The sequence below is a fragment of the Bradyrhizobium japonicum USDA 6 genome (assembly GCF_000284375.1).
In the GTDB taxonomy this organism is placed as follows: Bacteria; Pseudomonadota; Alphaproteobacteria; order Rhizobiales; family Xanthobacteraceae; genus Bradyrhizobium; species Bradyrhizobium japonicum.
In genome coordinates, this window is the sequence record NC_017249.1 from 6,370,344 (window position 1) to 6,485,686 (window position 115,343).

Genomic DNA, 115,343 nt, shown 5'->3' on the forward strand with positions numbered 1-115,343 from the left:
ACGCATTACGGCGAAGTCAGGCCGCCTATCTCGCCGAGGCCCAGAAGCTCAGCCACACAGGCAGCTTCGGCTGGAATGTCGCGAGCGGGGAGCTGTTCTGGTCGGACGAGACGTTCAGGATCTTCGACGTCGATCCGGCGTCGCCTCCATCGCTCGGCCTTGTCCTGAAGCGCACGCATCCCGATGATCTCAATGCCGTTCGCGAAGCGATCGATCACGCCGTGAAGGACAGGAACGACTTTTCCCAGGAATACCGACTAGTCCTGAGCGATGGCTCGATCAGGCACATTCGCGTGGTCGCCCGCGGAATGACAGACGGCCAGGGGCAATTTGAGTACGTCGGCGCGGTCATGGACATTACCGCCCAGAAAAAGGCCAACACCGAGCTGGAGCGGAGCGAGCTGCGCTACCGCCACCTGTTCGGCCGCATGCCGATCGCCCTCCGTCAGCTCGACGCCAGCAGACTGGTGGTGCTGTTCCGAAAGCTGCGAGCCGAGGGCATCAAGGACCTCGGCAGCTATTTCGACAACCATCCCGACTTTCTCCGGACCTGCATGGACGCGCTCTCATTTCAGGAAGCCAACGAACGGGCCATCCAGATGTTCGGAGGAGGCGTCGACGGCTATGTCGGGCGTTCCATGTCCGACACCTGGAAGGCACGCCCGGATACGTTTCGGCGGGCCATGGAGTCCCGCTTTCGCGGTGAAACGAATTTCGAGGAAGAGACCAAGATGGTGACGTGGGACGGCCGCGTCGTCGACGTTCTCTTCACCACGGCCCGCGTCGGTCCAATCAATGATCTCGAAATAAGCCTGGTCGCCACGATCGACATCTCGCAACGCGTCCGCGCCCAGGAGAGGCTTCGGCAGGTGCAGGCGGAGTTCGCGCATGCGGCGCGCGTCTCGATGCTCGGCGAGCTCACCGCCTCCATCGCGCACGAGGTCAACCAGCCTTTGGCCGCCATCGCGACCAACGCCGCTGCCGGTCTGCGCTGGCTGAACAGGCCGATCCCCGACATGACCGAGGTCCGCAGTACAATCGAAAATATGGCCACGGATACGAGGCGGGCCGCGGACATCGTGGCACGTGTTCACGGGATGGCTTCGCGCAAAGCGCCGGAGCGCGCTGTTCTGTCGCTTGACGATGTCATTCGCGAGGCGCTTCTGTTCCTGCGCCACGAGATGGAATCCCGCGGCGTAACGATCCTGCACCGTCCCGATACGGAAGCAGCACTCGTGCTCGGCGACCGCACCCAGCTCCAGCAGGTGATCGTCAATCTGGCCATCAACGCCGTGCAGGCGATGATGCAGGCGGGACGCGACCATGGCAGGATCGTCATCACCACCGCCGTGCAGGACGCGACGACGCTGTGCTGCTCCGTGGAGGACAACGGTCCCGGCATCTCCGCCGAACATGCCGGCCGGCTGTTCGAAAGCTTTTTCACGACCAAGGAGTCCGGCATGGGTATGGGGCTGCCGATCTGCAGGTCCATCGTTGAAGCGCATGGCGGCCGCATCGACGCCGAAGGACTTAGCGCTGAAGGACTTGGCGCTGAAGGTCTTGGCGCCGGCGCCCGGTTCTGGTTTACGCTGCCAATCGCGACGCCGGCGTCATCGCCGCCATCCGGTCGGGACGCCGACGCCTGACACCGCCGGCTCTATTGCGCCGGGGCAGTCGAGCGCACCAGGCGGATCGGGATGCCCTTGAATGACGGCGTGAAGCTGAGGGGATCGCGGGCATAGAGCGGCACCAGCGGATTTGTCTCCGGATAGTACGCGGCACAGCAGCCGGTCGGAAACGAATACGCCACCACGCGGAAGTCGCGCACGATCCGCTCGGCGCCATCGGTCGACTCCGTGATCAGGTCGACGCGATCGCCGTCCGCGAGCCCGCGCTTCTTCAGTTCATATTCGTTGAGGAAGACCACGTCGCGCTGGCCGAAGACGCCGCGATAGCGGTCCGACAGCGAGTAGAGCGTCGTGTTGTACTGGTCGTGGCTGCGTATCGTGCTGAGCCACAGGAAATCCGGATCGGCCTGTGGCGGGTCCTCGCCACATCCCTCAAACACCAGGAAATTGGCCTTGCCGGACGGCGTTGCCCAGATCCGCTCCCGCGCGGTCGAGGTCAGATGGAAGCCGCCGGGAATGCGGATACGGGCATTGTAGCCCTCGAAGATAGGGAAGACGGCCTCGATCGCATCCCGGATGCGATCGTAGTCGCCCACAAAGCCATCCCAATCGACCACCGTGCGCTCGCCAAGCGTCGCCTTGGCGAGGCCTGCGATGATCGCGACCTCGCTGAGAAGATGCTCGGATGCCGGCTTGTTGCGACCGCCGGAGGCGTGGACCATCGACATCGAATCCTCGACCGTGATCGACTGCGGCCCCGTTTCCTGAATGTCGATCTCGGTGCGCCCGAGGCACGGCAGGATCAGGGCGGCGCGGCCATGGATCAGATGGCTGCGGTTGAGCTTCGTGGAGACGTGGACGGTCAGATCGAGCTTGCGCAGCGCGGCCTGCGTCGCCTGCCAGTCGGGTATGGCCGCGGCAAAGTTGCCGCCCATCGCGAAAAAGACCTTCACTTCGCCGCGGATCATTGCCTCCAATGCCGTCACGACGTTGTGTCCCGGCGCGCTCGGCGGCTTGAAGCCGAAGCGGTGCTCGAGGCGCTCGAGGAAATCCGCCTTTGGGATCTCCGTGATCCCCACGGTTCGGTCGCCCTGCACGTTGGAATGACCGCGAACCGGACAAACGCCGGCGCCGTCGCGTCCCACGTTGCCGCGCAAGAGCGCAAGATTGGCGATCTGCTGCACGTTGTGCGCGCCACGCTGGTGCTGGGTAATGCCCATGCCGTAGACAAGGATGGCGCGCTCCGCCTTCATATAGGCGCCGGCGGCATATTCCAGGTCCTCGCGGGTCAGGCCGGACTGGCGTTCGATATCGGGCCATTGCGTTCGCTTGAGATCGTCGATCAGCGCTTCGATGCCGGCGGTGTGCCCGCGAATGAAATCCCAATCCAGGATCTCCGGCTGCTTGGTCGCACGGGCGGCCTCGTCCGTGTCGACGAGGATCTTCATGATCCCCTTGAGGACGGCGACGTCGCCACCGACACGCACCTGGAAAAGCTTCGAGCTGATCGTCGTCGACGACAGCGTGATCATCTCAACCGGGCTCTGCGGCGCCTGGAAGCGCTCCAGCGCCCGCTCGCGGAACGGATTGAACGAGATGATCGAGGCCCCCCGGCGGGCCGCGTTGCGCAGGCTGGTCATCATCCGCGGGCTGTTGGTGCCCGGATTCTGGCCGAAGATGAAGATGCAATCGGCCTTGTCGAAATCCTCCAGCAGCACGGTGCCCTTGCCGACGCCGAGCGATTCCGGCAGGCCGACGCTGGTCGCCTCGTGGCACATGTTCGAGCAGTCGGGAAAGTTGTTGGTGCCGTACTCGCGCACAAACAGCTGATAGAGGAAGGCGGCTTCGTTCGAGGTTCGCCCGGACGTATAGAACTCCGCCATGTTCGGATCCGGCAGCGCATTCAGCTCGCGGCCGATCATGGCGAACGCATCGCCCCACTGCACCGGGAGGTAGCGGTCGGATGCGGCATCATAGGCCATCGGATGGGCGAGCCGACCGACCATTTCGAGATCGTAATCGTTCCAGCTTGCGAGCTCCGTGACGGTGTGCTCGGCAAAGAATTCGGGCGTGCAGCGCTTCGATGTCGTCTCCCAGGCGATCGCCTTGCCGCCGTTCTCGCAGAATTCGAATGACGAGGTGTGCTTCGGATCGGGCCAGGCGCAGCCGGGGCAATCAAAGCCCTCCGGCTGATTCATCCTGCTGAGCGTCGCTGCGCCCTTCAGCGGCGCCTGCTGCACCAGAAGCGCCTCGCTGAGCGCCTTGAGCGCGCCCCAGCCACCGGCGGGTTCACGGTAGGGACGAACCGATTTCGTGGTCATCTCGATATCTCGCGATATGGCAATTCTCCGGGCCAGTTAAGGATCGTGCGGGCAGAGCCGTCTTTTCAAAACGAAGCCGAATTTCGCAATTGCACATGTTCGGAGCCGGCCGCAGCAGCCAGTGCATTCCGGCAAAAACAGCGCGTTCACGGAAGCTGAAATGGCGACCGGAAACTAGGTTTGCCAGTTGGAGCCCCGTCGCCACGGAGGGCTTTCGACATTTTCAGGAGCGACCCAAAATGTTCTCAAGACGTGATTTGCTGGCCATGTCCGCGGCAGGCGCCGCCATTGTCGGCTCCAGCGCGCAAGCCGCAACTTTCGGCAATCCGGACGAGCCGCCGCAAGGCGCCGTGAACGCCAAGAGCCCCGGAAGCCTGTCCGATCCCGGTCCTCAAGATCCGGACCTTGCCAAGCACTTCCCCTCAGCCCAAAGCCCGCCCCCGACGGACGTCGGCGGCCTGCCGACGGATTGGGCCTCGTTCAACAATGCGCCGAGGCGCATCCAGAATGGCGGCTGGGCCCGTCAGGTCACGGTCAAGGATTTCGCCATCTCGGAGGAGATCTCCGGCGTCAATATGCGGCTGGCCGCCGGCGGCATCCGCGAGCTGCATTGGCACCAGGCGGCCGAATGGGCGATCGTGACCTACGGCTCCTGCCGCGTCACCGTGCTCGACACGCAGGGGCGCCCCTATGTCGGCGACCTCAAAGCCGGCGACCTCTGGTATTTTCCGTCGGGCGCGCCGCATTCGCTGCAGGGCCTGGGCCCCGATGGTTGCGAGTTCGTGATCTGTTTCGACGACGGCCATGCCGATGAATTCAACACGCTCCTGGTGACCGACTGGTTCGCCCACACGCCGCCCGAGGTGCTGGCGAAGAACTTCGGCGTTCCGGCCGACGCGTTCGCCAAGATCCCGCTGCATAACCGCTGGATCTTCCAGGGGAAGGTGCCCGGCGATCTCGCCGCCGATCGCGCAGCCGTCGCAAAGCACGCCGAAGCGCCGCCCTACCCCTTCGTCCACTCGCTCGGCGGCTCGGCCCCGGTGAAGGAGAGCTCCGCCGGCAGCATCCGCGTCGCCGACAGCACCACCTTCAAGGTTGCCACCACCGTCGCTGCGGCGCTGGTGTCGATGCCGCCGGGGGCTGTCAGGGAGATGCACTGGCATCCGAATGCCGACGAGTGGCAGTACTATATCAAGGGCAAGGCGCGGATGACGGTGTTCGACACCGGCCCCAATGCGCTGACGACGGACTTCGCGGCAGGCGACATCGGCTATGTCCGGCGCAATCTCGGCCACTATGTCGAGAACGTCGGCGACACCGAATTGCAGTTCGTCGGCGTGTTTCGCGCGCCCCGCTACGAGGAGGTGTCGCTCTCCTACTGGCTAACGCACACGCCACCCGAGCTGGTCGCCCAGCATTTCAACATCGACGAGAAGTTGATCGCGCAATGGCCGGACAACGCCCCCGGCGTCATGCCTAAATCCTGAACCAGGCCCGCAGGAATTCTGAACGAGAAAGGCGCCGAAATCGGCGCCTTTCTTTTTATCCGTGACAGCTCACGGCAACTTCGAGCGCGCGGCCGTCAGTAGTGATCGGCAGCAGGGGCCGCCTTGCCGCGGAACACGCGATAGCCGATCGCCACATAGAGCAGCATCAGCGGGAATACGAACAGGCCGGCCCCCCAGAACATGAATGCGAGACTTGCATGAGGCGCCGCGGCCTCGTCGATCGTGACGACGAACGGAATCATGTAGGGCCAGAACGACAAGGCCAGCGTGGCGAAAGCCGCGACGAAGATCAGGGCGACCATATGGAACGGCCAATAGTCGTCATGGCGCAGGATGCTCTTGGCCAGCATCGCGGCCGCACCGGCACCGATCACGGGAAACACGAAAAGGTAGGGCCGGTCGGTCCAGCGCTGCAGAATCGGAAGATGTTCGACAAGCGCATACGCAAAGACGATGACCAGGAAGACCAGGACGCCGATCGCCAACGGCGGGATCTGGCGCCGTGCGGCATCCCGAACGGGACCGTCGCACTTCCTCACCAGCCAGCAGGCGCCAAGCAGCGAATAACCGAAGCAGAGCCCGATCCCGCACAGGGCGGAAAAGGCGGTCAGCCAGCCGAGCGTTCCGCCGGTATAATCGCCGTTGGAGAACTGGAGTCCTTCGACCAGAGCGCCGACCATCGCGCCCTGCATGAAGCTGGCGGCAAACGAGCCCGCGACGAAGCTGACGTCCCAGACCCAGCGCGAACTGAGCGCCTTGCCGCGAAACTCGAACGCCACGCCGCGCAGGATCAATCCGAGCAGCATCACGACAACAGGGATATAGAACGCCGACATCACCATGGCGTAGACCACGGGAAACGAGCCCCACATGATCACGCCCGTGACGATCAGCCAGGTTTCATTGCCGTCCCAGACCGGAGCGACCGTGCTCAGCATGGCATCCCGTTGCGACTCGCCGCTGGCCGCGCCGAACAGCATACCGATGCCAAGATCGAACCCGTCGAGGAGGAGATAGATCAGGATGCTGATGGCAAGAAGGGCAACCCAGTACATCACCATGGCTATTCTCCCGCCCCGAGATAGCTGCGTGCGGCCGGGGCCTGATCGGCGAGCGACATCGGCCGATTGGGCACGGGAACGTGGAGCGGCTTGCCACCGAGTCCCGGCGGGCCGGCACGCAGCAGCCGATAGATGTAGTACGTCCCGAACGAGAAGATGAAGGCGTAGACCGCGACGAACAGGATCAAGGAAGTCATCGCAGCCGACGCAGTCAGGAACGGCGTCACGGCGTCCGCAGTCCGCAACACGCCATAGACCGTCCATGGCTGGCGCCCCACTTCCGCGGTGTACCAGCCGGTGAGGATCGCGACCCACGGCAGCGGGAAGCTGAGGAAGATGCCCCACAGCAGCAGGCGGTTCCGATCGAGCCGATGCTTGAAGCCGAGCCAGGTCCCGAGCCAGGCCAGCCCCAGCATCACCAAGCCGCAGCCGACCATGATGCGGAAGGCAAAGAACGGGATCAGCACCGGCGGCCGGTCCTGCGGCGCGAAACTGGTGAGGCCGACCTCCTTCGACGTCAGGCTCAAACTGCCGATGATGCTCCCGAGCACAGGAATCGATATCGCGTATTTGTTCGATTCGGTGCTCGAATCCGGGATCGCGATCAGCACCTCGGAGGCCGGTTGCTCGTCATGCCAGCGCGCCTCGATCGCGGCGAACTTGGCTGGCTGGTAGTCGTGGACATAGTCGCCGACGAGATGCCCGATGAAGAGCTGGACCGGCAGCAGCACCGCTGCAAGCGCAAGGCCCATCCGCAGCATGACATGGGCTTCGGGACGATAGGTCCGCCGCAGCAGATACCACGCGCCGGTTGCCGCCACGCAGAACGCGCCGGTCAGGTAGGACGCGAGCAGCATATGTGGAAACCGGACCCAGACCACGCGATTGAAGATGATCTGCGTCCAGTCATCAGGCACGAACTGGTCGTTCTGCAGGACGTAGCCGGTCGGCACCTGCATCCAGCTGTTGTTGACCATGATCCAGAACGCCGAAAGCGTCGTCCCGAGCGCGACCATCGCCGTCGAGAACAGGTAGAACCACGGCGGCACCCGGGGCCGGCCGAAGATGAGGATGCCGAAAAAGCCCGCCTCCAGCATGAAGGCGGTGAACGTCTCGTAGGAGAGCAGCGGGCCCTGGATCGGACCCGACATCTTCGAGAGCACGCTCCAGTTCGTTCCGAACTGAAACGCCATCACCACGCCCGACACGACACCCATGCCGAACGCCACGCCGAAGATCTTCAGCCAGAACTCGAATAAGGTCCGGTAGACGGGCTTGCCACTGTACTGGTGCATCGCTTCGAGCACGGTGAGCCAGGCGGCAAGCCCGATCGTGAACGCCGGGAAGATGATGTGGAACGAGATGGTGAAAGCGAATTGCAGCCGCGACAGAAGGAGCGCCATCGGGTCCATGGACATTCTCCCGTTGGTTCACGCCCGCTTCGCGGCGGCCTGAGCGCGTGCGGCCGGCGGCGGAATGTTGTCGACCTTGAGGACAGCAGCGGTCGCTGCACGAATCTGGCGACAGAAATCCGCATCGTCGATCAGCGACACGCCATAGGACGGGATGATCTGCTTCAGCTTGAGCAGCCAGGCGCTTGCCGTCAGCTCGCCGGCGAAGCACTTCTCCAGCACGCTGATGGCGATGAACGCCGCCGTAGAGGCGCCCGGCGAGGCGCCGAGCAGGGCCACCAGCGAATGGTCGTCCGCGCCGACGAGCTCGGTCCCGAACTCGAGCAACCCGCCACGCGTGACATCGGGCTTGATGATCTGGACGCGTTGGCCCGCGACCTGCAGCCTCCAGTCCTTCGGGTCGGCCTTCGGGAAATATTCGTCGAGCGCGGCCAGCCGGTGTCCCTCGGATTGCAGCACCTGCCCGACCAGGTATTCGGTGAGGTCGAAATTGTCGCGCGCCACCGAAAGCAGCGGCTCGACGTTGGCGGGACGAATCGATTCGAAGAGATCCAGCAGCGAGCCGTGCTTGAGGAATTTGCTCGAGAAGCCGGCATAGGGACCGAACAACAACGAGTGCTGGCCGCCGATCACCCGCGTATCGAGATGCGGCACCGACATCGGCGGCGAGCCGACCGCGGCCTTGCCGTAGACCTTGGCATGGTGACGCTTGTTGATCTCGGGATCATCGCAGCGCAGCCAGATCCCGCTGACCGGGAAGCCGCCATAGCCGCGCCCCTCCGGGATGCCGGATTTCTCCAGCAGCGGCAGCGCACCGCCGCCGGCACCGATGAAGACGAATTTTGCGCGGACCGACCGCGTTTCGCCGCTCGCGGTGTCCCGCACTTCGACGCGCCACCGGCCGCCCTGCTCCCGGTCAAGACCGGTGACGCAGCTGTTGTAGTGGACCGCGCAGCCCGGCTGGCTGACCAGATGCTTGACCAGCAGATGCGTCAACGAGCCGTAGTCGACGTCGGTGCCGGTGACGATCCGCGTTGCGGCAACCGGCTCGTCGCCTCCTCGTCCGTCCATCACCAGCGGCGCCCATTCGGCAATCTTGCTGGGATCCTCGGTATGCTCCATGCCCTCATAGCAATGATGGGCCGACATCGCCTTGAACCGCTTCCGGAGAAATTCGACGTTCTCCGCGCCGTGCACGAAGCTCATGTGCGGCACCGGATGGATGAACGCTCGCGGATCCGCGATCGCTCCGCGCCCGATCAGGTAGGACCAGAACTGCCGGGACAGATCGAACTCCACGTTGACCTGGAGCGCCTTGGAGATGTCGATGCTGCCGTCGGGCCGCTGCGGCGTGTAGTTCATCTCGCAGTTCGCCGCGTGGCCGGTGCCGGCATTGTTCCAGGAGTCGGAGCTTTCCTGCGCGCAATCCCCGAGAATCTCATGCATCTGGATCGACAGAGAGGGCTCGAGCTCCTTGAGAAAGACGCCGAGGGTCGCGCTCATGATGCCGGCGCCAATGAGGACGACATCGGTTTCGCGGTCGGAAGCTGCTGACATGGCTTTTTCCTTGGTCGGGTGTTGCTGCTTTGGATGGTTCGATCAGGCCCGGGCCGATTGCCGCGTCTTGGCGCGGAACGGTACGTCCGCTCCCGGCCGCAGGATCACGTAGGCACGGCGCCAGGACGAATCGTCGGTCAATTTCCAGCTATGCCCCGAACCGGCGGTGTCTTCGGCCAGCAGGACGTTGCCGGGGTGGAGCAGGAAGTGGTGGCCGTCACGCGTCTGGAAATCGAGCGTTCCGCTCAGCGTGATCACCAGCTGCCGGATCGGCGCGGTGTGCCAAGCGAACGCACCGCCCGATTCCGTTTCCTGAAAGGAGACGCTGACGGCATCGATCTTTCCGGTCAGGAAGTCGCCGCGCTGCCCCGGCTCCAGCTCGAGGACGCCTTCCTCGAAATGCGAGTTGTTGTCCTCTCCGGTCCATAGACGCACACAGCGGATCATCGGATCTCTCCTTGCATAGTGGATGCGTCGCCTGTCTGACGCACCGGATCATTGTCGACGCCCCTCTTCAGCCGGCGCTCGCGCCGATCGAGAGCGGCACCTTGATCTCGGCCACATAGGGCTTGACCATCTTGGCGGGATCCACGATGCGGTCGAACTCCGGCTCGGTCACGAAACCGAGCTTGAGCGCCGCCGACTTCAGCGTGAGATCGTTGTCCATCGCATAGTGCGCGATCCGCGACGCCCTGTCGTAGCCGATCACGGGCGCCAGCGCCGTCACGAGCATCAGCGATCTCTCGACATACTCCTTGATCTTCTTGTGGTTCGGCTCGGTGCCCTCGACGAGGAAGGTGCGGAAGTTGGTGCAACCATCGGTCAGGATGGTGATGGACTGCGCGAGGTTGTGGATGATCAGCGGCTTGTAGACGTTCATTTCCAGATAGCCGCCAGCTCCGCCGAACCCGACGGCGACGTCGTTCGCCATCACCTGCACGGCGATCATCGTCAGCGCTTCGGCCTGCGTCGGGTTGACCTTGCCCGGCATGATCGACGAACCCGGCTCGTTCTCGGGAATCAGCAATTCGGCGAAGCCCGCGCGCGGGCCGCAGGACATCAGACGGATGTCGTTCGCGATCTTGTAGAGCGACCCCGCGAGCGTGCGGAGCGTGCCGGATAGCTGCACCAGCGCATCATGCGCACCCTGGACGGCAAACTTGTTCGGTGCGCTGACGAAGGGCAGCCCAGTCAGCCGCGCGATTTCCGCGGCGACGGCCTCGGCGAAGCCCGGCGCGGCATTGATGCCGGTGCCGACGGCCGTGCCGCCCAGGGCGAGCCGGACGACGCCCTTGAGCGCGTCGTCGATGCGCGCCAGATCGTCGGCGAGCATTCCGGCGTAGCCTGACCATTCCTGCCCGAGCGTCAGGGGCGTCGCGTCCTGCATGTGGGTTCGGCCGATCTTGACGACGTCGTCCCACTGGCTCGATTTTGCCGCGATTGCGTCGTGCAACGCCTCGACCGCGGGAACGAGCCGCTGGGTTACGTTCATCGCGGCTGCGATGTACATGGCCGAGGGAAAGCTGTCGTTTGACGATTGCGACATATTGACGTGATCGTTCGGGTGAACCGGGTGCTTGCTCCCGAGCGGCGTGCCCGCGAGCTGGCAGCATCGGTTCGAAATCACCTCGTTCACGTTCATGTTGAACTGCGTTCCACTGCCGGTCATCCAGACGTGAAGCGGAAACATCTCCTGATGCTGGCCGGAGAGGATCTCGTCGCAGACATGCGCAATCAGCTTGTGGAGCTTGCCGTCGAGACGGCCTCCGGCGCAATTGGCGTTCGCGGCTGCTTTTTTCAGGATCGCGTAGGACTGGATCATTTCGCGCGGCATCAGGTCCTTGCCGATGCTGAAATGCTCGAGCGAACGTTGCGTCTGCGCCCCCCAGAGCTTGTCCGCGGCAACGTCCACTTCACCCAGGCTGTCCGTCTCTTTGCGAAGGTGGCTCATCCGTGCCTCTTGGCAGTTGACGTCGAAACGCCATCTTGGCGCTGTGGGAAAGTGTAGGCACCGCATGACGGGCACGCTTCCTTGAATGAACGTCCTTTTGCCGAATGGCATGGTGCGCGCTCCGCACCGTCAACGAGCGAAATCACGGGACCTGGATCGACGGTTCAGTTTCGCAGCTGTGGCCGGCAGAGCCAAAGAACGCACACCGACGATGCGATCGGCAAGACAAGGCTCCAGGCGTTCAGCCATTTCGTCACGCAGGCCCCGATGGCGGCCCCCGACAGGAACATCAGGCAGACCAGAAGCATGATCACGGTGCCGCGCGCCGCATCGCGATCGGACGCAACTGATTGATCGAGGGCACGGAGCATGTTGCCGGTGACGGTGACGGTGAGATATGTCCAGCGCTCGACCTGCCTGAAGCTGGCCGATTGCAGCGCTGCGCCGAAGGAGATTCCGAGGATCGTGATCATGTCCGGAATCCGATGAAACAACAGCAACACTGCGACCAGGCAGACGATCTCTCCGGCGAGGCAGAGCAGCGGCGACTTGAGGCGGATTGCCAGCGATGCGCCGAGCAGAAAGGCGGCAAGCGGAAGAAGATGATGGGTTGCCTGCCGCCATTGCCCGGACATGGCGTCGATGCCGAGGAAAATGACATTGCCGGTTTGCGAGCTTGCGAACACGCCGCCGAGCGAGAGCCATGTAAAGGCGTCGAGAAAGCCGCCCGTCATGCTCAGAAGAGACGCCACGAGAACCGATCGCTCCGGAGCATGGACGACGCGCGCCGCCTCGGCGACCGGTTCCGGAGATACGGCTTGCATCGCCATGTGCGCCCGCCCGCGAGATCAGCCGCCGGCGTGCGTTGCGGCCTCGTCCGGCAGCAGAACGCGACGCGGGTGCGTGAATACGCCGTATCCGTCATCGCGCGCGATCGCCAGCAGCGTGATCCCCGCTTCATCCGCGGCCTTGATCGCGAGTGCGGTGGGTGCGGATACGGCCACGATGACCGGTGCGCCGAGCATCGCCGCTTTCTGCACCATCTCGACCGAAACGCGGCTCGTCAGCAGCACGGCGCCATCGCACGCCGATCTCCCCTCGCGTACGATCGCGCCGGCGAGCTTGTCGAGCGCATTGTGCCGGCCGACGTCCTCTCTGACCAGGCCGATGCCGGCCCGCGGATGCCAGAAGGCCGCCGCGTGGACGGCCCGCGTTTGCTGATTCAGAATTTGGCGCGGAGAAAGGGCCTGCATGGCGCCCAGCAGGTCGCGCGCGTGAAAAACGATGCCCCGGCCCTTCACCCGCGCCGGCGCACGGCGAGCCTGTTCGAGGCTCTCGATGCCGCATAGCCCGCAGCCAACGGGGCCGCTGATGGTTCGGCGCCGTGCGGCCAAGGATGCCGCGCGGTCGCCATCGAGCCACATCCGAACCTCGACGCCGAGATCGTTGGGGATCAGCTCGATGCTGCTGATCTCGCTCACGCGTTCGACGATGGCCTCGGTGAGGCTGAAGCCGATGCCGAAATCCTCCAGATCTCCCGGCGTGCCCATCATCACCGCCTGGGTCGAGCCGTTATAGGTGAGCGCGATCGCGGTCTCCTCGGCAACCAGCCGCGAGGTCGACTTGGTCTGACCGCCGCGCCAGGCAATCTCCCAATGCCGGGTGAATGTCGAGCCTTTCGCCATGACTCATACCGTCGCCGGCTGGGACGAATGGCGCGACGCGCGGGTCTTGAGCGCGATCCCGAATGCGATGAATCCCCAACCCTGGAAGATTAGGTCGACGACCAGCATCACACCAAGCAGCCACAAACCGATGGCGGGCCAAGCCGCAACCAGCATGACACCGACGCAGAAGGTCAGGACGCCCGCAGCCACGATCCAACGCCAGCCCGCGGCCGGCCGGATATGGAACCCGGCCCAGATCCTTATCACCCCGGCTACGACCAGGAAGGCGCACACTGCGAGAGACAGCGTGAACGAAGCCAGGATCGGATCGTAGAGTATGATGGCCCCGGCGGCCGCATAGACGATCCCGGCCAGCAGCCAAAGCAGGAACCCCCGCAAGCCGCGCACTGAAAACGCGTGCACGATCTGGAAAATGCCGGCGACCGCCATGGTGGCGCCGATCACCAGTACGGACGCGAGGGTCGCCGCCATCAGATTGGCAGATGCAACACCGCCGAGGATCAGTTCGCCGACACCCAGCGCAACGAACCAGCCCCATTTTCCGGTGATGGCGTGAATGGCCCATCCGAGCGAGGCCTTCGAGTTCGACATGTCCGTCATGGCTTGACCCTTGTTCGCACAACCGATCCGCAGATCATGAATAGGGCAAGCGTATCGAGATCTGTCCCAAGTCATCTTTCGAGGACGCAGCGATATTATTTGATCCGCACGATACGGATCGTTGCGCGAGATTCGCGACTAGCGCGGGATGGTCACGACGGTTCTGAACCCGTCGGGGCCGCCGCGGACGTCGACGGTCCCGTGCAGACGCGCCGCAAGCGTCTCGACGATGGAGCGGTTCTCTTCCCGGTACCGACTTTCGTCAGACGAGCCGTTGTCCGTGATGCTGCACGCAACCGACGTCGCCGTGAGCCACACTTCGAGACGAACGGCGCCTGCTCCGCAGTGGGACACGTGGCGCACCGCACCGGTGATCAGTTCGAAGACGATTATCCCCAGCAGCCAGCAGCGCTCAGAGCTCATCTGCAGCGGATGCAGCAGCAGCGAGAGCGCAATACCCTTGTCTTCGAGGCTCGAGCGGCTGATCGAGCGGCACAATTGCTTAAGATAGGCCGCCAGATCGACGGTGGTGGTGAACTGCGGCATTTGCAGCGCATGGTGAAGTTGCGCGTGACCTTCCAGCCGATCCTGCACGGAAGCGAGGGTCGCCCTCGCTTCGATGCCGTCGCAACGATCAGCCGCCTGCGCCACCAGATCAATGGCCGAGGCGAGCTCGTCGTCGATCCGATGCGCGAGCTCACGCAGCAGCAGGCGCTCCGCCTTGACGCCGCCATCCGGCAGGAGTTCCGAGAGGCTGCTCATCCTTCACCCGCCTCCCGGCCCAATGGCGTGCTTTGCACTTACGAGTTCTGGCCGCTTCGGCCGGTCTCGTAGAGGAACCAGATGCGGCGTTCCGTTTCGTCGATCCAGTTTTCCAGGACGCTCGCGGTGGCGACATCGCCGTATTCGTCGCAGAGCTCGTGGACCCGGCGCATTTCCCGCGTCAGCTGCTGGTTGTCGCTGCGCAGCTCGGCGAGCATATCCTGCGGGTCGACATAGTCGGCATCATTGTCGAGAATGCGCTGCTCGCGCGAGATATGGCCGATCGAGCGTAGCGTCGTGCCGCCGATCTTGCGTGCGCGTTCGGCGATGTCGTCAGTCATGGCGAAGATCTGGTCGGCCTGCTCGTCAAGCATAAGGTGGTAGTCGCGAAAGTGGCTGCCCGACACGTGCCAGTGGAAGTTCTTGGTCTTCAGGTAGAGCGCAAAGACGTCGGCAAGCAGCGCTCTCAGCGCGGCTGGAACGTCCCGGTTCGCATTCGCTCCGAGATCCGTCGGGCTTTGGAGGTCTGCTTTGGTCATGGTCGGCATCCTTGTTGGAGGTTGGAAACATCTACTGCTCGGTGCGCGAGGAATCTTTCCAGCGCGAAAGGTCCTTTTTGGATCGCACGCCTGCGAGGGGCGCCCGCCGGCGCGCAGCAGGTTCATTTCGTTTGGGTCACCCTGTCCCGCAGCGATAGAAGCGACATTGATGCGAATACGCCATCGCGACGGATCAATGCGTGGAACAGCCCCGCCGCCAGATGCAGCAGCACGAGGGCAAAGAACGCGAAACCCAGATAGACGTGGGCATTCCAGAGCAGCGTGTGCATCAGGTCGCTCTGCGGCAGCAGCGCGGGAATTCGGATCCCGCCATACAGGACGACCGGATAGGCCGCAGCCCAGAGCATGCCGAGACCGAGCAACGGCATGACGATCATGAGGCCATACAGGAGCTGATGCGACAATCTTGCTCCAAACTTCATGGGTCTCGAAAGATCGGCCGGCAATGGCGGCGCACCGTAATGCAGTCGGAACGCCAGCCTGATCAGAACGAGGACCAGCAGAATGACGCCGATCGTCTTGTGGACCAGGATGAGCGGCAGATATTTCGGCGCTACGGTGGAGACCATGCCGACGCCAATGAACAGCATGGCGAGGATGCAGACCGCCATCAGCCAGTGCAGAACGCGCTGGATCAGGGCAAAACGATGAGGAGCGCTGGTCATGGCTTGGCGGCCTCGGTTCGCGGGTAGTCCCTGGCTTCGGCCGCGCGCAGATCGTAGGATTTGCGGTAGACCGATGAGCGTGCCGCCGGGAACGGATCGTCCGACACCCGGATTCCCTGCGGCAGGACGGTCGGATCGAAATTGATGTCGCGGCATGGTCCATCGCGCTCCGGCTCGATCCGCTGCACGATCAGCGTTCCGACCTCCACCTTGCGACGGTTCTCCGGCCAGGCCTTGCTCGGGTCCGCGGTCGGATCACCGGGATCGGCGACGGTCGTGACCATGGTCCAGCGTTGCGGGCCGGCCGTGCGGACCCGCTCCACGATCTCCTGCTCGAGAAAATCCGGGCCGCGTTTTTCAAGATCGGCTTGCGAGACCGGCACGCCCTTCGCCATCGGCACCAGCGACCATCGCACCGCCCGCTCGCCGCCCTTCGCGTCCGTGAAGATGAAGCTGTTGAGGCCGTTGTAGAAATCCTCGGCATAGCTCGTGGTCCAGGGCGCCGTCTTGGCCCAAGCCGCGAAGGGGCCGAATTCCGGGTTGGCCTGAATGAACGCCTTCATCGCCTCCGGATCCTTCTTGCCGGATGCGATCAGCAGATCGTGAAATGCTTGCGGCGTGGAAACCGCAAAGAACGGCGGGTTGATCATCGCCATGCGCCACTCTTCGCCGTCTGCCGTCGTGATCTGCAATCCGAGGCCGCGGACGCGCACGGTCGCATCGACCGCGTTCGGATCGGCCGTGCCGAGATTGAAACGGCCCAAGGCCGGATAGTGCCCCTGCGCGAAGACCTTTGCCTTCGAGAGCTCCGCACCGTTTCCATTCGCCTCAAACGTCCCGGTGAAGCAGATTCCCTTGGCATGATTTCGCCGATGCCCGAGCGGCGGGCCGCTCGGAGGCGTCAGCGCAGCGATCATCCGTTCCGGCGTCAGACGCCCCGACGAGAGCCATCCCGCAGTGTATGCGAAGGCAACCGCGCCGCCGCCCACCACGGCCGCAATCAGGACGAGGGACCCAAGCCCCGAACGTGGTAGCTTGCCTTGATTCATCCGGTCTCCTTTGCGATGCGCAGACCGCCGGCGATCGGGTGCGCGCGACGCTCTTTCGACCGACGCAGCTTCCTTGTAGCCGGCGGCCAGGGCCCGATCTTTTCGAACCCACCGCCAATTTCGCGAAGGCACGCCGGAGCTGTCTTCCGCGTTCGCCGGACCCGGATCCGGCTTCGGGCATTCTCGAAATTTTTCGTGCTATTTGACAATCGATCGTGATGCCCGAAAAGACCCACCCTGCGCCCCGCCCTATTCCAGATGCGCTTCGCACGATGGCCGCGGTCGACTCCCGAACGATGGACCGTGTCGCGACGGGGCCGCCAGCGCCGCAAAGGCTGGAATGCGATTGGGAATCGAATGAGCAAAGTGATCATCGTCACGGGTGCGGCAAACAGCATCGGACGAACCACCTGCCGGCAACTGATGCAGGCAGGCCACACGGTCTACGTTTCAAGCCGGGAAATGAGTGGCCCTATTGCGCAAGGGATCGAGGAGGCTGGATCAAATCCCGGCCAGCCCGGCCCCGATCTCCGCACGATCGAGTTCGACGTCTCTTCGGAATCCTCAGTGACCTCGGCCGTTGAGACCATCATCGCCGAAAACAGCCGCCTCGACGTGGTCGTGCACAATGCCCGGCAAGTCGTTTACGGACCCGCAGAAGCCTTCACGCCGGAACAGCTTGCCGAGCTCTACGATACCAACGTCCTGATCGCACAGCGTCTCAATCGCGCGGCATTGCCACAATTGCGCAAGCAGGGTCAGGGCTTGCTGATATGGATCACGTCAAGCAGCGCGCGGGGCAGCTCGGTTCCGTTCCTCGGCGCCTGTGCGTCAACGGAAGCCGCCCTTGATTCATTGGCGCTCAGTTACGCCGGCGAACTCGCACGTTGGGGCGTCGAGACGACCATCATCGTCCCCAGCGCTCTCGGACCCGGCCACTATGTCCGCTCCGGTCGGCCGCAGGATACTGTTCGGGCGGAAGAATACGCGGATGGTCCGACCGCCGACGTGAGTGAAATCGCGCTTGCAGGACTCGCACAGCTTTCGCCGAAGGACACGTGCCCGCAAGATGTCGCAAGCACAGTTGCGAATGTCGTGAATATGCCGTTCGGACAACGTCCGCTGAAAGTTCATTTCAGCCCGGATGACGATGGGGCGGCAGCCGTCGACGCCGTTGCCGACCGCGCTCGCACGGAACTGTTCCGCCGGATCGGCCTGGAGGATCTTCTCAAGCCGGTGCTGATCCGATGAGATCATCAATCGGCGGAGATTTCCCCAATCGACGGTCGTTTCCTGAAAGATCAGGGCTCTCCCCGGAGCCCCCTGCCCCCCGACGAAAGTGATCGGCGACATCCATCGGTGATCCTTTACCGCGATACTGCCGGATGTTACGTTTTAAGTTGCCACCGCGGTCACACGTTTCGGCCCGAGTTCAAGTCATAGAGTACGACGCGTCGGTCGTCGGATTTGATATTTCCAAATGGTCCACCGCTGGCAGAGCAACGCCACAACAGCCACGACCGGACCCTCTCTCCAGGAGAGCTCCGCTCAAGAGATTTTCGTCTTTGGGCCGTTTCGTCTGGACGCCTCGCAGAGACGGATCGAGAAAGATGGCAATCCGGTCCAACTGTCGGCTCGCGCATTTGACCTTCTGCTGACACTGATCCGGCATGCGGGCGAAGTCGTCAGCAAGGGCGATCTGATAGCCAGGACATGGCCAGGCTCCAGCGTCGATGACAACAGCCTGCGCGTCCATATCGCAGCACTCCGCAAGGCGCTCGGGGACGGCAATGCCGGCGCCAAATATCAGAGCACGGTCTCGGGACAGGGTTATTGTTTCGTCGGTTCGGCCGCGATCCCGCCGCAGAATCAACCTGCACCGACCAAGCCTGTTCGCGCGCACAACCTGCCGGCACATCCCTGGCAGATGGTGGGCCGCGAGCAAACCATCCAGGATATATCGGAAAGGCTCAAAGCCCAGCGTTTCATCACGGTCGTCGGCCCGGGCGGCATCGGCAAGACGACGGTCGCTATTTCCGCGGGCCACGCCCTTCTCGCCGAATTCGCCGGCCAGGTTCACTTCGTCAGTCTCGGCGAGACCCGCGATGCCGCTCTGGTACCGGCCATTGCAGCATCTTCGCTCGGACTGCGGGCGCGGTCGGACGATCCCTCAAACAACCTTGTGGCATTCCTGCGCGACCGACGGATGCTGCTCATTCTGGATTGCTGCGAGCATGTCGTCGACGCCGCGGCGGCGCTGGCCGAGCGGCTCTACCAGGAGGCACCGCAGCTGCACATCATGGCCACGAGCCGGGAGCTGCTGCGGGTCGAAGGCGAGCACACATACCGCCTCTCGCCTCTGACAAGCCCGCCGGAAAATGCCGTTCTGACGGCCGAGAGCGCGATTGCCTACCCCTCCATAAAGCTCTTTGTGGAGCGCGCGGCCGCAGCTGGGGGTGGGTTCGGATTGACGGATGCGAACGCGTCGGACGTCGGCAACCTCTGCTGTCGGCTCAATGGCATCCCGCTCGCGATCGAGCTCACCGCCGGCCATGTGACCGCCTACGGCGTCAAGGCCATGGTCCAACTCCTCGACAAGCACTTCAATCTGCTGTGGGAAGGACGACGCACGGCACTGCCCCGGCACCGGACGCTTCGCGCAACAATCGAGTGGAGCTACGATCTTCTGTCCGGGCCCGAACGGGTGGTTCTCAACCAGCTATCCGTGTTCGTGGGCAGCTTCACCGCCGATGCCGCCCGAGCGATCGCCGGCAGCGATGCGACCAGCGACGACACGACCATGGCTGCGCTCGACAACCTCGTGGCCAAGTCGATGCTTGCCTTGAACCAGGGCTCGCAATCGATCCGCTACAGGCTCGCGGACGCGACGCGGGCCTACGCGCAGGAGAAGCTCGCCGCCAGCACCGACGCCGAAATCGTGCCGCTACGCCACGCGTCCTATTTTCGGGATTTGCTTGAAAAGACGGCCGACGAGCCGAATGACGGCCTGTCGTCGATGGCCGATCAATTCGGCGACATACGCGGCGCGCTGGCGTGGTGCTTCTCGGATCGAGGCGACCGCAGAACCGGCGTCGGCCTCGCTGCCGCAGCGATCCCCCTGTTCTTCAAGCTGTCGCTCTTCACCGAATGCCAGCTCTGGGTCACGCGCGCAATCGAAGCGCTTCATGAGACGGGCGGAAGTATCAGGCACGACCTCGCACTTCACGCCGCGCTGGCGTCGGCGCGGATGCTGACGGGACAAATCGACGAATTGGGCATCGGCTATCTCGACAGAGCCGTCCGGCTGGCGGAGACAATTGGCGATGTCGCCGGCCAAATCCGTCTGATTGGCCGACTGCATCTGCTCCAATTGCTGGTCGGCAATTTTGACGATGCGCTGGCCACCGCAAGGCGCGGCGAAGCGATTGCCCTCGCCAGCAGCGATTCCGTCGGGGTGGCGCGCATGCGCATGTTGCTCGGCACGTCGTGCCACTATCTGGGCGAGGTTGCCGCGTCTCGCTCGTACGTCGAAGCGGCGCTGTCCCATCCGGGACTGGAAGGCGACTCCCGTGGCGGCCTGACATCCGATTACCCGAGGCGTCCTCAAATCACCCTCGCCCGCATCTTGTGGCTCGAGGGACATCCGGATCAGGCCACGGCAACGGCGCGCCAAGCCATCTCCGATGTGATCGCCATCAACCATCCGACCATATTGTGCATAGCGCTGCCCTGGGCATTCGGCGTTTTCCTTTGGAACGGGGATGTAGGGGTGTGCGAGGAGCACATTGACAGGCTCCTCGTGGAGACCCGCAAGCACAATCTCGCCACCCTCCAGACGGTCGGCGACGCCATGAAGGGCATTGCGCTGTTGGGCCGCGGCGAGAGTGATACCGGGCTGGCCATGCTGAACGGCTCCGTCAAGAAGCTGCAGAGCCAGCGCTACGGCGCGGCGGCCGGACTTTGCGTGCCGCTCGCGGAAGCTCTCGCGGCGACAGGTCGTGGAGATGAAGCACTCGACATCCTCGATCAGGCGATTGCCCGGGGCCGGCGTCGCAACTTCATGGTGGAGATGCCGGACATGTTGCGGGCAAGGGCAGAAGTGCTGATCCGCAAGGACAATCCCGACTACCTGGAGGCGGAGCGGAGCCTGGCGCAGTCACTTGACCTGGCCCGACATCAGGGGGCGCTCGGTTTTGAGTTGCGCACGGCAATCGGTCTTGCAGGGCTATTGCAGCGGCGGGGCCGACGCAGTGAAGCGCGAGACGTGCTCGCGCCCGTCTATGGACGATTCACCGAGGGGTTCAATACGCCCGTCCTGAAAGCGGCCAGCGAATTGCTGGCCGAATTGGCGTCTCCGTCTTCGGGCTCGCTCGCCGCCAGTTGATGGCTCCGCAACGGGCGCGCCGAACCCGCAGCGACATGCGGTGTGATCGCAACTTCTGTGGGCCGGGTCGTGCGGCCGGCCGCGATGCCGTGCAATCCGGATAGAAGCGCGCGGCGTGGAAAGACCGCGTCGACGGGCCGGCGCATTCTTGGTCCGGCAATAGGACTTCGAAGCCAATGTTCTGGAGCACGGGGGATGCGGCGCTCGCCGAGGCTGCACCAGCGTCCGACGACATGTATCGGACGCCGCCCCCGGGGCATCCTGTAGCACCGTCCGTCAGTCCTATGAGGTCGAAAACTCCGTCATCATCGCTCTCGCGAGCCTGAGATCCGTGGTCTCGAAACCCTCGGTGAATTGGCCGTACACAAGAGCCAGGATTTGGTGCGCATCGACGGGACGGCTCTGACTCATCCTTAACCGCGCCAGGCTGATCGCGGCCCTCAGCTCCCAGAACAACGCACCTTGGCCACGCGCCACTTCGAACGCCTTGTCGAAGCACTGCTCGGCGGCGATAGCCGAGCGACGCTCGCCGGGATGCCGGAGCAACTCGCCCTTGATGCGCCAGAGCTCGGCCGCGTACCACCGCTCATCCCTCGCCTCACAGCGCGCGAGCGCCTCATCCGCGGTCGCGAGCCCCAACGATACTTCGCCGACCTCTCCGAGACATGCCGCCAGTTCGCCGAGTGGAAGCAGGAAGCGCGGCAGGAAGCGCGCCTCGCCCGCCAGCTCGAGCGCCTTGCGCAGCAACGTCAGTCCGGCGGCGACATCGCCGCGTCGCGCCATCACCATGCCCCTGAAGGCGCGCGCCCACACGTTCCACAGACGGATCGGATGACGTTCGGTATGCTCAAGCAACATGGTGCAATAGCCTTCCGCCGCATCGAGATCGCCGGCCAGGAAAGCAATCGGACAGGCCCCCTGGCCAAGCACGCTGCAGAAGGTCAGGGCATGACCACTCGCACGGCCCTCCTCGACATTGCGCTCGACGACGTTCAGTGCCTGATCCGCCAACCCGAGAAGCCACAGGATGCGCGCCTGGAAATAGCGCGCCGAGGCTCGCAGGTCGAACCTGAAACGGATCACCTGCGGCTTCGCCGCCAGATCGGAAAGGCGAGACAAGGTCCGCCCAATGTGATGATGCGCCAACCGCTGGTCACCGAGGTAGTGCAGCGTGGTGGCGAGCAGCCGATCGCCCATCATCCGGTCGACCGAATTTTGGGAATCGGCCACGATATCCGCGAAGCGGTGCGCGAATTCCAACGCCTTGCGGAACTCGCCGTTGTTGAATTGATCGATGCACAGCCCCCACAGCGCGCGCAGGAGATAGTCGCTGTCGCCGAGCTGCTCGGCCAGCTGCAGGGTCGCAGCCCAGGCTGGACCGGCCTCCCGAGCCCTGCCGACGCCGTACATCAGTGACCAGCCAAGCGCGGCCGACAACTGCATGCGGAGCCGCAATGCGCCCGCGGCGCTGTCGTCGAGGCTGGCCAACGCCTGTTCGGTCCGCTCGCGGCACTCGGCGAGGAGCGACAATTGTACCCATAACGGAACGGCCCCTGCGGTCAGCGCCACTCCGATCTGTGCATCTCCGCCGGGCGAGAAAGCCCAATCGAGGCTGGATCGTACGTTGTCGATGTGCTGGCCATAGAAGCCGAGCCACTCCGCCTGCGGCGTCACTTCGCTGTCAGCTTCCGCATTCGCAAAGAACCCGCAATAGTATCCGGCCTGGCGGCGCGCTACGCCCGGAAATTCGCCGCTGGCGTGAAGCTTTTCCATCGCATAGGCGCGCGTGGTGTCCAGCAGGCGATAGTACGGGCGCTCGCCGCGAATATCCGCAAGGACGAGCGACTTTGCCACCAGATTGGCAAGCTCCGCGGTGACATCGCCCATCCCTTCGCTCGCGACCGCGATCACGGCATCGAGCAGAAACTCTCCGGCAAACACCCCGAGCCGCCGCAGGACTCGCGCCTCGGCGTCCGGCAATAGATCATAGCTCCAGTCGAGCGTCGCACGAAGCGTTTGCTGCCTTGGTAACGCAGTACGGCGGCCGGTCGTCAGAAATTTGAACCTGTCGTCGAGAAGTGCCGCGATCTTCGGCGGACTGAGCATCACGGCGCGTGCCGCCGCGAACTCGATCGCGAGCGGGATGCCATCCAGCCGGCGGCAGATGGCTGCGACGGCATCGAGATTCTCTTCGTCGAGCGCGAAGCTGGAGCCCAGCGCCTTCGCTCTCGTCGTGAACAATTCCACCGCTGTGTAGGCCGATGCGGCCTCAGACCCGAGCCGGACTTCGGGCGGCACACCCAGGGGCGGAACGCGATAGACCTGTTCGCCGTCAATGCGCAGCGCTTCGCGACTTGTCGCCAGGATGGTCGTTCCAGGACAGTGGCTGACGATCGTCTCGGCCAGTTGGGCCACGGTATCAACCACGTGCTCGCAATTGTCGAGAATGAGCAACAACTGCCTGGCGCCAATCGCGCGCGCTATGGAATCCGGGGTGATCTCCTCTCCTTCGAGCTTGATGCCGAGCATGCTGGCGACGGCCGAGCACACGAGCTTGGGATCGGGCAGCGAGGCCAATTCGACTAGCAATCGGTCGGCCGCAAAACCGGCTGGCAGCGTTCTGGCGGCTTGTAGTGCAAGTGCCGTCTTGCCAATCCCGCCAGGCCCGATGAGGCTCACGACGCGATAAGCCGACAGAAGCTCCCACAAACGCGCGAGCGCGGTGGTGCGGCCGATGAGAACGAATGATGCATTGGGAATGTTGGTCGACGGCGGAGGCTGGGGTGCGGCAGATTGTAGCGGGGCATCCATCTGGCGGGTCCGCCATGAACCCAGCAGGCGATAGCCCCGGCCGACTGTTGTCGCCAGCATGTCACGATCCGAACCAAAGGCCTTCCGGATCGCCGCGATATGAACCCGGAGTGCACTCTCCTCGACGAAGACGCCGCGCCAGACACGCTCCGTCAGGTCATTCTTGGTGACCAGCCCGCCTTCGGCCTGAGCCAATTCCGCAAGAATCTCAAAGGCACGACCGCCCAGAGGAACGGACTCTCCCATCGAGCGCAGTTCGCGTCTGGCAAGATCGATCTCCCATTCAGCGCAGGCGTAGACGGGGCGCTGGTTTGGCTCGGCCATCATCGGCATAGCCCCAGGCGGTTGCTTGATCTTACGCCCAGCGTATCACCAACGCTTTCAAAATACACAATGTGTCGGGCGACCAAGGCCGCCAGACACTCGCCGCAAATATCGCAATGCTCGCGCGTCAGCAGCCGCGACAGATGGATCCTTCCAGCATCTTCTCGACCCGTGCGTCCTCCTTGTCGATGGCCGCATCCGAGCCGAGCAGCGGTCCCTTCGTCGGATGACCAACTCCCTCCGATGACGGGAGCGCGGTGCCAAGCGAGTTCGTTCCCGGTGCAGCAGCGCTCGTACCGAGCGCGCCACCGCTCTCCATCGACATGTGGGATCCCATGCCGCCGCGGGCAGATGCAACGCCCGAGAGCGCAAGGCTGGCGACGACGCAGAGAAACCAGAGCAGTCTCATGGCTCACACTCCTCATGTTGTATGACCTGCACCTAGAACTGGACGTCGCACACGATTCGACCACGCACGATCGCGCGAGCAACTCTGACAACCGTGACAGATTCGGCTTCGAGGACGCATCAGACCTTGGTAACCGCGCGCCCAGCCTGATATTCCCGTCATCTTTCTCCTCGGCGGCCTGGTCCTATGCCGATCAAGAGCCCGCCGCATTTGCATCAATGTATCCTGATCGCCACGTGCTGAATGGCGGCGCATTGACGCCGGCAGGACGAATGGGTCTCGAGCGGCCCGGTGGCGCGGCTCGGGTGTTCGGAGCTGGCCACATCTACAACCGCCACGGGTATCGATAAGCGGCGGCAACACGCAAAAGTAAATTGCCGCGTAACCATGTCCGTCTGTGACCCGGCTCGGAGTGCGACCGCGCCATGCGGCGCCCCCCGCGGGTCCGGAGCCTCAATCGATATCATCGGTTCCGAACGTTTGTTCGCGACAACGGCGGGACGGCGTCAAAGGCACCGCAGATCGGGCGCCGATGACGGGCCAATTCTACGCACACCATTGTAAAACTTCACAGTTCTTCAGCTTCTGTAATCCGGCTCGATGCGGGTCCCGCGCTACACTCCAGCCATCGACTGTTGGACGAGCAGGCTCTCCCTTGGCGCCATACCGCCGCTCGGCAGGCACGATGACCAGCAGCGCTATGGAGGCATCGCTTGATCACCGGTGGAAGTGGCCATTTGAGTCCGGACATTGCGAGGCGCCTGCGAAATCTAGCGATCGGCGCCGTCATATCTGCGGCCGGCGCAGCCAGCGCCTCTGCGCAACAGCGATATGATCCCGGTGCGAGCGACACCGAGATCAGGATCGGCAACATCATGCCCTATAGCGGCCCGGCATCGGCTTACGGCATCATCGGCAGGACGATGAGTGCGTATTTTCGCATGGTCAACGACAATGGCGGCATCAACGGCCGGACAGTCGAGTTCATCTCCTACGACGATGGCTACAATCCGTCCCGAGCGGTCGAGCAGGCACGGCGGCTCGTCGAGGACGACGAAGTGCTCGCGATCTTCGCCCCCTTCGGTACCGCGAGCAACGCCGCCATTCAAAGGTACATGAACAATCGCCACGTGCCGCAATTGTTCGCCATATCGGGAGCATCTCGCTGGGCTGATCCCGTCCATTTTCCGTGGACGATCGGCTGGCTACCGAGCTACCGAACCGAGGCACGCATCTACGCGGACTATATCCTGACGCATCACCCTGGCGCCAGGATCGGCGTCCTCTACCAGAACGACGACTTCGGACGTGATTATCTGGCTGGCCTGAAGGACGTGCTGCAAGACAGGTACCCGCAAATGGTGGTTGCGAGCCTGCCATATGAAATCAGCGAACCGACAATCGACTCGCAGATCGTGGCGATCAAGGCGGCCGCCCCCGACATTTTCATCAATGTCGCCACGCCAAAATTCGCGGCTCAGGCGATCAGGAAGCTCGCGGAGCTGGACTGGCATCCCGTCCACATCATGACGAACGTCTCGGTTTCGGTCGGCTCTGTGTTGAAGCTCGCAGGACTGCACAACGCGAAGGGAGTCTTGAGTGCCGGGTACCAGATGGACGTGACCGACCCGCAGTGGGACTCATACCCGGCCATGCAGCACTTTCGCACGTTCATGGCGAAATACTATCCGGACGCAGATCGATCCGAAAGCGGCCCGCTGGTGGCATTCAATATGTCGAGCGCGCTCGTTGAGGTGCTGAGGCGCTGTGGCGACGATCTCACGCGCGAGAGGATCATGCAGGTGGCGACGGACCTCGATATCGAGGGTGCAGCCTATATTCCCGGCGTCCGGGTCAAGACATCGCCGACGGACTTTCGCCCGATCGAGCAATTCCAAATGATGCGCTTCACCGGCGAGACGTGGGAATGGTTCGGTCCGCTCATGAATGGCCATGCGGACCAGATAACGCTTTCGCCCGACTAGCGGGCAATCGCTTTCGAGATGAAGCGCGGGCGACGACTTCGTGCAAAGGCGAAAGTGATCGTTCAATTGACACTGCTCATCCGACACATGCGTACACATGTCTGGCAGGCGAGCCGAGGCGTTCCCGGCGTCGCTTTGTCAAGGAGACGTGCAATGACTACACTGAAGCTCTTGTCGGCCGGACTGATGGTTTCGGCCATGATCGCCTCCCCCGCGATGGCTCGCGAAGGCAACAACCAAGCGCGCCGGACCAATGCCGACGCCTATGCGTCGGTTCAGCCCGTTCCGGTGACCTCCAAGCGCAACTGTGTCCGCGCTCCCGACGTCGGTGCGTATGCGAGCGACCCCTGGCGTCGGCCTCCGTGCGAGCCCAAGTGGGGCTATTGAGCACGCCAACCGGAGCGAGCTCCCTTGCCGCAAGGCAATCGTCAGCGCTGACTTGAAGAGGTTCATCTCGGCGCTTCGGGAGCTTCCGTCTCACGGACGTGACTGGAGGAAGAATGGCGGCCCTATGAAGCCCCGTTCTTCCGACCAGCCATGTCCGAGGCGCATTGATCCGTCCCAATAGCGTAGCCCCGGCATCTGCCGCGTACAATGATGGATGGCGAAGCCGGCTCCATCGCGGACTCCACCAACCTCGCCATTGCCGTCTCAGGCCCCACGAGGGTAGGCCTACTCGCTCGAGGCAAGGGCTTCAAAGATCGAATCCAGCCGCAGCGGCATCTCGCCATCGACTCGGCGTGTCACCCGCGAAGCGCCTGAACGTCGTCGTGAAGTGGGCCTGGCTTTGAAAACCCACTGTGAGCGCGACCTCAACAATCGGCATCTCGCAGCCCCGCAGCAGATCCTTGGAACGCTGTATCCGGTGCCGCAAGATATATTCGTGCGGCCTGCAACCCGTCGCGGCGCGGAACTGGGCGGCGAAATGCATCCGGCTCAGGCCCGCAGCCGCGGCAAGATCCGCCAGCACGATTTTCTTGCGGAAGTGAGTCTCGATATAGTCGAGCACTCGCTTGAGCCGCCACTTCTGCAATCCCTGGACCGGCCTTTCAGAAGTGCATTGGCCGACGCGGGCTCGCTCGTCGAACCTCGGCTGCGCCTCGGACCGCAAGGCAAGGAGCCGGGCAATGACGGCAAATCGCAGGGCGTCGACGCAAAGGGCGCTATGGGTGGCCTTCAATCGCTCCATCGAGACGAGAGCTTCGGACAGGCGCTGAACAACCGGATCGTCATTACAAATGGGCGCCGTTGTCACAGAACTAGGTGCAGTCATGACCGCGCGTTGCCACGGGATTTCAACGCGCAGCCAGCCGGTGTCGCGCGCCGGATTACACCGTGATATGCTGGAGCTGCGCCGTGGCTGCCCTTCGATCGCGATGACCAGACCGAGCCGCTCGAAGGCAATCGTCGTTGCATCAAGGGAGGACAGATCGTCCCCGCGCGAAACGGTGGCAGGGGCGATGACCTTCGGAAGCGGCGCGATCGACGCCATTGCCATGGCCGAGCGGAAATCTGTGTCGTCCGCGGTGGCGGTCGCCTGGGTGTCGCCATGCTTCGGTTGTGGCGACAATAATAATGGCTGAGACATGATCTTACTCTTGCAAGGATAATCCGAACGATGATGCCCCATTCCGGCGAAGCGCATCGATCGCAGAGTAAGGTAGCAAGCTATGGCCCGATCGCGAGTGAAGAGGCGCAAAATCAGGAAACTTCAGGCTCCTTCGCCGACATACCGACACCGGCGAAGCGATGCGTCGTGCCATCCTTTCAATCGAGATACCGCGCGATATCCTGCAGCTCGCGATGTGTACAGGTGTCGCTTCGGCCGCTCGATATCGAAGAGACCAGGCAGGCCGCCGAGCTTCTGAACCGTCGCGACGCGAAATCCCCTGCCGTGTGTTGCTGTCGGGATGTGCTGCACGCTCCTTCCGGCCCGCTCTCCCATCTTGGCACTCTCATTCGTCCTCACGAACTCGTGTAGCAGGCAACGAGCTAGCCATGGCGAACGGCCGACTACTGAGAAGGTCGTCTTGACACCCCAACGGCCTCCCCTGTAGGACACCTGGGCATACTGACGCTTTCAGAATCTTGCAGGGGCGGTGATCTTTGGGGGTCTCGTCACTCTCCTAGATTGCGGCAGTGAAGTTGATCCACGGACCCCCCTTATGTCGCCTTCGCCCGCCGTACGAACCTACTCTTTCGGTAACTGGCTTATCGATTGCCAGCGGAGAGAGCTGAAGTGCGACAACATCACGGTCCCGATCGGAAGCCGCGCATTCGAGATTCTCGAGAAACTGGCGAGTTGCGCCGGTCACCTGGTGACCAAGGATGATTTGATCGGAAGTGTCTGGTCAGGCCTGGCCGTCGAAAACAACACGCTCCAGGTTCATATCTCCGCCGTCCGCAAGGCGCTGGGCAAAGATCGCGATCTCCTCAAGACAATCTCGGGCCGTGGATATACCCTCGCCGGGACCTGGCGAAGCGGGCATTTGGATCAGCCCGCAGCGACATCGGTATCCGTCCCTACCGTCGACTCCTTTTCGAGTAACCTGCCGAACACGCGCGCTCCTCTCATCGGGCGCGAGGATTGCCTGAGCGAAATTGCCGAACTTATGTTCGCATATCGGGCCGTGACTTTGGTCGGCCCGGGCGGCATCGGGAAAACAAAGCTGGCCATCGAACTTGCGCGCCTGGTCGCATCATCATTCGATGGTGCGGTGGCGCTGGTCGAGCTCGCGACCTTGCATGATCCGGGACTTGCGACATCGACCACCGCGCGGGCGCTCAAGCTGGCCTTGAGTGACAAGGAGGTTTCGGCCGCCTGCATCGCCCAGGCTATCGGGTCACGGCGTCTGCTTCTCATCTTGGACAATTGCGAGCATGTCATCGACGTCGCTGCACAGATCGCGAGTGCTGCACTTCGCTATTGTCCGAATGTCACAATTCTTTCGACCAGTCGGGAAGGCCTCCGCATCGATGGCGAATACGTCGCGGCCATCCCGCCGCTGTCGGTTCCTGACTCTGGTTTGCGTGATCCCGGTTTGCTGTTGCAGGCAAGCGCCGTGCAGCTCTTCGTCGCTCGCACACAGGCGCTACGCGCGAACTTCTCTCCGGGCGCGGACGATCTGCTGAAAGTGGCTGCCATCTGTCGCCGGCTCGACGGAATTCCGCTTGCGCTGGAATTTGCCGCGGCTCAGGCCGCGAATCTTGGGGTTGACACCGTCTTGCTTCGCCTGGACAGGCGAATGGAGTTGCTGAGCGGCGGCCGCAGGGACCAACTGCCGCGGCACAAGACCCTGCGAGCGACGCTGGACTGGAGCTACGATCTGTTGTCGCCCGACGAGCAAAGGCTGTTGTGCTGGCTCGCGGTGTTTCCGGCAGGGTTCACACTCGATGCGGCCATTGCAATGATGGCCGACGCGTTGTCCCGGTCGGACGTCATCGAAACACTGTTCAATCTGGTCGGAAAATCGCTGGTCTCGCTCGATCCCTCCTTCGAAGGGCGGTGGCGTCTGCTGGAGACCACCCGCGCTTACGCCCTGGAGAAGCTGGCAGAAGCAGGGCTGTGCGAGCAGGCCAGCAGGCGGCATGCAGGCTTTCTCAGGCAGCTCATCATGCCACTGGGCGATGCCTCCCCCGCCTCCGACGATCTCGCCCGCCTTGCCCAGGAAATTGGAAACGTGCATGCGGCGCTCGACTGGGCCTTCGCACCCGGCGGCGATGCCGCGCTCGGCGTAGAACTGACGGCCGGCTTTGTGCCGGTGTGGATGCAACTGCTGTCCTTCATGGAATGCTCGACCCGGATCGAGCACGCTCTCGCCCATCTCGACGGGAAGCTGACCTGCAATCCAAGGCTCAAGGCGCAGCTCTATGTCGCGCTGGGGTTCGCGCTTCTCAATACGACTGGCTCGGCGGATCGCATGAAAGCGGCCCTGAACATCGGCCTTGCGCTCGGCGAAGAGCTGTCCGATCTCGAGCTTCAGCTCAAGGCTGTTTGGACGCTGTGGAGCTATAATCTCAACTCGGGCCAATACGACGCGGCCAAGAATGTCGGAGAGCGATATCTGGAGATCGCCCTTCGCACGGGAAACCCCGCCAACGAGACGGTAGGCCGCCGCCTGATCGGCGCCGCCACCCATTTTTACGGCGCACAGGAGGAAGCTCGACGCGAACTGACCCTCTCCCTGAACCACTCGGCTCATGGATTGAAGGACGGCACGAACCAGATGTGGTTCCTGCTCAACCAGAGCGTCCTAGCAAAGGCCATGTTAGCCCGCGTGCTGCTGCTCCAGGGAAAGATCGCCCAAAGCAGATCCCTGGCCGCGGAATGCCTCGAGGAGGCGCAGCGTGAGAAGGACAAGCTCGCGATCGCTTACGCGCTCCGGAACGCCGTGTGCCCCATTGCGCTGATGACGCATGATGTCGCCACTGCCGATCAAGCGATCGCGTCTCTCCTCGAGCTCGTCACGCGCGAGGGAATAGCTTTCTGGACGAGCTGGACGTCCTGCCTGAAGGGGCAGTTGCTCGTCCTGCAAGGCAGACATCACGATGGAATAGAGCTGCTGCGCAGCGGACTGAAAGCGCGGGCCGAGAACGGCTGGCTGATGCGCAATCCCGAATTTCTCGGATCGCTCGCCGAAGGACTGTTCGCGGTCGGCGAGACTGCGCAGGCCCTGGCCGCCGTGGAAGATGCCCTGACCATCTCCCGGCAAGGCCAGCAATTATGGTGCCTTGCTGATCTGCTGCGGATCAAGGGCGAGATCCTGCTTGCCGATGGCTCGTCAGATCGGTCCCGCTCGGAAGTCCTGTTCTCCGAGGGCCTGTCCGTTGCCAGAGAGCAGCAATGCCGCTTCTACGAGCTGAAGGTCGCGGCAGCCTGGGCAAGGATCATGGCGGCGTCGGACCGCCAGCAGACCGCGCTTGATCTCGTCGGTCCGGTCAGCGCTCTGTTCGATCGGGAGGTCGATCTTCCCGCGCTCGCCTTTGCGCGCGGTCTCGCTGCAAGTCCGGGCATCTCGATTTCGACATGCGGCGACGACGGGGCCCCGTCCTGCACCTGCCACTAGGTTGCTGATCTATCGACCGGGACGGCATGTCCTGCAGCGCTGGACCAGCCCTCACCCCCAATCCTCCGGATCCTACCAGATGAGCATCTCCAGACGACAGGTCTTAGGCGGCGTTGGCGCGTCGGTGTTTTCGCCCGGCATCATCCGCGCCCAGGGCACGAGACCGATCAGGATCGGCGAGATCAACTCCTATAGCAGCGCGCCCGCGTTTACCCTGCCCTATCGTCGCGGCTGGCAGTTGGCGGTCGAACAGCTGAATGCGAGCGGGGGCCTCCTCGGGCGAGAGCTGCAGGTCATCAGCCGGGACGACGAAGGCAAGCCGAGCGTCGCGCTGCGTGCCGCCGAAGAACTGGTGCGGCGGAATGACGTCGATCTTCTGGCAGGCGCATATCTGTCGAATGTCGGACTGGCGATCAGCGACTTCGCCCGGCAAAACCGGATCCTCTTCGTGGCGAGCGAACCGCTCACCGACGCCCTCGTTTGGGAGCAGGGACATCGATATTGTTACCGGCTCCGCCCCTCGACATACATGCTGGCAGCCATGCTGGTGGAGGAGGCAGCTCAATTGAAGGCGACGCGGTGGGCGACGATTGCCCCGAACTACGAATACGGGCAGTCGGCCGTAAGATGGTTCACGCAGCTTCTGAGCCGCCGCCGTCCAGACGTCGAGTTCATCAACAGTCAGTGGCCGCCGCTGGGTGCCATTGATGCCGGCGTGGTCGTCAACGCCCTCGCGCAGCAGAAGCCCGAAGCGATCCTCAACGTCACGTTTGGACCCGATCTCGCCAGATTTGTCCGGCAAGGCAATGATCGTGGCCTGTTCGAAGGGCGACACGTCGTGTCGTTCACGACCGGCGAACCCGAATACCTTCTTCCCCTCGGGCAGGACGCACCGGAAGGATGGATCGTGACCGGCTATCCGGTGACCGAGGTTTTGGATCCCGCCAACAACGCTTTCGTCTCGGCCTATTCCGCACGATATGGCGAGGCTCCCACGATGGGATCCGTGGTCGGTCACGCCTTGATCAGCTCCATCGTGGCGCCGATCGCGAAGCTCGGGAGATTCGATACCGAGGCCATGGCCGACGGCTTTGGCAACGTCGGCTTCGAAACGCCGTTCGGCCCGGCGATTTGGCGTTCCATCGACCATCAGAGCACCATGGGGACCTTCGTCGGCCGCACCACTGTACGGGGCAACAAGGGCGTGATGGTGGACTGGAAATACCGGGACGGTGGAACGATGCTGCCGCCCGACGCCGAAGTCTTGAAGCTACGCCCGGCAACGTGAAGCGCTGGTTCGGCCAAGGCGATGCCAGCCGAAGTGTCGTCCCCCGTTCCCCACGCGGTGCGACGAGAGTCCTGTAGCGGCGGCGCCTCAGCATCCCGGCGGCAAGATCGGCGACACTCCCGGCGTTGGCGCCGCGCCTGAAGCGTTGGCCGGCAACACGGTCGCAGGCGCTGCGAGGTTCATAGAGACGCCTTCCGCGCAGGCCGTGCTGTTCGGGCTCGGCATGACGGCGGCATTTGGATCGATGCCAGTGCCGCCGGCGGCGCTGGTGTCCGCCAGGATCGTGCCGGGCGCGAGGCTGGACGGCACTTGCGGGATCGAGAGCGGCAGGGACGCAGCGCTTGTCGCGAGCCCTCCCGGCGTCGAGCTGCATGCGACCGTCGCCCCCGTTCCCGCCGGTGCCGCTGCGGGAATCGTTCCGGTGGAGCTGCCAGTTTGCCCTGTCACCGGCAATAGCGGAGCGCCGATGCCTGACGCTGTCGAGCCGATGCTCGATACGATCGGGGTCGCCGGCACCGGCACCGGGGACGTCGACGGCGTGGCGCAGACGACGACCGTACCCGGCGTCGTCGGATCCGAGGCGAGCGGAACAGGCGCCAGCGTCGTGTCGGGAACGCCAGGCTCGGTTGTTGCGGAAAACGGACCCGGACTGTTGAGCGGCGACGTCACGATCGCACCCGGTACGGTCGGAAGATCCATCGCCGTGGTGCCCATCGTTGAGACCTGCGCCTCACTCGAAGGGCAGTCCAACAGCAGGGCGATCGCTATTGCGAGCACGATCCGGATCATCTCTATGTTCCTAACTAACCTCGACCTTGCGAATGGTGACCTTGCTGCCCTCCGCCAGGTTCACCGACGGATTGAGCACGACCTGGTCGCCGGGCTGTAGCCCCTCGCGCACTTCCACCGTGGTGCCGAAGTCCCGTGCGATCGAGACGTGCTGCAGATGAACGATGCCGTTCCGCACGACCGCGACATGAAGACCGTTTTGATCGAAGACGAGCGCATCGGACGAGACTGTCACCGACGGCGTCTTGCGCGGGATCGACAGCTCGACCGTGCAGTAGATACCGGGACTCAAAGCACCGTCCGGATTGGGCACGTCGATCTCGGTCAGCAGAGTCCGGCTTCCCGGCTGCAATGCGCTTGCGATGCGTGTGACTTTCCCCGGAAACGTCCGCCCCGGAATCTCGGGGACGCGAATATCCGCGTCGACGCCCGGCGCGACTCCGAAGGCTTCGTCCTGCGGTACGAAGACCTGGGTTCGGATCACGTTGGAATGCATCAGCGTGAACATGAAGGTCGACCCGGCCTGCACCAGGCTGCCATTATCCACGTTGCGCTGTGTGATGACGCCGTCGAACGGCGCCACCACGCGCTGATAGGCCTTCTCCTGCTGGAGGACTCGAATCTGGGCCTCCTGCGCCGTGATGTTCGACTGGGCGACGCCCACGGCCGCCTGCTGTGCGCGCAACGTGAGACGATCGTTGTCCCCCTGCTGTGCCGTCAGCCAGCCTTGCTTGACCAGATTGCTGTCGCGCGCATTGGTGACGTCGGCGAGCTCCCGGCTCGCTTGCGCCTGCTGCAAGGCGGCCTGGTTTTGCGCCAGCGTCGCCTGGGCCTGGGCGATCTGCTGGTCGAGCTCCGGAGCCGTGATTTCCGCGAGAAGATCGCCCTTCTTGACGCGATCGCCGATATCCACATAGCGCTTTTCGATATAGCCGCTGGTCCGCGCGAAGATATTGGCTGCCTCGAACGCGGTCGTCGTCGCCGGCAAGGTAACCTTCATCAGATCCCCGCTGGGCCGTACCGCCGCCACCCGCACCTCCGGAATGGCGGTTCTCACCTGCTCCGCCACTGCAGCGACCTCACGCGCCGCCTGATAGTGCCGCCAGCCGCCAATGCCGAGACCGCCCACGAGCAGCAGAAGCATCCCTCCTCCGAGCAGCGCGCCGCCGTAACGGCGTCCGGACGGCGCGGCCTTGCCGGGGAGCTCGACGATACGGCGGCTCTCCGCATCGGGCGGGTCCCTCGCCTCTTCGTCATTGGTGCGCACACGAACGTCGCTCATTCCGGTTGCTCCTCGAATACGCCGTGGTGAGGCTTGCCATCGTTACCTTTGCGCAGCATGGCAAAGAGGTACGGCACGATCAGCAATGTCGTCGGGGTTGCGAACAGCAGTCCGCCGATCACCGCGCGCGCCAGCGCGGCGTTCTGCTCCTCGCCCGGACCTCCGAGCGCCATCGGGATCATGCCCACGATCATCGCGGCAGCAGTCATCAGGACCGGCCGGATCCTGGTGCGGCCCGCGCTCAGCGCCGCCTGGAACGCGGAATGTCCCTTCAATTGCTCATCACGCGCGAACGTTACGAGCAGGATCGAATTTGCGGAGGCCACGCCGACCGCCATGATCGCCCCCATCAGCGAAGGCACGTTCAGCGTCGTTCCGGTGATGAACAGCATCGTCACGATGCCGCACAAGGTCGCCGGCAGCGCCATGATGACGACGAAGGGATCGCCGAAGTTCTGGTAGTTCACGACCATCAGCAGGTAGACCAGGATGGCGGCAAACAGCAGGCCGATTCCGAGATTGCGGAACGACTGATTCATGCTCTGGATCTGTCCCAGGACCTGGATCGAATTACCCGGCTGGAGCTGCTTCTGGAGTGTGGAGGTGACCTTGTTGATATCGGCCGCGACGCCGCCGAGATCGCGACCCTGGACGCTCGCATAGACGTCAAACACCGGCTGGACGTTGGCCTGGTTCGAATTGGTGGGGACACTCCCCCGCTTGAACGTCGCGACATTGCTGAGGAGGCCGGGCACCGTCTGCCCGCTCGCGGCAAGCGAGGCCGACACCGGCGTGTTTCCCAGTGCGTTCAGCGAATTGGCCCTGTATTCGGGCGTCTGCACGGCCAGATAATACGGGATGCCCGACGTCGGATCGGTCCAGAAGTTCGGCGAGACCTGAGCCGACGAGCTGAGGCTGACATTGATATTGGTCGCCACCGTGCTGGCGTTGAGCCCGAGCTGCGCAGCCCGGGTGCGGTCGATGTCGGCATAGAACGCCGGAGCATCGACTTCCTGCTGCAGATGCGCATCGACGACCCCGGGGATCGCCGCGAGGCTCTTCTGCAGCTCCTTGGCCACGGCCAGATTGTTGGCGCCGTAGCCAACCGTGCGGACATCGATCTGCGCCGGAAGGCCGAAGTTCAGGATCTGCGTCACGATGTCGGCCGCCTGGAAATAGAACGTATCCTCCGGGAATGCCTCCGGCAGCACCTGGCGCAGTTTCCTGACGTAGTCCGCGGTCGGCTTGTGTCCGTCCTTGAGCGACACGAGAATGATGCCGTCGTTCACGCCGATCGTCGAGCCGTCGGTGAATGCGAGATTGTAGGGACGCGCCGGAAGCCCGATATTGTCGACGATCAGCGCCCGGTCCCGCTCCGGAATCACTTCGCGGATCTTGTCTTCGACCGCCTGGAAGATCGCTTCCGTCTTCTCGATGCGGGTGCCCGCGGGCGCCCGAACGTGGAGCTGGATCTGGCCGCCGTCGATCAGGGGATAGAAGTCCCTGCCGACAAAGACGAACATGGTGGCCCCGAGCCCCAGCACCAGGACCGCGACGACCGGCACAACGACGCGATGCCGAAGCAACGTCAACAGCAGGTCGGAGTAACCGTTGCGCAGACGTTCGAACCCGCGCTCGAACATCGCCGAGGCGCGGCCGAAGATGCCCGACGGGCTTCCGCCCTCGCCATGGCGCCGTTCGCTCTTCAGCAGCAGGCCGATGGTGATCGGCGTCAGCGTTCGCGACAACGCATACGACGCCAGCATCGCGAACACCACCGCCAGACCCAGCGGGGTGAAGAGGTATTTGGCCGGCCCTTCCAGAAAGACGACCGAGGTGAACACACAGCTGATGGCGAGCGTGGAGACGAGCGTCGGCACCGCGATTTCAGCCGCCCCGTGCAGCGTCGCATCAGCCAATGGCATGCCTTCCTCGGTCCAGAGCCGGTGCGTGTTCTCGATCGTCACCGTGGAATCGTCGACCAGGATGCCGACCGCGAGTGCAAGCCCGCCGAGCGTCATCGTGTTCAAGGTCTCGCCGAGACAGTACAGCACGACCAGCGAAGACAGCATCGCCAGCGGGATCGAGATCAAGACGACCAGTGTCGATCGCCACGATCCCAGAAACAGCAAGATCATCAGCGCCGTGAGGCCCGCCGCGATCGCGCCCTCGCGGAGCACGCCATCGACCGAATGGGTGACGAAGACCGACTGATCGAACAGCTCGTTGATCTTCATCCCTGCAGGAGCCGACGCGCGAATCGAACTCAAGGCCTTCTTCACCCCGTTGACGACGGCGAGCGTCGAGGCATTTCCGTTCTTGATCACGCTGAGCAGGACGGCGCGATGACCGTCCTCGCGCACGATGTTCTGCTGGACCTGGGAGCCGTCCCGAACCTGGGCCACATCCTTCAGGAAGATCGTGGCCCCGTTCACGAACTTGACCGGGATCATGTTGAGATCCTTGATCGAGGCCGGCGTGGCGTTGGTTCGAACGGTGTACTGGGTGTCGCCGATTTTCGTCGTGCCGGTGGGCAGCGTCAGGTTCTGGGTGTTCACCGCGTTGACGATGTCGAGCGGCGTCAACCCGCGCGACAGGAGCTTGTTCGGATCGATGTCGACCATGATCTGGCGGTACTTGCCGCCGGCAGGCGTGGGCAGCGTCACGCCCGGAACGGGCGCCAATTGCTGCCGGATACGATAGATACCGAAATCGTATAATTGCTGCTCGTTCAGACTATTGGACTCGAGGCTGAGCTGCAGCACCGGTACGCTCGATGCATTGAACTGCACGATGATCGGCGGCTGAATGCCGGGCGGCATCAGGGCGCGGATGGCGTTGGTTGCCGAGACGATCTGCGAAATCGCGAGGTCGAGATTGACGTCCGGCTGGAAGTAGATCTTCTGAACCGACAGGCCGTTGAGGGTTTGCGCCTCGATGTTCTTGATGCCGCTGACATTGGCGCTGATCGAATACTGGCTGTAAGTGCTGACGCGCTGCTCCATCTCAGGCGTCGACAGGCCCGTGTAGCTCCACACCACCGTGACGACGGGGATGCGGATCTCCGGAAAAATGTCCGTCGGCATCGACCAGATCGCGATGCCGCCGAGGAACAGGATCAGCGCCGCAAGCACATAGAACGTGTGCGGAAACCGCAGCGCGAAGCGAACAATTCCCATGGTGATTCTGCCTGAAGCAAGTTGCGCGGGATCATTGAGCAGATGAGGACGGGAGGGCATCCGTTCAAATGAAAACGAATTCAGATGCTCCGCGGCAGGACAGACATCATTCGTACCGGCATCACCGCTTCTCGATCGCTCATGGAGCGGTGAGCTCCCGCGGCCGTGAGCCCGAGACGCCGTCGGGGCGCTTGCGTGCCGCATCCTGCACCGCAAGAATGGCGGCTCGCCTGACCTTGGCAAAGGCGCGGATCTCGATCTGCCGAACCCGTTCGCTGGAGATCGAAAGCTCGAATCCGAGCTGGTCCAGCGTAACAGGGCATTCCGCCAGCCGCCTCGCCTCCAGAATATGACGCTCGCGCGCCGTCAGCATGCCCAGCGCAGCGCGCAAGGCATTGGTACGGCGCTCCGTCTGCTCATGATCGGCGAGCACCGTCTCCGCGTCGATCGTCTGATCGACCAGCAACGCTTCCCACTCGGTTCCTTGCTCGTCATCGCCAACGCGCGCGTTCAGCGACATGTCACCGTTCAGGCGGGAATCCATCTCGATCACCTCACGCGCCGTGACGTCGAGCCTTTCCGCGATCGTCTCGGCGACATCGGGCGTGAGCGCCGCCATCGCGCCGCCCGCGGCTTTCCTCATCTCGCTACGGAGCTTGAAGAACAGCTTCTTCTGCGCTGCCGTCGTACCGATCCTGACCAGGGACCACGAGCGCAGGATGTATTCGTGAACCGAGGCCTTGATCCACCAAACCGCATAGGTGGAGAACCGCGCACCGCGGCCGGGTTCGAAACGTGACGCCGCGATGACGAGGCCGAGATTTGCCTCCGCGATCACATCGGCCAAGGGCAGACCGTACCCCTTGTAGCCGCGTGCCACTTTGGCTGCGAGCCGGAGATGGCTCGTGACGAGCGCGTTCACAGCGCCGCGGTCCCGCGTCTCTTGCCAGCGGCGTGCAAGCTGCTGCTCGTGACCGGGCTCAAGCAGTTCAAAGCGCTTGATGGCCGCGGAATAGGCGCTGAGGAAAGGGGCCGATGGTGCTCCGGCCGCGACAGCCATGGCACTATTCCTCACTACTTCGTGGCGGATCTGCATCTGTCACTCCCACATACGAAACCGGCGAGCGGACTCTAGGAAGCCCGCGAAGGCGGAGGCCACTGAATTGAGCGTAACAAACCTGAATTCGCCTTCAGACATTCGGCATGTCCTGGCATCGAGAACATCACACATCATGAGGGGCATCACATCTGATTGACGGTTGCGAGAGTTGGGGTCCGGGACCCGCATGCCGCGGCTTTGCTCGCCCTCCCGGTCCAGGCAAGGATCTCGATCCGCCCGCCGGGAGCCGGACCGATGATCAATCGAAAGCCATGCAGCTTGACGATGGCAGCCACCAGGCTCAGTCCCAGCCCAACCCCCGGCGTATTGCGCATCTTGTCGGAACGATAGAATCGCCTCAGCACCGCTTCGCGCTCCTGCGTGCTGATGCCGGGTCCGGTGTCACTTACGCGCACGAGCGCAGTGTCGTCTTCCGACACCAGTTCGAGCCTCACCTGGCCGCCGGGCGGCGTGAACTTGACGGCATTGTCCACGAGATTGGCCATCGCTTCGAACAACAGGTCCCGATCGCCCCACACCTGCACATTGCGATCGATGACGACGCCAAGCCCGATGCCCTTGTCTTCGGCGATGGGCTCATAGACGTCGCACACCTCGCGCAGGATCTCGTCGAGCGCAACGTTACCGAAACCGGCGGTGCGACGGCTGTTCTCGATCTCGGTGAGGCGTAGCAGGGCGGTGACGATCGCGAGCGACTGATCGATTCCGGCCATTGCCTTGTCCGTGACCTCCTGGAGCTGCTCCAAAGTGGTCGCATGCGTTCGGCCGCGCTCCAGCGCCAGGCGTGCGCGCGTGAGCGGCGTCCTGAGATCATGGGCGATATCGTTGCCGACACCGGCAAGCGCGTTGATCATGGTCTCCATCTCCGCGAGCATACCGTTGACGATCCTGGCCAGTCGCGCGAACGGATCGTCGGAATTGTCTTCCGGAAGCCGCTCACGCAACTCCCCGGCCACGATCCGCTGCACCCGCTGGTTCACCTCTTCCACGCGTCTCTGGGCGCGAACACTCAGCCACGCTCCGGCCAGCAGACAGAGGCAGAACGCCGGCAGCAGGCCGAGCGCGAGCGCCTGCCCCACGACACTCGAGATTTCGTGCGTCTCATCGACGTTCCGTCCCATCACGAGGACATCGCCGTTCTCGAGACGCCTGCCCACGACCCTGATGACCGGTCCGTGGACCGCCGATTTCTCGATCAGGTCGAGCCGCACACCCTGCGCCGCTCCGCCGAGGTCGAGCGCGCGCGGCAAGCTGTCGATGTTGCCGGCAAGCCGGGTGCCCGCATCATTGAAAAGTCCCGCATACTGCACGCCTCTGGAATCCTGCTCGAGATGATCGGAAATCGCTCCGATGCGGCGCTCCGGCGGCAAATCGGCGATGAAGTTGATCCGGGTCGTGATCATGCGGTCGGATCGCGCGATCAGATAGTCGTCGAGCTTCCAATAGGTGAACGCGAACAGCCCGACCACGAACAGCGCAAATGCGGCCGCCACCGCCAGGGCCCAGAGGAACGTGTTCGAACGGATGAACTGAATTTGACGCATCGAACCGGCACTCGATATTCGTCCGAGATGTGCTCTGCGAGCCCCTGAGTTTCGCGTCTCTATGCGCGCGAACGCAGAATGAAACCGGAGCCGCGAACATTGTGGATGAGCTGCGTATCACCGGGACCGTCCACCTTGTGGCGCAGCCGGCCCATATGCACGTCGATCAGATTCGTCGTCGCCGGAACGAACTTGTAGTTCCAGACCTCTTCGAGCAGCATCGCGCGCGTGAGCAATTGATCGCTCCGGCGCATCATGTATTCGAGCAGGCGGAACTCGCGCGGCAACAGATCTATCTCGCGCTCGTCCCGTCGCGCGGTTCGCTCGATCAGGTCGAGTTCCAGCGGCCCGACATGCAGCGTAGTCTCGCGGCTGTCCATCGGACGGCGAAGTAATGCCTCTATGCGCGCGACGAGCTCGATGATCGCGAACGGCTTGGTGAGATAGTCGTCTCCCCCCATACGCAATCCGCGTACCCGATCGTCCACGGCGCCGAGCGCACTCAGAACCAGCACCGGCGTCCCGACCCGATCCTTACGCAAGGCCTCGATCACGGTCAGCCCGTCCATTCCGGGCAGCATGCGATCGACGATCATGGCATCCGGACACGCTGCGCGCGCCCGATCGAGACCGTCGACGCCGTCAGGGGCCCATTGGACCTCAAAACCGCGATCGGCGAGTTCGGCGACGATCACCTCGGCGGTTTCGGCATCATCTTCGATCAGAAGAATCCGCGTCATGATCCTGCTCCCACGTTCTGCGAGGCGTTTCGGCCTGCGGCGGAGGAGCACGAGCTCGGCGGTCGGGGGCGTCATGTTCAATGCCCGCCCGCTCTGAACGCGCGACGCCGCGCCAGCCTGCCATAGGCCACTCGTTGTCTGACGACATAGTCCTGCGGAGCATGGGGCACCACTAAATAGCGATTCAGGAAGCGCGCCGTGCCCGTCGCCAACAGGGCCAGCGCGATGGCCATACGTCTCGCTGTCGTCGTGATCATCTTCCACCTCCAATTTGAACTGCGCTTTCATGAACATATGCCTGCGATGCCCTCCCCGTTACTCTCAAGGCAACGGATGTTGCGCATTCGCACGATCGTGCTTGCAGCGCCGCGCCGCCTCACAGGCCGTTGAAATCCGGTGAGCAATTCGTGCATTTGGACGACGCCCGGCCGTCCACACGTTGATGGTGAGCCGCTTGGTCGGCCTGATGTCACCAAAGGAGAAGCCGAAATGACCACTCTCAAACTCTTGTCGACGGGATTGATTGCAGCCGCCGTGCTCGGGGGACCCGTCATGGCGCGCGAGCACCATGCCGCCATGCGACAGCCCGCGATGACAACCGATACGGCCGCATCGGGCGAGCCCTTCTATCAGCAGGACGGCCGCGTCTGCGTTCCTGCGCCGCGCGTGGGCGCTTTCGCGACGGCGCCGTGGACCGGCAACAACGTGCCTTGTGAGCCCGGCACGGGCGGCTTCTGATCGCGGCATTTCCTTGGCCGGCCGGGCGCCTCGGTCGGTCGCTCCTCATCGAACGACGGGGGCGGGCTGGAACGTTCAGCCCGCCCCTTCCGCGGGCCGCGGCCCCCGCGGCAGGGTCACCTTCCCGACCGGTGCGCCTCGTTCCTGAAGTCGAATTTAGTGGGATTGCCGCGCATCGCTCCTACCTCTCCTTTCATCACGAGCCTTGGCATCAGGAGCTTTGGCGACGGCACGACGCGGGAGCGGACTGCATGGATGACCAGGCAGATCGACACGAAAGGAGTGTCCCATGAAACGAGCAATCATGATTTTGGCAACAGCGGCGCTTGCCTCGACCCTGGCCATCGGCGCGGCCGAGGCGCACGGCGGTGGCGGTGGCGGCGGCCACGGTGGTGGCTTCGGCGGCGGCGGCCACGCCGGTTTTGGCGGTGGTGGCTTCGGCGGCGGACATATGGGCTTCGGCGGCGGCGCGCATTTCGGCGGCATGGGGCATGATGGAGGCTTTGGCGGCGAACATCTCGGATTCGGCGGTCATGCCGGCGCCGGCGGCATCGGCCTGCGCCAGCATGCGTTCCACCGCTTTGGTCGCTATCGACCCGGATACGGATTCTACGGCGCCTATCCAGATTGCTACGATTGGTACGAGTTGTACCCTGACCAGCCGTTACCGCTGAGCTGCAGTTAGTCTGCATGCACGTCGGTCCAGCCCTACCGCGGAGGCTGCGGCGCCGGCCCGCTCACGACTTGGCCGAGCCAGGCTCGGCCATTTTGCGATGCTGGTTTGCCAATAAGCTCTAGGAGGGGCGGAAGCCCGGAGGCATCGTTCGCCAGACTTTGTCTTTGAGGCAATAGGCACGGGCACCCTCGGGAATATCTTCGGCGGCGCCGCCCTCATATTGCTCGTAAAGGAGCGCCGGGAACAGCCTCCCTTTGATGACTTTAATCATATCACCGCGTCGAATGTCCGCGCCGGCCGTTCCCGTCAAAACCGACATGATCCCTCGCGAAGCGCAGGTAGGATGCCAAACGACCTCGTCGACCGGACGGGCTTGCCTGAAGCTATCTCGAAGCAGAACAGTCTTCCAATAACCCGAAAGGACTACTCCCTGATCGGGCTGCCCTTGCGGCCTGATGCCGAAGAGTCTGCGAGGATCCGGCTGCGGAGCGCGCGCAAGGCGGCTGGTTCTGAGGGGAGTTGCGTATCTCAAGTCCGAGCCGCACCGCCTCGGGAAACCCCACTCGCTTCGCCGTATGGAAGCAGCCCCCAGGTGCTCGCTCGTTTCTTGGCAGCAGCGGCCCCGCCAACGCGGTTACAATATAGCGGGGCCGCCTGCCCTACAGACGTCGGTGCTTAACCTGGGCCCGAAGGCCGCCAGACTCTACCCCGAGCCGCCGAGAGCGCGGATTGGTCGAAGGAGGCACCCATTTCGGAGCGTCCCGGTCTGTCAGATCAGCATCCTGCTTTCGACAGCTCTTTCTGAAGCGGAAGTGGCGCGACCGGACCGACTATTCGACGGTCACGGACTTCGCGAGATTCCGCGGCTGGTCCACGTCGGTCCCCATAATCGCGGCACTGTGATAGGCAAGGAGTTGTAGCGGCACCGCGAGAGCCAGCGGCGCCACGGCCGCGGGCATATCCGGTAAGGCCAAGACCGAGCAACCACTGGACGCGGCGAGTGAAGCACCTCTCTCGTCGGTCAAGAGGATAATGCGGCCCCCACGGGCGATCACCTCCTGCATGTTCGACATGGTCTTTTCGAACGTCGCGTCGTACGGCGCAATAACGATGACCGGCAGGCCCTTGTCGATCAGCGCGATCGGTCCATGTTTGAGCTCACCCGCTGCATAGCCCTCTGCGTGAATGTAAGTGACCTCCTTGAGCTTGAGGGCTCCCTCCAATGCCAGCGGATAATTCGTGCCCCGGCCTATGAACAGAGCGTCTGTGGCCCTGGCGATCTCACGCGCGAGCTCATGGACCTTCGGCTCCAGTTCGAGCGCGCGGGCCATATGGTCTGGAATCTGGGCAAGGGCCCGGACGAGTGAGCGCTCGTCTTCGGTCGAGAGCACACCACGACTGCGACCGGCAGCGATTGCAATGCAGAGCAAGATTGCCAGCTGACAGGTGAACGCCTTTGTCGACGCGACCCCTATTTCCGGACCGGCCAATGTGGGCATTACGATGTCGCTCGAACGAGCCATCGTCGAGGTTTGCACGTTGACGACAGAGAGGACATGCTGGCCGTGGGTCTTGGCGAACTCCAACGAGGCGAGCGTATCGGCCGTTTCGCCGGACTGCGACACAAAAATCGCCAGATTACCCGCTCCGAACGGAACGTCGCGATACCGGAATTCCGATGCAATATCGATCTCGACCGGGAGCCTGGCGTATCGCTCGAACCAGTACTTCGCAATCAGACCGGCGTAGAAGGAGGTCCCGCAAGCTACAATCGACACGCGATCGACTGTCCCGAAGTCCACATCCACGCCCGCCGGTAACCTGATTGTCCCGTCGCGCGCGATATATTGCGCAAGCGTCTGCCCAACCACCTTCGGCTGTTCGTGAATCTCCTTCGCCATGAAGTGGCGATGCTCGCCCTTGTGAACAATCACGGCGGCACCAGCGACCTTGGCCGACGTACGACGCAGGCGCGCGCCGTTCACGTCGATAAACTCGATCTGCTCTCGGGTCACGACGGCGAGATCGCCGTCCTCAAGGTAGGCGACAATGTCCGTCAGCGGCGCGAGCGCCATCGCATCCGAACCCAGGAACATTTCGCCGCAACCGTAGCCGACAGCAAGCGGCGAGCCCTTCCGGGCACCGATCAGGAGATTGTCGTGCCCTTCGAACAGGAAGGCGAGCGCGAACGTTCCGCTCAAGCGCGGGAGCACCTTACGCACCGCTGCGACCGGCTCGTATCCGTTCTTCCGCTCGCGGCTAACGAGATGCGCAACCACTTCGGAGTCGGTTTCGGTCGCAAAATGTGCACCGGCTGCTTTGAGATCATTGCGCAACTCTCGATGGTTCTCGATGATCCCGTTGTGCACGATCGCCACACCATCAACCATATGAGGATGCGCATTCGTCTCATCGGGACGGCCGTGCGTTGCCCAGCGGGTGTGACCAATTCCGATCCGCCCGGCAAGCGGCTCCGAGTCGAGCCTACTCTTGAGGTTCGCGAGCTTTCCGACCGCACGACGTCGCGTCAGCGAACCGTCCTCGAGAGTGGCAATACCGGCCGAGTCATATCCGCGGTATTCAAGCCGCTTCAGCGCGTCCAAAAGAAGAGCAGAGGCTGGGCCCCGCCCGACGACACCAACAATTCCGCACATGGCCTCTCTCCGAGCATCTATCAACGGGCCCACCAAGCGCAACCACGATTGCGGGCAATCTCCTAACGCGACGGCATCGGCCTGGCCCCCTCACCTTTGGCCTGCCCTGCTGCGCATGCTTCGGCGAGACGCTCAAGCCAGCCGCCTCCCGGCCGCCCGCGCGCCTGTCGAATATCGTCGACAACATTGGCGAGTAGTATCGTGGGACGCGAATTCTAGCACGCGCAGCCGCCGATTGCATGATGATGACGGAGTAGACCTCATGCCCATAAGCTCCGCACTTGATCGCTACACCAACACGCGCACGACCAATCGTTCGGCTCGCCGCGGCCCGTTCGAGAGCTCGGCGACGATGCGATTGAGCTGATGAAGCGCCGGGATTTGCGCTGACCGGCGCAGATTGAACGCGAGATGCTCCTTCCGAAACATCGAAAACAGCGAAACTCCTGCCGAGTTCGTTGCCAGCGCATAATCCACGACGAAGGCAGCGGCGATCTCGGTGAGGTCGCCCCGGTATCCCATCTCGTAAAGGCCGTTCAGTATTTCCTTCTCCGATCCCAGCCTTGCGACAAGCGGGGCGACGCTCGAGAATGATCCATAGGTGACAAACGTCCTGCGCCGCGCAATCTCGGTCGATCTCTGAAGATTCGGCTCGAGCGGATTATTCGCGATCTGTATCAGCCGGTATGGTAGCGATTCATGGAGGTCGTCAATTCCGCCCTCGTTATTACCCGCAATCGAAATCGCGCGGGCCTTCCCGTCCTGGACGATGCGCTCAACCGCCCGAATGATGTCTTCGCGAACGACCTCGTCGCGGGTGGGACGGTGGAGAGCAAGCACATCTACATAATCCGTCCGAAGTCGCCTCAGGCTATCCTCGATGCTCGTCCTGATCAGCTCGGCCGATAGCGGCACTTTGAAGGGCTTCGACTTCATTGCGGAGAGGCGCGGTTGGATCCCGGGAAACACCGCAAGAGCGGCGCGCGCCATCGGCTTCAGGATCCGCATAACGGCGGAGGTATCACGCGGGCGCATCCCGACCTTGGTGCAGATATAGACGCTGCCGCGCTTCCCGGATACGAACTGACCCAAAATGGGCTCCGCCATCCCATCGCCATACGACGGCGCCACGTCGTACCAGGTTATTCCGGCGTCGTACGCGCGCTCGAGCCCCTCGACCCCCCTGCGAGCCCCAACGCGCCCCCCGAGCGACGCGCAGCCGAAACCGATGCTCGATACATTCGCGCCGAGAGCATCAACACGGACCATCTTCATCGCAAACACCCCTGACCACGCCGCTTGCGCTCAAGTCACCGACGTCGATCGTTCGATAACGCGTACTCCAAGCCGACGGCCACGTCGGGCAAGCCCGCCGCTGAAACAACTCTGCAGGTTTGCCTGGCTTCATCTTCATGCAAATGGATGATGACGGGGTTCGCTCGGACATTACATACGCTACGCCCCTGGAATTTGAGACAGTGGCGAGGATGCACGGAGTAATCCGTTCGAGCGGCAGCTGGCAACTCGGCTCCGCCGCCATCGTCAGGTGCGCTCATTTGCGCAATCGAGATGCGGCGCGATTGAGAGTTAACTTTCTGCGATCGATGGCGCCTTCTTCGCCGTTCGAGCTCCATCTAACCTGGACAGCGAATGTCATCTCGCTCAGAACAAGTTGCCGACGACGTTCTGGTGACCGGAGCTGCGGGCTTCATCGGTTTTCATGTTGCCCGTCGGCTACTCGATGAAGGGCGCCGGGTCGTCGGATTGGACAACATCAACAGCTACTACGACCCAGCCCTCAAGCGCGCGCGTCTCGACATTCTGCGCCGCGACCCGCGTTTCTCCTTCGTGCAGATCGATCTTGGACATCGCTCGACGATGGCCGAGTTGTTCGCAAAACATCGTTTTGCGAGAGTGATCCATTTAGCCGCTCAGGCCGGCGTCCGGCATTCGATCGATCAGCCGCACGCCTATGTCGACGCCAATCTCGAGGGATTCCTCAACGTCCTCGAAGGCTGCAGGCATAACGCATGTGGTCATTTGATCTACGCATCATCATCGTCCGTGTACGGCGCCAATGCCGAGTTGCCATTTTCGACCCGGCATAGGGCTGACCACCCCGTCAGCTTCTATGCCGCGACGAAGAAAGCCAACGAGCTGATGGCCCACTCTTACAGCCACCTGTACCGGCTCCCGGTCACCGGCTTACGGTTCTTTACGATCTACGGCCCGTGGGGCCGGCCCGACATGGCGATATTCCTGTTCGCCGACGCGATCGTCAAAGGCAGGCCGATCAAGCTCTTCAACCATGGCAGGATGCGGCGCGACTTCACCTATGTCGACGACGTCACTCGCGTCATCTCGCGGCTGATCGAGCGCGCTCCGGACGACAACGCCGATGCGGCGGGCGCACCGGCCAGGCTCTACAACGTAGGCAATAACCGCCCGGAAGCGCTGATGCACGTCCTCGAATTGATCGAGAAAGAGCTGGGACGAACCACAGCGAAGGAAATGCTGCCAATGCAACCTGGGGATGTTCCGGAAACGTTTGCCGACGTTGGCGATCTCATGCGCGATACCGGGTTTTCGCCCTCCACCCCTATCGAAACCGGTATATCCAATTTCGTCCGCTGGTATCGCGATTACTACCGGATATGATTTTTCGAGATCATCTCCCCAAAAGTCAAACCGTCCGCTCCCGACCGATCGGAGTATCGGTTGCAATTTCTGCGCGGCGGTGATGGAGGACCGGGCGGGACTTGCGAAAAAGGGCGCGGCCCCGGCGGGGGCATTGGGGATTCGCAAGGCCGGGGCCGCAGCGCTGCGCCGAAGTGGGCTCCGTCGACGCAACATCATCGTAGTCCTCGAGAAGCGATTGTTCATTCTGAATTCGTGGTCATGCAGATCAACGTCGGGGTACCCATCAATGATGATTGGGTCCTCCTAGAATAGCCGCTTGCTATGCGCCCCCCTGCGATGCGAAATCTCGACCGTGATGCGGGGGGCTCGCTGCAGTCATCGGAATGTTCGCGTTGTCCGGAGACGTCCATGCCGCGGTATTTCTTTCATATCCACGACGGTCATTCAGTGCTCGACGATGTCGGACTTGATCTCCCCGACATTTCCGCGGCACGGACTACTGCGATCGAACTGAGCGGCGAGATCCTCAAGCACGACGTGATGGACCCACTCCTGCATTACATTTCCTGGCAGGTGGAAGTCAGCGACAGCCCCGAGCTTGGCGGCCGGTCGCTGTTCGTTCTTCAGTTCTCCGTCGAGGGATAAGAGAGCGAAACGCGGCTTTGCCGGCGCTTGCACAATCTGAAGGTGCAATGGTCGATCGGCTTGGCCTCAGCGAAATGCCCGCATATCGCACTGCAAACAGTGCGAGATGATTAGCGATCCCCGGGCACCGGATCCGATCCAGCATGCGCCGGTTTGTCCTGCGCCGAATTGGCGCGGTCATCCTGCGAGATGGCGAGGGCGGCAAGCGCAGTGCGATTGCCGATTTCAAGCTTCTGGAAAATGTTGTGGAGGTGAACCTTGATGGTGCCGTCCGCAATGTGGAGCCGGCGGCCAATTTCCTTGTTGGACAGACCACGAGAGACCAGGCGCATGATCTGCCGCTCGCGCTCGGTGAGCACCGCCAGCGCACTTTCCGGATTCGGACTCTGCTCGCGAGGCGCGGCCTGATCGGTGGGCGATAACGGAACAACGGTCTGGCCGTTGGCAATGTCTCGCAAGCCCTGCACCACGGCTTGGCCCGTCATCTCCTTCAGAAGGACACTGTACCCGGCCGGGGCGCCCGCCAACACAAGATCGCAGTCCTCGCTGGGCGCGAAGAACACAAGCCGCGTTGGTCGGCTGTCCGAATGACTGAGTGAATTGTTCATCAGCGCGGTCAGCTCCGGCATCGCCGCATCCATGATCGCTATGTCGGGCGCAAGCGTCAAAATTGCCTGGATGCAACTCGCAGCATCGCCGCAGGATGCAACGACCTCGAAATCGGATTCTGAACCGAGAACACTTGCGAGACCCTGCAAAACCATTGGATGTCGGTCTGCAATCACTACAGTCGCACGACGCATCGGGCGCTCCCTAATCTGCCGCCCCCAAAATTCCCGCGATTGAAGCTACGGGCCCCCGCCCTTGCCGCTCCAACATTAATTGATCACCAACAAATAAACTTCGAGCAATTCCCTAAAGTATCATTTGGCGTAGCGGACCTATGAGGCAAATAACCGCACGAGTCTGTGATCGCAATATACATCAAGTTCGCCGGATCAAAGGGCCGTATGAACCCGGTGGTCACGGCTCACAACCGCTGGGCGAGCGGTCTATCCATTTGCCAATTGGCAAGTCCGAAAGCGTCGCGATAGAGCAAGGCTTTCGCGAGCGGTTTCACCCGCACACGGCGAACATTCAAAGGTTGAATCAATATTCCCTTTCGCCCCCAAGTCAATCTCCGACGACCGTTCACCAACAGCGTGGGGACCCATCGGCCTATAACGAAAGGTATATAGGCAAGATCGAAAGATCGAATCTAACCTTCAGCAATTATTAACTAAACGGCGCCCGACTTCTGTAAATCAGAAAAAACGGGCGATGAGACGCTTTGTTCCTTTTCCTGTGTGTTTTTCATTCAAGTTGTGTCATTGCGTTGGTTGCGGAGGGTAAGATGAGGAGGCGGCAATCCTGCAAAGTTGTTTTGATCGGACGAAATATTTTGCTGCGAGAGGGAATTTCTCAAATACTGCATGCTGCAGATTTTCAAATTGCGGTGTCGGCTTCGAGCACTGATGAAGTAACAAGCACACTCCAGCCACATCAGCAGCTCCTGTTTGTGATTATCCACAGCACCGGCGAATTCGATGCAGCCATGAAGCACATCGGATTTGCAAGAGAGCACTATCCGGATGCGCGCGTAGCGATCGTTTCGGACCACTACCGGCCGGATGAGTTGATCGCGGCCTACAAGGCTGGCGCCAGCGGCTATTTCGTCGACGTCAATTCATGCGACGCTTTCATCAAGTCCATCGAGCTCGTGACGATGGGCGAGACGGTGTTTCCACCGGCTTTCCTGTCATTCGTGCTCGATAGCGGTCTGGATCGCGAGCCTCAACTTCAGCCAGCGATCGAAGAGCGATCAAATCTCCTCGTAGCGGCCGAAGAACGGATAGCACCTCATCTGTCTCCGCGTGAGCGGGCAATTCTCTCCTATTTGATCGAGGGCAATTCCAACAAGTGCATTGCGCGAAAGATCGATATTGCCGAGGCGACCGTGAAGGTTCACGTCAAGGCGATCCTGCGCAAGATACGGGTCCAGAACAGGACGCAGGCCGCAATTTGGGGAATGAACAACGGATCACTGGTGCGGGTCTCGAATGGTCACGCGCTGCCGTTGTCGATCGATCGGGAACCTACGCTCAGCCTTGTGCCAAGCGACCGCGGACGTCATGAAATGGGCGCCTCGGAGCAGGACTAGCCTGGCCGATCGGCCTGACGTCCCATCAAGCCTTCAACAAATTCCGGGCGGCGCCTATACGCGCCGCCCGGCTAACCGCGCCGGACTGATCTATCGATCGAGAGGATCAGAACCTGCCCGTGGAGCGGCAACATTTCGCGGGGCATCTCCTGCATTCAAATGATGCGCGCTGGGACCGAGCAGCTAGAACGCATCGTCGAACCAATAGTCCTGGTCCCCGCAGGAGCCTGGTGACCGGTAAGCTCCGAACCTCATATCGGTCGCTTGCCCACCCGGATGATCTGACCCCCTGCTTGCCATGGAGCATGATACGGATGTCTCCGTCCCTCTACACGCGAATTGGCCTGGCCGGCGCCGTGGCCGTCGTGCTTGCATTGGCGGGCATCGCCGCCGCACAGACGCTTGCAAAGACCAAGCTCTCGACTGCCAGCAGCATGAACTTGCCCGACTACCTCGTTCCGGTCACCGACCCCGACACCGGCGCCACGATCGTCCGGATAACGACCCCGGGGCCCTTGGGCAATGGCCTGGCCTGTCAGCGAGCCTATTGCACCCACCGGTATTCGAGCGCGCAGGCCTGGAACGCCGACCAGACTCTGCTTCTGATCGCCAACGGCTGTAACGGGCTCTGCTTTCTGGACGGACGGACGTACGTTCCGCTGTTCCGCCGGCAACGCGAAGACGAGTGCGAATGGCACCCGCGCGATCCCGAGCGCATGATCTGCGTGATCGGGCGCAAGATCTCGCTCTGGACACCGCGAACCAATGCCGAAGAGATCATGCTGATGGCCGAGGGCTATCGCGGCCTTCAGTTCGGACCGGGCAAGGGCAATCCCTCTCAGGACGGCCGGCGCATCGCCGTGCGGGGCACGCGCGCCGACGGGGTCGTCGTCGCATTCGCGTTTGACCTCGTGAGCCGCCAGAAGTTTCCGGATATCGAGGTTGGAAAACTGCCCGGGCGAGACGGCTCTTGCGAGATATCTGCCCTGGGCAGCTACGTCAGCTGCAGCCGATGGGTCGACGGAAAGGCTGAGGCATTCATCTACACCGTCGCAGGCGATCTGGTGCAAAGCTGGACCGAACATCATCGTCCGAGTCATGGCGACATGGCCGTGGACGCTGACGGACGCGAGATATACGTCGGAATCAGCAAATCTGATCCCGACATATACCAGGTGATCAAGCGCCGACTGGATGACGGCGTGGTTACCGCCCTTGCTCCGCGCGGAGAGGCCTCGCATGCATCCACGCGCGCGATCCACTGGCCCGGCTGGGTGATTCTAAGCTATGGCGGCGATCCAGCCGAGATTGCCCAGCTACCAAAGTTTGCGCCCTTCGCTCGGGAAGTCATTGCTCTGCGAATTGACGGCAGTGGCGAATTCCGACGCATTGCGTACACACGCAACGTCCCGCACGACTACTGGAGCGAGACTCACGCCTCGCCGTCGCCCGACGGTTCCCAAGTGATCTGGTCGAGCAATTGGGGGGTAGCGGGCGGCCCCGTGTTCGACTTCGTAACACGTCTCGATGCCCCCGATCGGACCAGCGCCCTGTCCCGATAATGATCGGCGGCGGCTCCGTCAGGCGTGACCCACGCGAGCTAGTGAGCCCGCTGCCGATGTACGCGCTCGCGCCCGGATCGCCTTGTTGGCTGCCTTGATAACCGAGGGGCGCAGGATCTGGAGCGCGTCCCGGATCGTTGCCCCCCAGGACTGGTGGCGAAATCTTCCGCGCAATCTTGCAACCCGCAATGCACGCACGACCGTTTCGGGATCCGGAAGCCCTTGCTTGTCCTCGACCAGGCTCCAGGTCAGATTCTTAAGATCAAGGGTCTCTTCATCGATCTGAGAAAACGATTTGGAAGCGGTAATGTTCGCGTGGTCCGTCATATCGTAGAAAATCAGGCCGTCGTCGATCGCCACCATGTCGCCATGACAGGCGAGGTCGACGAAAAACAGCTGGTCCACTCCCCACCTGATCGACTTGTAGTTTCGCATCAGACAGCCCGCCTGGATGACCTCGCTGTTGATCAGCAGGGTCGACGGAACAATTCCCAACACCCGGGTCTTGCCGACCAAATAGAGATCAGTCAGGCACTGCTGGCTCGAATACCGCGTGACCTGCCCTCCCCGGCGGTATTTTATGCCTTCATCCTGAACGAGATGAGATGTGGATGTCATGAACGCAGCGGTGGGGTACGTCCTCGCCAATTCCGCAAAAGTCTCGAGCGATCCGGGCACGAGCCAGTCGTCGTCATGCAAAACTTTGATCCAATGACCGCGACATGCGAGCATCGCACTGTTCGTATTCTCAACCTGGCCCCGTCCTCGGTGGTTCTGGACAATCCGAATACGGGAATCGCTCCGAGCGTATTCAGACAGAATGCTCCAACTGACGCCTTTTGGACCTTCGTCGTCGCTGATCACCATTTCCCAGTCGGCGTAATTCTGCTGCAGCACGCTTTCAATCGTACGGCGTATCATATCCGGTCGACGGAAGGTTGGTATGGCCACCGAAATCATGGGGCGGGCGTCCGGATCTCGAATGCCCTTCGACCCGTCGGGCTGCAACAGGTTCATCGCTTTTCCCTCAAGCTCAGTTCGATGAACGGTATGCTGACTGGAACGCCCGGCCATCCTTCATTTGCATGACGATGATCATCCCGAGACGCGACGTGTCGAAGCGGTCAGCTCGGTTGGCAGAATCGCGGCGGCAAGCACGAGCTGTTCATGCGAGCCCTCCTTCGATTCTGCGACACTTCAGCCAGCGTCATGCGAACGAATGATGGCGCACACCCCGCTCCATCCTACGATCGAACCGAAGTAGATCGCTCAGTAGCTACGATCTTGCCTTTTTTGAAATGAATTCTAGACCCAGGAAGTTTTTCATGGCCGCGAAACCGGCTACCGGTCCGACGCGGACAGGGGCCCTTGTTCGTGCAGCGGCGGGTGTCTCCGCCCTCGCACTCACCGGCCAGCTCATGCTCGTAGCGGCCATTCCCATCCTCACCCGGCTCTATTCGCCGGAGGATTTTGGAATCTTCACGATCTATCTCTCAATCGTAAACATCGTCGGCGCGATAGCCGGACTTCGCTTCAGCACGTCTCTGTATTTGGTCGAGGACAGAGCTCACGCGCTGGTTGCACTCAAGCTCACACTCGTGGCGGTCTGTTTTACGACCTCTGTTGTGCTCACCGCGGGATACCTGCTGTCGGACGTGGTGCCGGGACGACTGCAACATCTTACCTACCTCGTCCCCATCGGGATGGGCGCGGTCGGCCTTGCCGACGCGATGAACTGCTGGTGCCTGCGCTTCAATCATATGCGTGACTTCGGCATGGGCCGCCTCATCCTGCCGGCGTCGATGGCACTGCTCCAGGTGAGCTTCGGCCTCGCGCACCTCGGGGACGACGCAATGATCCGAGCCCACATCCTGAGCCAGGCTGTGCTGATCGCATTTCTCTGCGTCCGGCTCCTGAAATGGGAGGACATCCGCCGCATCTCGCAAGCCTCGTGGGGTTCGGTCGCGGCGACGGCGCGGCGAGAGTACAAATTTCCACTGTTCGAGCTGCCCTCGGCCCTTGCGGGATTCGCGATCATCAATCTCCCCGCAATCTTCATAGGCTCGCTATTCGGTACCGCATTCGCCGGGCATTTTGGCGTCGCCGCCCGTCTCGTGACCGGTCCGGTCACCCTGATCGCTTTGCCGCTCAGCAATGTCTTCGTCGCCGAGGCCAGCAAAGACTTCGACCGTCATCATCTGCTCGGCACCGCATGCGGCCTGTTGGTCGTTGCGGCCGGCCTGATCGTTCTGCCGGTGCTCGGCCTTGGATTTATCTCCCCCTACGTCGTCGTTCCGCTGCTCGGAGAATCCTGGATACCTACGGGTCAGATCATGGGCGCCCTGGCGCTCATGTGCGCCGCACAAGCCTTGTCGACACCCATTCAAGAAGCTCCAACTCTTTTCCGTCGTCAGGAGCTGCGTCTGCTGGTCAACCTGGTGCGAGCCGTGTTCGTATTTGCCCCGCTTCTCATCGGTGCCCACCTCGGCTTCGACCCGTTGCAGGTGATCTACATGATGGCCGCCGGAGGAGCTACCGGCTACGCCCTGGGCATTATCGTGGCGCTGTTTCTCTTGAATGGGCCTGGCGGCGCGCGGACGTCGGGCGCACCGATCAATGGGCCTGTGTGACCCAGAGGGTCGAAAGAGCGCGCCCCGAACTTCGCGTCCGCTCGAGGAGGCGGCACATGGACAATGGATACACTGGGGCGGAAATAACCAATTTCCTGGGCGCGACCAAATGCTTCATGCGAATGAATGATGAGAGGATTTTCAACGTCTTCATACTCCAATATCGGAGTTCGGTCGGTCGGTTGCATGCCAATGAAACTACGGCCATTGATTGATACAGGCGAGGATTTGGCTTCTCCGCCCTCCTGCAATGTGGCGGCGGCGCCGCCCGTGCTGTTCCTACTGCCCGGCTCGCTTGGTTATGGAGCAAGCCTCGCCGCCCTGACAGCCTCAATACGCGAAATTGCACATGTCGTCCCGATCCGCTACCCGGATCTCGGCAAGATCTTGCAGGGTCAGGACAGCGTTTGCGATATGGCTGCTGCTGCCGTGGAGCAAATCAATCGCATCCAGCCGCAGGGCCACATCAGACTTCTCGGTCATTCCCTGGGTGGGGCGGTCGCCTTCGAGGTCGCGACGCGAATGTTTGCCGCCGGCCGCTCGGTGAAGTTCTTCGGAATTCTCGACACCAGCCTCATGGGCGAGCGCAGTTCTGCATGGGAGACGTTGACCCGCACGATCCGTCGAATCCGCAGCAACCGGGTCACCGCGCCCCGGATGGTCTGCCGGGCCCTCGCCAAGGCAACCGTTGCGATCGGCCATGAAGCTAAGCTGGCCCGGATGCTCGATCTCCGCGCGAAGGGGCAGTTCGATCTCACGTCGTTCAGGCTCAAGCAGGAATTGCAGGAAGTCTTGCGCGCGAAGGCCTACTTCCGCTGGTTGGCGGAGCCGAAATCGATGCTGCCGTTCTCCGCCGTCCTGTTCCGATGCCAGCGAAAGAAGATGCCGCAAACTCTGGGATGGGATCGTGCGTTTGCCCAGATCGATGTCGTCCCAAGCGCAGGCACTCACACCGATCTGGTCATGCCGCCTTACCTCGCGATGAACTTGCACCTCGTCCAGAAGGCGCTGTCACAAACCTACTCACCGGCCGAGTTTCCCCAGAGAGAGGCGGATTGTTCACGTGACCTTGCAAGCAGCCCACAGCCAAACTGAACCCGCGTTCAGTAAAGACGCCTTGGTCCTGGATGCGCCATCGGAGGTCGCACGCATCGTCGCGTTCTTGCGCGACCGTGTCCTTGGCGTGCTTGGCCGACGCGGAGCCATCGTCGGACTTTCCGGCGGCATCGACAGCTCGGTGGTCGCAGCGCTCTGTGCGCGCGCATTTGGAAATACGAAGGTCCTCGGCCTTCTGATGCCCGAGCGCGATTCGTCTTCCGATTCGCTGAGGCTCGGCCGGACCGTTGCCACGCAACTGCGCCTCACGACGGTTGTCGAAGACATCGCACCGGCGCTCGAAGCATTGGGCGCATACCGCCGGCAGCGAGAGGCGATCCAAGCCGTCGTACCCGAATACGGAACCGACTGGAAATGCAAGCTGGTACTCGGCTCGGGTGCGGAGAGCGCCGGCATCAACATCACCCGTCTGACCGTACAAGACCCGCACGGCGAAACCTCCACCGTGCGTCTTCCCCCCGAGGTCTACCTGCAGATCGTCGCTGCAACCAACTACAAGCAACGGGTCCGCAAGATGACCGAGTACTATCACGCGGACCGTCTGAAATATGCCGTCATAGGCACACCAAACCGGCTCGAGCACGATCAGGGCTTCTTCGTGAAGCAAGGTGACGGGGACGCGGACGTCATGCCGATTGCGCATCTCTACAAGAGCCAAGTCTACCAACTGGCCGAATACCTCGGCATCGACGACGAGATCAGGAGACGGCCGCCGACGTCCGACACATTCTCGCTGCCGCAGAGCCAGGAGGAGTTCTATTTCGCGGCCCCCTATCGATTGACTGATGTCTGCATGTACGCGGTCAATCACGGTATTTCCGCCGACAACGTGGCCGAGGCCGTAGGTCTAGCCACAGCGCAGGTGCAGAAGGTCTTCAAGGACATCACTTCCAAGCGTCGGGCGACGCGCTATCTTCACAGCCCGCCTCTGCTCGTTGATGCGGTAATCGAGGACTAGACGGCATGTGCGGCATCGCCGGCATCGTGGCGCTGAGTGCGAACGCTCCGAGTCCTTCGCGGAGAGCGCTCTTGCGTATGGTCGGGGCGCTCGCACATCGCGGGCCAGACGAGCGAGGCCTCTACCGGGACCAACGCGCGGGCCTGGCGCACGCCCGGCTCTCGATCATCGACATAGCGGGCGGACAACAACCTCTCTCCGATCCCGGCGGGCCCGCCTGGATCGTGTTCAACGGCGAGATCTTCAACTATGTCGAGCTGCGTGAGCAGCTGATCTCGCTCGGCCATCGCTTCCGCACCCGCAGCGACACGGAGGTCGTGATTCAGGCCTATCGCGCCTGGGGCGAGGCAGCATTCGAACGGATGAACGGGCAATGGGCCCTTGCCATCTGGGACGCCTCCGCCAACCGCCTCATCTTGTCCCGTGACCGGACCGGAATCTGCCCGCTGTATATCTGCAACCACCAAGGCCAACTCCACTTCGCCAGTGAGATCAAGGCCATCTTCGCGGCAAATCCGGCAATCCCTCGGGCACTCGATCCAGCGGGCATCGACCAGACCTTTACCTTCTGGAGTAGCGTGCCGCCGCAGAGCGTGTTTCAGGGGATCACGGAGATTGAACCGGGACACGTCCGCACCTACGCGCGCGGCGCGGTCCGGGACCGCGCATTCTGGACTCCGTGCTATGCGCCCCGGTCCGACGAGCGTCGCCTTCCGTCCGCCGGCTGCAATGACGATGTGATCGATGCTGTGCGTAGCGCACTGGAGGCGGCTACGGCGCTGAGAATGGTGCGGTCCGACGTCCCCGTGGGAAGCTATCTCTCCGGTGGTCTCGACAGCTCGCTCGTTGCGGCATTGGGAAGCCGGTTTGCAGGCAGGCGCTTCCAGACATTTTCCGTGCGCTTTACCGACGCCGAGTATGACGAGACCTCCTATCAGCGCCTAATGGCACGCACGATTGCGAGCGAGCACCACGAGCTCATGGTCTCGCGACAGGATATCGCCGAGGTATTTCCCAAGGTCATCTATCACACTGAGCGGCCAATCCTGCGGACCGCCCCTGCACCGCTGTTCCTGCTCTCAAAGCTCGTGCGCGAGCGCGGCATCAAGGTCGTGCTGACCGGCGAAGGCGCAGATGAAATGTTCGCCGGTTATGATGTGTTTCGCGAAGGCAAGATCCGCCGTTTCTGGGGCCGCCAGCCGGCCTCAACGCGACGCGCCGCCCTCCTGAGCCGGCTCTATCCCTACATCTCGCGATCGCCGGTCCACATGCAGGCCATCGCGCTAAAGTTCTTCGGACACGGCATTTCTGCACCAGATGCGCCCGGCTTCGCTCATTCCCCGCGTTGGCGCAGCACGAGCGCGATCAAGCGCCTGTTCTCCGCAGACATGCGCGCGGCCACTTCGCAAGCCGACCCGGTGACCGAATTGCTCGATCGTTTGCCACCGGATTTTTGCCGCTGGACGCCGCTTGCACAAGATCAGTACCTCGAGACCAAGACGCTCCTGGCCGGGTATCTGCTCTCCTCCCAGGGGAGACCGGATGTTGATGGCGCACTCGGTCGAGGGGCGCTTTCCATTCCTTGACGACGACGTCGTCGAACTCGCGAACTCCCTTCCCGACGCCTGCAAACTTCGCATCCTCGACGAGAAGCACGTCCTTAAGCGTGTAACGCAGTCGCAAGCTCCATCAGAGATTGTCACACGCAAGAAGCAGCCCTACCGGACCCCCAACGCGCTCTGCTTCGTCGACAGGGATGCCCCCCCTTATGTCGACGAAGCGCTCTCAAGCGCAAGCGTCCGCGCCGCCAACATCTTCGACCCGGTGGCGGTCGAACGGCTGCGCGCCAAGTGCCAGGCCCATGCGCACGCCGGCGATGGCGACCTGTCCAACTTCGACAACATGGCGCTCGTCGGCGTCTTGTCCACTCAGCTCCTGTTCCAGCAGTTCGTCGCGGACCGGCCGGAAGCACCGCGCCGCCTCGAGCTCAGCGTGGACGTCGACCACCAGGACGTACCGGGAGTTTACGCATGATCAACAATCCCGTGCCGCTCCTGCACGATTACCTGATCAACTCGGCCCATCAAAACGGCGCCAAGGTCGCGCTCGTGTGCGACGGTCATCGGGTTACCTACGACCAGCTCGAGGCGTGGTCGAATGCGGTCGCGCACCATCTGGTCGAGGCCGGCGTCGAGCGCGGCGATCGTGTGATGATCTTTGCCGACAACACCGTCGAGGCAGCCGTCAGTTTCTGGGCCGTCCTCAAGGCCAACGCGATCGTATGCCTCATCAATCCTCTCACGAAGCCCGACAAGCTCGGCTATCTCCTCAATGACTGCCAGCCGACTGCACTCATTACGCAAACGCGCCTTTATGCGACGTTCCGCGAACCCGCACGACATTGCCCGTCCTTGCGCCGCGTGATCGTGTCCGGCCCACTCGACGACGCCGATCTGAACGCACTGCCGCATGCCGTGCGATGGAACACTGTAACGGCCAACGAGCACGACGCCGCACCCGCGCGCCGCTGCATCGATATTGATCTCGCCGCCATTGTCTATACCTCGGGCTCGACCGGCGAGCCCAAAGGGGTGATGCTGACGCACCGGAACATGATGACGGCATGCACGTCGGTTTCGTCGTATCTGGACGTCCGTGACGATGAGGTCATCCTCAACGCTCTGCCACTCGCCTTCGACTACGGCCTGTATCAGATGATCATGGCCGTACGCGCCGGAGCGCGCCTTGTTCTCGAGCGCTCTTTTGCCTTCCCCGCCGAGACGCTCCGACGTGTTGCAGAAGAGAGAGTGACGGGCTTTCCCGGCGTACCGACGATGTTCTCGACTCTGCTGCAGCTTGAGTCGCTGAAGAGTTACGATTTATCCAGCATTCGCTACGTGACGAGCACCGGTGCCGCGCTGCCGGTCCGGCACCTGGAGCAGCTGAGACACACGTTCCCCGGCGCACGCATCTACTCCATGTACGGTCTTACCGAATGCAAACGCTGCACCTACCTGCCGCCGGAGGATCTCGATCGGAAGCCGTCGAGCGTAGGAATTGCCATTCCAAATACCGAAATGTGGATCGTCGACGAGCGTGATCAACGGGTCGGCGCCGGCATCGCCGGACAGCTGGTGATCCGCGGTGCGACCGTCATGAAGGGTTATTGGCGAAAGCCCGAAGCTACTGCGAAGAAACTCAAGCCCGGACCGCTTCCCGGCGAGCAGGTGCTTTACACCGGCGACTACTGTCAGATGGACGCCGACGGATATCTGTACTTCGTCAGCCGGAGCGACGAGGTCATCAAATCGCGCGGCGAGAAGGTCGCGCCCAAGGAGGTGGAGAGCGCTTTGCTGGACATTCCCGGCATAAGGGAAGCGGCAGTCGTTGGCGTTCCCGACGATCTGCTCGGTCACGCGATCAAGGCCTTCGTGGTCGTCGACCAGGTGCGGCCGATCGACGCCAAGCAGATCCAGCGAGAGTGTCACAAGCGCCTCGAGAGTTTCATGGTCCCCAAGTACGTCGTTATCGTGCCGGAACTGGCGCGCACGGATACGGGCAAGATCAACAAGAGAGAGCTCATCACGGGATAGCTTGTGGACGGCCAATCGACGCACCCGCTTTCATATGGAGCACCAACGCAATGACACTGGTCTTGGCACCCGACCGCTGCAAGGAGCAGATCCGCGCTTTCCTGACATCGAACTTCTACATCAGCGACATCGCGGCGCTGAACGACGACGCTTCCCTGCTCGACCAGGGGATCATCGATTCGACCGGAGTGCTCGAGGTGGTTGGGTTCATCGAGACGACCTTCGGAATCGCCGTCGACGACAATGAGATCCTGCCCGAGAATCTCGATTCCATTCGGGGCATGGCACGTTACATCGCCAGCAAGGTTAACTTGGCCGCCGATACCTGATCGATCGGCGCGTTCGGCAAGCAGAGGAAACGAGCGGTCCTGTAACTCGATCGCGGCTTGGCGCCCCGGGGGCTTCACCCGGCCGCCGAGTGCGGCGATTTTTTGCCCTTCGCGAACCCTTCCGCATGAGCTCCTTGGTCAAGGCAATCCCGTGTCTTCCGGAGAGGCACGCCTCGACTGCACGACTGCGCGGACTACCCGCCGGCATTCCTCTGCAGTCCGATTCCAACGCTCTCATGCAAACGAACGAAGACGCAGGCATGGTTTTGCTCCTACCTTTTTCCCGAGAAGCATATCTCGGTTTTTTTTGAAGCGTATTTTTTTGAGTGCATGGAGGTTCAGATGAAAGCGGTAGTTCAGTGCGGCGGCAGAGGAACTCGACTTCGTCCACATACGTCCATTTTGCCAAAACCTCTCATGCCAATCGGCGCGCGTCCCGTCCTCGAGCTCGTTCTCAAATGGTTGAGACGGAACGGGATCGGAGAGGTCTTCGTCACCACCGGTTATCTGGGCCATCTGATCCGCAGCGTCTGTGGTGACGGCAGCCAGTGGAACATGCAGATCACCTATACGCAGGAGCTCGAACCGCTCGGCACGATCGGTCCGCTGTCATTGCTGCGAGAACAGCTCAACGAGCCGTTCCTGGTCCTCAACGGCGACGTCCTGACAGACCTGAACCTGAACCAGCTGATCCACAATCACCGAAAATCCGATGCCAACATCACCATCGGAACCTCCGTTCGGAGCACGAAGATGGACTTCGGTGTGATTGATGAAATCGATGGACGCGTGACCGGATTTCGCGAGAAGCCGGAGCTGACGAATCTCGTCAGCATGGGAATCTACTGCATGAATCCGGTCGTCCTCGAGCGCATTCCGTCGGGCGTCCCCTTCGGATTTGACGACCTGATGTTCCAGATGCTCGAGGAAGAAGCCCGCGTCAACGTCTTCAAGCACACTGGCCTGTGGCTCGACATTGGCCGGGTCGAGGACTTCCTGAAAGCCCAGGACATTGCGTGGGACGAGCAATCGTCTGCGTTCGCAACTGCGGCTGCGTGACGCAGCGTCCCCCTTCGCATGGGGAATGAACGGGAAGAGGAACACATGCTGTTGGTATCAGAACCGGCCCTGGGAATTGACGAAAAGGAAGCTCTTGTTGCCGCGATCGATAGCGGCTGGATCACCATGGGGGATCGCGTACGGGAGTTCGAACAAACGTTTGCACGCATGCATGGCGCCGAGGACTCTATTGCAGTCGGATCATGCACGGCCGCACTTCACCTCATCCTGCATGCGCTCGGCGTCGGCCCCGGCGATGAAGTCCTCGTTCCTTCTCTCACATTCGTTGCCACGGCCAATGCCGTGCTCTACGTCGGAGCGCGGCCCGTGTTCGTCGATGTCCAATCCGGGGCCGTTCCCCTGATGTCAGCGGCCGATGCGCTCCGCAAATGCACTTCGCGGACGAAAGCGGTGATCCTCATGCATTTTGGGGGCTACCTCGCTGATCGAGAGGAGTGGCAGGCCCTCGCTCGCAGCAAGGGTCTGCTCCTGATCGAGGACGCCGCCCATGCGCCCGGCGTCAAGGGGGTCGGCACGTTTGGCGATGCGGCCGCGTTTTCCTTCTACGGCAACAAGAACATGACGACTGCTGAAGGCGGCGCGATCATAACGCGTCACCGGATATTGAACGACATGATCAAGCGCGCCAGGTCGCATGGCATGACCACCAACACGCGCCAGCGCCTCGTCAGCCGCAGTCCCGAATACGACGTGACGCTTCTTGGATTCAACTACCGCATGGACGAGTTGCGCGCCGCGGTCGGCCTGGTGCAGCTTCGTAAGCTGGCAGGTTGGAACGACACAAGGCGGCATCTGTCGCTGCACTATCGGCGGCGGCTGGCCGAGCGTTGCCCTTCGGTCCTGGTGCCATTCAACGCGTCGTGGGTCTCGGCCCACCATCTCATGCCCGTCGTTCTCCCCGCGGCAAGCGCGCGGCAGCCCCTGATCGAGCAGCTCAGCAAGCGCGGCGTTCAGACCACCATTCACTATCCCCCGGTGCATCGGTTGACGTTCTACCAGGATCAGTATCCGGGCATCAGCCTACCCAACACTGAGGATTTTTGCGGACGCGAGCTCACCTTGCCGCTCCATCCCGCGATGACTCCGGCCGACGTCGATCACGTGGCAGACAGCCTCGCAGATGGACTTCAGGCAACCTGTCCCGCGGAGGTCGAACAGGCATGAGCGAAACGGTCAATGCGGGATGCGCTGGGCCGGCAGCTCCGGCCGTGCGTTTGCGGCGCGTCATCGATGTCCTCGGGGCCGGGACGGCCATAATCGTCTCGCTGCCGATCCTATTGGTCATTGCGCTTGCCGTCTGGATCGAAGGCGGACGGCCGATACTGTATTCGCAACTTCGTCTCGGACTGAACGGGGCGCCGTTCCGCATGTACAAGTTCCGGAAGTTCAGAGCCGATTGCGACGATCGCGGAAGTCCGCTCACGATGGTGAACGACAACCGCATGACGACGATCGGCGGGCTGCTGGCAGCATTCAAGCTGGATGAGTTACCGCAGCTCTGGAACATCCTGCGGGGTGACATGTCTTTCGTCGGCCCGCGACCCGAGACGCTCGTATTTGCCGACTGTTTCAGGAACGGATTCGAAAAGATCCTGGAACACCGGCCAGGCCTGGTCGGGCCGTGCCAGGTTCTCTTCCGGCATGAAAATGAGCTGTTCCCGCCGGAGGGCAATGTGGCGGATTTCTATCGGGAGGTTCTGTTTCCCGCGAAGGCGAAGATCGACCTGGCATATTATTCCAATCGAACCGTCATGTCCGATCTCCGGTGGATCGTTCAGGCCGGCTGGATCGCCGTGGGGGAGCCGCTTCTCAAGCGCATGCGAAGACCCCGACCGGAGAGCCAGAACCAGAGCGGCATAGCGCCAACTGGCGGATCTGTCGGTGCGAACTTATTTCAAAAGTAGACGGGTGATCAAATGGTGACTGAAAAGCGAACTGTGCTTCTGGTAGGTGGTGCTGGTTACGTGGGCTCAGTGATCACGGGCCATCTCCTGAGAAAGGGTTGGCATGTCCGCTGCCTGGATCAGCTCATCTACAAGAACGAGAGCTGTGCCTGGCCTTATCTGAGCGTTCCGCAATACGAGTTCATGCAAGGCGATATTCGCGATCCCCGTTTCGCCAATCAGGCATTGAAGGGTGTGGATGACGTCGTCATCCTGGCTGGGCTCGTCGGCGATCCGATCACGAGCAAGTACCCTGACGAAAGCCACGCCATCAATCGGAATGGCGTCGCGTCCTTCATCGACGCGATGCAACACCATCCGGTCGATCGGCTCATCTTCGTGTCCACCTGTTCGAACTATGGGCTCGTGGAAGAAGACAAGGCCGTCGACGAGAATTACCCGCTCGCACCACTCTCCCTCTACGCCAAGCACAAGGTGGAGATGGAGCAGAAGATCCTGGGTCTCAAGGGAAAGGCTGGATTCCATCCAACGGTTCTCCGCTTTGCGACGGCCTTTGGTCTTTCCTCGCGAATGCGCTTCGATCTCACGGTGAACGAATTTGTGCGTGAACTGCACCTGGGAAAAGAACTGCTGGTATTCGATCCCAAGACCTGGCGTCCCTACTGCCATGTTCGTGATTTTGCCCGCGCGATCGAGGAAGTGCTCCGCGCGCCCACCAGCAAGGTCGCCTTCGAAGTCTTCAATGTGGGCTGCGAGGAAAACAACTTCACCAAGCTGATGGTCGTTGAGGAGATCATGCGGCACATTCCGCGATCGAAGGTGACCTATCAGGAGCGCGGCGCCGATCCCCGGAATTACCGCGTGAATTTCGACAAGATCCGTCGGGTATTGAATTTCACGCCTGAGATCAGCGTTCAGCAAGGGATCAGCGAAATCCTCGCTGCCTTGAGCCAGGGCCTGTTCGACCACGTCGAGGAGCAGAGGCATTTCTTCGGAAACTACGAGATCTTTCTTCCGACCGCTCGCATTCCGGATTTGAAGAGAGCGGGCTGAAGGATTCGATATCGGTGTCCCTAATTCGCGAGCGGCGAAGGCTCGGTTGCATCGGGAGTTCGTCCATGAAGTGCAAGAAGCAAGGCAGGCCCTCTTCCACCCTCCTGCTGGGTTCATGCGCAGCGGTTCTGTTTTTCGCGACAAGCGGGCTATCCCTAGCCGCGCCATACAAGCTCGGACCGGGTGATACCATCGAGATTTCGATCGGTGGCCTCCCCGATCAACGCAACCGCACGCAGATCCAGATTGACGGTACCATCCCGCTTCCGGGAGGGGGGACGGTAGAAGTTGCGGGCCTGACCCCCGCGCAGATGCAGAACCGCATCGAGACGCTGCTGCAAGCACGGATACTGCGTCAACGCCTGACCGACGGACGCGACCAGGCATTCGTGGTCAAGCCCGGCGACGTCATGGCAAGCGTCGTGGAATATCGGCCGGTCTATGTTTCCGGCGATGTGCTCACGCCCGGACAGCAGACGTATCGGGCTTCAATGACCGTGCGCCAGGCCGTGGCAGTGGCCGGCGGCTTCAGTCTGCTGCGGTCGCGTGGCGTGCAGCCCGGCGCCACCGACCCTGCGGATCTTGTACGGGACTACCAATCTCTCGCTACCGAATACACCAAGGAATATTTCCATATCGTCCGGACCGGCGCGGAGCTTGATGGCCGCGACACGTTCGACGCCACGCCTCCAAGCGACATTTCGCTGCCCGCGAGCGTGATCGGTTCGGTCGTTCAAGCCGAGAAGGACTCTCTGAAGACCTCGCAAAGCGACTACCGCACGGAACAACGCTTTCTGGACGACGCCGTAAAGCAGACGGACTCGCAGTTCGCTACGCTCAAGAAGCAACAGGAAGGTGAAGAGAAGGGCGTGCAGGCCGACGAAGAGGAACTCGAACGGGTCATGAAGGCGTTCGGCTCCGGCCTGCTGGCAAGTCCTCGTGTCAGCGAAAGCCGGCGTGCCCTGTTGCTGTCCTCGACCCGACGCCTGCAGACGAGCGTCGAACTCATGCGGCTCCAGCGTCAGCGTGAGGACTTCGTGCGGCAGGCGGGACGTGTCACCAGCCAGCGCACGATCAATCTGCTCAGGGAGCAGAAGGACTCGAACGTTCGGTTGGCGGACTTGCGCGTGAGAATGCAGGCGCTCAGCCAGAAACTGCAGCCCATCGGCGGCTCGGGTGCCATCCCCGTTAATTCTGGCGAGCTCAATCCCGACGTGGTCGTCGTCCGGCGGCTCGGTCAACAATGGGACAGGATCCCCGCATCCGTCGACTTCGACGTGGAGCCCGGCGATGTGATCGAAGTCACATTGCGCCCTGCGCCGGCCTTCTCGAACTGAGCACGAACAGAGGTACTCCCTTAAGAGTAAGCGAGGCGCTCCTTCGGGAGTAGCCTCCGCATACCTCCATGGCTGCTCCCGCGAGGCTTAAACCCGCCTTGCTACCCCTTCACCTCCCCTTGCTACCTCTTCGTTGATCACAACCGGGGCGATGCCCGGAAGATCGGCGACTTTCCCCCCCTCCGACGGCCGCGGGGTTACCCCCCATTCAACGTTGCCAGGCTTGGCAGAAGTTTGGAATCTTTGTGGCACGTTCACTCCATCGGGTCAGCGCGGCCGGGGGAATAAAATGTTGAACTTAAGCCAAGCATTGCCGAGGTCTACCATTGCTCTACAACGTCATCCTTCTGAATCGATATTCAATATTTCCAGTCCCGTTTCATCTGCTCACTCTGAAGCCCAGAACCCCAAGCAGGACGGCTTGCGCGGGGTGCTCGCGCGGATCGGCTGCGGACAGGTCTTGCTCAGGCGCGGCAAGGTCATCGAACTCAGTCCGGCCGGCCGCGCAATATTGGAGCGCGAAGCGCGCGTCGATGCGAGCCACGAAACGCTCTATGGCGCCGTCAAGCAACTGGTCCACCGCGCCGGCGCACAGTTTCCGGCAGGCTCGACTTCCTGGTTGGCAACATCCACCAAGGAAGGATTTACCGCGCTGATCAACCAGGTCGCGAATGCGTGGTCCGACGAGACCATCGCATTGATCCTGCTTGATCTCGACGCGCATCCGGAGCCCTCGCCGCGGACGCTGCAGCGGTTGTTTGGATTCACCGCTGCCGAAACCCAGCTTGCTCTCGAGTTGGCGCGAGGCAACAATCTGATCGACATTGCTCGTTCGCGACGATTGAGTCGAACGACAGTACGCTCCCAGTTGGCTTCCCTGTTTGTCAAAACACAGACACGCCGACAGGCAGACCTGATCGCGTTGCTGGGCCGCCTCGCCGTCCTGCCCTAGCGTGGACGCGGAATACGGTGTCGCGTTGTCTCGACTGGTTGAACATCGACGTGCTTCGCGGCGCGTTCAGCAAACATGCACTCGCGCCGCGTCGTCATTTCAGCCCTGTTCGAGCACGTCCGCCAACCGCTCACTTCCGCTGTCATGCGAATGAATGAAGACAGTCCGCGGCCACGTCCTAACCTGATCCTGTCAAACTTTCGCCGGGAAAACCGGGGGCCTCCGCAAAGATCAACATCTTGGCGGGATTGCTCAAAGGGCTGGAAGGAACCAACATGGCGCTGCACTTGCTTTGCGTAGGAGGCGAGGATCACGCTCTGCGTATCCCGTTCCTGGCGGCTCTGCAGAACCGCGGCCTGCGCGTGAGCGCGGCCGGCACTGGTGCAGTATCTGCATTCGCGAAGACCGGAATCCCGTATCATCAATATCAGTTCGACAGATTTGGCGTGGGCTTTGCCGATCGCGCGGCCATGGGTCAACTGGCGCGGCTCGTGAAGAGCGCTCGGCCCGACGTGATCCAGACGTTTGATACCAAGCCCAACCTGTTTGCGCCGCTGGCGCTACGCGGCTCCGTACCGGTTGTGCGCACGATCAACGGAATGGGATGGGTATTCTCGTCGACAGAACTGAAAGCCTTGGCCTTCCGCCCCGTCTATCTGGCGATGCAACGCCTGGCTGCTTGCTGGACCGCTGCAACGGTTTTCCAGAACAAGGCCGACAGCAGCTTCTTTCAACGACACCGTCTGCTTGGAAAGAGCTCATCTGTCATCATCGGAAGCTCGGGGATCGATGTCGGTGCGTTCGAGGCGGCGCAAGCGCGAACCGCCTCGCCTGCCGAGCTGCGCGCCGAACTCGGACTGGGCGATGCTGAGATTGTCCTGACAGTAAGCCGATTAACCGTCCAAAAAGGAATCACAACGCTCCTCGAAGCGGCGAAGCTCGTGCATGAGGTCCGTCCGAATGTCCGCTTTCTGCTCGTCGGTCCGCGCGAAAGCGAGGGTCCGTTCGCCGTAGGTCAGGCGTTGATCGAGGCGCACGCACCATATGTGATTGCGACCGGCGCCAGATCGGATATTCCCGCGCTTCTGGGTATCGCCGACCTCTTTGCCTTTCCGACCGAATATCGTGAAGGCATTCCCCGTGTTCTATTGGAAGCCGGATTGGCTGGCGTGCCAATCGTCGCCTCCCGCATGCCGGGGTGCGATGACGTGGTCCGCGAGGACTGGAACGGCAAACTTGTAGCGCCGCGCGACCCGCGCGCCCTCGCGGCCTCAATTCTCGATCTTCTTCAGGATTCCGCGCGTGCCAAGACGATGGGTCAACGCTCGATCAACGTGGTGCGCAAGGAGTTCGACCTAAATGTCGTCGCCGATCGCTATGCCGAGCTTTACACGCAGCTGCTTTCCCGCAGCTCTTCCAGCGGCTGGCGGGCTGCGGCGCACAACAGCAGTGAAATGCAATGATCGGCAGTGCCCTTCTTGCGCTTGGCCTCGTGCTTGGGACAGCCTCGCAGCTGCGTCTTCCCAGCTTTCCCCTGGGCATCGGGGAAGCCTGCCTCGTCCTCTGGCTCGGTCTCGCATCCCTGCATCTCCTGGTCAGTTCAAGGATTTACAACCCGCAAGCCCTGCTCTGGCTCGTTGCATTCTGGGGCTGCTTTGTCTTGATTCAGAGTTTTGGGGGCTTTCTTGCATTGCTGCGCCCGGAGATCGTCGACCCAGACCTCGTCGTGCACGACATCTTCGCATATCTCCTCGTGGCGGCCCTCACTTGCCTGGTGGCTGCGACGTTGAGACCCGAGGATACCCTGCGCCAATCGCTGTGGTTCCTGATCGGATTCTGGATCGTCGCCATGGCGGTGCAACTTGCCTTGGGCTGGGGCTACCTCAGCATCTCGTCGGTCGATCCATGGTATTGGGACCGGTTCCGCGGGTGGTCGGAGAATCCAAACCAGCTTGCAATCTATTGTGCGGTTTTGACACCACTCTCGCTTCACATGGCTCTGACGGCCAAGCGGTTTGGCCGGATCGTCGCAGTGTTTAGCTGCATCTTAACATTCGTCGTCGGCCGGCTGACGAAGAGCGATACCTTTCTTATCTCGATGTCGCTGTCGATACCGCTGCTCATTGCGCTGCGCTTGCGAAGCTGGCTGACATGCCCCGAACATCGATGGAGTCTGCGTTTCGCAGCTGCAGCGATCGTCGTTGTGGCCATAATTCCCCTTTCGCTCTCACTGCTTCCCTACGGGGTGGCAACGGCGAATGATGTCGAGGGGTTGGCCGCCGGCATGATGAAGGACCGTGGCGGTGAGGCAACGAAGGCAACCGCCAATCTGCGGCTAAGTCTTTGGCAAGACGCCTTGCATTCCGGACTGGAGTCCGGGTCGGTTGGCCTAGGGCCCGGGCCGCATCTGGAGAAGCCAACCGGAATCACGGACAAGGGCGTGGCACTCCCGGTGGAAGCTCACAGCACCCTCCTTGACGTATTCACCCAAGGCGGACTGCCTCTCGTGATCGCCATTGTGAGCCTGATTGTCGGCACGTTTGCGCTCCTGCTTCGCGCACGGCTCGACGCGTTGGCTGTCCTGATCTTTGCACTCGCCGTTTTCAGCATCAGCCATTTCATTCTGCGGCACCCGACCGTGTGGTTTGCCGTCACGCTGGGCCTCATCCTGGGCTCGGATCGGCGCTCATTGGCGCATGCGCGAGTTGGAAGTTAAGCAATGTGTGGAATTACAGGAATACTTCAGACGCCGCGTGCTTCTCGATCCGCCGATCTGGCTGCGATCGGGCCGATGACGGCTCGCCTGCGCCACCGCGGTCCCGATGCGGACGGGTTCTGGAGCGATCGTGACGCCGGCGTTGCGTTCGGGCATCGCAGGCTGTCCATCATCGATCTCTCCGATGCGGGCCGGCAGCCAATGCTTTCGAGCGACGGCCGCTTCGTCATTACGTTCAACGGCGAGATCTACAACTACAAGCCATTACGGCAAGAGCTCGAGGGCGCAGGCAAGCGCTTCACCGGCAATAGCGATACGGAGGTCTTGCTGGCCCTGATCGAGAAATGGGGCCTGGAGAAGGCTCTCCAGCGCTGCAATGGCATGTTCGCAATCGGCCTGTGGGATCGCCGGAACCGCACGCTGCACCTGGCCCGCGATCGAATGGGGAAAAAGCCGCTCTACGTCGCACGGACGTCGGATGCGGTGGTGTTCGCGTCGGAGTTGAAGGCCATCGCGGCATTCCCCGACTTTCACCAGGAGATCGACCCGGGCGCGGTTGCGGAGTTTCTATCGCGCGGATGGTTGCCGGAAAACCAGTGCATATGGCGAGGCGTCTTCAAGATTCCACCCGGGGGCGCCCTATCGATCCGCGCCGAGGACCTCTCGGTCTTCCGGGATGCCGCAGCGCTACAAGAGCGCGTGCGCTCCTGGTGGTCGTTGGCCGATGCCGCGCAAACGGGCCGCGCAGCGCTGGCCACTGCGGATGACCAGCAACTCATCTCCCAGGCTTGCGATCTGCTCAAGGCCGCGGTCGCCGACCGAATGGTTGCCGACGTTCCGGTCGGGTTGTTCCTGTCGGGCGGAATAGACAGTTCGACCGTCGTGGCCCTGATGCAGGCCCAATCGGCGCGCCCGGTACGGACCTTTACGATCGGATTCGGTGAGCGCGCTTTTGATGAAACGGCCAACGCTGCGGCCGTGGCGCAGCACCTCGGCACCAGCCATACCGAGCTACGTCTCACCTCCGCGGACGCCAGAGCGGTCATCCCCGAACTTCCAACCATCTGGGACGAGCCGTTTGCCGATGAATCCCAGATCCCCACACTGCTTCTATCTCGACTTGCACGGCAGGACGTCACCGTTGCGCTTTCGGGCGACGGAGGTGACGAGTGCTTCGGAGGGTATTCCAGGCACGTACTTTCCGCCCGTTTAGCGCCTCTGCTGAACTCCAACCGATCGATCCGGACCATGGCCGCGAGCGGTGTGGCGCTGCTCGGGCGCGGCATGCGCGAAAGCGTCGTCGAAACACTTCGTCTTCCAGGTTGGTTGCAGCGGATGACACACGGCGACCGTATCAACCGTCTGGCAGACCTTATCGGCAGCAACGACGTCGGCGAGATGTACCGTCGGTCGACGCGGCTCTCCGAACTGCAGTTGACGCGAACCCAGGCAGGCTCGGAGCCGGACTCGATCCCGCCGCTCAACGATCTGCTGTCTGATTTTATCGTTCGGGATATGCTTGGATATCTCCCGAGCGATATTCTCGTGAAGCTCGATCGCGCGAGCATGGCCACGAGCCTGGAGGCACGCTGCCCGCTTCTGGATCATCGCGTCGTCGAGTTCAGCTGGGCGCTGCCGAACTCGGCGAAGGTGCGTCATGGTCAGGGAAAATGGCTCCTGCGCCAGGTCCTCGGCCGTCACCTGCCGCGTCACCTCTTCGAGCGACCGAAACAGGGCTTTGACGTGCCGATCGGCTCCTGGCTGAAGGGACCGCTTCGCTCGTGGGCGTCGGACCTCCTTTCGGAGTCGCGTCTTCGCAACCAGCATCTCCTGGACGTTTCCCGCGTGCAGGAGTGCTGGCTTCAACATCTTAGCGGTCGCCGCGATTTCTCACGACCGTTGTGGGCCGTCTTGATGCTGCAGTCCTGGCTCGACTCAGCAGTTACTTCCGGGCCGTCGCGAACAGCGGACGTGATGGAACCGGCGCAGTAGAGGAGCATGCGATGGAAGCGTTCACAAGTAAACGGATTCTGCCGGTGACTGTCCTGTCCCAGGGCCGGTCACAAGGCGACGAGCCACCTCCAGATGACGCCATCGCGGCATTCAAGCATGTCTTCGAGAGCATCAGGCGATACAAGCTCTTCATTGTCAAAATGATCGCCGCGGGCGCGCTGCTCGCGGTGCTCGGTAGTATATTTATGTCGCCCACCTATCTCGCAACGGCACAGCTTGTCGTGAGCGCTCGAAGCGGAGCGGCCGACAATGCCGGAGCACCCGGCAATTCCACGCCGACTGGCGGTTCGGACGACCCGACGATCGATACGCACGTAACGGTCATGTCATCCGATGCGTATCTGCGGCGACTCCTGCCGGCACTAAGGATGCTCGACAACCCGGCCAACGAGAACGGTTCGGTGCTCCGCACTGCCTTGTCAAAGATAAAGGGGTTCCTCTCCTTCCGGAAAGACCCGAGCGACGGCGCGGCGGTGGCAGCATTGAAAGGGCGCCTGAAGGTCAGCCAGGAGCGCCGGTCCAGAGTTATCAGCGTCATTGCCAGCTACCCCAATCCAGAACGGGCCGCAGACGTCGCAAACCTGGTCGCCCGATCCTACGCTGACGAGCTTGTCCGGCAAAAGCGGGCTGTGGAGCTCCAGGCTCTGGACGCCATCGCAGCACAATCGGCGAATGTTCAGCGCGAATTGTCGACGGCGAAGGCGGAATGGGACGCCAGTCACTCAGGGCAGACCTCGTCATCACCGGAAGCCGCACAGGCCGCCGCCGCGTTGGAGTGGAAAATCACCACGCTGGCGCAGCAATATGAAACACTGATACGAAAGCGGCAGGATCTCACCACAAAGGGCGTGATCGCCGAGCCAGACGTGACCGTCATTGCGGACGCCTCGCCACCCGACTTTCCGAGCTCGTTGAACCCGTTCCTCCTTGTTCCACCGATCACGATTATCTTCGCGCTCCTCGCATGTCTCGTCGCGATCATCCTGAAGCACTTCGATCGAAGTCTGCACACAGAGGCGGAAGCTGCAGAGGCATTGGACATCCCGTGCGTCGGGTTGATCCCCTCGATCCCGCCCGAGCTCAGCATCTCGCCGCAGCGCTTCGTAGAGCAATCAGCTGTCTCGCATAGCAGGGCCGTTCGCTCGACCGTCGTATCCCTCATGGCCGCCGATCCGGTCTCTCCACAGACGCCGCATGTCATCCTTGTGACATCCAGCCTGCACGGTGAAGGCAAGAGCGCGATCGCCTGGAGTTTCGGCTTTTGTGCGGCGCAACTCGGACAGCGCGTTCTATTCCTGGATTTCTCTCAATTGCCACGGCGCGTCGGCGGTGAGGCTTCAGATCTCTTCAAGCTGTTGGCGCACGACGGAGCGGCCGCCAAAGCCGTCCAGCACATCCCTGAGCTCGGAATCGACTACATTTCGTCGAGATTGTCCGAAGGCAGTCGCCTGGGGCCGTTGGCGGGCCCGAAGGTCGCCTCGCTGTTCGAGCACTTCAGGAACACCTACGATCTCGTCGTCATCAACGCACCGTCGCTGGATGATGCGCCGGAAGTGCGCCTCCTCGCCTCCTGGGCGGATCACGTTCTACTTGCCGTCCGCGCAGGAAGCACGAGCCGCGACGTCGTGCGGAGCACTTTGACCCGGTTTGCCGGGACGTCGGATCTCGATTCACGTGTCAAGATCTGGTGTGTCCTGACGCACGGCGTACCGTCCGAGCCCGCGCCCTCGGATCTGGAGCCGTCATCAACATCGACTTTGATGCATTACTATCGCCGCTTCAAGACAACGGCGGTGCGGTGGACAAGCATCGAACCTGCAATCAATGTTTCCGACCACGCTGAATCAGGCCTGAGACCACGGCAATGACCCCAGGCGGCTTGGGTTAATCACCCGGGTCTTTCGATATGGCAGGCAGCCGATCGACCAGACGGTGCCTGCGAAACCAGCATCCTTCGTTTGAAGTATGCGTGCCCAGGCCTGATTAAATACATTGGGACAGCAAAATGACGGATGCGGTGATGCGGCTTCAGATATCTGGCGATCCGTCGGGTGATCCATGTGACGCCCTTGACGCGCGCCTGCCCTCGACCGTTCAGCAAGCTCCAGCGACGCTGAGCTGGCTGAGTCCCGTGGAAGTCCCGCTCGATCTGAACGGTCCGGTCGATCGATCATTCGATCCTCTGGAAGCCGGCTTTGCCTGCGTCCCCGCCATTGAACACCTGATTGCGGTGACGGCGAAGTTCGCCGACAGGGTCGCAATCAGCGACGGCAATCACAGCTTCACCTACGCGCAGCTGTTATCCCGAGTCTTGACCCTGGCCCAGGCGATCAGCGCGCTGATCCCGGAGCAGGAAGCCGTCGGATGGCTATTGCGCAGCTCGGCCTGGCAGCCGATCGCTATGCTGGCATGCATGGCGGCCGGACGAGTCCTCGTCCCACTCAATCCCCGCGATCCAGTTCAACGGCTCACGGCTATCACCGCGGCCGCCCGGATTTCCGTGCTGATCGGGCAAGACGGCGACAGCTCCGCCGGGTGGATCCAACAGCACGCCCTGCGCTGGCTCGACGTCGCCGGCGCCAGCGACCCTTCCGCAGCAACTGCAACACTCCCCCGAGTTTCGGTCGATGCGCCTGCCGTAGTGCTTTATACTTCCGGCAGCACCGGAGCTCCGAAGGGGGTCGTCAACAGCCAACGCAACCTGCTCCAGCGCGTCCAGCAATATGTGGACGCCTGCCACATAAGTGCGGCAGACGTCTTCATGCCTCTGAGCGGCCCCACTACGATCGCCGGTTGCCGGGAGATGCTGTCGGCTTTGTTGACGGGGGCGAAGCTGCACATCGTCGACGTCGAGGCGCTCGGATTGCGCGGCGTTCTTCGCCAGATCACCACGCAACAGGTGACGATTACATACGTTGTACCAGCCCTGGTGCGTGCACTGATCAACGCAAGCCGGCCAGGCGATCTCGACTCGCTTCGCATGATCCGCATCGGCGGGGAGAAGGTCCTGTGGACCGATATCGCGCTCGTTCGGCGAGCGATCCCACCGGGTTGCTTCATCCAGGTCAGCTATCTGTCGACGGAAACCACCGGCACCCAGTGGTTTCTTCCCAAGCAATGGCGCGAGGACGGCGTCAGCGTTCCTGTTGGTTACCTGCTTCCCGGCATATCGTATGCCGTGGTCGGCGAAAGTGGGAAGCCCGTCCCGCACGGTGAAGTCGGCGAACTGGTGATCAAGAGCAGGTACGTCATGCTCGGATACTGGGAAGACGGACGGCTTTCTCCGGCATCGCCCTCCCCGGATGACCCAAAGTCTCGCATCTATCAGACCGGCGACCTCGTCACCGTGGATACGCACGGACTGATGCGGATCGTCGGACGGAAGGGACGCCAGCTCAAGATCAACGGCCAGCGTGTCGAGCCGGCCGAGCTCGAGAGTGCGTTGCGCAAGCTCACCTATGTGAAGGACGCTGTCGCCGTCGTGACGGACGCGAACGAGTTGGTCCTGTTTGCATCACCGGCCGATCCACAAAAAGCGCACTTCCGGACCGACGTTCGTAACAGCATCCGGCAGGCTGTTCCTGCGGCTTTGCATCCGACCAGGCTGCATGAGATTCAGGAGATGCCGCGCCTTCCGGGAGGTAAGATCGATCACGCCAAGCTGAAACTGCTCGATCTCGAGAGCAAAGCGATCTCGCCCGCGCCTGTGCCGACGATGCAAGGAATGGCCGAGGCCAACAGGATCGTGCAGCAGGTGTGGACCAGCATCCTCGGCGTGCCGGAAGCTGCCGGGCGCTGGGATGAGGCCGGCGGCGATTCCCTAAAGCTCCTGCGCTGTGTCATGGATATCGAAGACCTCATCGGCCGCGAAGTCAGTATGGAAGCGTTCACGGTCGATATGAGCGCTGAAGACATGATCCGGGCGATCGCGACGGTGCAGCCACCGGTGCGGCAGCCTCTCAACGACCAGATTCTCCCAGGTCTTGTCATACTGCCCGGCTCCATGGGCTATGGCCCGAGCATGGCCGCATTTGGCGCTCAGCTCGGCAAGGTGGCGCGGGTGATTCCGATTCGTTATCCAGATCTAAGCTGGAGCCTCGCGGGACGCGATTCCGTGCAGGAGATGGCCGCGATGGCCGTCGAACAGATCAATGCAGCCCAACCACGCGGCGACGTCCGAATGATCGGCTATTCCCTGGGCGGCGGCGTCGCCTTCGAAGTCGCAAGCCGGCTGATCGAACAAGGTCGTGCAGTCAAATTCCTGGGCATCCTCGACACCAATGTCGGCCCTCGCAGAGCAAATCACCGAGAGGCCCTTTCTCGCACGCTACAGCGGATTCGATCCCATCGAGTGACGATCTACCGCATGTTCTGCCGCTCCGTGGCAAAGTTCGCCGCTCGCTTGGGCCAGGAGGTTCGATTCTGCAAGCTCATCGACGCCATTACATGGCCCCGCCTGGCAAACACGCGCTTCATGCTCAGGCTCGAGCTCGAGGAGATTCTCCGGATGCGCGCGTTCGGACGCTGGGTCGAGGATGCCAAGCCTCGTCTAGCCATCAAGGGAACTGTCTTTGCCTGTCATCGGCCAGGCGTGACACCGCGCCTCGGATGGGACTCCCTGTTCGAAGAACTGGACGTGATTCCGATCGCCGGTGGACATCTTGATCTGGTGGTCGAGCCCCACCTCTCGATCAATCGACCCGTCATCGAGCGCGCGATCGGGGCGTCCTGCTCCTGATCCGCAACACGATGCTTTTTGAGGGGCCGGTCCCGCTCACCACAGGACAACACAGCGAGATCACGCGGGTTCGGCTCAAACCTGGCTCGAACCCGCCGTCTCGCGCTTGGGAGTGCCGCGTACGATCATCAGGGCCGCAGGTAGCTCCAGCCTTGCTCCTGAAGCTCCATCAAGCGAACAACCCCGGATTTGGTGACCTTCGCTTGCGTGATGAGAGGCACTTCTTTGCCCTCATTCTTGGTCATGTTCTCTCGTGTATTTCCGCAGGCCGAGAACGTAAGCTCGGGCGTTGTTTCGCTCATCATTTTGATGCGCCCCTTCACAGGCGAGGTATCGTCTCGCAGCATGTGCAGTCCTGGCCCGTATGCGACGACTTCGACTTCGACCTTTTGACTGAGGTCGCCGTAGTGCTGAACGACGTTGCTGACGTTGTTGAGAGCGAGATTCATGACAGCCGGATCGTTGACGTCGACATGGATGACAAGTCGATGCGGCGGCTGCTTCCGAGGTGTCGCAACACCCATCTTTGCATTTGCGTTCCTGGCGGTGGTGCCAGGATTCTTAGTGGAGAGGGCGGATTGCGCAGAACCGCGGGTTTCGATGCCGCTAATGAGGACCAGTCCGACAGCCGCCACGCCGGCAAAAATGGCAAATGATCTGCTCATGACTGTGCTTCCTGCGTGTGTGACGAAGCGTGCACGTCGCAAGCTATTTAAGCGTAACCGTGGGGGCAAGCAGCTTTGGCCAAAGCTCGGTCCGATCTACTTAATTCCCATCGTCGGCGCACTACTCCGTTTTGGCTACCACAACTGCGACATCGACATCGCGTCGATGAAAGCGCCGTCATAAACGACATGCCACGATCGCTACCAAGCATCATGATCCCTACCAAGCATCATGATCCCTACCAAGCAGTTGGGCGTCTCTATGGGGGTATACGGATTCGACCTGTCGAAAGGAACAGCCGTCGCGCTGACCACAGCCGCGCGCCGACCCAGGCACCGGCAATTTGCGTTCCGCGGGCTCGGATTGTTCGACATCGCTGACGGCTCGCGCGCATGCGACAGAGCCGGCCGGCTCATGGTGGTTCTGATCACCTGCTTTCTGCCGGTTCTGACCGGAACTGCCGATGCCAAATCCCAGGACGACGGCGACCGTGGTGCCGCCTACATCACACCGGCGATGCTCGATCAGTGCAGATGCACGCGCGGACCGGAGCAGATCGACGGGATCAAACAAAGACTGAAGCTCGCCCAACGCGCGGACGAGGTGCGACCCGCCGCGACACAGCCCGCGGGAAGCAGGCTCGCCGCGCCCGGATCGCGCGGAGCGAGGACCGCGACCGAGCAGGCCCGCGCGGCTGCCGATGCCCCTGCGCAGGAAATGACGTCTACGCCACCCTCGGCGTCAAATGCGGCTCAAGCAGCTTCCGAGACGGAACGGCTCAACCAGAACCTGCTGCTGGATCAGGAGCGGCAACGAGCGAACAAGCTTGCGCGCGAATTGGCTGCGGCTCGAGTGGAGCTCGACGCGGCGCGGCAGACCCAGACGCACACTGTCCGCGCCATGGAGATTGGTATTCAGCAAACGCAGGCGCTCGAACAGGAGCGGGAGAAGACCGATAACCTGTCACGTGAGATCTCCTTCCTGAAGGCGGAGCTCGACGTCGCAAGGGTTGCGGCTTCAAAGGCTATGCAGGCGCCCGAACCCGAGCCGAAGCAGGAGCGTCCGGTCGACCGACGGAATGGGGCCAAACGCTTTGCCCTCCAGCTTGCCTCGCTTCGCTCGGATCTTGAGGCTTCGCGCAGCGCAGCATCCGAAGCCACGAAGTCTGCCGCGGCGGAAGCCGCACAAAGGCAGGCTCTCGAGCGCGAACTAAAGCAGGAGCAGGACAAGACAGAAGCCCTGATCAGCGAACTCGGCCCCCTTCGGATCGCGGCCTCCGAGACCGCGAGGGTCGGCACTGCAGATGTCGATCAAAAGTTGACGCTGATGCGCGAGCTCGAGAAGCAGAGGGGCAGAGCTGAGAGCGCGGACCGTCAGCTGCAGTCCCTTCAGGCTGAGCTCCGTGCGGCGCAAACCGCGAGCTCTGAGTTGGGTGCGGCCCGAGCTGCGGACGCCGAGCAAAAACTGGCACTGAAACGAGAGGTCGAGAAGCAGCGGGACCGAGCTGAGAGCGCGGACCGCCAGCTGCAGCCCCTTCAGGCCGAACTCCGTACGGCGCAAACCGCGAGCTCTGAGTTGGCAGCGGCCCGAGCTGCAGATGCCGAGCAAAAACTGGCACTGAAACGAGAGGTCGAACAGCAGCGCGGCCGGGCGGACGCTCTCGCGCGCGAGGCGGCATCGCTGAAGGATCAACGCGACCTGGCGCGGGCTGAAGCGTCGGAGGCTGCGCGAGTCGCCGAGGCCGCCGCAAAGGCCACAACCAAGCGCGAAAAGGAGCGACCGGGCAGCGGCGCGGCAATGCTCCCAACGTTCGCATCCGTCCGGGATCATCTGGCCGCATGGAATGCTTCCACGGTTGTGGCGACGCCCTCGCGTGAGCCCACCGGCCGCGCACCGAGCCAGAGCAGCCTCCAGCCCGCTGCTTCGCCTCGGCCCGCACCGTCAACCTCCGCGCCGATACCACCGAGCGCGCAGGTCACAAAGGGGACTGCCATGCCCGGCGCCGACTCGAAGGCCGTGGCTTCGGTGGAGCGACAGGTCGCCGCGAGCGGAGCACCGCGCCCGCTTGCGAACGAGGAACGACTGCTCGCGCGCGCCAGCGCATTGTTGCGGCAGTCCGACATCAACGGTGCCCGCGGCTTGCTGGAATACGTGCTTGGACATGGCAGCGCGCAAGCAGCCTTTATGCTGGCCGAGACTTACGATCCTCGCGTGCTGCAAACTTGGGACGCTCGCGGCGTCGCCGGCGATTCCGCGAAGGCGCGCGAGCTGTATGAACGAGCCCAGGTCGGCGGCGTTCGAGATGCAGAAGCACGGATCAAGGGGCTCAGATAGCTGCTGGAGCGAGCCCCGGAAGCCAGACCAGAGAATGGAGAGGCCCATGTCATTGAGTAAGCTCGCGTTCACGGTCGCATTGGCACTGGTCGGCCTGCAGCTTGCTGCCAACGCCCAATCTCGTTCGCCGCGCGACCCGCCGGCGCCGACCGCGTCACGGAATGCCGATACGGCCGCAAAGGAACGTATCAATGCATGGACGGTGGGGCTGGCCGGAGGACTTATCGAGGGCGCACCGCTTCGGCTCGCCGCGGAGATCGCACGCGTCGCCAACGAAGAGGACAAGCTTCACGTCATTCCGATCGTGACGACCGGTGCGACCGAGAACGTCAATTCGCTGCTCTATCTCAAGGGCGTTGATGCCGCGATCATCAACATGGATGCCTTAGACGAGTACAAGGCGCAGGTTCCGTCGATCGAAAAGCGCATCGTCTATGTTCTCAACCTCTTCCCTGCCGAGTTGCACGTTTTCGTGCGTCCCGAGATCAAGTCGCTCGACGACCTCAAGGGAAAGAAGGTCAACTTCAACACCCAGGGTACGGCAGCCGCATATTCTGGTCCGCTGATCTTCAGCCGGCTGGGACTGAATGTCGAAAAGATGTTCATTCCCCACCAGGTCGCATTGCAGCAGATGAAGAGCGGAGAAATCGCAGCGGTCGTCTTCATCACATCAAAGCCGGTCGACGCCTTCTTGAAAGGACGTTGGGATGATGGCTTCAAGTTCCTGCCGATCGAATACGACCCCAGATTTGAAGACTATTATCTTCCGTCGTCCCTCGATTCAAAGGACTATCCAAACCTCGTTCCTGCCGGCAAGCGGATCGCGACCATTGCCGTCCCGACGATTCTTGCCGCCTATAACTGGCAGCCGCAGACCGATCGCTATCGGCGCATGGTGCGCTTTGTTGACCACCTGTTCGGACGGCTCGACCGGCTGCAATCCGCTGGCTTCGATACAAAATGGAAGGACGTGAATCTCCGCGCCAGCGTCCCCACTCTGGCCCGGTTTGGTCCGGCGCAGGATTGGCTCGATCGCTCGCCCGGCGCGACGGTCGGATTATCGCGATGAAGCGAACCGGTACCCTCGCGGCCGTCTTGCTCGCGGGTATCGGTCATCTAAGCTGCGCGCAAGCCGGCGACACACAGGATCGTTCCAGGGCATGTGCGCAATTTCAGGGAATGGAGCACATGACATGCGTCGACGAGCAGATTGGGGAAGCACCTGAGCAGTCCTTCCAAGCTCCGCCGCCGAGTCCGAACTGGATCTTGAGTGAAACGACATCACCGGTGGATCACAAGCCGCAGATCGCCGCCCGGACCACCGCACGAGCCGCCGCGAAGGATGGGCCCTCGTCGCTCGCCATTCATTGTCGCGCCAATCGGACCGAGGTGTTGCTCTCCGCAGCGAGTTCCTGGACCAAAACTCCAGGCACCGACATGAGGGTCGTATTCCAGATCAATGATCAACCGCCTGTCGATCAACGCTGGAGGGTTGCCGATGGCGGACGAAGTCTCGCCTTTCCGGGCGACGCCGTTCGCTTCATAAACTCCATGCCAGGGGTGGGCCGGCTTCTGACCAAAGTGTATGCTGGAACAGCTGCGCCCTACGAGGAGACATTTGAGCTGACAGGTCTGGACGCCGTTCGCCGACGACTTGCAAAGGTCTGCACCTGGCCGCCCAGCTGAACAGCCGCAGGTCGGGCTGAACGGCCGACGGGGAAGGCGTCAACACGTGAGGTGTAAATGCGATGAGCGAGACGATCAATGTAGCCGAGGCTTACGAGCGAGGACGCACCCAGTTCATGGGAATCGAACTGCAGGTCGCTCCCGGCGCACTGGTGCCGCGGCCGGAGACAGAGTTGCTTGGCAGGACCGCGGTTGACGCACTGCGCCGGGCACACCTCCCCTCTCCACGGATCGTCGACATGTGCTGCGGCGCCGGCAATCTTGCTTGCGCGATCGCACTCAATATTCCCGACGCTCGCGTCTGGGCGAGCGATCTGACTGACGGATGTGTCGAGCTTGCGCGACGCAACGCCGCGAGCCAGGGCGCCGAGTCCCGCATCACCGTGCTCCAGGGCGATCTGTTCGAAGCTCTCGCGGGCCTGCAACTCGAGCAAGCCATCGACATGATCGTCTGCAACCCGCCCTATATCTCGGAATCCCGGCTCAAAGGCGATCGCGCCACTCTGCTCACGGACGAGCCGCGCGAGGCGTTCGCCGCCGGGCCCTACGGGCTGAGCATCCATATGCGCGTCACGAAAGACGCACCTCGTTACTTGCGGTCGGGAGGACTTTTGTTGTTCGAGGTGGGCCGCGGCCAGGATCGGCAGGTGGCAACCCTGCTCGAACGCAACGACGCTTACGAAAATGTCAGCGTGGTCTTGGACGACGCGGGCGCCGGTCGCGTCGTCATGGCGTACGCGAAGGGTTAGCCAGGTTCGAGCACGTCCCCCACAACGACCGTCGGCGTTGCAGCATAGCACCCTGAACCCAGCGGCCCTTGCACGGGGCCGCCAGCGGATCAGCTCTCCCGCATCCCGCGCCGGATCGCGTCCGTGATCGGCTGGGTCAGATAAGCAAGAATTGTGCGTTCTCCGGTTGCGATCAGGACGTCGGCCATCATGCCCGGCTTGAGCTTCTCACGGACTTTCTCGGGGAATTGCGTCACCTGGACCGAGACTTTCACCTCATAATAGGGCTGATGGGTGGCATCGTCGCGAGCGGCGTCGGCCGAGATCGAAAGAACCTCGCCGAGAGCGATCGGAGTGGAGCGCGCCTTGAACGAGGGAAGCCGCACCTCGGTCGGAAGGCCGAGCTGGACGTGGTTGATATCAAGCGCCGACACCCTTGCGGCCACCACGAGAACGTCGTTGTCCGGCACGATCTCCATCAGCACGTCGCCCGCCTTGATCACGGCGCCGATCGTGTGAACCTTCAGGTTCACGATCCGCCCCGATCGCGGTGCGCGTACTTCCATCCGCGCCAGAACGTCGACCGCGACGCGCAGCTTCTCCCGCGCATCAGCAAGCTGCGCGCGCGTGTCGGCGAGCTTGCCGGTCGCTTCCTCCAGCACCTTCTGTCCGACCTGGTCGATCTGGAGCCGTGACTCGTCGATGATGCGGCCGTAGCGAGCGATATCCGCTTCATAGGCGCCGATCTTGCCCTCGAGATCGGCTCTGGAGCGCTCAAGCGTGGCGACGCGCGCGAACGGTACGATGCCCTGATCAACGAGCGGCTTGAGCTTGGTGTATTCCTGGCTCACACTGTCGAACTGCGCGCGCGCGCCCTTGTTTTGCGCGGTATTTCCCTGGATCTGCCGTTGCGCCTGCGCGATACGCTCCTCGAGGATCGAGATCTCGATCTTTCGCGCAGCGCGACGTTCATCGAATCGCCGCTTCTGGTCACCCATTGCGCGCATCGCGTTCGGATCGGAAGCCTTCTGGAGCAGCTCGGCCGGAAACGTGATGCTGTCCTTTCCTTCGGCTTCCGCCTGCAGGCGTGCCTCCTCGGCAACCGCGGAGTACACCGCCGAACGAGCGATCTCTTCCTTGGCCCGCTCCTGGGTCGGATCGAGCCGCAACAGGACCTGACCTTCCGCCACATGAGCATCGCCTGTGACCAACAGGTTCTGGACGATTCCACCCTCGAGGTGCTGCACCACCTTACGGTCGCTCTCGACGACGACGGAGCCGGCCGCCACCACGGCACCATCGATCGACGCGAGAGCGGTCCAGCCGCCAAATACGCCGAAGGTCAGGAAGACGACTAGGAAGCCTCGCCGCGCGGGTGTCTGCCAATCGCCCGACGGATCCTCATCGTTGCCCATTGCCCCCGGGGCCACAAGGTCGGCAGTTTCGCCTTGGCAAGATGGACCAGCTTGGCAAGATCGACCTGCTTGGCAAGACCGACCAGCGATCTTGTCATGGTCTCCGCCTTCGCAAGGAGTTTGATCGGAGGTTGCGGCTCCTGCACCGCTTTATCTGTCTTGTTGAACTGCTTCAAAAGCTCGGCCAGTTCGTCGTGAAGAGCGTCCGGTCCCCGCCGCAATAGATTGTCCATTATTGCCTCGTCGCGTGCGCCTGACGCACTTGATTTGAAAGCTGTGCCGGACGGTGAGCGCCATCGGTTCGATGGTTGCCGTCAGCATGGTGATGACGATCGGCGCGATGATGTTCGGCGGGCTCGCGCACGTCGCGCCGCATCGGCGCAACTGTTTTGCCGAGCAGTGCAGGCAGCATTTCCTCGCGCGTGCCGATTTGCCCGAGCCGTCCCTCGTGCATGAACACGATCTTGTCGACCGCAGCGAGCAGGTTCGGGCGGTGATTGATGATCACGATCGTCACCTTGCTCTGCCTCAGCCGCTGGATCGCATCGGCGAGCGCGCGATCGCCGTCGCCGTCGAGATTTGCGTTCGGCTCGTCGAGCACCACCAGCACCGGCTTGCCGAACAGCGCACGGGCGAGCCCGATGCGCTGCCGCTGACCGCCAGAAAGACCTGCGCCATTATCCCCGATGACGGTGTCATAGCCCTTGGGAAGACGCTGGATCATCATATGCGCCGACGCCAACTGCGCTGCCTCGACGACCGCCTCGTCGGAGGCGTCGTCGCGGAAACGCGCAATGTTGTCACGCACGGTACCGGCGAACAGTTCGACGTCCTGCGGAAGGTAGCCGAGGTTCTGTCCAAGGAAATTGGGATCGAAATGCCTGACGTCGTTGCCGTCGATGCGCACGCAGCCGTGCACCAGCGGCCAGGCACCGACCAGGGCCCGCGCCAACGACGATTTTCCGGAGCCGGACTGGCCAACCACGGCGACGACTTCGCCAGGGGCCAGTCGGAACGACACGTCGGCGATGGCCGGCAATTGCGATCCGGGGACGAGCACCGTCGCGGCCTCGACGGAGATTTCACCGACCAGGGCCGGCAATCGAGTCGGCTGTCGCTCAGTCGCGCGGTTCGCAAGCGCGCGGTCCAGCCTGGCATATGATGTGCGCGCGGCAACCAGCGCCTTCCACTGCGACACCGCAGCCTCGACGGGCGCGAGCGCGCGTCCCATGATCAGCGAAGCGGCGAACAAAACGCCCCCGGAAATCTCTTGCTGGATCGCGAGATAAGCGCCCACTCCCATGATGGCCACCTGAATCGCCATGCGCAGGAATTTGGAGATGGCGAGCAAGGTCCCGCCCCGTTCTCCGGCCGTCGCGCTTTCCAGCAGCGCCTGACCATGAGTTTCCGCCCAGGCACCGCGGACCGCAGGTCCCATTCCAAGCGCGCGGATCGCTTCGGCGTTGCGCAGCGAGGAGGTCAACCGGTCCAGTGCGTGAAGGTTCTTCGATGCGGCTGCATTCAGCGGCGCCTTCGTGACACGCTCGTTGAGGAAGGCGAGCGTCAGAATGATCATCGCGCCGATCAGGGCGACCAGGCCGATCAGCGGGTGGAGCAGGAAACACATCGCGAGGAAGATCGGCGTCCACGGCACGTCCATCAGCGACGTGATGACGCCGCCCGACAGCACCTCGCGCAAGGTGTCGACATCGCGCAGCAGCTGGACGTGATGCGAGCTGCTCGTGCTCAGCGCCTGTCCGAGCGCGGTCTCGAACGTCTCGCCAGAGACGAACCGGTCGAAGCGCAATCCGGTCTGCACGAGAACCCGGCTGCGAAAATGCTCGAGCGTCGCGTAGCTGATGAAGAGCACGAGCGCGATGAGCGAGAGCAGTAGCAGCGTCATCCCGTTTCGGCTCGTCAGCACCCGATCGTAGATTTGCATGGTGTAGAGCGGCGACACGAACACCAGCAGATTGATGAAGATAGATAGTCCGCCGGCCGCGAGCAGGCCGGGACGTATCCGACGGAAGGCATCCGCGAGCGCAGACTGTTTTGCCGAAGCGTGCATGTGCATATCCGGGCCGCCCTTGGCCGGGCGGCGGTAAACGGTTGAAAAATTGCATGCGATCGAGCGTCGAGACGCCCGCATTTCAACATTCCGCCGTGCGCGGAATGCCACCCCGCCTCTCGACCGCCCCGGTGGTCGCGAGGAACTCCCCAGAATGGACATGCGCGCAGCGCACCGCGCGCATGTCCTTGTCGATGTAGACGACCTACGAGCTTACGAATGCCACCCGTGATGATCGTTGTGGTGAGACATCCAATCGGCCAGATGCGCTACGAACGAGCCTGTGTCCGGCGTATCCGTCTGCCCAGAATCGGCATCCGCAGTCGTGTTCGACGTCGCATTGTGACCCCGCCACCAGGAATGATCTCCAGATGCGGACGACGTGCTGGCATTATTGAGCCACTGCGAGAAATCGAGCCGACCACCGTTGTGGTTGTGCCAGCCACCGCCGCCGGCCGTCTGCCAGGACGAACCGCCCCACCAGCCGCCGCCGCCGCCGTGGTGATGACCACCCCAGCCGCCAGTATCCGTCGAACCACCGTCTGACGGATCGGTCGTTCCGTCCGAGCCCGACACGGGAGGGGTGCCTCCGGTGCTACCGCCAGCATCGGCGACCGGCGGCGGGTTGCCGTCCGTGCCTGTGCTGCCGCCAGCGTCCCCAACCGGCGGCGTGTTGCCGTCCGTGCCGGTGCTACCGCCAGCGTCCACCGGCGGCGGCGTGCTGCCGTCCGTACCGGTGCTACCGCCAGCGTCCACCGGCGGCGGCGTGTCGGTCACCGGATCGGTAACAGGATCGGTAACGGGCGGAGCGGTCGCGCCCCCCGTGCCATGGCTCGTATTGTGCGCAAGGAACACCTGCTGCAGCTCCGGCGAGTCCTCGAGCGCGGTATCGCCTTCCTGCGAACCCCAAGCGTAGGCGTAGTCAAAGGCAGGATTGGGAACGAGCTCCGCCCAATGATCGATCATTGCCTGCTCTTGCTGGGCAGTCGGCAGCACGTGATGGGTGCCGTTTTCGGTGATCCAATCGCCGCCACCAAATGTCTGGTAGACCGGAACGATGGAGTCGAGCGGAATCCCGGCCTGCTCCGCAGCAGCGACGTACTTGTCGATTGTGCTGAGGTCGACGTTCGGACGGTCCTCCCACACCGGATACCAATCGAGACCGAAGTAGTCGATGTGGGTATTCGCCTGGTTGTAGCTGTTCATGTAGTTCGGATCGTCCGCTGATCCCATGTTCATCAGGACGGTGAACGTCTTAAGGTTGGGATCGTGTTGATGAATCCAGTCGGATTCAGCCTTCAGATCCGCAGGGTCGGCTTGCGGTCCCCACTGTCCGGTCATATCGGGCTCATCCACCAGGTAGAAGCCGAACACTTTCGGATTGTTGAGGAACGGCGTCACCTGGTCGATGAAGTCCTGAGTCACGCCTTGGTACTGATTGAGCCAGACCAGACCCTGCACGCCATCGGGCAGTGCATTCACCTGGTCGACATAAGAGACGTCCGCAAGATTGAAGCCAGCTTCAGCTGGTGCGAAATTACCTTGCGAGTCCAGACCCCCGCCCGCAGCGTAGTGTAATGTTGCCAATGATATTCCCCTGTCTGTGTTGAAAGCCCCCAGTGACCTGTAGGTCTGAGCGCCCGACAACCGATCGTGCGTCCCACCGAGGTGAACGTATGTTTACGTTTGAGGCAGGAATCTCCGTTCCATTGGGCGTAACCAAGGGATTATTGTGCTGAAAGTTTGCACAGCAGCGCGCCAGCGCTGACCGCCAGATCCGCGGGAAAATTTGTTTTGAAAGATGATTCAACGATATGCGGCCAATCGAGGCCGCGAAGATCAATGTTGAATCTGGCGCAACGTCGACGAAATTGTTCAATGTCGGTAGCGGGCAGCAGACCGGATTGATGTCGGTGGATTACCTCCGATGATGGATGTTCTCATCGAAGCGTTTCCGTTGTTCAGTAAAGGGGTGGCGCAGGGAGAGAGAAAATCCAAGCGGATCAGCGCTCCTGTGGGCCGGTATTTTGGCACCGAAGCCGAACTCGTTTTGCGGGGACAATTGCGAATTGCGGAAGTATTAGGCGCTGGGTTGCCTTGCCGCTCTTTAGCACCGTGGCTGGAGAGCTCTTTTTGATAGCGCGCGCGAAGCGAATTTGTCCCACCCGTTTGCCGCGCCGCGCGCTAGCGATTTTTCGAGTAGAATCAGCACATTTGCTGCCGAGGACGTCATGTCAGGATCGGCCCAAACGAACCTCAAGCTTCCGCCGGGTTCACGAATTCAGGTAAAGCCGGCAGCTGGTCCTCGCTTAGCTGGAAAGATCGGGACCGTGGTTGGGGCCGGATACTATCCGAAGAGCCTCCGCGTCATTCTGGACGGATCGAAGGGACCAATTACTCTTCACGTGGACTACGTGGCCATGATCGACACGTGAATCGGGCGCAGCGTTCGCGGCTCACTTGCGGCAAAAGGCTTTCTGCAACGACGCGTTTCGAGTTACTCCAGAAGTATCGCCGGCCTCTGCTCCAGCATTAGGCCGCTCTTTTGACCCATTTCAGCCAATCTTTGTTCGTTGCTCCTTGCTCGGGGCAGGATCCATCAATCCCGGAGCCTGCAATGTTCAAGCAAGTAATTTCTGCGTGCTGCCTCGTTGTGATCACCTCGCTCAATTCAGATGCACGTCCCTACCGCACACAGCACGCCTCCGAATGCAACGTCACCATGCCATGCGACTTTTCGAACTTCGCGCAAATCTTGAACCAGCGAAGAGAGGTGCAAGACTCATTGCGGATACACCGAACCAAGCAACTCAGCGTCGTCGCCAATACAAATATTGCGACGCCTGACGGCTCCGTCAGCACTCGGATCGTTGGCGGCCGCCCCGCGGGCTGCCCGTTCTCATTCTGCGGTTGTGCCGCAGCCCTGCGCCTGTTTGGTCGCATCGTTCCGGAATTGAATCTCGCGGCAAACTGGCTGAGATTTCCGCGTACGTCGCCAGCACCAGGAATGGTCGCGGCAAGACGCGGGCACGTTTTCGTCCTCGAGCAGCACATCGGGGGCGACGTTTGGATGGCGTACGACGGCAACTCAGGTGGACACACAACGAGAGTACACGCACGTTCTTTGAGGGGATACACGGTTGTGAATCCGCGCGCGACGCTGACTTGAATTTAGCCCTTTAACGAAACGGCAACACGGTTGCCATGCACTGGCATGCTTTCACCGGAACAGCGGCAAATTCTCGTCGCTGAGGCGCCGTTATTATCCCCGGTCGAAACACGACCTGGCTGGAGGCAAATGTGCTGGCGGCGCCGATCGGCGGCCGTCAGCCAGACACCGTCAGGCGACGACTGATCTCGCGTGTCCCCGCTCTCGCATCGCTCCCTGGATAGCCTTCTCAAGGGCGGCCTGATCAAACGGCTTCGACAGGCGGTGCAGATTGGAACGCGCGTCGATGGGAAGCTCCGCATACCCGGTGCTCAGGAGGATGACCGTACCGGGACGCTCCACGACCACGGCTTCAGCAAGCTGCAGGCCGGTCATGACCGGCATCGCATAGTCGGTGACGACGAGTTCGACGGTCTGGGTGCGGCGGAGGAGATCCAACGCCTCTTCGCCCGAGCGTGCCTCGACCACCGCATGCCCGAGATCCTCCAGCATTGCCGCCGTATTCTCGAGCACGAGAGGGTCGTCGTCGACCAGAAGCACGGAAAGCCGGCGGTCGGCCCGGAGCATGGGTGCCGGGGACTCCGCTCGCGGTGCTGGCAACGCGGCCTCCTCCTCGGCCACCGGCAGCCAGATCTCGGCCGTTGTGCCCACTCCAAGGCGGCTCTTCAAGACGAGCCTGCCGCCGGACTGCTCGGCGAGGCCGTGAACCATCGATAGTCCGAGCCCGGTGCCTTTGCCGATCCCCTTCGTCGTGAAGAACGGCTCCTGAGCGTGCTTGAGCGTTTCCTCGTCCATGCCGCAGCCGGTGTCGCTCACCGAGAGCGCGACGTAGCGGGGAGCGCCGGCTTCCTGCTGCTCGTCTCTGGCGGAGATGGTTATCAGGCCGCCGGCCGGCATCGCATCACGCGCGTTTACCGCGAGATTGAGGATCGCCAGTTCGAGCTGGTTGGCGTCAATCTTTACGTTTGGCAGGTCCCGCGGAAAGAGTGTGTCGATACGGACGCCTGCCTCGAATTTCAGCAGTGACGCCATGCCCCGCACCAGTGCGGCGATATCGACGACAGCCGGCTTGAGATCCTGTTTGCGAGCGAAGGCGAGCAAGCGCTGGGTTAGCAGTGCGCCCCGCTGCGCGCCTTGCATCGCGTTGTCCACGAGACGCTGTATCTTCGGATCGTCTGTTTGCAGGCGTTTTTTCAGAAGCTCGAGGCTGCCGAGAACGGCGGCGAGCAGGTTGTTAAAATCGTGGGCGACGCCGCCGGTAAGTTGACCGATGGTCTCCATTTTCTGCGACAGCGTCAGCGCTTCGCGTGCCCGATCCAGCGCTTCCTGTGCCCGCCGTCTCTCGCTGATGTCGCGCACGATCTTGGCAAACCCAGTGATCAAGCCGCTTTCGTTCCGTACCGCGACCAGGGTTGCCTCCGCCCAGAAGCGGCTGCCATCCCGGCGCACGCGCCAGGCTTCCACTGCTGACTTGCCGTACCGCTCCGCCTCCAGGAGAGCACGTGCCGGCGCCCCGGACGCGCGGTCTTCGTCGGTATGAAGGATCGCGTAGCTGGTCCCTACGATGTCGTCGCCATAACCCATCAGCCGGCGCGCCCCGAGATTCCAGTTTCCCACGGCCCCATTCGGCTCGATCATGAACATGGCGTGATCGGCGATGCCCTCCACCAGGAGCCGAAAGCGTTCTTCACTTCGCTTCAGCGCGCTGGCCTCGCGTTGGGCGCGCTCCGCCGAGGCCCGATCGTAGACAGCGGCGGCAATCCCAATGCTCAGGATCAGGATGGTGGCGCCCGCGAGCAGAAATGCCAGCGGCGCTCGACCCACGAAATGTCCTGCGTGTCCCGCCACGGTGTTCGCAGGCTGGAACGAGGCACCTTCCATAGCCGCGTAATGCATGCCGGAGATCGCGAGACCCATCACAAGTCCTGCGAACAGTCGCTGCGTCGCACTCGTCTTGCGAAAGGCGAGCCAGAGCGCCACGACCGAAGCGCACATCGCGATCACGACCGAGAGCACGACCCACCGAGGATCGTACGCGACGGATGCCGCCATTCTCATCGCACCCATGCCCGTATAGTGCATGCCGGATATGCCAAGCCCCATCGCCAAGCCGGACACCAGAAGCGCCCGCGGGCGTCTTCCGACCACGGCAAAGGCCGCGGCCGCGACAACAATGGGGACGACAAGCGATAGAAAGGTGAGGAATGGATCGTAGGAGATCTCGGCCCCGGGCAGCCTGAAAGCCAGCATGCCGACGAAATGCATGGACCAAATGCCGCCGCCCATGGCGGTGGCCGCGGCTGCAAGCCAAGCCGGACGAGCCCGCTCGGACGCGGCACGCATCCGGGTCGCGAGGTCGAGCGCTGTGTAGGAGGCGAGCGCGGCGATCAGGATCGACAGCGCCACAAGAACGGGATCGTGAGAGGCCGTATGGTGATTCATTTCCACCACATGGTAATGGAAATCCGGGGCAAATTCACCCTAGGTTGAATAACGGCGGCGGGATCGGGGCCCGGCCGGCCGCGATCCGTGGCACCCTGTCGGCAAATTCAGGCTGGCTCCAGCCGCCGGGGGGCTGTTTCCGCCCCACCTTCCCTTGGGATTTGAACCGGACCAGGCCTGTGCTGGGTCAGGCTCCATGCACGGACCAAGCGGAGGATCGTACCCCTCACGCGCCGCCGTTCAAATTGGGCAAGCCGGCCGCCTATTGCACCGCGAAGCCAATTGCGCCGCAACATTCAAAATGAGACTGCCCGTCAAGCCGCACGATGCGCCCATACGTGCACTGCATCCGACTTCGGTTAGCCTTCGTTCAACAGCCGGGCGCCTTTCGGGAGCTACGGCGGCCGCGCCAATTCAGCGAAAATTTGGCCATAGAGGGAGGAATGCAATGTTGAAATGCAGTGTGGGACTGATCGCGCTAAGCAGCCTTTTCCTTTCAGGCGCGGCAATCGCCCAGGAAAAGATCAAGGTCGGCGTCACGGCAACGCTGGAAGGCACCTACACGGTGCTCGGCGAGGACGGCATGCGCGGCCACCAGACGGCGCTCAATGTGCTTGGCAAGAAGGTCGGCGACAAAGAGCTTGAATTCATCGTTGCTTCGACCGACGCGACGCCGGATTCCGCAGTGCGCGCCGTACGCAAGCTGATCGAGCAGGACAAGGTGCAGATCCTGTTGTCGCCGCTCTCCGGCGACGAGGGCATTGCGGTCAAGAACTTCGCCAAGACGCATCCGGAGCTGACTTTCATCAACGCCGCCTCCGGCGCGCAAGAAACCACCTATGTCGATCCCGCTCCGAACTTCTTCCGCTACAACATGGACGGCGCGCAGTGGCAGGTGGGCCTCGGCAAATACGCCTATGAAACCAAGAAATATCGCAAGATCGCGACCGTCGGCGAGGACTATTCCTTCATCTACACCCAGGTGTTCGGCCTCGTGCTCGAATTCTGCGGCGCCGGCGGCCAGGTCACCAACCGGCAATGGGTGCCGCTCGGCACCAAGGACTTTGCCTCCGTCATCGCGGCGCTGCCCGACGATGTCGATGCGATCTATCTCGGTCTCGGAGGTGCGGATGCCGTCAACTTCCTGAACCAATACCAGCAGGCCGGCGGCAAGGCGCATCTGATGGGCGGCTCCATCATGATCGACCAGACCATCCTGTCCTCGAAAGGCAACGCCAAGAATGCGCTGGTCGGCACCATCGCGGCGAGCGGCCAGGCTGACACCTGGGAGGATCCGGGCTGGCAGAAGTTCGTGAAGGCGTATCAGGACGCGTTTCCGCCCAACAAGCGCTTCCCGAGCCCGTCGCTTCTTGCGACAAACTATTACGGCTCGACCATGGCGCTGATCCTCGCGCTGCGCGAGGTCAATGGCGATCTTTCCAATAACCAGGCCAAGTACAAGGAGGCCCTGGCCAAGATCGAGATCGACGCACCGAACGGCAAGATCAAGCTTGACGCCAACCGCCAGGCGATCGGCACCAACTTCGTCACCGAGGTCGTCGATGACGGCAAGGGCGCGCTGTTCAGCAAGGTTGTCAAGGTGATCCCGAACGTGAACCAGACGCTCGGTTACGATCCGGCGGTGTTCGCCAAGATCGGACTGCCGAGCCGTACGGTCCCGGAATGTAAGAAGTACTGACGCATTCACCGGCGCTCCTTTTGCTTGCTCTCCGGCAGCCGGGAGCGATTTGCAGGCGCGATATCTTGTGCTCTTGCAATCTCGCCCCGGTTGTTGAACGCTGACTGAAAAGACAAGAACATTCGGGAGGGAAGGCATGAGCCGGGCGCTTGCCGTCTTTCACGGCCGGTTCGGTCGCGCGACGGTCTATCAGTTGAACCGCCCTTTCAACGTGCACGCACATCGCGAAGGTCATCTGATCTTCCATGTCGGCGGCCTGTCCGCATGCATCGACGTCTGTAACGGGCACTACGACCTTACGGAAAGCTCCATCGTTGCGGTCAATCCCTGGGAGCCCCACAATTTCCTGCCGTCCGATCTCGACGGTGGCGCGATCTTCTTCGTGCTCTACGTCAATCCGGAGTGGTTCGCGCCCGACGCACCCGGCGCCGACCGCCTGCGTTTCGGCCGCACCCAGTTCAAGCGCACGGTCGCACTCGACAAGCACATCCGACGAACCGCAGCACTCGTGTGCGGCGCACCGTCACTCTCCAGCCTCGATGCCGAGCTGCGGCGGCTGATCGACATCTGCTACGACGAAAGTTGGCAGCAAGCCGAGATCGCGCGCGACGCGCGCACGGCCGGCGCCGTCACCGACTTCCGCGTACGCAAATGCATCAAGCTGATGTCGGAAAGTCCGGGCGCCGAAATGGAGCTCGACACGATCGCGCGCGAATCCGGCCTGTCGCGACCGCATTTCTACCGGTTATTCCGCACCCAGACCGGCGTCACGCCACACCTCTACCTCAACACCCTGATCATGGAACAGGCGCTGGAAGCCCTTGTCGCCGGCGAAGCACCGATCGCCGACATCGGCTTCGACCTCGGCTTCTCCTCGCAAAGCGGCTTCACACGCTTCTTCACCGCCAATGTCGGGATGGCGCCGACCGATTACCGCCGCGCCGCCAAGGTTTTACGGGCCTGACCGCGCGCGAAAAGATACTGACGATCAAACGCTCCCCTTGTGCCCTCGCTAAGATGGTCGGAACGCGATCCCGAAAAGAGGATCGCAAGTCCGGGAGGACGCACGTCCATGGCGAGGTACGCAGCCTGCGCAAGGCTGTTCGACCAGCGTTCAAGGCATGAGGCAGGGCGAGGTCGAAGCGGCCTGATCGCGCCCTCTTCCCGCTTGCGGGGGCGCGAGGCGGGGATGAGGCAGTCGACATGACGCGCTTCGTCGAACGTCATCCGGCCTGGGCCCTGATCGTGATCATCGCGATCGCACTTGCATTGTGGCTGACCTTGGCGGTGTGGCCGCCCGGACTTGAAGAGGCGATCGGCCGCAAGCGGGTTTTCCTGAACGCCGTGTTCAACGGCATCACGCTCGGCGGCCTCTACTTCCTTGTCGCCAGCGGTTTCACCCTGATCTTCGGCCTGATGCGCAACGTCAACCTCGCGCACGGCTCGCTGTATTTGTTCGGCGGCTATGTCGGCTACGCCATCAGCGCCTCGACCGGCTCCTGGCTCCTCAGCTTCATCGTCGCATTCATCCTGACGGCGCTGGTCGGCGTCCTGCTTCAGCTCATCGTCTTCCGCCGCATGGAGGGCCAGGACTTGCGGCAGACCATGGTGACGATCGGGCTTTCGATCGTTTTCGCCGACCTGATGCTGTGGGCTTGCGGCGGCGACTTCTATCAGATCCAGACGCCGAACTGGCTGATCGGCCCGATCGAGCTGCCGCTGATCACTGCGGTGAAATCCTCGGGCGAGCCGGTCTATCTCCGCTATCCCCTGGTCCGGCTGGTGATCTTCGCCGCGTCCGTCGTGATCGGCCTGGCGATGTGGCTCGCGCTCAACCGCACACGCATCGGCATGATCATCCGCGCCGGCGTCGACGATCGCGACATCCTGGCCGCAACTGGAGTGCGGATCCAGCTCGTCTTCGTGCTGGTCTTCGCGCTCGGTGCCGGGCTTGCTGGCATCGCCGGCGTCGTCGGCGGCACCTTCCAGTCGCTCTCGCCCGGCGAAGACATCCGCTTCCTGCTCGCCTCGCTCGTCGTCGTCATCGTCGGCGGCATGGGCTCGATCCCAGGTGCCGCGCTCGGTGCGCTCATCATCGGCCTCGCCGAACAGCTCGGTTCGGTCTACATCCCGACCTACGCCATCGTCGTGACTTTCCTGATCATGGTGTTGGTACTAGCAGTCCGGCCGCAAGGCCTGTTGGCGAGGCGCTGAGATGTCGCTCGCCCACGACGCCCGCGTCACCATTCGTCCCGCCGCAGCGGCGCAGCGCCCCAAATTGCGCGGATGGCCGGAGATCAACAATCCTGCAGCCTGGATCGTCGCGGCCATTCTCCTGATCATGCCGCTGATCGCCAACGGCTTCTTCCTGATCGAGATCTTTGCGACCACGCTGATCCTCGGCATCATGGCGCTGAGCCTGATGTTCCTCGCCGGCTACGGCGGCATGGTCAGCCTGATGCAGCTCACCATCGCAGGCTTCTCCGCCTATATGGTCGCCGTGTTCGGCGTCAGCGGCAACGCCAATATCAGCCTGGGTTGGCCGTGGTGGCTCGCAGTCCCGATGGCGCTCGCGCTCGCGACCCTGTTCGGCACGCTTGGCGGCGCGCTGGCGGTGCGCACCGAGGGCATCTACACCATCATGATCACGCTCGCGATCGGCGCGGCTTTCTATTACTTCACCAACCAGAACTGGGCGATCTTCAACGGCCATACCGGCATCAACACTGTTGCAACGCCGCATTTCTGGGGCGTCAACTGGCGCGCCGACATTCCGTTCTATTACATCGTGCTCGCGGTCGCTGCGCTGTGCTACTTCGCCGTTGAATACATCTCCCGCGCACCATTCGGGCTGGCGCTGCAAGGTGTGCGCGACAATCCCCGCCGCATGGCGGCGCTCGGCTTCAACGTCAATGCGCACCGCGTCGCCGCCTACGCCTTCGCGTCCTTTGTCGCGGCGCTGGCTGGCGTGCTCCAGGTCTGGAACTACCGGCAGATCTCGCCCGGTTCCGTGAGCGTCGGCGCCTGCATCGATATCCTCATCATCGCCGTGGTCGGCGGCATCACGCGTCCCATCGGCCCCTTCATCGGTGCCCTGATCTTCGTGCTGCTACGCACCTTCGCGCTAGACTTCCTGGTCAAGCTCGGGCTCGACGGCAACCGCTTCCGGCTGCTGATCGGCCTCGGTTTCCTCGCTATCGTCTTCTGGTCCTCGGACGGCGTGATCGGGCTCTGGCAGAGCTGGCGACAGCGCCAGCGATCCGGCGCGGCCCGTTCAAGCGGACGTCTCGGCCGAGGATCTGGTCAAGGATCCGGTCATGGATAGCGTCGCGCAACGCCTCTCGGCCGTCGGCGCCGGCGCGGCGCTGGAGCTTCGCGGCGTGACGCGCCTGTTCGGCGCGCTGGCCGCGCTCACCGACGTCACCATTACGGTGCGCCCCGGCGAGCGGCGCGCCGTGCTCGGCTCGAACGGTGCCGGAAAAACCACCCTGTTCAACTGCATCACCGGCGATTTCCCGCCCTCCTCCGGCACCATCCGGTTCTTCGGCGAGGACGTCACCCACTTCCCGCCCTACGAGCGCATCCGCCGCGGCCTGCGCCGGACCTACCAGATCTCCGCGCTCTTTCCTGGTCTCACCGTCCAGGACAATGTCTACCTCGCCTGCCGCGGCGTCTCGCGCGGGCGCTTCTCCTTCCTGCGCCCCGGACAGAACGACGCGCTGATGAGCGCGGCCGACAATCTCGTGCAGGCCGTCCATCTCACAGGCGTGAAGGACCAGCGCGTCGCCGAGCTTGCGCATGGCCAGCAGCGCCAGCTCGAGATCGCATTGGCGCTCGCCGGAGCGCCGCGTTTCGTGTTGTTCGACGAGCCGGCCGCGGGCCTGTCTCCGACCGAGCGCGCCGAGCTGGTCGAGATCCTGACCTCGCTGCCGGCACATATCGGCTATATCATCATCGAGCACGACATGGACGTCGCGCTACGCGTCGTCGAGAGCGTCACGATGATGCACAACGGGCGCATCTTCAAGGAAGGCCTGCCGCAGGAGATCCAGTCCGATCCCGAGGTGCAGGAGCTTTACCTCGGAGGCGGTCATGAATGAGGTCCGCCGCTCGGCCGCCGCCGCCCTCGAAGTCCGCGGCCTCGACGTCTACTACGGGCATTCGCATGCGCTGCAAGGCGTGGACCTGACGCTCGAAGCCGGCGTATTCTCGGTGGTCGGTCGCAACGGCATGGGCAAGACCACGCTGTGCAAGGCGATCATGGGGCTGGTGCCGGTCAGCGGCGGCTCGATCCGCGTTCGCGGCGACGACATCACCCGGCGGCCGCCCGCCTACATAGCCCGGCTCGGCGTCGGCTACGTGCCGCAGGGCCGGCGGCTGTGGCGCTCGCTCAGCGTCGACGAGCATCTGCAGCTTGCCGCGGGCCTGCGGCGCGGGGCTTGGACGGTCGAGCGCATCTACGAGACCTTTCCGCGATTGGCCGAGCGCAAGGATCATGGCGGCGGCCAGCTCTCCGGCGGCGAGCAGCAGATGCTTGCGATCTCCCGCGCGCTGCTCACCAATCCACAGCTCCTGATCATGGACGAGCCGACCGAGGGGCTTGCGCCCGTCATCGTCGCCCAGGTCGAGGAGATGCTGGTACGGCTTGGCGAGGATGGCGACATGTCCGTGCTCGTGATCGAGCAGAACATCGGTGTGGCCACGGCCGTCTCGCGCAACGTCGCGATCATGGTCAACGGTCGCATCAACCGCATCATCGATTCCGTGCGCCTTGCCGCGGACCGGGAGTTGCAGCAGCGCCTGCTCGGCGTCGGACTCCACGCCGAGCTCGAGCCCGCCGTCGACGTGCCGGCTGCAGGCACCGGGGCGAAGGCCGCACCGCAGCCGTCCCGTCCAGGCGGCCCGATCCGCGTCTACATCTCCAATCCGACGCCCCCCACCCGATGGTCACAGCCGGTCCCGATCGCCCGCATCGAGGCTGCCGCCCGCACGCTCTCGACACAGGTGGCGCGTCTCGACGAGACCGCCCGGCGCCGGCGCGAGCCGGTCGCGGCGCAAATGCAGGGACCCCCGGTCGTGCTCGTCGTCGGCACGCTCGACACCAAGGGCACGGAGCTTCGCTTCATCCGCGACATCATCGCCGGGAGCGGTCTGCGCACGCGACTGGTCGATGTCTCCACCAGCGGACGGCACGCAACCAGCGACATCTCCGCCCAGGAGATCGCCTTGAACCATGGGCGCGGCGGATCGGCGGTGTTCGGACCCGACCGCGGCGCTGCCGTCACCGCGATGGCCGATGCCTTCGCCAGCTGGCTGCGACGCCAGAGCAATATTGCCGGCGTGATTTCGGCGGGCGGCTCGGGCGCAGCGTCACTGGTCGCGCCGGGGATGCGGACCCTCCCCGTCGGGGTGCCCAAGCTGATCATCTCCTCCGTCGCCTCCGGCGACGTCGGGCCCTATGTCGGCCCCGCCGACATCACCATGATGTATTCGGTCACCGACGTGCAGGGCCTCAACTCGATCTCGCGTTCCGTGCTCGCCAATGGTGCCAATGCGCTGACCGGGATGGTCAGGGCGCGCCTAGATCAGCACGCGCGGAAGGATCGCGGCGACGGCGGATTGCCGTCGGTCGGCATCACCATGTTCGGCGTCACCACGCCGGCGGTGCAGAAGATCGCGGCCGATCTGCGCGAGGATTTCGAATGCCTCGTCTTCCACGCCACCGGCGTCGGCGGCCGCTCAATGGAGAAGCTCGTCGATTCCGGACAGATCGCCGGCGTCATCGATCTCACCACCACGGAAATCTGCGATCTCCTGATGGGTGGTGTATTCCCGGCGACCGACGACCGCTTCGGTGCGATCATCCGCAGCCGCCTACCCTATGTCGGCTCGGTGGGCGCGCTCGACATGGTGAATTTCGGCGCCCCGGACACCATTCCGGAGCGCTACCGCGGCCGCAAATTCCACGTGCACAACCCGCAGGTCACCTTGATGCGGACCACGGCGGAGGAAAACGAACGCATGGGCCGCTGGATCGCCGAGCGGCTCAACCAGATGGACGGCCCGGTGCGCTTCTTCCTGCCCGAGGGAGGCGTCTCCGCGCTCGACGCACGAGGACAGCCATTCTGGGATCCCGATGCCGATGCGGCGCTGTTCCGTGCGCTGGAGCGGAACGTGCGGCAGACCGCCAACCGTCAGCTCATCCGCGTCCCCAAGAACATCAACGATCCCGAGTTCGCCTCCACCATTGTCAGCGCGTTCCGGACCTTGTTCGGCCGCACCGGGGCGCGCCGGAGACTAGCGAGGTGACCGATGGCCCGGTTTGAACGCACAGAACTGTTGAAACGCTTCCGCGACATGGCAAAGCGCGGCGAGCCCATCATCGGCGGCGGCGCCGGCACCGGCCTGTCGGCCAAGTGCGAGGAAGCCGGTGGCGTCGATCTCATCGTCATCTACAATTCCGGCCGCTATCGCATGGCCGGCCGCGGCTCGCTTGCAGGATTGATGGCTTATGGCGACGCCAACGCCATCGTGCTGGAGATGGCCGGCGAAGTGCTGCCCGTCGTGACCAGGACGCCGGTGCTTGCTGGCGTAAATGGTACGGATCCGTTCCGCGACATGGACGTTTTCCTGGACCAGTTGAAGGCGCTCGGTTTCGCCGGCGTGCAGAACTTTCCGACCGTCGGCCTGATCGACGGAGTGTTCCGCGCCAATCTCGAAGAGACCGGCATGTCCTACGCGCTGGAGATCGACATGATCGCCAAGGCGCGCGAGAAGGACCTGCTGACGACGCCCTACGTCTTTACCGAGAAGGAAGCCGCCGCGATGGCGATCGCGGGCGCGGATATCATCGTCTGTCACCTCGGCCTCACGACCGGAGGCACCATCGGCGCGCAGACCGCGCCCAAGCTCAAGGATTGCCCGGCGCGCATCGACACCTGGGCCTCCGCCGCGCTCAGCGTCAATCCGGACATTCTGGTGCTCGCGCACGGCGGACCGATCGCCGATCCGGACGACGCCGATTTCATCATGAAGAACACCCGCTACTGCCACGGCTTTTACGGCGCCTCCTCGATGGAGCGGCTGCCGGTCGAGCGGGCGCTGACGGATCAGGTGCGCAAATTCAAGGCGATCGGCGCGCGATAACGCCGGAAGGTCGAGGGAGGGAAATATGTCAGGGACTCTGGTCGGTGAATTGATCCTCTGGCTGATCGTCGCCATCGTGGTGATCGTGGTCGGCGTCTACATCGTGAACTGGCTCTACCATCGCTCGTCCAAGGAGACCTCATTCGTCCGGACCGGCCTGCTCGGCGAGCGCGTCGTGATCAACGGCGGCGCGTTCGTGCTGCCCTTCATCCACGACTACACACCCGTCAACATGAACGTGCAGCCGATGGGCATCGTGCGCTCCCGGCAGGACGCCGTGATCACCCGTGACCGCATGCGCGTCGACATCGAGGCCGACTTCTATGTCCGCGTCCAGGCGACCCGCGAAGCCGTGTCCATCGCCGCCGCCACGCTCGGCCGCCGCACCATGGAGCCCGAGCAGCTCCACGCCCTCCTCGCCGGCAAATTCATCTCCGCGATCCGTTCAATTGCCTCGGAGATGACCCTGGAACAGATGCACGAGCAACGCGGCGAGTATGTGGCCCGCGTCAAGGCGAACGCGGCCGAGGCCCTCGCTCAGAACGGACTCGAGCTGGAATCCGTCGCGATCACCGATCTCGACCAGACCGATCTCGAATTCTTCAATCCTTCGAACCGCTTCGACGCCGAAGGTCTGACACGCTTGATGGAGGACATCGAGGCCAAGCGCAAGCTGCGCAACGACATCGAGCAGGATTCGATGATCAAGATCCGCTCCCGCAATCTGGAGGCCGAGCGACAGGCCCTCGAGATCGAGCGCGAAAGCGAGACGGCGCGCCTCGAGCAGGAGCGTGACATCGAGATGCGCCGCGCCCTGCAGCGCACCGAGGTCGCGCGTGAGCGGGCCCTGCGCGAGACCGAGGCCGAGCAGGCGCAGATTTCCGCGCGCGAGACCATCGAGAAGGCTCGTATCGCCAACGACCAGGCGATCGCGGAAGCCCGTATCGCCTCAGAGCGCGAGACCCGCCAGCGGGAGATCGAGCGCACCCGCACCATCGAGGAGAAGGAACTGCTCGCCCGCGAGGAGGTCGAAAAGACCCGGATCGCCAACCAGCGCTCGATCGACACCAGCCGCATCGCCTCCGAGCGCGAGGTACGCCAGCGCGAAATCGAGCGGATGCGTACGATCGAGGAAGCCGAGATTGCTGCCCGCGAGGCGATCGAGAAAGCGCGTATCCAGCACGACCGGGTGGTGACCGACGCCCGTATTGCCAATGAAGAAGAAACACGGCGCCGCGAGATCGAGCGGACCCGCGCCGTGGACGAAGCCGAGATCGCCGCCCGCGAAGCGACCGAAAAGGCCCGCATCGCCCAGACCATGATTGTCAATGTCGAGCGCATCGCGTCAGACGAGCGCACCCGTGCGCTTGAGATCCAGCAGGTGCGAACGATCCAGGAAGCCGAGATCGAGGCCCAGCGCGCGGTCGAGGCCGCGCGCATCGCCCGCGAGCGGACGCTTGCCGCCGAGCGCATCGCCGCAGAGCAGAATACGCGGCAATTGGAGATCGAGCGGAACCAGGCACTCGATGTCGCCGGCATCAGCGCGCGCGAAGCCACCGAAGCCACCCGTATCGCCCAGGAGGAGCGAGTTCGTTCACTCGAGATCGCCCGCAATCGCGCCGTCGAGGAAGCCGATATCGCCTCCCGCGAAGCGATCGAGGCCGCGCGCATCGCGCAGGAGAAGGCCATCGCGGCCGAGCGGATCCAGGCCGATAGGGAGACCAAGGCGCTGGAGATCGAACGGACCGCGGCAGTCGAGGCGGCTGACCTCAAGCGGCGCGACGTGATCGAGCGCCAGCGCATCGGCGTCGATCTCGCGCTGGAGTCCGAGCGGATCAATTCGTCCAAGAAGCGCGAAGTCCTCAATATCGAGCAGAAGAAGGCCATCGAGATCGCGGACGAGGATCGCGTCATCGCGCTCTCCACCAAGCGCTCGGAACGCATCGACGCCGACCGCCAGGTCAAGCAGGCCGAGATCGTCGCACGCAAGGACGTCGAGACCACCGACGTCTCGCGCGAGCAGGCGCTGGAAGCGGCGCGGATCGAACGCCGCCGCTCGATCGAGCAGCTCGAGGTCGCCCGCGTCCAGTCGCTGCAGGAAGCCGAGATCGCCGCGCGCGAAGAGGTCGAGCGAGCCCGCATTTCGTCGGATCGCGGTCTGGATGAAGCCCGCATCGGCCGCGAGCGCGAGCTGCGCAAGCTCGAAGTCAACCGCGAGAAGGAGGTCGAGACCGTTCTGATGGAGAAGGCGATCGCGATCCACCTGAAGTCGCTGGAGGAGTCCGCGGCAAGGGCCTCGGCCGAGGAAGCGCGGATGCATGCGACGGAGGCCACCGAGCGTGTCATCACCGCGCGCGAAAACGAGATCGCCAGGCGTCGCAAGAGCGTGGAGATCGTGATCGCCGAGAAGCAGGCCGAGGAGACCCGAATTGCCGCCGAAGCCGAGCGCGTGCGCGCCGCCGTCGAGGCCGAAGCGCAGCGGCTGCTCAACGAGGCCGAGAACGTGCTGACCGACCAGGCTCGCTACTCGCTGTTCCGCAGGAAGCTGCTCGACCGCATCGAAGGCATCGTGCGCGAGAGCGTCAAGCCGATGGAGAAGATCGAGGGCATCCGCATCCTCCAGGTCGACGGCCTCAACGGCAACGGCCATGGCGGCAATGGCGGCCGCAGCGCCACCGACGAGGTGATCGACTCGGCGCTGCGCTACCGCGTCCAGGCGCCGCTCATCGATTCCCTTTTGGCGGATATCGGCGTCGAGGGCGGCAGCCTCGCCAAGATGCCGGGCCTGATCCGCGAGGCCCGCGACATGCAAGGCATCAAGGAGTCCGCCCGCAAGGGCGGCGGTGGTGGCGGAGGCGGCGAGAAACCGGCTGCAGCTCCCTCACCTTCCGCCGAGGGCGAGCCGCCCGCGGAGCGCAGCCCCCGGAAGAAGAGCTGAGGTCGCATCATGGCCCGCGTCTATGTCTCAACCGTCGTCAATGCGCGCAACGATCGCGTCTGGGCGCGGGTGCGCGACTTCAACGGCATGCCGAACTGGCATCCCGCGATCGCGGAAAGCCGCATCGAGGGCGGCGAGCCCTCGGACAAGATCGGCTGTGTCAGGGATTTTCGCTTGCGCAACGGCGACCGCATCCGCGAAAAGCTGCTCGGCCTTTCCGACTACGACATGTTCTGCACCTATTCGATCCTGGAATCCCCCATGGGCGTGGAGAACTACGTCGCGACGTTACGGCTGACGCCGGTCACCGACGGCGACCAGACCTTCATGGAATGGACCGCCGAGTTCGACTGCGCACCCGAACGGGAAGCGGAGCTCGTCGGCAACATCGGCGGCGGCGTGTTCCAGGGCGGCTTCGACGCCCTCAAGCGCCAGTTCGGAGGGTGAGCTCCGTGCCGCATATCGTGAAAAGCACGATCCTGGATGCGCCCACCGATGCGGTGTGGGACGTGCTGCGCGATTTCAACGGACACGATCGCTGGCATCCGGCGGTCGCGAGCTCCACGATCGAGCGCGCGCACTCCCCCGACAAGATCGGCTGTATCAGGCGCTTCAAGCTGCAGGACGGATCGGAGCTGCGCGAGCAATTGCTGGCGCTCTCCGATCTCGAGCAGACCTTCAGCTACTGCCTGCTCGATACGCCGGTGCCGATGTTCAACTACGTGGCGCACGTCCGCCTGCTGCCGGTAACCGACGGCGACCGCACCTTCTGGCACTGGGAGTCGCGCTTCAGCACCAGGCCGGAGGACCGCGATCGCATCGTCCACATGGTCGCGGAAGACATCTACCAAGCCGGCTTCGAGGCGATCCGCCGGCACCTGAAGGAGGCGGCATAGCAATGGCCGTGACAGTGAAGACTTTTGCCAGCACCAGCGAAGCGGCCGGCGCGCTGTCGGCAGATCGCGGCGCACGCTATCTCGGCGGCGGCACGCTGGTGATGCGCGCGCTGAACGAGGGTGACGTCTCCGTCTCGACCGTCATCCGCGCCAGCGACCGGACCCTGACCCGGGTCGATGCGTCGGGCCCGCGCGTGACGCTCGGGGCCGGCATCACCTTCGCGAAAATCCTCGCCGAGCGCGACCTCGGCTTCCTGCACGCCCCTGCCCGCTCGATCGGCGGACCTGCGGTGCGCAACATGGGCACGGTCGGGGGCAACCTGTTCGCGCCAAGTCCTTATGGCGACTTCGCGGTGGCGCTGCTTGCGCTCGATGCCACCGTCGCCGTACAGGGCGGCTTTGGCACGCGCGACATCGCCATCGAAGAGTTCTTGCAATCGCGCGAGCGGCAAGCCGGCACGCTGGTGCTCTCGGTGTCCTGCGCACGGCCGGCGAGCGCGGACGCCTTCCGCTACCACAAGGTCGCCCGTATCAAGCCAAAGGGCGGCTCCGTCATTACGCTCGCAGCCCATCTGCCGATCAGCGGCGGGCGGATCGCCGGGGCACGGATCGCGCTGGGCTCGATGGCGCCGACCCAGATTCGGGCACGGGCCGCCGAGCGCGTGCTCGAGGGACGCTCCCTGGATGCCGCGACCATCGGGGCCGCGGCATCCGCCGTCACCGAGGGCACCTCACCCTTCGACAATGCGCTCGGCAGCGCCTGGTATCGCCGCGAGATCGCCGGCGTCCACCTGCGCCGTCTCCTCTCGGGTCAGGAATAGCTCGTCATGGCCAAGACCGCCCTGCAATTTCGTCATAACGGCCGCGACGTCGCGATCTTCGTCGATGGCGGCACCAATCTGCTGGTCGCACTGCGCGAACTGATCGGCGATATGACGCCGAAATTCGGCTGCGGTCAGGGCGGCTGCGGCACCTGCAGTGTGCTGATCGACGGCGAGCTGCACCTGTCCTGCCTGACGCTGGCGGAGACCGTCGCCGGCCGATCGGTGGAGACGCTCGACGGCCTCAGGCAGGGCCCGAAGCTGCATCCGCTCCAGCGTGCCTTCGCCGACCATTTTGCCGCCCAATGCGGCTATTGCACGCCGGGCATGCTGATGGCCGCAAAGGCGCTGCTCGATCGCAATCCGCAGCCTAGCCGCGCCGAGGTCGTCGAGGCGATCTCCGGCAACATCTGCCGCTGCACCGGCTACGAACCCATCATCGACGCCATCCTTGCCGCTTCGGGCGGCCGGGCCAGCGCCTAGAGGATTTTGTCATGCTGGAACTTCGCAAGGACATTTTCGCCGACGAGCGCGACGACAATCTCAAGGAGATCGGCAAGGGCACGCAGCGCCAGGACATGCTCGGCCATGTCACGGGCACGTCGAGCTATTTCAACGACCACAAGCTTCAGGGCATGCTGCATCTGAAGGTGGTCCGCTCGACGCAGGCGCACGCGCGGTTGCGCCATATCGACACCACGGAAGCCGAGCGCTCGTCCGGCGTACGTCGGATCATCCGCGGCTCCGACGTGCCGCGCAATCTCAACACGCTTCTCAGCCTCATCAACTTCGGCAAGGACGACGAGCCTACGCTGGCGGCGGACAAGGTCCGCTACAAGGGCGAGCCGGTCGTCGCCATCGTCGCGGACAGCGAGCGCGAGGCGTTCGAGGCCATCGCAAAGGTACGGATCGACTACGCGCCGCTGCCGGTCGTGCTCGACGTCGAGGACGCGCTCAAGGCCGGGGCGCCCGTCGTTAACGAGACCTATCCGAAGAACGCCTTCATCTATCACGACGTCCATGATCACCAGAAGCTGCGCTTCGGTGATGCCGACGCCGCGCTCGCGACGGCCGATCACGTGCTCGAACAGCGCTACCAGATGTCTCCGATCGAGCATGCGCCGACCGAAACCAATGGCGCGATCGCCGCGCCCGACACCAACGGCCGCTACGTCGTCTACACCTCGACGCAGGCGCTTTTCTTCTCGGTCGACACCTGCGCCAAGATCCTGGACCTGCCATCCAACACCTTCCACTTCATCGGCGGCACGGTCGGGGGCGGCTTCGGCGGCAAGGTGGATACGCTGACCGAGCCGCTCGCGATCCTTGGCGCGATGCTGACCGGGCGTCCCGTCCGCTATGTGTTCGGGCGTGAGGAGGAAATGCAGTACGGCCCGCCCCGCGGCGCCGAGCGCATCTACATCAAGGACGGCGTGATGCGCGACGGCCGTATCGTCGCGCGCAAGATCCGCGCCTATTTCGACAGCGGCGCCTATACGCGGCTGTCCAGCTACGCCGCCGTGAAATGCGCCGCGCATTTGCCGGGGCCCTATACCATCCCGAACGTCTATGGCGACGTCTATTGCGTCTTCACCAACCGGACGCCTGCGACGGCGATGCGCGGCTTCGGGGTCACCGCGATGGATTTCGCGATCGAGTGCCAGATGGACAAGCTGGCCAACCTCGTCGGCATGGACCCGATGGAGTTCCGGATCCTCAACGCCTATCGCGACGGCGACATGAAGGCGCATCGGCGCGAAGCCAAGAACACCGCGCTGATCGAATGCGTCCAGGTCGCCGCCGAGAAGGCGAAATGGCCGATCCGCGAGGAATTCAAGCGAGCGTCGTCGCGCAAGGACGGCGGCGGCAGCCGCGCCGTGATCCCGCCGACACCGACGGATTCGCTCAGCCGGCCGGCCGCGCCAGTCCAGCAGCGCACCAGCTATGACCGGCTCCCGCCCACCGTCACCCGCGAACCACCGCGTGAGCCGCCGCCCCCTGCGCCGTCACCACCTCCACCGCGGCCGGCCGCGCCCTCGCATGGCGCGCCCCGCTTCTCCTCCGTGTTCGGCACCAGGAGGCGCTGATGACCCGGCATCGCGGACGCGGCATGGCGTCGATCAACTATCCCATCGGCATGAATCTCGGCGGCGATCCCAGCCAGGCGTTGGTTCACTCCAACCCGAGCGGCAAGTTCACGGTGGCGCTGTCGTCGATCGACCTCGGCCAGGGCATGAAGTCGGTGACGCGGCAGATCTGCGCGGAGACACTGGGCGTTCCCGTCGAGGACGTCTATGTCGATACCGCGGATTCCGACACCGGTCCGCACTGCATGGGCTCCTTCGCCTCGCGCGGCACCCATCGCGTCGGCAATGCGGTGATGGCCGCGGCGCGCGAGGCACGCGGCGTGATGATGGAGGCGGCCGCCGAGGAGCTCGAGGTCAACGCCGCCGATCTCGAAACCGACGGACGCGGCAACATCCACGTCAAGGGTGCGCCGCATCGCTCGATCTCGACCAAGGACGTCGCCATCGCCGCCCAGTTCAAGCAGGGCAAGACCATCTCCGGCCGCGGCATATTCCTCGTGCCTCTGTCCAACGTCGACCCCGAAACCGGCGAGATGTCGCCTGCGACCTGCTACGCCCATGCCTGTCTCGTGGCGGAGGTCGAGGTCGACGACGAGACCGGCGAAGTCGCGATGGTCCGCATGGACTCCGCCTATGAGCTCGGCCGCGCGCTCAATCCGCGCCTGGTCGAGCAGCAACTCGTCGGCGGCGCCTGGATGGGCATCAGCCACGCGCTCTACGAGACGACGGAGCCTCATTATCCCGACCCCGTTCACGGCCCCCGCGACTTCGTCGAATATCTGATGCCCGGCCCGGGCGACATTTGCCCGCACGATATCGCCGTGCTGGAGCGCCCCGCGCCGGACGGTCCGTTCGGCGCCAAGGGACCGGGCGAGATGTGCGCCAACCCCGTGCTGCCGGCTGTCGCGAATGCGATTTTCAACGCCGTCGGCGTGCGCATCGACGATCTGCCGATTACGCCGGAAAAGGTGCTGCGCGCGATCAAGACCCAGGGCGGCGCGCGGCCACAGGCACGACGCTGAGACTGGCCATGGCAGTTCGCAGCAACATCGTCGGCATCGACAACCCCGAAGCGCTGGAGAAGGCGCTTCGGGCGGCCTATTACCTCGCCGATGAAGGGCTCGCGACCGCGGCCTATCTCGGCCTTGCCCTCGGCAAACCGCTCCTGCTCGAAGGCGCCCCCGGTGTCGGCAAGACCGAGGCCGCGAAAGCCATCGCCGCCGTCCTCGGCCGCCGCCTCATCCGCTTGCAATGCTATGAGGGCATCGACGCCTCGGCCGCGCTCTACGAGTGGAACTATCCACGCCAGATGCTCGCGATCCGCCAGGCCGGCGACGAGAGCATCGACATCTATGGCGAGACGTTTCTGATCGAGCGGCCGATGCTGGCGACGCTCCGCGCACCCGACTCCACCGTGCTGCTGATCGATGAAATCGATCGCGCCGACCAGGAGTTTGAGGCGTTCCTGCTCGAATTTCTCTCGGACTTCCAGATTTCGATCCCCGAACGCGGCACAGTGCGCGCGGCCGAACGTCCCGTTGTCGTGCTGACCTCGAATCGGACGCGCGACCTGCACGAAGCCCTGCGCCGCCGCTGTGTCTATCACTGGATCGACTATCCCACCGAAGAGCGGGAGGCGCGTATCGTGATGCTGCGGGCCTCGAGCGTCGCCGAGGCGACCGCGCGCGCCGTCGTCGCGGCTGTCGGCAAATTGCGCCGCGAGCCGCTCAGCAAGGCACCGGGCATCGCGGAAGCCGTCGACTGGGCCGAAGCGGCGACGCTGCTTCACAAGGGCGGTGCGCGCTGGCCCGACGCCTTCAAGCGCTCGATCGGCGTGGCGCTGAAGGACGAGGAAGACCTGCACTTCATCTCGCCCCGGCTCGACATCATGCTCGCGGAGGCAACGGCATGAGCACCGAGCCGGAGCTTCCGCGCGCTGCCCGCATTTTCGTCTCCTTCGTCGCGCTGCTACGCGCCAACGGCTTCGCCGTCGCGCCCGAGCAGACCACCTCCTATCTCGCCGCGATCGAGCTGCTCGGGCCGCGCGACCTCAACGACATCAGGCAATCGGCGCGGGCCACGCTCGCCCCGCCGCCCGAGCGCCGCACCACCTTCGACCGGCTGTTCGACCTGCACTTCCGCGGCAGCGAAGCCATCGAACATGTCGATGACGGCGAAGACGACGAGACGGTCCGGCTCCAGGAAGAGGGCAGCGGCGAACAGGAACCCCTGTTCTCCGACGATGCCAACGAATCGGGCCTCACTGCGACGCGCACCGAGGCACTGGTCGAGCGCCGCTTCGCCCAGCTCTCCACCACCGACGCGCTCCGCCGCCTGGCGCGCGAGGCCTCCCGGCGCCTGCCGCAGCGTCGCGGCCACCGGCGCATGCGTGCCCGCCGCGGACCGTTTGCCGACCTTCGCCGGACCTTGCGGGACAGCGTGCGGAGCGACGGCGAGATCCTGCGGCTCGGGCACCTGAAGCGGCGCCAGCGCCGGCGAAAACTCCTGCTACTGATCGACGTCTCCGGCTCGATGAAGACGCGCACCGAGGAGAACATGAAGCTGGCGCATACGCTGGTACAGGCCGCGCCCAACATCGAGGTCTTCACCTTCGGCACGCGGCTGACCCGCGTCACCCGCCCGTTGCGTCTCAAGCGTCGCGAGCAGGCGCTGAGCGCGGCGGCGCACCTCGTCAGCGACTGGGATGGCGGCACCCGCATCGGCGACGCGCTGCAAGCCTTCCTCGCGGTGCCGCGGTTCGGCGGTTACGCGCGAGGCGCGGCCGTCATCGTCGTGTCGGACGGGCTGGAGCGCGGCGAACCCGACGCGCTGCGCGACGCCGTCGCAAAGCTGTCGCGGCGCGCCTGGCGCGTGAGCTGGCTGACGCCGCTCGCGACGGGCCCCGACTTCCGCCCGCAGACCGAGGCGCTGGTGGCCATCGAGCGTTTCGTCGATGATCTCGTGGATGGCGGTTCAAGCGCGTCGATTGTCGCGCACATTCTGACGTTGGGACGGAGGAGAGCTGCGTGAGCGACATTGTCGACGGCCATCATCACATCTGGCGGCAGGCCGACCTGCCCTGGCTGACCGGTCCGATGCAGCCGCGCATCTTTGGACCCTACGAGCCGATCCGTCGCGATTATCCGATCCGGGAATACCTCGACGACCTCAAGGGCACCGGCGTCACCCGTTCGGTCTACGTCCAGACCAACTGGGCCAACGACCGTTTCGAGGACGAAGCCGCCTGGGTCCAACAGACCGCCGACGAGCACGGCTGGCCGCATGCCATCGTCGCCTACGCCGACTTCGCCGTCGACGATGTGCGCCCGCAACTCGATCGCCTGAAGCGCTATCCGCTCGTGCGCGGCGTGCGCATGCAGCTGCACTGGCACGACAATCCGCTCTATCGTTTCGCGGCCAAGCCCGATCTCTGCGTCGATCCCATGGTCCGCCGCAACATCGCGCACCTGGCCGACTACGGGTGGAGCTTTGACCTCCAGGTCTTCACGCCGCAGATGCCGGTTGCCGCGCAGCTCGCCGAGTCCTGCCCGAGGGTGACCTTCATCCTCCAGCATGCCGGTATGCTCGAGGACCTCTCGCCGGCGGGCCGGGCCGCCTGGCGCGCCGGGATGGCCCGGCTTTCGACCTGTCCGAACGTGGTCTCAAAGCTCTCGGGGCTCGGCACCTTCATCCATCGCAACGATCCCGCGCACATCGCGGCCGTCCTTACCGATACCGTCGCGATTTTCGGCGCGGAGCGCTGCCTGTTCGGTTCCAATTTTCCGATCGAGAAATTGTGGACCAGCTATCGGGAGCTCGTCGACGCCTTTCGTGCGGCGGCCGCGAAGCTGACGACCCAGCAGCAGGACGCAATTTTCGGGACGACGGCAACGCGCGTCTATCGGCTTTGACAGACAAGAACGGAACAGGGAGGGAAACGAATGGCGCTGGAGATCAAGATCCTGGACTATGGCGATATCGAGCTGGAATCGAGCTTTCTGGTTCTCGGCCGCGACTGCGGCCGCACCCGCCGCGTCCTCACCCTCGGCTTTCTGATCCTCGGCGGCAAATATCCGGTCGTGGTCGATACCGGTTACCGCTCCAACCAGATCATGGAAACGCTGGGGATGCGCGGCCTGCAATACCACGAGAACATGATCGAGAACCAGCTCGCCCGCCACGGCGTACGCATGGGCGACGTCCGCTTCGTCTGCCACACCCATCTGCACATCGACCACGCCGGCAAGGACGATCTGTTTCCGATGAACACGACCGTCGTCCTCAACCGGAAAGAACTCGAATATTCCGTCTCCGGCTTGATGCATCCGCAGTATCCGGCGCCCGACATCAAGCATCTCATCGACCGACTGCACACCAAGAGTGCGCTGCGCTTCCTCGACCTCGAGATCACAGGTCCTATCGAGCTGATGCCCGGCGTCTATTGCGATGCCGCCAACGCCCACACCGAGGGCTCCATGAACATCATCGTCGAGACCGCCGACGGCATTGCCACCATCTGTGGAGACGTGATCTACGATTTCAACGACCAGATCGTCACGCCCTTCCACGAGATTCACGACTGGGAGCCGCGGACGACCGGCAACCACGGCACCAGCAAGCGGGCGGAGAAGGCGTCGATCAAGAAGCTGCTGAGCAATTCGCGCTATCTGCTGCCGGTGCACGACAGGCCGGCCAAGATCGAGGGCGGCATGGTCGTCGGCCGTCTGCACGACCAGGTCCCCGGCCCGATCGTGCAGTCGCTGCCCGCGCGCAACTGGTTCCCTGCCTGACGTGAGCTGAGGATATCGACCGATGACACACGTCACCCTGCGCTCCGAATTCGAGACCCTGATCGACCCCTACGCGCCGGTCGCGCAGGTCGGCACCGGTTTCGACTTCACGGAAGGACCGATCTGGCATCCGGTCGATCATTATCTCCTGTTCTCGGATATGCCCGGCGACGTACGGCGGCGCTGGGATGCGCGGCGCGGCGGCGCGGAGGTCAAGCGCCCGTCGAACAAATGCAACGGCATGACCTATGATGCCGAGCTCAATCTGATCGTCTGCGAGCACGCGACCTCGTCGCTGATCCGTGAGCGGCCGGACGGGCGGCGCGAGGTGCTGGCCTCGCACTTCCAGGGACAGGAGCTCAACAGCCCCAACGACGTCTGCGTGCACTCCTCCGGTGCCATCTATTTCTCCGATCCCTGGTATGGCCGCATGCCGGTCTATGGTGTCGAGCGGCCGCGCCAGCTCGGCTTCCAGGGCGTCTATCGCGTCATGCCCGGCGGCGAGCCCAAGCTCGTGGTGGAGCGCAATTTGTTCGACCAGCCGAACGGGCTGTGCTTCTCGCCCGACGAGAAGCTGCTCTATGTCAACGACACCGTGCAGGCGCTGATCCGCGTATTCGACGTCAACGGCGACGGCTCGCTGTCGAACGCGCGCGTGTTCGCGAGCGGCATCCGCTCCGAGCTGGAGCCGGGCCTGCCCGACGGCATGAAGTGCGACCAGCATGGCAATGTCTGGGTCACCGCGCCCGGTGGCGTCTGGGTCTATTCACCGCGCGGCGAGCTGCTCGGGAAAGTCCGCGTGCCCGAGCTCGTCGCCAACCTCGCCTGGGGTGGCCCGGATTTCCGCACGCTCTATTTGACGTCGACGCATTCGGTCTATGCCATCCCGACCAAGGCCGGGCCGCGTCATGAGCCCTATATGAGCGGCAAACGCGGCAATGGCGGCGCAAGCGCCGGTCCCGCGGCTGCAGCGCCCATTCTCGCCGACGGCGAGATGCGGCTCGATCCGAGCCGCTGCGCCATGATCATCCAGGATCTTCAGAACGACGTCATCATGGATGGCGGCGCGTTCGCCGAGTCAGGCGCACCGGGTCATGCGAAGCAACAGCATGTGGTCGAGAACGTCCGGCGCTTGGCGGAGACAGCTCGCGCGCGCGGCGTCGCCATCATCCATGTCTGGTTCGTGGTCGAGCCCGGCGCGCCCGGCGTGACGCTGAACGCACCGCTGTTCGAGGGTCTCGTCGACAGCAAGGCGATGGTGCGCGGCGGCTGGGGCGCCGCCCCGGTCTCCGGCCTCGAGCCGCGGCCCGGCGATTTCGTCGTCGAGAAGATGCGGATGAGCGCCTGGGAAGGCACCCGGCTGGAGACGATCCTGAAAGCCACTGGCCGCGACATGATCATCAACACCGGCGCATGGACCAACATGTCGGTCGAGCACACCGCGCGCACCGGCGCCGACAAGGGCTATTTCATGATCGTGCCGGAAGATTGCTGCTCGACCATGAATGCCGACTGGCACTCCGCCTCGATCAACTTTGCCATGCAGAACGTCGCCGTCGTCACCCGGGCGGATGCCGTCATCAGAGCGCTGGGATGAGTGGTGGCAAAGCTTCTGCACCTCTCTTGCTCGCCCCGTGCCGACTCCGAGTCGAGCGCCGGCGCGCGCGTCTTTCTTGACGGGTTTCGGCGGGCCCGTCCGGACTGGGATATCGACGTCGTGGATCTCTGGCGCGAGCGGCTGCCGGAATTTGCAGGTCCCATCGTCGAGGCCAAATATGCGCGCATGAAGGCGCAGCCGTTCAACGACGCGCAGCGCGACAGCTTTGCCGAGGCCGAGCGGATGGCGCTGCGGTTTTCACTGGCCGATCGGGTGCTGATCTCGACGCCGATGTGGAACTTCAGCATTCCCTACAAGCTCAAACAATGGTTCGACGTCATCGTCCAGCCCGGGCTCACCTTTCGGTTCGACCCCTCCCTGGGATATCTCCCGCTGCTGAAGGACCGGCCAACCACGGTGATTCTCGCCAGTGGCAGCGATTTCGCCACCGGAATGAACCGCGGGCGCATCGACATGGCAACGCCTTACCTGCGGGAAATTTTGCGCTTTATCGGCATCAGCAATGTCCGTTTCGTGCCGATCGGGCCAACCACCGGACCGCAACAGCCCATCGAGGCTGCCCGCGAAAGAGCCCATCTGCAGCTCGCCGCAATGGCAGCGAACTTCTGATGCACTGTTGAGGACGCTGCGGCACTTCGCGACATCTATCGAAGCAAGCTGCGCATCACCTGCGAACGCGACTCACGGCAGGTTGTCCCGCAGAAAAATATCGATGCGGATGCGCTCCTGGTCTGGGCTGATGGGCTCACCCGAACAATGCGCGAGCAGAACTCGCGCAGCAGACCGCGCCTCGTGACCGGGATCCTGGTTGATGATGGCATCGAGCGTGCCGCGGACCAGGAAACGTCGCGTATACTGGGTCAGCTCGTGCGTGATCCAGACCACCTCACGCGCGCGGCCCGAGGCCTCCAGCGCATTGGCGATGCCGCGGTTCCCGGCGCCGCAGCAGTAGATGCCGCGGAGATCGGCGTGGCGCGCCAGCAGCGCGGCCGTGAGCTCCCGGGTGCGCTCGCTGTCGTCGCGGCCTTCGATCACCGGCAGCGCGAGCAGGTTCGGATACTCGCTGGACAGGATCTGGTGGAAGCCGAACTGCCGCTCGGTGTGATCGCGCAACGACAACGATCCCGCGATCACGGCAACCTTCCCCTCGCGGCCGGCGAGGAAACGTCCGATCAGCGTCGCCGCAGTTCGCCCCGCGGCGGGGTTGTCGATACCGACATAATGGAGCCGCCGCGAACTCGGCGCGTCCGACACAAGGGTCACCACGGCGACCCCGCGCGCGGCGAGCTCGTCGATCGCGGCGCGCACCCTGGGATGGTCCAGCGCGATGACGGCGACGCCCTGATAAGCCGGCGACAGGTTTTCCAGCGCACCGGCGAGCACATCCGGATCGAACACGTCGACATGGAGGATATCGATGAAGCCGCGGTGGCCGGCGAGCCAGTCCGCGGTGCGCTGGACCTGCTCGGCAAGGTTGGTCATGAAGCTGTTGCTGCCGCTCGGCAGCACGAAGGCAAAGCGGAACGTCTGCCCGCGGGCGAGGCGCGCGGCCGCGACGTCGCCCCGATAGCCGAGTTTTGCCACCGCGGCCTCGACACGTGCAACGGTCTTGGCGCGCACGCC

At 63.0% G+C, this 115,343-nt stretch carries 92 protein-coding genes (2 of these 92 cut by a window edge); 58 read left to right on the forward strand and 34 right to left on the reverse strand.

All coding sequences use genetic code 11. The features are described from left to right. Positions 1–1,646: the 3' portion of an ATP-binding protein gene (locus tag BJ6T_RS30210; RefSeq protein WP_014496346.1), read on the forward strand. 343 nt of this gene lie to the left of the window's left edge; 1,646 of the gene's 1,989 nt are visible here — the last part of the coding sequence; its start codon lies off the left edge, out of view; the stop codon is at positions 1,644–1,646. 11 nt (positions 1,647–1,657) lie between these two features. Here the strand turns inward: BJ6T_RS30210 and BJ6T_RS30215 are convergent, their stop codons facing one another. Continuing rightward, the gene (locus BJ6T_RS30215; protein WP_014496347.1) at positions 1,658–3,949 is read right to left on the reverse strand and encodes an FdhF/YdeP family oxidoreductase; all 2,292 of its coding nucleotides are present in this window, start codon (positions 3,947–3,949) and stop codon (positions 1,658–1,660) included. Between the two features lie 239 nt (positions 3,950–4,188). On the opposite strand from BJ6T_RS30215, the gene BJ6T_RS30220 reads away from it, so the two are divergent. After that, positions 4,189–5,436: an oxalate decarboxylase family bicupin gene (locus tag BJ6T_RS30220; protein WP_014496348.1), complete on the forward strand. Its 1,248-nt coding sequence runs from the start codon at positions 4,189–4,191 to the stop codon at positions 5,434–5,436. 95 nt (positions 5,437–5,531) lie between these two features. On the opposite strand, the gene cydB is transcribed toward BJ6T_RS30220, so the two are convergent. The 12 genes from cydB to BJ6T_RS30280 form a co-directional block, all read right to left on the reverse strand. Continuing rightward, complete coding sequence (gene cydB, locus BJ6T_RS30225; RefSeq protein ID WP_014496349.1) at positions 5,532–6,518, reverse strand: cytochrome d ubiquinol oxidase subunit II; 987 nt, start codon at positions 6,516–6,518, stop codon at positions 5,532–5,534. Positions 6,519–6,520: 2 nt separating this feature from the next. Next, on the reverse strand, positions 6,521–7,930 hold the full coding sequence (locus BJ6T_RS30230) for a cytochrome ubiquinol oxidase subunit I (protein ID WP_014496350.1): 1,410 nt from the start codon (positions 7,928–7,930) through the stop codon (positions 6,521–6,523). A gap of 18 nt (positions 7,931–7,948) precedes the next feature. Next, the gene (mqo, locus tag BJ6T_RS30235; protein ID WP_014496351.1) at positions 7,949–9,487 is read right to left on the reverse strand and encodes a malate dehydrogenase (quinone); all 1,539 of its coding nucleotides are present in this window, start codon (positions 9,485–9,487) and stop codon (positions 7,949–7,951) included. Between the two features lie 42 nt (positions 9,488–9,529). Beyond that, positions 9,530–9,934 carry a cupin domain-containing protein gene (locus BJ6T_RS30240; RefSeq protein ID WP_014496352.1) on the reverse strand — a complete coding sequence of 135 codons (405 nt, stop codon included), beginning with the start codon at positions 9,932–9,934 and terminating at the stop codon, positions 9,530–9,532. A 67-nt stretch (positions 9,935–10,001) separates the two neighbouring features. After that, positions 10,002–11,438, reverse strand: coding sequence for a class II fumarate hydratase (fumC, locus tag BJ6T_RS30245; protein ID WP_014496353.1), 1,437 nt, complete (start codon positions 11,436–11,438; stop codon positions 10,002–10,004). 164 nt (positions 11,439–11,602) lie between these two features. Then, positions 11,603–12,268 (reverse strand): YoaK family protein, encoded by a 666-nt coding sequence (locus tag BJ6T_RS30250; protein ID WP_014496354.1) that lies wholly within the window; start codon positions 12,266–12,268, stop codon positions 11,603–11,605. An 18-nt stretch (positions 12,269–12,286) separates the two neighbouring features. Continuing rightward, on the reverse strand, positions 12,287–13,123 hold the full coding sequence (gene fdhD, locus BJ6T_RS30255; protein WP_014496355.1) for a formate dehydrogenase accessory sulfurtransferase FdhD: 837 nt from the start codon (positions 13,121–13,123) through the stop codon (positions 12,287–12,289). 3 nt (positions 13,124–13,126) lie between these two features. Then, positions 13,127–13,726, reverse strand: a complete 600-nt coding sequence (locus tag BJ6T_RS30260) for an HdeD family acid-resistance protein (RefSeq protein WP_014496356.1) — start codon at positions 13,724–13,726, stop codon at positions 13,127–13,129. A gap of 138 nt (positions 13,727–13,864) precedes the next feature. Continuing rightward, positions 13,865–14,488 carry a histidine kinase dimerization/phosphoacceptor domain -containing protein gene (locus tag BJ6T_RS30265; protein ID WP_014496357.1) on the reverse strand — a complete coding sequence of 208 codons (624 nt, stop codon included), beginning with the start codon at positions 14,486–14,488 and terminating at the stop codon, positions 13,865–13,867. A gap of 38 nt (positions 14,489–14,526) precedes the next feature. Beyond that, positions 14,527–15,027, reverse strand: coding sequence for a Dps family protein (locus BJ6T_RS30270; protein WP_014496358.1), 501 nt, complete (start codon positions 15,025–15,027; stop codon positions 14,527–14,529). 122 nt (positions 15,028–15,149) lie between these two features. After that, positions 15,150–15,713 (reverse strand): cytochrome b, encoded by a 564-nt coding sequence (locus BJ6T_RS30275; protein WP_014496359.1) that lies wholly within the window; start codon positions 15,711–15,713, stop codon positions 15,150–15,152. Then, the gene (locus tag BJ6T_RS30280; RefSeq protein ID WP_014496360.1) at positions 15,710–16,762 is read right to left on the reverse strand and encodes a catalase family peroxidase; all 1,053 of its coding nucleotides are present in this window, start codon (positions 16,760–16,762) and stop codon (positions 15,710–15,712) included. Before BJ6T_RS30280 ends, BJ6T_RS30275 begins: the two co-directional genes overlap by 4 nt. Positions 16,763–17,119: 357 nt before the next feature. Here BJ6T_RS30280 and BJ6T_RS30285 point away from each other — a divergent pair, with 357 nt between their 5' ends. Beyond that, entirely contained in the window at positions 17,120–18,013 is an 894-nt protein-coding gene (locus tag BJ6T_RS30285; protein ID WP_014496361.1) for an SDR family NAD(P)-dependent oxidoreductase, read from the forward strand. 229 nt (positions 18,014–18,242) lie between these two features. Beyond that, a complete protein-coding gene (locus BJ6T_RS30290) occupies positions 18,243–21,146 on the forward strand; it encodes an ATP-binding protein (protein ID WP_014496362.1) in 2,904 nt (967 codons plus the stop codon). Between the two features lie 282 nt (positions 21,147–21,428). Here the strand turns inward: BJ6T_RS30290 and BJ6T_RS30295 are convergent, their stop codons facing one another. Further along, a complete protein-coding gene (locus BJ6T_RS30295) occupies positions 21,429–24,290 on the reverse strand; it encodes an ATP-binding protein (RefSeq protein WP_014496363.1) in 2,862 nt (953 codons plus the stop codon). A 118-nt stretch (positions 24,291–24,408) separates the two neighbouring features. After that, positions 24,409–24,690 (reverse strand): hypothetical protein, encoded by a 282-nt coding sequence (locus BJ6T_RS30300; protein WP_014496364.1) that lies wholly within the window; start codon positions 24,688–24,690, stop codon positions 24,409–24,411. Positions 24,691–24,704: 14 nt separating this feature from the next. Here BJ6T_RS30300 and BJ6T_RS49715 point away from each other — a divergent pair, with 14 nt between their 5' ends. The 3 genes from BJ6T_RS49715 to BJ6T_RS30310 all read left to right on the forward strand — a co-directional run bounded on the left by BJ6T_RS49715 (position 24,705) and on the right by BJ6T_RS30310 (position 27,062). Then, on the forward strand, positions 24,705–25,040 hold the full coding sequence (locus tag BJ6T_RS49715) for a hypothetical protein (RefSeq protein ID WP_014496365.1): 336 nt from the start codon (positions 24,705–24,707) through the stop codon (positions 25,038–25,040). A 387-nt stretch (positions 25,041–25,427) separates the two neighbouring features. After that, positions 25,428–26,675, forward strand: coding sequence for an ABC transporter substrate-binding protein (locus BJ6T_RS30305; RefSeq protein ID WP_028169637.1), 1,248 nt, complete (start codon positions 25,428–25,430; stop codon positions 26,673–26,675). A 153-nt stretch (positions 26,676–26,828) separates the two neighbouring features. Further along, a complete protein-coding gene (locus BJ6T_RS30310; RefSeq protein ID WP_014496367.1) occupies positions 26,829–27,062 on the forward strand; it encodes a hypothetical protein in 234 nt (77 codons plus the stop codon). 307 nt (positions 27,063–27,369) lie between these two features. Here the strand turns inward: BJ6T_RS30310 and BJ6T_RS30315 are convergent, their stop codons facing one another. Continuing rightward, the gene (locus tag BJ6T_RS30315; RefSeq protein WP_014496368.1) at positions 27,370–28,263 is read right to left on the reverse strand and encodes a helix-turn-helix transcriptional regulator; all 894 of its coding nucleotides are present in this window, start codon (positions 28,261–28,263) and stop codon (positions 27,370–27,372) included. Positions 28,264–28,840: 577 nt separating this feature from the next. On the opposite strand from BJ6T_RS30315, the gene BJ6T_RS30320 reads away from it, so the two are divergent. Both BJ6T_RS30320 and BJ6T_RS30325 read left to right on the forward strand, forming a co-directional pair. After that, entirely contained in the window at positions 28,841–31,741 is a 2,901-nt protein-coding gene (locus tag BJ6T_RS30320) for an ATP-binding protein (RefSeq protein ID WP_028169636.1), read from the forward strand. 79 nt (positions 31,742–31,820) lie between these two features. Continuing rightward, positions 31,821–33,029: an ABC transporter substrate-binding protein gene (locus BJ6T_RS30325; protein WP_028169635.1), complete on the forward strand. Its 1,209-nt coding sequence runs from the start codon at positions 31,821–31,823 to the stop codon at positions 33,027–33,029. Positions 33,030–33,116: 87 nt separating this feature from the next. On the opposite strand, the gene BJ6T_RS47545 is transcribed toward BJ6T_RS30325, so the two are convergent. The 6 genes from BJ6T_RS47545 to BJ6T_RS30355 all read right to left on the reverse strand — a co-directional run bounded on the left by BJ6T_RS47545 (position 33,117) and on the right by BJ6T_RS30355 (position 41,683). Then, positions 33,117–33,818: a hypothetical protein gene (locus BJ6T_RS47545; RefSeq protein WP_028169634.1), complete on the reverse strand. Its 702-nt coding sequence runs from the start codon at positions 33,816–33,818 to the stop codon at positions 33,117–33,119. A gap of 10 nt (positions 33,819–33,828) precedes the next feature. Further along, positions 33,829–35,100 (reverse strand): efflux RND transporter periplasmic adaptor subunit, encoded by a 1,272-nt coding sequence (locus BJ6T_RS30335; RefSeq protein WP_014496372.1) that lies wholly within the window; start codon positions 35,098–35,100, stop codon positions 33,829–33,831. After that, a complete protein-coding gene (locus tag BJ6T_RS30340) occupies positions 35,097–38,279 on the reverse strand; it encodes an efflux RND transporter permease subunit (protein WP_014496373.1) in 3,183 nt (1,060 codons plus the stop codon). The genes BJ6T_RS30335 and BJ6T_RS30340 overlap by 4 nt, the downstream gene beginning before the upstream one ends. A 139-nt stretch (positions 38,280–38,418) precedes the next feature. After that, a complete protein-coding gene (gene rpoH, locus BJ6T_RS30345) occupies positions 38,419–39,375 on the reverse strand; it encodes an RNA polymerase sigma factor RpoH (RefSeq protein WP_014496374.1) in 957 nt (318 codons plus the stop codon). Between the two features lie 146 nt (positions 39,376–39,521). After that, entirely contained in the window at positions 39,522–40,943 is a 1,422-nt protein-coding gene (locus tag BJ6T_RS30350; RefSeq protein WP_014496375.1) for a sensor histidine kinase, read from the reverse strand. 59 nt (positions 40,944–41,002) lie between these two features. Next, positions 41,003–41,683: a response regulator transcription factor gene (locus BJ6T_RS30355; RefSeq protein ID WP_014496376.1), complete on the reverse strand. Its 681-nt coding sequence runs from the start codon at positions 41,681–41,683 to the stop codon at positions 41,003–41,005. Positions 41,684–42,172: 489 nt separating this feature from the next. On the opposite strand from BJ6T_RS30355, the gene BJ6T_RS30360 reads away from it, so the two are divergent. Next, on the forward strand, positions 42,173–42,421 hold the full coding sequence (locus tag BJ6T_RS30360) for a hypothetical protein (RefSeq protein ID WP_014496378.1): 249 nt from the start codon (positions 42,173–42,175) through the stop codon (positions 42,419–42,421). 289 nt (positions 42,422–42,710) lie between these two features. Continuing rightward, positions 42,711–43,106 carry a hypothetical protein gene (locus BJ6T_RS30365; protein WP_014496379.1) on the forward strand — a complete coding sequence of 132 codons (396 nt, stop codon included), beginning with the start codon at positions 42,711–42,713 and terminating at the stop codon, positions 43,104–43,106. A 109-nt stretch (positions 43,107–43,215) separates the two neighbouring features. Here the strand turns inward: BJ6T_RS30365 and BJ6T_RS30370 are convergent, their stop codons facing one another. The 3 genes from BJ6T_RS30370 to BJ6T_RS30380 form a co-directional block, all read right to left on the reverse strand. Then, positions 43,216–43,416 carry a hypothetical protein gene (locus tag BJ6T_RS30370; RefSeq protein ID WP_014496380.1) on the reverse strand — a complete coding sequence of 67 codons (201 nt, stop codon included), beginning with the start codon at positions 43,414–43,416 and terminating at the stop codon, positions 43,216–43,218. Positions 43,417–43,927: 511 nt separating this feature from the next. After that, entirely contained in the window at positions 43,928–45,751 is a 1,824-nt protein-coding gene (glmS, locus tag BJ6T_RS30375; RefSeq protein ID WP_014496381.1) for a glutamine--fructose-6-phosphate transaminase (isomerizing), read from the reverse strand. 288 nt (positions 45,752–46,039) lie between these two features. After that, complete coding sequence (locus BJ6T_RS30380) at positions 46,040–47,026, reverse strand: aldo/keto reductase (RefSeq protein ID WP_039228345.1); 987 nt, start codon at positions 47,024–47,026, stop codon at positions 46,040–46,042. 375 nt (positions 47,027–47,401) lie between these two features. On the opposite strand from BJ6T_RS30380, the gene BJ6T_RS30385 reads away from it, so the two are divergent. After that, positions 47,402–48,409, forward strand: coding sequence for an NAD-dependent epimerase (locus BJ6T_RS30385; RefSeq protein WP_038934123.1), 1,008 nt, complete (start codon positions 47,402–47,404; stop codon positions 48,407–48,409). A 390-nt stretch (positions 48,410–48,799) separates the two neighbouring features. Beyond that, the gene (locus BJ6T_RS30390) at positions 48,800–49,036 is read left to right on the forward strand and encodes a DUF6894 family protein (protein ID WP_014496384.1); all 237 of its coding nucleotides are present in this window, start codon (positions 48,800–48,802) and stop codon (positions 49,034–49,036) included. Between the two features lie 110 nt (positions 49,037–49,146). On the opposite strand, the gene BJ6T_RS30395 is transcribed toward BJ6T_RS30390, so the two are convergent. Beyond that, entirely contained in the window at positions 49,147–49,839 is a 693-nt protein-coding gene (locus tag BJ6T_RS30395) for a LuxR C-terminal-related transcriptional regulator (protein ID WP_043900268.1), read from the reverse strand. A 590-nt stretch (positions 49,840–50,429) separates the two neighbouring features. Between BJ6T_RS30395 and BJ6T_RS30400 the strand changes: the two genes are divergently transcribed. Both BJ6T_RS30400 and BJ6T_RS30405 read left to right on the forward strand, forming a co-directional pair. Beyond that, positions 50,430–51,236 (forward strand): LuxR C-terminal-related transcriptional regulator, encoded by an 807-nt coding sequence (locus BJ6T_RS30400; protein WP_043900433.1) that lies wholly within the window; start codon positions 50,430–50,432, stop codon positions 51,234–51,236. 314 nt (positions 51,237–51,550) lie between these two features. Continuing rightward, a complete protein-coding gene (locus tag BJ6T_RS30405) occupies positions 51,551–52,798 on the forward strand; it encodes a YncE family protein (protein ID WP_014496387.1) in 1,248 nt (415 codons plus the stop codon). Between the two features lie 18 nt (positions 52,799–52,816). On the opposite strand, the gene BJ6T_RS30410 is transcribed toward BJ6T_RS30405, so the two are convergent. Beyond that, a complete protein-coding gene (locus tag BJ6T_RS30410) occupies positions 52,817–53,815 on the reverse strand; it encodes a glycosyltransferase family 2 protein (protein ID WP_014496388.1) in 999 nt (332 codons plus the stop codon). A gap of 308 nt (positions 53,816–54,123) precedes the next feature. Here BJ6T_RS30410 and BJ6T_RS30415 point away from each other — a divergent pair, with 308 nt between their 5' ends. From BJ6T_RS30415 to BJ6T_RS30495, 18 genes are all read left to right on the forward strand, one after another. Further along, a complete protein-coding gene (locus BJ6T_RS30415; RefSeq protein ID WP_014496389.1) occupies positions 54,124–55,428 on the forward strand; it encodes a lipopolysaccharide biosynthesis protein in 1,305 nt (434 codons plus the stop codon). A gap of 207 nt (positions 55,429–55,635) precedes the next feature. Beyond that, positions 55,636–56,523 carry a thioesterase domain-containing protein gene (locus tag BJ6T_RS30420; protein ID WP_240537920.1) on the forward strand — a complete coding sequence of 296 codons (888 nt, stop codon included), beginning with the start codon at positions 55,636–55,638 and terminating at the stop codon, positions 56,521–56,523. Beyond that, positions 56,492–57,502 (forward strand): NAD(+) synthase, encoded by a 1,011-nt coding sequence (gene nadE, locus BJ6T_RS30425; RefSeq protein WP_014496391.1) that lies wholly within the window; start codon positions 56,492–56,494, stop codon positions 57,500–57,502. Before BJ6T_RS30420 ends, nadE begins: the two co-directional genes overlap by 32 nt. Before the next feature lie 5 nt (positions 57,503–57,507). Beyond that, the gene (gene asnB / locus BJ6T_RS30430) at positions 57,508–59,088 is read left to right on the forward strand and encodes an asparagine synthase (glutamine-hydrolyzing) (RefSeq protein WP_014496392.1); all 1,581 of its coding nucleotides are present in this window, start codon (positions 57,508–57,510) and stop codon (positions 59,086–59,088) included. Then, positions 59,045–59,536: an asparagine synthase-related protein gene (locus BJ6T_RS49265; RefSeq protein WP_283808194.1), complete on the forward strand. Its 492-nt coding sequence runs from the start codon at positions 59,045–59,047 to the stop codon at positions 59,534–59,536. Before asnB (BJ6T_RS30430) ends, BJ6T_RS49265 begins: the two co-directional genes overlap by 44 nt. Then, positions 59,533–61,095: a class I adenylate-forming enzyme family protein gene (locus BJ6T_RS30435; RefSeq protein WP_014496394.1), complete on the forward strand. Its 1,563-nt coding sequence runs from the start codon at positions 59,533–59,535 to the stop codon at positions 61,093–61,095. Before BJ6T_RS49265 ends, BJ6T_RS30435 begins: the two co-directional genes overlap by 4 nt. Positions 61,096–61,145: 50 nt before the next feature. Further along, positions 61,146–61,424 carry an acyl carrier protein gene (locus BJ6T_RS30440; protein WP_014496395.1) on the forward strand — a complete coding sequence of 93 codons (279 nt, stop codon included), beginning with the start codon at positions 61,146–61,148 and terminating at the stop codon, positions 61,422–61,424. Positions 61,425–61,766: 342 nt separating this feature from the next. After that, positions 61,767–62,483, forward strand: coding sequence for a nucleotidyltransferase family protein (locus BJ6T_RS30445; RefSeq protein WP_028147253.1), 717 nt, complete (start codon positions 61,767–61,769; stop codon positions 62,481–62,483). Positions 62,484–62,501: 18 nt separating this feature from the next. Then, positions 62,502–63,668 (forward strand): DegT/DnrJ/EryC1/StrS family aminotransferase, encoded by a 1,167-nt coding sequence (locus BJ6T_RS30450; RefSeq protein ID WP_225894982.1) that lies wholly within the window; start codon positions 62,502–62,504, stop codon positions 63,666–63,668. Then, positions 63,665–64,408, forward strand: a complete 744-nt coding sequence (locus BJ6T_RS30455) for a sugar transferase (RefSeq protein ID WP_014496399.1) — start codon at positions 63,665–63,667, stop codon at positions 64,406–64,408. Before BJ6T_RS30450 ends, BJ6T_RS30455 begins: the two co-directional genes overlap by 4 nt. 12 nt (positions 64,409–64,420) lie before the next feature. After that, on the forward strand, positions 64,421–65,461 hold the full coding sequence (locus BJ6T_RS30460; protein ID WP_014496400.1) for an NAD-dependent epimerase/dehydratase family protein: 1,041 nt from the start codon (positions 64,421–64,423) through the stop codon (positions 65,459–65,461). 65 nt (positions 65,462–65,526) lie between these two features. Continuing rightward, the gene (locus BJ6T_RS30465) at positions 65,527–66,798 is read left to right on the forward strand and encodes a polysaccharide biosynthesis/export family protein (RefSeq protein WP_014496401.1); all 1,272 of its coding nucleotides are present in this window, start codon (positions 65,527–65,529) and stop codon (positions 66,796–66,798) included. A gap of 289 nt (positions 66,799–67,087) precedes the next feature. Next, positions 67,088–67,750 carry a helix-turn-helix transcriptional regulator gene (locus BJ6T_RS30470; RefSeq protein ID WP_043900269.1) on the forward strand — a complete coding sequence of 221 codons (663 nt, stop codon included), beginning with the start codon at positions 67,088–67,090 and terminating at the stop codon, positions 67,748–67,750. 239 nt (positions 67,751–67,989) lie between these two features. Next, the gene (locus BJ6T_RS30475) at positions 67,990–69,213 is read left to right on the forward strand and encodes a glycosyltransferase (RefSeq protein ID WP_141378566.1); all 1,224 of its coding nucleotides are present in this window, start codon (positions 67,990–67,992) and stop codon (positions 69,211–69,213) included. Beyond that, on the forward strand, positions 69,210–70,466 hold the full coding sequence (locus BJ6T_RS30480; RefSeq protein WP_014496404.1) for an O-antigen ligase family protein: 1,257 nt from the start codon (positions 69,210–69,212) through the stop codon (positions 70,464–70,466). The genes BJ6T_RS30475 and BJ6T_RS30480 overlap by 4 nt, the downstream gene beginning before the upstream one ends. Positions 70,467–70,469: 3 nt before the next feature. Beyond that, positions 70,470–72,458, forward strand: a complete 1,989-nt coding sequence (asnB, locus tag BJ6T_RS30485; protein WP_014496405.1) for an asparagine synthase (glutamine-hydrolyzing) — start codon at positions 70,470–70,472, stop codon at positions 72,456–72,458. An 11-nt stretch (positions 72,459–72,469) separates the two neighbouring features. Continuing rightward, complete coding sequence (locus BJ6T_RS30490; protein ID WP_014496406.1) at positions 72,470–74,347, forward strand: GumC family protein; 1,878 nt, start codon at positions 72,470–72,472, stop codon at positions 74,345–74,347. Positions 74,348–74,484: 137 nt separating this feature from the next. Continuing rightward, positions 74,485–77,217: a non-ribosomal peptide synthetase gene (locus BJ6T_RS30495; protein WP_014496407.1), complete on the forward strand. Its 2,733-nt coding sequence runs from the start codon at positions 74,485–74,487 to the stop codon at positions 77,215–77,217. A 128-nt stretch (positions 77,218–77,345) separates the two neighbouring features. Here the strand turns inward: BJ6T_RS30495 and BJ6T_RS30500 are convergent, their stop codons facing one another. Beyond that, entirely contained in the window at positions 77,346–77,882 is a 537-nt protein-coding gene (locus BJ6T_RS30500) for a DsrE family protein (protein WP_014496408.1), read from the reverse strand. 232 nt (positions 77,883–78,114) lie between these two features. On the opposite strand from BJ6T_RS30500, the gene BJ6T_RS30505 reads away from it, so the two are divergent. From BJ6T_RS30505 to BJ6T_RS30520, 4 genes are all read left to right on the forward strand, one after another. Beyond that, positions 78,115–80,217: a coiled-coil domain-containing protein gene (locus BJ6T_RS30505; RefSeq protein ID WP_014496409.1), complete on the forward strand. Its 2,103-nt coding sequence runs from the start codon at positions 78,115–78,117 to the stop codon at positions 80,215–80,217. Positions 80,218–80,263: 46 nt separating this feature from the next. Next, a complete protein-coding gene (locus tag BJ6T_RS30510) occupies positions 80,264–81,286 on the forward strand; it encodes a TAXI family TRAP transporter solute-binding subunit (protein WP_014496410.1) in 1,023 nt (340 codons plus the stop codon). Next, the gene (locus BJ6T_RS30515) at positions 81,283–81,903 is read left to right on the forward strand and encodes a hypothetical protein (RefSeq protein WP_028169628.1); all 621 of its coding nucleotides are present in this window, start codon (positions 81,283–81,285) and stop codon (positions 81,901–81,903) included. Before BJ6T_RS30510 ends, BJ6T_RS30515 begins: the two co-directional genes overlap by 4 nt. Positions 81,904–81,965: 62 nt before the next feature. Continuing rightward, positions 81,966–82,652 (forward strand): N5-glutamine methyltransferase family protein, encoded by a 687-nt coding sequence (locus tag BJ6T_RS30520; protein ID WP_014496411.1) that lies wholly within the window; start codon positions 81,966–81,968, stop codon positions 82,650–82,652. Between the two features lie 89 nt (positions 82,653–82,741). On the opposite strand, the gene BJ6T_RS30525 is transcribed toward BJ6T_RS30520, so the two are convergent. The 4 genes from BJ6T_RS30525 to BJ6T_RS47995 form a co-directional block, all read right to left on the reverse strand. Continuing rightward, positions 82,742–84,046: an HlyD family type I secretion periplasmic adaptor subunit gene (locus BJ6T_RS30525; RefSeq protein ID WP_043900270.1), complete on the reverse strand. Its 1,305-nt coding sequence runs from the start codon at positions 84,044–84,046 to the stop codon at positions 82,742–82,744. Then, entirely contained in the window at positions 83,986–84,267 is a 282-nt protein-coding gene (locus BJ6T_RS47550) for a hypothetical protein (RefSeq protein WP_167541708.1), read from the reverse strand. Before BJ6T_RS47550 ends, BJ6T_RS30525 begins: the two co-directional genes overlap by 61 nt. Before the next feature lie 11 nt (positions 84,268–84,278). Next, positions 84,279–86,120 (reverse strand): type I secretion system permease/ATPase, encoded by a 1,842-nt coding sequence (locus BJ6T_RS30535; RefSeq protein WP_014496414.1) that lies wholly within the window; start codon positions 86,118–86,120, stop codon positions 84,279–84,281. 207 nt (positions 86,121–86,327) lie between these two features. Next, positions 86,328–87,701, reverse strand: coding sequence for a RodZ family helix-turn-helix domain-containing protein (locus tag BJ6T_RS47995; protein ID WP_174770118.1), 1,374 nt, complete (start codon positions 87,699–87,701; stop codon positions 86,328–86,330). A 340-nt stretch (positions 87,702–88,041) separates the two neighbouring features. Between BJ6T_RS47995 and BJ6T_RS46045 the strand changes: the two genes are divergently transcribed. Beyond that, a complete protein-coding gene (locus BJ6T_RS46045; protein WP_144038016.1) occupies positions 88,042–88,251 on the forward strand; it encodes a hypothetical protein in 210 nt (69 codons plus the stop codon). 1,203 nt (positions 88,252–89,454) lie between these two features. On the opposite strand, the gene BJ6T_RS30545 is transcribed toward BJ6T_RS46045, so the two are convergent. Next, positions 89,455–91,725: an MHYT domain-containing protein gene (locus tag BJ6T_RS30545; protein ID WP_028169626.1), complete on the reverse strand. Its 2,271-nt coding sequence runs from the start codon at positions 91,723–91,725 to the stop codon at positions 89,455–89,457. Between the two features lie 448 nt (positions 91,726–92,173). Between BJ6T_RS30545 and BJ6T_RS30550 the strand changes: the two genes are divergently transcribed. The 20 genes from BJ6T_RS30550 to BJ6T_RS30645 all read left to right on the forward strand — a co-directional run bounded on the left by BJ6T_RS30550 (position 92,174) and on the right by BJ6T_RS30645 (position 114,329). Next, on the forward strand, positions 92,174–93,424 hold the full coding sequence (locus BJ6T_RS30550) for an ABC transporter substrate-binding protein (RefSeq protein WP_014496418.1): 1,251 nt from the start codon (positions 92,174–92,176) through the stop codon (positions 93,422–93,424). A 136-nt stretch (positions 93,425–93,560) separates the two neighbouring features. Continuing rightward, positions 93,561–94,388, forward strand: a complete 828-nt coding sequence (locus BJ6T_RS30555) for a helix-turn-helix domain-containing protein (RefSeq protein WP_014496419.1) — start codon at positions 93,561–93,563, stop codon at positions 94,386–94,388. Positions 94,389–94,627: 239 nt separating this feature from the next. Continuing rightward, positions 94,628–95,638, forward strand: a complete 1,011-nt coding sequence (locus tag BJ6T_RS30560) for a branched-chain amino acid ABC transporter permease (RefSeq protein WP_014496420.1) — start codon at positions 94,628–94,630, stop codon at positions 95,636–95,638. 1 nt (position 95,639) lies between these two features. Then, positions 95,640–96,749 (forward strand): branched-chain amino acid ABC transporter permease, encoded by a 1,110-nt coding sequence (locus BJ6T_RS30565; RefSeq protein WP_014496421.1) that lies wholly within the window; start codon positions 95,640–95,642, stop codon positions 96,747–96,749. Beyond that, positions 96,742–97,524 (forward strand): ABC transporter ATP-binding protein, encoded by a 783-nt coding sequence (locus BJ6T_RS30570; protein WP_014496422.1) that lies wholly within the window; start codon positions 96,742–96,744, stop codon positions 97,522–97,524. Before BJ6T_RS30565 ends, BJ6T_RS30570 begins: the two co-directional genes overlap by 8 nt. Beyond that, positions 97,517–99,733, forward strand: a complete 2,217-nt coding sequence (locus BJ6T_RS30575) for an ABC transporter permease (protein ID WP_014496423.1) — start codon at positions 97,517–97,519, stop codon at positions 99,731–99,733. The genes BJ6T_RS30570 and BJ6T_RS30575 overlap by 8 nt, the downstream gene beginning before the upstream one ends. Before the next feature lie 3 nt (positions 99,734–99,736). Then, positions 99,737–100,570, forward strand: a complete 834-nt coding sequence (locus BJ6T_RS30580; RefSeq protein WP_014496424.1) for a phosphoenolpyruvate hydrolase family protein — start codon at positions 99,737–99,739, stop codon at positions 100,568–100,570. 25 nt (positions 100,571–100,595) lie between these two features. Beyond that, positions 100,596–103,508 carry a flotillin family protein gene (locus tag BJ6T_RS30585; protein ID WP_014496425.1) on the forward strand — a complete coding sequence of 971 codons (2,913 nt, stop codon included), beginning with the start codon at positions 100,596–100,598 and terminating at the stop codon, positions 103,506–103,508. Positions 103,509–103,517: 9 nt separating this feature from the next. Continuing rightward, positions 103,518–103,955 carry an SRPBCC family protein gene (locus tag BJ6T_RS30590; RefSeq protein ID WP_014496426.1) on the forward strand — a complete coding sequence of 146 codons (438 nt, stop codon included), beginning with the start codon at positions 103,518–103,520 and terminating at the stop codon, positions 103,953–103,955. Positions 103,956–103,960: 5 nt separating this feature from the next. Further along, a complete protein-coding gene (locus tag BJ6T_RS30595) occupies positions 103,961–104,404 on the forward strand; it encodes an SRPBCC family protein (RefSeq protein ID WP_014496427.1) in 444 nt (147 codons plus the stop codon). A gap of 2 nt (positions 104,405–104,406) precedes the next feature. Continuing rightward, positions 104,407–105,225 (forward strand): FAD binding domain-containing protein, encoded by an 819-nt coding sequence (locus BJ6T_RS30600; RefSeq protein ID WP_014496428.1) that lies wholly within the window; start codon positions 104,407–104,409, stop codon positions 105,223–105,225. Positions 105,226–105,231: 6 nt separating this feature from the next. After that, positions 105,232–105,708: a (2Fe-2S)-binding protein gene (locus BJ6T_RS30605; protein ID WP_014496429.1), complete on the forward strand. Its 477-nt coding sequence runs from the start codon at positions 105,232–105,234 to the stop codon at positions 105,706–105,708. Positions 105,709–105,719: 11 nt separating this feature from the next. Beyond that, positions 105,720–107,312: a xanthine dehydrogenase family protein molybdopterin-binding subunit gene (locus BJ6T_RS30610; RefSeq protein ID WP_014496430.1), complete on the forward strand. Its 1,593-nt coding sequence runs from the start codon at positions 105,720–105,722 to the stop codon at positions 107,310–107,312. After that, positions 107,312–108,334, forward strand: a complete 1,023-nt coding sequence (locus tag BJ6T_RS30615) for a xanthine dehydrogenase family protein molybdopterin-binding subunit (RefSeq protein WP_014496431.1) — start codon at positions 107,312–107,314, stop codon at positions 108,332–108,334. The genes BJ6T_RS30610 and BJ6T_RS30615 overlap by 1 nt, the downstream gene beginning before the upstream one ends. Before the next feature lie 8 nt (positions 108,335–108,342). Then, positions 108,343–109,224, forward strand: a complete 882-nt coding sequence (locus tag BJ6T_RS30620) for an AAA family ATPase (RefSeq protein ID WP_014496432.1) — start codon at positions 108,343–108,345, stop codon at positions 109,222–109,224. Beyond that, entirely contained in the window at positions 109,221–110,342 is a 1,122-nt protein-coding gene (locus BJ6T_RS30625) for a vWA domain-containing protein (RefSeq protein WP_014496433.1), read from the forward strand. Before BJ6T_RS30620 ends, BJ6T_RS30625 begins: the two co-directional genes overlap by 4 nt. After that, entirely contained in the window at positions 110,339–111,223 is an 885-nt protein-coding gene (locus tag BJ6T_RS30630) for an amidohydrolase family protein (protein ID WP_014496434.1), read from the forward strand. Before BJ6T_RS30625 ends, BJ6T_RS30630 begins: the two co-directional genes overlap by 4 nt. A gap of 30 nt (positions 111,224–111,253) precedes the next feature. Beyond that, complete coding sequence (locus tag BJ6T_RS30635) at positions 111,254–112,102, forward strand: MBL fold metallo-hydrolase (RefSeq protein WP_014496435.1); 849 nt, start codon at positions 111,254–111,256, stop codon at positions 112,100–112,102. Between the two features lie 22 nt (positions 112,103–112,124). Then, complete coding sequence (locus BJ6T_RS30640) at positions 112,125–113,699, forward strand: isochorismatase family protein (protein ID WP_014496436.1); 1,575 nt, start codon at positions 112,125–112,127, stop codon at positions 113,697–113,699. Between the two features lie 3 nt (positions 113,700–113,702). Continuing rightward, the gene (locus BJ6T_RS30645; RefSeq protein WP_028169625.1) at positions 113,703–114,329 is read left to right on the forward strand and encodes an FMN-dependent NADH-azoreductase; all 627 of its coding nucleotides are present in this window, start codon (positions 113,703–113,705) and stop codon (positions 114,327–114,329) included. Between the two features lie 72 nt (positions 114,330–114,401). On the opposite strand, the gene BJ6T_RS30650 is transcribed toward BJ6T_RS30645, so the two are convergent. After that, positions 114,402–115,343: the 3' portion of a LacI family DNA-binding transcriptional regulator gene (locus BJ6T_RS30650; RefSeq protein ID WP_014496438.1), read on the reverse strand. It continues 108 nt past the right edge of the window; only the last 942 of its 1,050 coding nucleotides appear in the window; the start codon falls outside the window, past its right edge — the gene reads right to left on this strand; its stop codon occupies positions 114,402–114,404.

Bases quoted from the DNA above. Each gene is read 5' to 3' on its own strand.
- BJ6T_RS30320 (WP_028169636.1), top strand. From the start codon at position 28,841: ATGTCGCCTTCGCCCGCCGTACGAACCTACTCTTTCGGTAACTGGCTT.
- glmS (WP_014496381.1), bottom strand. From the start codon at position 45,751: ATGTGCGGAATTGTTGGTGTCGTCGGGCGGGGCCCAGCCTCTGCTCTT.
- BJ6T_RS30635 (WP_014496435.1), top strand. From the start codon at position 111,254: ATGGCGCTGGAGATCAAGATCCTGGACTATGGCGATATCGAGCTGGAA.
- BJ6T_RS30575 (WP_014496423.1), top strand. From the start codon at position 97,517: ATGAATGAGGTCCGCCGCTCGGCCGCCGCCGCCCTCGAAGTCCGCGGC.
- BJ6T_RS30550 (WP_014496418.1), top strand. From the start codon at position 92,174: ATGTTGAAATGCAGTGTGGGACTGATCGCGCTAAGCAGCCTTTTCCTT.
- BJ6T_RS30605 (WP_014496429.1), top strand. From the start codon at position 105,232: ATGGCCAAGACCGCCCTGCAATTTCGTCATAACGGCCGCGACGTCGCG.
- BJ6T_RS30455 (WP_014496399.1), top strand. From the start codon at position 63,665: ATGAGCGAAACGGTCAATGCGGGATGCGCTGGGCCGGCAGCTCCGGCC.
- BJ6T_RS30360 (WP_014496378.1), top strand. From the start codon at position 42,173: ATGACCACTCTCAAACTCTTGTCGACGGGATTGATTGCAGCCGCCGTG.
- BJ6T_RS30410 (WP_014496388.1), bottom strand. From the start codon at position 53,815: ATGAACCTGTTGCAGCCCGACGGGTCGAAGGGCATTCGAGATCCGGAC.
- rpoH (WP_014496374.1), bottom strand. From the start codon at position 39,375: ATGCAGATCCGCCACGAAGTAGTGAGGAATAGTGCCATGGCTGTCGCG.
- BJ6T_RS30270 (WP_014496358.1), bottom strand. From the start codon at position 15,027: ATGACCAAAGCAGACCTCCAAAGCCCGACGGATCTCGGAGCGAATGCG.
- BJ6T_RS30250 (WP_014496354.1), bottom strand. From the start codon at position 12,268: ATGGCGATGCAAGCCGTATCTCCGGAACCGGTCGCCGAGGCGGCGCGC.
- BJ6T_RS30260 (WP_014496356.1), bottom strand. From the start codon at position 13,726: ATGACGGACATGTCGAACTCGAAGGCCTCGCTCGGATGGGCCATTCAC.
- BJ6T_RS30310 (WP_014496367.1), top strand. From the start codon at position 26,829: ATGACTACACTGAAGCTCTTGTCGGCCGGACTGATGGTTTCGGCCATG.
- BJ6T_RS49715 (WP_014496365.1), top strand. From the start codon at position 24,705: ATGTTGTATGACCTGCACCTAGAACTGGACGTCGCACACGATTCGACC.
- asnB (WP_014496405.1), top strand. From the start codon at position 70,470: ATGTGTGGAATTACAGGAATACTTCAGACGCCGCGTGCTTCTCGATCC.
- BJ6T_RS30460 (WP_014496400.1), top strand. From the start codon at position 64,421: ATGGTGACTGAAAAGCGAACTGTGCTTCTGGTAGGTGGTGCTGGTTAC.
- BJ6T_RS30620 (WP_014496432.1), top strand. From the start codon at position 108,343: ATGGCAGTTCGCAGCAACATCGTCGGCATCGACAACCCCGAAGCGCTG.
- BJ6T_RS30610 (WP_014496430.1), top strand. From the start codon at position 105,720: ATGCTGGAACTTCGCAAGGACATTTTCGCCGACGAGCGCGACGACAAT.
- BJ6T_RS30445 (WP_028147253.1), top strand. From the start codon at position 61,767: ATGAAAGCGGTAGTTCAGTGCGGCGGCAGAGGAACTCGACTTCGTCCA.
- BJ6T_RS30565 (WP_014496421.1), top strand. From the start codon at position 95,640: ATGTCGCTCGCCCACGACGCCCGCGTCACCATTCGTCCCGCCGCAGCG.
- BJ6T_RS30470 (WP_043900269.1), top strand. From the start codon at position 67,088: ATGTTGAACTTAAGCCAAGCATTGCCGAGGTCTACCATTGCTCTACAA.
- BJ6T_RS30495 (WP_014496407.1), top strand. From the start codon at position 74,485: ATGACGGATGCGGTGATGCGGCTTCAGATATCTGGCGATCCGTCGGGT.
- BJ6T_RS30365 (WP_014496379.1), top strand. From the start codon at position 42,711: ATGAAACGAGCAATCATGATTTTGGCAACAGCGGCGCTTGCCTCGACC.
- BJ6T_RS30390 (WP_014496384.1), top strand. From the start codon at position 48,800: ATGCCGCGGTATTTCTTTCATATCCACGACGGTCATTCAGTGCTCGAC.
- BJ6T_RS30350 (WP_014496375.1), bottom strand. From the start codon at position 40,943: ATGCGTCAAATTCAGTTCATCCGTTCGAACACGTTCCTCTGGGCCCTG.
- BJ6T_RS30560 (WP_014496420.1), top strand. From the start codon at position 94,628: ATGACGCGCTTCGTCGAACGTCATCCGGCCTGGGCCCTGATCGTGATC.
- BJ6T_RS30500 (WP_014496408.1), bottom strand. From the start codon at position 77,882: ATGAGCAGATCATTTGCCATTTTTGCCGGCGTGGCGGCTGTCGGACTG.
- BJ6T_RS30295 (WP_014496363.1), bottom strand. From the start codon at position 24,290: ATGCCGATGATGGCCGAGCCAAACCAGCGCCCCGTCTACGCCTGCGCT.
- BJ6T_RS30405 (WP_014496387.1), top strand. From the start codon at position 51,551: ATGTCTCCGTCCCTCTACACGCGAATTGGCCTGGCCGGCGCCGTGGCC.
- BJ6T_RS30545 (WP_028169626.1), bottom strand. From the start codon at position 91,725: ATGAATCACCATACGGCCTCTCACGATCCCGTTCTTGTGGCGCTGTCG.
- BJ6T_RS30400 (WP_043900433.1), top strand. From the start codon at position 50,430: ATGAGGAGGCGGCAATCCTGCAAAGTTGTTTTGATCGGACGAAATATT.
- BJ6T_RS30570 (WP_014496422.1), top strand. From the start codon at position 96,742: ATGGATAGCGTCGCGCAACGCCTCTCGGCCGTCGGCGCCGGCGCGGCG.
- BJ6T_RS30640 (WP_014496436.1), top strand. From the start codon at position 112,125: ATGACACACGTCACCCTGCGCTCCGAATTCGAGACCCTGATCGACCCC.
- BJ6T_RS30625 (WP_014496433.1), top strand. From the start codon at position 109,221: ATGAGCACCGAGCCGGAGCTTCCGCGCGCTGCCCGCATTTTCGTCTCC.
- BJ6T_RS30240 (WP_014496352.1), bottom strand. From the start codon at position 9,934: ATGATCCGCTGTGTGCGTCTATGGACCGGAGAGGACAACAACTCGCAT.
- BJ6T_RS46045 (WP_144038016.1), top strand. From the start codon at position 88,042: ATGATGGATGTTCTCATCGAAGCGTTTCCGTTGTTCAGTAAAGGGGTG.
- BJ6T_RS30280 (WP_014496360.1), bottom strand. From the start codon at position 16,762: ATGAATCAAGGCAAGCTACCACGTTCGGGGCTTGGGTCCCTCGTCCTG.
- BJ6T_RS30275 (WP_014496359.1), bottom strand. From the start codon at position 15,713: ATGACCAGCGCTCCTCATCGTTTTGCCCTGATCCAGCGCGTTCTGCAC.
- BJ6T_RS30230 (WP_014496350.1), bottom strand. From the start codon at position 7,930: ATGGACCCGATGGCGCTCCTTCTGTCGCGGCTGCAATTCGCTTTCACC.
- BJ6T_RS30215 (WP_014496347.1), bottom strand. From the start codon at position 3,949: ATGACCACGAAATCGGTTCGTCCCTACCGTGAACCCGCCGGTGGCTGG.
- cydB (WP_014496349.1), bottom strand. From the start codon at position 6,518: ATGGTGATGTACTGGGTTGCCCTTCTTGCCATCAGCATCCTGATCTAT.
- BJ6T_RS30325 (WP_028169635.1), top strand. From the start codon at position 31,821: ATGAGCATCTCCAGACGACAGGTCTTAGGCGGCGTTGGCGCGTCGGTG.
- BJ6T_RS30555 (WP_014496419.1), top strand. From the start codon at position 93,561: ATGAGCCGGGCGCTTGCCGTCTTTCACGGCCGGTTCGGTCGCGCGACG.
- BJ6T_RS30490 (WP_014496406.1), top strand. From the start codon at position 72,470: ATGGAAGCGTTCACAAGTAAACGGATTCTGCCGGTGACTGTCCTGTCC.
- asnB (WP_014496392.1), top strand. From the start codon at position 57,508: ATGTGCGGCATCGCCGGCATCGTGGCGCTGAGTGCGAACGCTCCGAGT.
- BJ6T_RS30380 (WP_039228345.1), bottom strand. From the start codon at position 47,026: ATGAAGATGGTCCGTGTTGATGCTCTCGGCGCGAATGTATCGAGCATC.
- BJ6T_RS30340 (WP_014496373.1), bottom strand. From the start codon at position 38,279: ATGGGAATTGTTCGCTTCGCGCTGCGGTTTCCGCACACGTTCTATGTG.
- BJ6T_RS30415 (WP_014496389.1), top strand. From the start codon at position 54,124: ATGGCCGCGAAACCGGCTACCGGTCCGACGCGGACAGGGGCCCTTGTT.
- mqo (WP_014496351.1), bottom strand. From the start codon at position 9,487: ATGTCAGCAGCTTCCGACCGCGAAACCGATGTCGTCCTCATTGGCGCC.
- BJ6T_RS30510 (WP_014496410.1), top strand. From the start codon at position 80,264: ATGTCATTGAGTAAGCTCGCGTTCACGGTCGCATTGGCACTGGTCGGC.
- BJ6T_RS30535 (WP_014496414.1), bottom strand. From the start codon at position 86,120: ATGCACATGCACGCTTCGGCAAAACAGTCTGCGCTCGCGGATGCCTTC.
- BJ6T_RS30450 (WP_225894982.1), top strand. From the start codon at position 62,502: ATGGGGAATGAACGGGAAGAGGAACACATGCTGTTGGTATCAGAACCG.
- fdhD (WP_014496355.1), bottom strand. From the start codon at position 13,123: ATGGCGAAAGGCTCGACATTCACCCGGCATTGGGAGATTGCCTGGCGC.
- BJ6T_RS30395 (WP_043900268.1), bottom strand. From the start codon at position 49,839: ATGCGTCGTGCGACTGTAGTGATTGCAGACCGACATCCAATGGTTTTG.
- BJ6T_RS30465 (WP_014496401.1), top strand. From the start codon at position 65,527: ATGAAGTGCAAGAAGCAAGGCAGGCCCTCTTCCACCCTCCTGCTGGGT.
- BJ6T_RS30515 (WP_028169628.1), top strand. From the start codon at position 81,283: ATGAAGCGAACCGGTACCCTCGCGGCCGTCTTGCTCGCGGGTATCGGT.
- BJ6T_RS30525 (WP_043900270.1), bottom strand. From the start codon at position 84,046: ATGGGCAACGATGAGGATCCGTCGGGCGATTGGCAGACACCCGCGCGG.
- BJ6T_RS30290 (WP_014496362.1), top strand. From the start codon at position 18,243: ATGGTCCACCGCTGGCAGAGCAACGCCACAACAGCCACGACCGGACCC.
- BJ6T_RS30615 (WP_014496431.1), top strand. From the start codon at position 107,312: ATGACCCGGCATCGCGGACGCGGCATGGCGTCGATCAACTATCCCATC.
- BJ6T_RS30315 (WP_014496368.1), bottom strand. From the start codon at position 28,263: ATGTCTCAGCCATTATTATTGTCGCCACAACCGAAGCATGGCGACACC.
- BJ6T_RS30370 (WP_014496380.1), bottom strand. From the start codon at position 43,416: ATGTCGGTTTTGACGGGAACGGCCGGCGCGGACATTCGACGCGGTGAT.
- BJ6T_RS30300 (WP_014496364.1), bottom strand. From the start codon at position 24,690: ATGAGACTGCTCTGGTTTCTCTGCGTCGTCGCCAGCCTTGCGCTCTCG.
- BJ6T_RS30520 (WP_014496411.1), top strand. From the start codon at position 81,966: ATGAGCGAGACGATCAATGTAGCCGAGGCTTACGAGCGAGGACGCACC.
- BJ6T_RS30220 (WP_014496348.1), top strand. From the start codon at position 4,189: ATGTTCTCAAGACGTGATTTGCTGGCCATGTCCGCGGCAGGCGCCGCC.
- BJ6T_RS30265 (WP_014496357.1), bottom strand. From the start codon at position 14,488: ATGAGCAGCCTCTCGGAACTCCTGCCGGATGGCGGCGTCAAGGCGGAG.
- BJ6T_RS30335 (WP_014496372.1), bottom strand. From the start codon at position 35,100: ATGAGCGACGTTCGTGTGCGCACCAATGACGAAGAGGCGAGGGACCCG.
- BJ6T_RS30435 (WP_014496394.1), top strand. From the start codon at position 59,533: ATGATCAACAATCCCGTGCCGCTCCTGCACGATTACCTGATCAACTCG.
- BJ6T_RS30385 (WP_038934123.1), top strand. From the start codon at position 47,402: ATGTCATCTCGCTCAGAACAAGTTGCCGACGACGTTCTGGTGACCGGA.
- BJ6T_RS30585 (WP_014496425.1), top strand. From the start codon at position 100,596: ATGTCAGGGACTCTGGTCGGTGAATTGATCCTCTGGCTGATCGTCGCC.
- BJ6T_RS47545 (WP_028169634.1), bottom strand. From the start codon at position 33,818: ATGATCCGGATCGTGCTCGCAATAGCGATCGCCCTGCTGTTGGACTGC.
- BJ6T_RS30440 (WP_014496395.1), top strand. From the start codon at position 61,146: ATGACACTGGTCTTGGCACCCGACCGCTGCAAGGAGCAGATCCGCGCT.
- fumC (WP_014496353.1), bottom strand. From the start codon at position 11,438: ATGAGCCACCTTCGCAAAGAGACGGACAGCCTGGGTGAAGTGGACGTT.
- BJ6T_RS30590 (WP_014496426.1), top strand. From the start codon at position 103,518: ATGGCCCGCGTCTATGTCTCAACCGTCGTCAATGCGCGCAACGATCGC.
- BJ6T_RS30580 (WP_014496424.1), top strand. From the start codon at position 99,737: ATGGCCCGGTTTGAACGCACAGAACTGTTGAAACGCTTCCGCGACATG.
- BJ6T_RS30505 (WP_014496409.1), top strand. From the start codon at position 78,115: ATGATCCCTACCAAGCAGTTGGGCGTCTCTATGGGGGTATACGGATTC.
- BJ6T_RS30285 (WP_014496361.1), top strand. From the start codon at position 17,120: ATGAGCAAAGTGATCATCGTCACGGGTGCGGCAAACAGCATCGGACGA.
- BJ6T_RS30480 (WP_014496404.1), top strand. From the start codon at position 69,210: ATGATCGGCAGTGCCCTTCTTGCGCTTGGCCTCGTGCTTGGGACAGCC.
- BJ6T_RS49265 (WP_283808194.1), top strand. From the start codon at position 59,045: ATGTTGATGGCGCACTCGGTCGAGGGGCGCTTTCCATTCCTTGACGAC.
- BJ6T_RS30600 (WP_014496428.1), top strand. From the start codon at position 104,407: ATGGCCGTGACAGTGAAGACTTTTGCCAGCACCAGCGAAGCGGCCGGC.
- BJ6T_RS30355 (WP_014496376.1), bottom strand. From the start codon at position 41,683: ATGACGCGGATTCTTCTGATCGAAGATGATGCCGAAACCGCCGAGGTG.